This window comes from Lysinibacillus sp. HST-98 (genome assembly GCF_016757845.1).
Lineage (GTDB): Bacteria > Bacillota > Bacilli > Bacillales_A > Planococcaceae > Lysinibacillus > Lysinibacillus capsici.
The window spans coordinates 57672-173014 of the sequence record NZ_JAENHX010000006.1 but is presented as its reverse complement, the minus strand read 5'-3'; the positions used below and the strand labels follow the sequence as shown (position 1 = coordinate 173014).

The following is a 115343-nucleotide window of genomic DNA, read 5'->3' as shown; positions in this document are numbered from 1 at the left end:
AAGGGATTATAATAATTGTAAATAAATTACTTTCTAAACTAGGAGGTTGTTATGGGGAAAATTTATGTCATTAGACATTGTCTAGCACAAGGGCAATCACTAGATGCACCCTTAACACAGAAGGGAATAGAGCAAGCAGATAGTTTAGCTGAGTTTTTCAAAGATCTAAAAATTGATCGAATTGTATCTAGCCCTTTCTTACGAGCAATCCAATCCATTGAACCATTAAGTAGTAGAAAAAGTATGACGATTGAAATGGATGAACGTCTTTCGGAGCGCCTTTTAAGTACTGGAGATTTTCCAGATTGGTACGAAAAATTACAGGCGACATTTGTTGATATGGATTTAAAATATGATGGTGGAGAATCCAGTAATGAAGCGATGCATCGAATTGTAGACCTTGTAAAAGATGCATTTGAACAGGATGTTGATCATACATTAATCGTAAGTCATGGCAATATCATCTCTTTACTACTGAAGTATTATGATAAGGATGTTGATTTTCACTGTTGGAAAAATTTAAGCAACCCAGATGTTTTTCTACTAAGCCCTAAGCATAATGAAGTAATGATAGAGCGAATATGGGGTGCACAGTATAGTGAAGGCTAATATTAATTGGTATGGTAGGAATTGTTTCTTGCCATACCTTTTATAGTGAAGGAGAGTAAGATGGAGACGATATTAAAGGAAATTTTAAAATGGGTTAAACAAGCTGATAAAAAAATCATAATCGGCATTTCTGGTCATGGAGCTGCTGGAAAAACGACATTTACCAAAAAACTTATACATGCTTTACATCAAGATCAAGTGAATTATTTGAATACTGATCCGTATATTGTGAATTCGGATATTCGCAAGCAAACAATACTTGATTATACATATCAAAATGAGCATCATCGTTTTAAAATGACGGCTTGTCATCCCGCAGCTCATCATCTGCCATCATTGGAGCGAGATGTTCAGATGATAAGAGCAGGACTCGATTTAATGACAATCGATACACATTATATGAAAAGTACATTAATTTCTTCGAAAAAACAGATCACGATAGTAGAAGGAATGTGTGTAGCATTTATAGATCCGGAGTTACTGGATTTAAAGATTTATTTTTATACGGATGGGGATACAGAGCTTAAGAGAAGATCAGATCGTGATGTGCTTGAAAGAGGGACAGATATAAATTATTTAAAACAATCACATGATGAGCGACGTATTCAATATGAATTATTTATGCATCCACATTGCCAACATTTTGATATGGTTATTAAAACTCAGGATGATGAAATCCTTATTGAAAAAAATACACTTGTAATTAAATGAGGGCCTTCTGCACTTTGACTAGCGGAAGGCTCTAACTTTAGTATTGAAATTTTACACGAACAGAAGCATCAATAGCAATTTGTCCCTGTTCTATAGGCGTGATTCCCGAGGATACAGCCATAGAGCGATAAAGGATAGGTGTGTTAGCCTGCTCTTCCACAATCTCTACAGGGAGTGGCTGCAAAGGCAGGTGCATAGTTTCTGCTATTGTTTTCGCCTTCAATTGAGCATTCTGTAGCGCTAAACTTAATGCTTGCTGATAGTAAGCATCGGTATGGGCTATTTTGAACTGAATATTGGTTATTCGATTTGCCCCATTTTCTACAGCCGTATCAATGATTAAGCCCAAATCATTGGTATCTGAAACGTTGACGGAAATGGCATTGACTACTTCATAGCCATTAAAAGTTTGTTTGCCATCTTCGAAATTATATAGTGGTGTGATTGTATAACTAGCAGTTTGAATTTGTTCTCTTGGAATACCAAGTGCGATAAGTGATTGCATAACCTCATTCATGATTGCCGCATTTTCCTGTTGAGAACCTTGTACATGGTTGCCCTGTGTTTGGACTTCAATTTGTAATTGTACAGAGTTAGGTGTAGCCATTACCTGTCCATAGCCGATTACAATCATAGTACGTGATGGATGATGTGTTTGTTGATTGACCTGTGCATAGTACATCTAATACCACCTTTCATAGGTTATATAATCATGCTATGCAAAAATATTTATGATTTATTTATTCTTTTTAAAAATTTGTCATGTAGCTTTGTGAATAGAAGTAAAGCTAAAATAGCTCCCAGCAAGGCTAAAAACATGTCCCATTGTGCATCCCATTTATCTCCCTGCATGCCTAAAAAATCCTTTGCTCCTTTACTTCCCTTCGAGATTCTTGTACTTAACCATTCAATGATTTCATAAAAAGCAGCAATTGCGAGCAGAATACTGATCGTAATACCTGTAAGCCAAGCTCCTTTTGCAAGTGGTGTTTTCCTGATTAGTATTTCCCTTATTACGATGGCTAATAAACCTTTTAAAAAATGGCCAAAGCGATCATAGTTATTACGTTGTAAATGAAATTCATCTTTTACCCAATTAAAAAGAGGGACTTCCGAATAGGTATAATGCCCCCCTATAAATGTCAGTATCGACAAGAGAGCGATAATAAAATAAGAAAATGTGGTGAAGCGGAATTTACGATAAATGCAAATAACGACTATTATTGCCACAATTCCCGGACTAACTTCAGCTAGCCAATCTAAATAGGAGGAAGGCTTTATAAAAGACCAGATGAAAACAATTAAAACAATAATAAGTAAGGTGACGTGTATTTTAACATGTTGCTTACTATTCATATTAACAACTCCCTTTGTCCCACAGTATGGGAAATAGGGAAATTGCTTATTCCAATTTGTAGCAAACAAAAAAGAAAAGCGTCTAGTTGACGCTTTTTTTAGCCAATTAGATCATTTTTAAAAGTGCCTCTACACCAGTCATTCCTTCTGTAATACCAAGCTGTTCTGCTTCATATGTTACAGATTCTAATGGAGCTGTTAATAGCTCGTCAATTGTTTTCACGCCTACTGCACGACCAGCAATAATTTTTCGATCAACTAAGCGACTATTTAATAGGCCGACATCTAAAGCACCACACATAATGTAGCCTGTATCATTAGAAATAGTTAGTAATGTTGTTTTAGGTAATTGAACAACTACTGCAGTGAAGAAATGCCCTTTAATCATAATAGGTTCAATTGTCACCATTGAAATCACTCCTTTTCTCTATATACATATGGTGAAGGCTAGCAAGGTGTTCGACATTTTCATGAAAAAAAACTAAATATGTTGCTAGATGTATAAGGATGAAAGGAATTAGGGGGGAAGCATCGGAGGTACTTTATAACAAAAAGGAATCTACTCAAATGAATAGATTCCTTTTATCCTTTATTATCTTGTATAAGAAAGCAAAGCAGTTTCTTTAAATTTATGTAATGCATTTGTTGCCTCACGTTTAGAACTATACTCAAACATGCGATAAGTGTTTTCTTCAAATACTGTAATAATCCACATATATGTCATCCCCTTTATTGTGTTGCATAACATTTAAGTATTTATAATAACTGTTATATATCAGATTTAATTTCATTTTACATCAATAAATAAAAAAATAAAGTACGATTCAAAGATTTTCACATATTGTTCAAAATTATAAAGAACGTTTAAAATTTTTTTGAAATAATTAAAAGGAGAAAACAGACAATCCTTCACAAGTATATTTCCGGGTAATTCGTAAATAGTAAGTTGACGGAGTTCTGTGATTTCGGACTTGGGAGGTGATGCTATGACACGTAATTACGTATTCATTTTTATGGTTTTCTTTTTAATCATCTCGGGATTTTTAGTGCAGGAAGGCTACGCAGATAGAGGTCGTCCTTATTATGAGGAGACAGGTGAAGTTGTTTGGGATATCAAAACAGAGGATAAAATTGTTGCACTCACCTTTGATGATGGTCCACATCCTAAATACACAGCTGCTGTGCTAGATTTATTAGCAAAATATGATGCAAAAGCCACCTTTTTTATTATTGGAAAAAATGCAGAAAAATATCCAGAGCTTGTTTTACGTTCTTATACAGAAGGCCATGAATTAGCAAATCATACGTATACACATCCATTTAAAGTTTCCATCAAAAAATTGCAAGAGGAGCTTCAAAAGACAAATGACACGATTTATAGTATTACTGGTTTTTCCCCAGTTTTATTCCGTCCCGTTGGTGGAAATTACACGGATGCTATGATTAATGCTGCTGTTAAGGACGGCTATAAGGTAGTAATGTGGTCCTGGCATCAGGATACGCAAGATTGGAAAGAGCCTGGTGTAAGGAAAATTGTGCAAAAGGTAATGAAGGGAACAAGGCCTGGAGATGTTATTTTATTTCATGATGGTGGCGGGAACCGTACACAAACAATTCAAGCACTAGAAGAAATACTACCTGCATTAAAAAAGCAAGGCTACACATTTGTTACAATATCCGAGCTGATTGAAAGCAAACAGCAACAAGAGCAAGTTCAATAATGAAAAATGAGCCATCTCAACAATGTTTGAAATGGCTTCTTTTTCACTTAAATAAAAGGTTTGAATTAGAAGAAAATAATTGGAGCTAGCGCAATACCTAAAATTGTTCCTAGAGCAATTCCATAGCCAAAACCTTCTCCTCCATACCCTCCAAATCCCCAAAACCCTAAACCATAACCACTATATCTTCTATCAGGTAGAATCCATACCTGTCTTCTATCTACCCTTGTGATTTCTCCAACATGTACTTTACCAGATGAATCCGAGATTCGAACACGTTTACCATGATATTTACAGCAAAGACTATAAGCATCAGCTGGATTCACACATATTCCTCCTTTCAATGTCATTACAAGCTAATATATGCGATTTGATGCATTTATCACTAGCCGATTGTCTATTCAAGACATATGCTGTGAAGAGGTGATAATATGGCCGTTGTGTCAACGGATAAGTGGTTAAATGAATTTGTAAGTGCAAGAAAATCAACTAGAAGGGATGAGCGAACAAGCTTACAATGCTCGATTCTTTGCGATCGATTAGTCAAACTATTTCGAGATGGGCTTCCAGAAGAAATTCACTATACATTACAGCAACAGGGTCTATTTTTACCTCATGAGGAAGTCGATGTTGAAAAATTAAAGAGGCAAGAAGTATGGGCCAGTGTACAGCAGGAGTTTCTATACTTACAGAGGAAATGGAATGGCCCATCAATACCAATTTATATTTTCCCAATTACTCAGCAGCAAACGATAACCAATAAAAATGGTGTAGCTTATCCTCATTCGCTTTTTTTATTTGTGGGTGATTTAGAAAAGCAGGAGCTTCAAGCATTATTTGCTCATGAATATAACCATGTTTGTCGTTTACACATATTAAAAAAAACTTTAGATGATATGACTTTATTGGATTCTCTCATTTTAGAAGGCTTAGCAGAAGATGCGGTGAAAGATTTATATGGGGAAAGGTGGATTGCTCCTTGGTTACAATCCTACTCAGATAAAGAACTTTTAGCTTTATGGGAGCATCATTTTTTACCGAATTTACAACTCCAAGGAATCGAACAACATCATCCATTTCTATACGGGGGGCCCCTCCCACCTTGGATAGGCTACTGTATAGGCTACAAAATTGTGCAGTCTTATAAAATGAACCATTCATGTCAACATCCCTTGTTCATTTCAAGCCAAGATTTACTTGCTGGTTCGAATTTTCCGCTACAATAGAGAAAAGGAGTGATTGTTGTGTCCAATGAATTAAAAAATATATTATTACCAATTGTAGACTCAGCAACAAGGGTGCTCATTGTTGGATCCATGCCAGGAAAACAATCGTTAGAGAAACAGCAGTACTATGGCAATCCACGCAATCACTTTTGGCCTATTATGGGTGAGTTATTAGAGATAGCGATTCCAGATAATTATACAGAGAGAATAGCCTTATTAAAAAACAATGCAATCGGTCTTTGGGACACGATTGCAACTTGTGAACGCGAAGGAAGTTTAGATGCAGCGATACGCAATGAAAAGCCCAATGATTTTCAAACCCTTTTTGAACAATACCCTAATATCCAATTAGTGCTTTTTAATGGAGCGAAAGCATTTGAGGTTTTTAAAAAGCATATTGGCTTAGAGCTTCTAGATGGACGAGACTATAAAAAAATGCCATCAACAAGTCCAATACCAGGGAAAAATATTAAAACGTTCACTGAAAAGCTAGAGGACTGGCGGATTATCCAAACCTATTTAGCCTAATCATCAGGGCGAGATTAACGTGATGAAGTAGCTACTTTAGGGTGAATAGTTTTCCTTGTGCTTTTAAACCATTGATAAAAGAGAATATACACAAGCAGGATTTCAATAGCATCTCCACCGTAGTACATGATCTTAGCACCTAGTTCTGCCTCAGTCGATGGTACATGATGAGGCGGATTTGCAAAAATAAATTTTGCCAATATGGCATGAGCAGCCAATGCTACTACTAATGTAAGGGATCGAAAAATATAAGAGTATGAATGTGGAGTAGGATCAATATAAATAAAGGCAATGGTAAACAAATAACCCGCTAGAAAAATATGGAGATGAATGAATACATACAGTAGTATATGTTCATGCATCAAATTGAAAAGTGAGGTTGTATAGAGTACCCATAGACCTCCTATATTTAGAATAGATGCAATAATTGGATGACGAATAAAACAAACATACGGTTTTTTTAATATCTGAGAAAGTGTACGTGCGTTGTTCACTGGTAAGGTTCTTAACAACAGAGTCATGGGTGCTGCTAATGCCATAAGTAATGGTGCAAGCATGCCAAGCAATAAATGTCCTATCATATGTGCGTCAAAATGAATGTGACTAAGAGCAGCCAATGGGCCAATTAATGTAATAAGAGCACAGACATTTCCAATAATCCAACTGATAGTACGGAAATGAGGCCATTGTTTTTTATGTTGATTCGAAATAATAACAGCGAGGATATAGCCTATAAGAACTAGAACAAATGGCAAGGCGAGTAGAAGCTGAACCATAATAGGAAAGTTTTGAGCATGAATTTCGTGAGAATGCAAGATGCGCCACCTATCGTCCTTTTTGATTTGTTTGGAGCAGTAAGACAATACCGATAATTATTAATAGTGACGCCAGTATGTTCCAAACGATATCATAGGGTAGTATCTCAACATTGTAACGAATTTGGTGAAGTTTCATGAATTTATGTTGTATAATTCCATCGTAAAGCTGAAATGAGCCTGCTCCAAGAAAAATACCGCCTAGCCATCTTTTTAGCCAAAACCCATGTTTTCTATGTAGGTCAGCCAATAAAAAAGCAGATCCAATCGTAGCAAAAAAGCTGAATGCATGAAATAAACCATCTGAAACTAGTCCAATAGCTGCTGTAGACTTATCATAGAAATGATGCCAGTGTAATAATTGGTGAAAAATCACCTCATCTATAAATGCCACCACCCCAAGCCCAAATAAAATCCCAGTCCACATGTTACGCTGCTTATATTGAAAGCGATTTTCATGCTTATGTTTTTGTTCTTCATACATATTGGTCATATCCAATTCTATCACCTCAAGCTGATTTTCTTTTAGTCTACCCCTGAGATGAGCTCTTAAACAAATATCCCTCAAAACAGTCGTTTGTCAGAGGGAAGTAAGGATGATTGCCAGCTATTATAGTAAGAGCCAGCAGGACTGTAAAAGAATTTGAAGTGATGCTTCTCAGCTAAAGCACGGCTTTTTGCTGCTTCTTCAAATCCAATTGTCATCACTTGTGTACCAAATTTATTGCGTATGTGGACAAGCTGTTGCATCATATCGAGTGACCATTCATCTTTTCCTACCACAGGATATGAAAAATCCTCCCACATAATAAAGTCAACATATGGCGCTGTATAATCAGCAAGTGTTTGAAATCCCCAATTTTGAGCAACAGATAAATCGGGATAACGTTTTTTAATTTGTTGGATAAAAGATAACATGGCTTCATTTTGCCACTTTTGTTCATCTTCAGGTAAATAGGAATTGATATTACCAACCGTATCTAAAAACACACCGTCTAAACCTTTCTGAACAATTTGCTGCTCTATTTCTGCTAGCAAAATGTCTTGATAGTGCGTAGAAGTCAAATCCATTAAAAAAGAATCCCATTTGGCAAAATACATTCTTTCACCCTGTTTGTCTCGATAAAAATCTTCTTCCTTCAATTGTTGATAGAGTGCTGTGTTCCATTTGTCTGCTTCCATCACATTAATATAGCCGTACACTAAAGTACCGCTTTTTTGAGCATTGACGATATACTTTTGCTGCATTTCAAGAGGTTCTACAATCACTAAATCTAACTTCGTCATGCGCTTGCCAATGGCATCGTTGCCTTTATCTAAGTAGTATGTGTAATCTTTCACATCAGCAAGCTTTGCTTGGATACTTGTGGAAGAAGAGTCTGAATTTTTAGCAAGCAGCATCCACATACTACCTGCGATAAGCAGGGCTAATAAGAGGATCAATAATTTTTTCATAAGTACTCCTTTTGGAGCGATTTTCCTTCCATTATACAATAATAGGAATTGGGTTACCTTAGGTAAATGGGCAATGGCTCATCGGTGAATCGCCCTTTTACATATATTGAATAATGTAAAAGGAGGGTTTGTGTGTATAATAATCCATTTAGAGAAGATCATTTTAGAAGACCTGGTGGTTGGGGAGGTTATAATGATTTTGAAACAACGTCATTTGGGCCAACTCATTTCGGCCCCCCTCCCGCAGGACAAATGCCCATGAGCACACCACCAGGTTTTTCACCACCAATTCCTGCTTGGCGAGAAGGTTCTAGTGGTATACGCTCCTGTTTATTTAGAAATACGTATATTTGGATGAATAGTGGTAGAAGTTTTTGGTTTTTCCCAACAGCTGTAGGAAGGGAAATCATTGCTGGCTTTAGATGGAGTCGAAGATATGGCTGGTATTTCCGTACCATTTCTAGAAACCAAATTCGTTCCTATGAATGTTTTAGATAGACTTAGCTCAAGGTATGGAGTTTTATTTTAAAAAAAAATGATGTTACAATGACGATAATGATGAATGAAGGGAAGATGGGTGGCTAATGAATAACTAATCTTAATTTTTGTATAGGAAATTTTATATTTCACGAACAACAAAAATAGGATTAGTCTGCCCATTTTTCATAATAATTGCTTTATATTCGCAAACCACTGCCGATATTTAGCTACTCCAAAGCTTGTTTTCACAATAATTTTGGAGCTTATTTGTGTATGATATTGTAGCGACTAATCCTTCCAAATGAATTGGAGGGATTTTTTTGTCCCTCCAACTGGAGAGGATGGATAGTATGAAGGAACTTTTAAAATTACAGGATGTACGTTATGAAATAAAGGATATGTTGTTATTTGAGCATGTGACAGGCACAGTAAAACAAGGCGAAGTCATCGGTATTATAGGGAGGAATGGTGCTGGGAAATCGACATTATTACAATTGATTCAAGGTACATTATCACCATCTATGGGAGTAATTCAGGGAACACAGACTTTAAAAATTACATTTGTTGAACAGGAGCTAGCACATTTTGACAAACTAGAAGTATCCGCAAGAGAAGCTGATCTGCTGGCTAAGTGGCAGGTACCTAATGTGTCATTTGCAGCGTTAAGTGGGGGTGAAAAGCTGAAAATGCGTCTTGCAGAAGGTTTTTCCCAGAATGCTCAAATTTTATTACTTGATGAACCAACGAATCATTTAGATGAACGAAGTACCTCATTCCTCATCAGACAAGTACAAAACTATAAGGGGACAATCATCGTGGTATCACATGATCGCTATTTTTTAGATAAGGTTGCCACAAAAATCTGGTCTATTGAGGAAAAAAGCCTGATTGAACATGATGGCAATTATACAAGCTACATGGCTGATAGGGAACACCGACGATTAACACAACAACGTGCCTACGAGAAACAGCAAAAAAACATTGAACGAATTGAGGCTCAAATGTCGGAACTGACGTCTTGGTCACAAAAGGGCCACGCTCAGTCAACAAAACTGGAAGGTTTTAAGGAGTACCATCGTGTGAAAGCAAAGCGCTTAGATTCGCAGGTGAAATCTAAGAAAAAGCGATTAGAAGCTGAACTTGCAAAGACAAGAGTGGAAGCAGTGGAGCCAGAAGCAGAGATTCGTTTTTCTTTAGGCACGAATCAACGAGTTGGCAAGCGCTTACTGGAAATCAAGCATTTATCTTTAAAATTTGGTGAACGCATATTATTTAACGATGTGAATATTACGGCTCAATTTGGAGATAAGATAGCTATTACAGGAAAGAATGGAAGTGGGAAAACAAGCTTTTTAAAAGTACTTTTAGGCAAGCTAGAAGCTGAGGGTGAAGTATGGGTATCACCAGCTGCAAACATTGGTTATCTGACACAGGAAGTATTTGATTTACCACTTGATCAGACACCAGAGCAATATTTTTATCAAGAGACATTTGAAGAGCGTGCTAAAGTGCGCAACTTGATGAAGAATTTAGGGTTTACACTGACACATTGGACATCTCCCATAGGCAAAATGAGTATGGGAGAACGCGTAAAGTGTAAGCTGATGGCTTATATTTTAGAGGATAAAAATGTTCTTATTTTAGATGAGCCGACAAATCATCTTGATCTACCTTCTCGTGAGCAGTTAGAGCATACTCTTACCCAATATAATGGGACATTGCTTGTCGTTTCACATGATCGATACTTTCTAGAAAAAGTCACGAACAGTGTTTGGGAGCTTCACGGTCAGCACATCAAGAAAAAGTGGACAGAAGTCACACCGAATAAAGTGGATGATACAGCGGCTCTCCGTTTAAAGCTTGAAACGGAAAGGCAAGAGATTTTAGGTAAACTGAGCTTTCTAACAGTAAAAGATAAGGACTACGTAATGCTTGACCAGAAGTTTAATGAGCTGACGAAGCGCATCAATGAACTTCGATAGCTGAAGCGTTTAAGTTAACCTTTTCCAGGGGAAAATATGGAGAGAAGGCATTTCTTAAAGGGGGGTTAACATGATGAAAAAGGTAGTATTTCTCTTTTTATTGTTAAGCATTTGTAGCTTAAGTGCTTGTGCTGAACGAAATAAGAATGAACAAGAACATGAGATTGAAACAAGTACATCTGTAGCACAGCAGTCAAATAATGATCAAGTTGATACGGTTCAAGCAACTGAAGCTCTTCAACAAATAAAGGAGCAGATACATTTCAATGTTCCAATAAAAATGCCAACAACGTTGCCAATTGCAGAGGGTGCATTTTTATCAGCTACAGCAAGGACACAGGGCGACCAGGTTGAAGTTATTTTTTATGAGAGCAAAGAGAATATGCCAATTAATGATATTCGATTAAAGAAATCAGCGACTGTTATTGGAAGATTGCTGGTCAAGAAATATAAAAGTGTGGAAGGTGCAAGCACACAGATAGCATTTGATAATTTCAATCAAAATGGCGGGCAAGAGGTTGATCTTGGTTACAATATAAAAGGTTATCAAGATGCAGGTGCTGGTTCATTATGGACTGGTTGGAATGAAGGGCGATGGGCAATTGCCACTCATACACGAACTGATAATCCTGATGCAGGTGTCAAACTTGCTAAGCAGGCAGTAGCGTATTTAGAAAACCACATGCTACCTATTCCAAGGCAATATGGCATGGCTCAGTTAGATGTCTATCATTCAGGTAATTTAATTGTGTGGCAGGATGAAAAGCTTGTTTACACACTCGATTCAATCAAAGACCCTTTAAAAGCACTAGCAATTGCTACAGCTTTTTATCAATAATAGAAATCCTAGAGTAATGATGCTCTAGGATTTTTTGTATTATTTTACTTTATACTATTCAGCATTTTTTGGTATTCGCTGAATCTTTGCTGCCATTCATCCATTGGGAAATAGTGGTGTTCAACGCCATTTAGTAGATCTGTTAACATATCAAGACAAATATGCCATCCCGCTAAATCCTTCGGTGTATGCTCTGACAGATTTTGAAGTGTCTCCACTAATACCAATAAAGAACCCTTTTCAGTAGAAAATAATTCAAATCTCACCGTATCTGTTCCCCAACCAAATCCTAATACTTCTTTCTCAACATAATCTGTGATGGTTATTTCCTCAAAATTACCTGTTCCATCATTCATATTAAAATGTATTTTTCCGTTCTTACGTAGCTCAATGATTTCTAAATTACTCATCCATTTTTGTAGGTTTTCATTGTTAGTCATAGCTGCCCAAACGGCATCTATTGAATATAGTAATGGTCGTTTGAATGTAGCAATATGGTAATTTGATTGTTTTTCAATAGTAGCTAGCACAGACATCCTCCTAATGATAAATTGCTTGAAAAAGTCTAGTGATGCCTAGTTCAATTTCATGCTTTTGTAAATGACCATAGCCAATAATCAATCTGTTATTATATTTTCCCTTTTTAATTGTATGATCCTCTACGGGGTAAACCTTTACACCAAATTGCTCTATTTTCACTAATAAGTTTTGTGTAAAATCAATCTTCTCAAATTCTGCAACTAAGTGCATACCTGTAGAATAGCCAAATATTTTTATGTTATGTGAAAAAGTGGATTGTAAACATTGAATCAGAAAATCACGTTGGCTTTTATAGAACTTCTTCATTTTTGTAATATGTCTTTCCATATAGCCCTCCTCTATAAAGCGAGAAAGGATAAGCTGGTCTAAGGAAGGTGTATGTAAGTCCGTAAACCATTTTATTTGGCGGCATTTTTCAGTAAGCTGTGTTGGTAGGATAATGTATCCTATTCTTAATGCGGGAGAGAGAATTTTACTAAAAGAACCGATGTAGAGAACAAGCTCTGGGTCTAGGCCCTGTAAAGAGCTAACAGGTGGCCCTTCGTAGCGAAACTCACTATCATAATCATCTTCTATTAAAAAGCAATGATTCTTTCTAGCATACTCAATTAATTGAATTCTACGCTGAATAGGTAAGGTACTTCCTAAAGGAAATTGATGAGAGGGAGTTAGAAAGACAAGTTTAGGATCTATATTATCTGGTAATAGGCTTGTTTTCATCCCGAATTCATCTACTGGTATCGGATAAATGGTAGCACCAGAAGCTTTAAAGATAGTTTGAATATCATTCGTTATAGGATCTTCCATAATAGCAATATCATTAGGTGACAGCAATAATCTTGAAACAAGCATCATTGCCTGTGTCGCACCAGATGTAATAATAATTTGCTCTGGATGACATTCAACGCCCCTTGTCCTTAATAAGTAGTGGGCAAGAGTATGCCTTAATTCTATGCGTCCCTCTGGAACCCCATATCCCAATATGGAGGATTCACTATCGTGCCAAAGTTGATGACTTATCTTCGCCCAAGTTTTACGAGGAAACAAGTCGAGTGCTGGAATACCCGAGCGTAAGTTTATAACATCTTTCCCTACTATTGAATCTCCTGCTTTATTTGTAATAAAAGGTTTGGCCTGTTGTGGTAGCAACGCCCCTTCTGCAACAAATGTACCAGCTCCTCTTCGTGCAATTAAAAATCCTTCGGCTAGTAACTGATCATAAGCTTCTAATATGACATTTCTTGATACTTTTAATTCTACTGAAAGCTCTCGTGTGGATACTAATTTTTCTCCTGCCTGAAGGTGTCCACTTAAAATTTTTTCCCGTATTTGCTGATAGATTTGACGATTTAAAGGAATATCTAATGCTCGATCAATAGGTATCCATAACATTTTACATACCTCCGATTTGAAAGTGGTACCTTTAAAATCACTTTAAAGTGGTTCTACAGTTACCAATTTTATCATGATAAAGTACTTACCAATACCGAAGAGGGGGAATAAATATGAAGAAAACAGAAGAACTAGTGATTCAAGCCTTAAAAGCCGCGGCACGAGACGAGCGCTTGAAATATGCGGTGCAACAATCGACAGAGCTCTACCCATTATTATGGAAAGCAGCAAAAAGGTATGTAACAGGGGAAAAGAGAGAGGATGCCATCACTGCTGCACGTAATTATCTTAATGACAATTATAATATCTCCATTGAATATATTGGCGAAAATACGACCAATTTAAGGGATTGTCAAAGAGCAAAGGATGAGCTTTTACAAGTAATTGAGGACATGGGGATTTTATCTTTGAAGCAAACAGTATCTTTCGATTTATCTCATATAGGTCTTTCTATTAATGCTGAGATTGCTTATAAGCACCTTGAAGAGCTTACACAAAAAGCTCAACAGTATGGAATAACTTTGATGATAAGTATGGAAGAATCCTCAAAGACTAGTGATATTATTACTCTTTACAAAAAAATAGCAACAGATTTTACAAATATCGGAATTACATTACAAGTTCATCTTTATCGTACAAAGGTAGATTTACAAGAACTTATGCAATATCCAGGAAAAATAAGACTTGTTAAAGGGGCTTTTCAAGAGCCTATCGATATAGCCATGATCAGATCAGAAGAACTGAATAAGCGTTATCTTGAGTATGTTGATCAGTTAGTAAATGCGAATCATCCGTTATCAATTGCTACACATGATGAAATGCTTATTCAAGAGCTAGAGCGACGTCAATATCTTGATAACTCAAATGTTGAAGTTGAGATGCTTTATGGTGTACGTCCTACATTACTCAATGAATTAAGACGGAAAGATTATCGTTGTAGAGTATATTTAACGTATGGAAATGAGTGGTACTTATATCTTTGCCACCGAATTGCTGAACACCCTGAAAACCTATATTTAGCAGTAACCGATATTATTAATGAATCCATTGAACGCGTAGTATAGAAGAATGAATAGATGGATCTGGAGTAGCGGGAAAGTTATTGTGGCAATGAGTATCGTTGGTAGTTCAGTTGTTGCGGGCAAGTTGGTTGTTCAAAGCTTTCCAATTTTCTTAGCGAATGAACTAAGATTTCTTGTGGCTGCAATTATTTTAATTCCTTTGTGGATAAAGATAGAGGGATTTTCAACATTAAACAGAAAAGAGTTAGTAGCGGTTTTTTTACAAGCATTATTAGGAGTGTTTTTATTTAATATATTAATGCTCCATGGTCTTTCAAAAACGACTGCTATGGAAGCTGGTATTATTACTGGTACTCTGCCAGTCTGCACTGCAATCCTATCCTATTTTATTTTGAAGGAGAAATTAACGAGGAATATGGGTATTAGCATACTTCTTGCCGTAGTGGGAGCTATCTTTATGAACATTGCTAACTATTCTGCTACTAACCATTATTCAACTTCATTATTAGGAAATCTATTCATTTTAGGGGCAGTATTTTGCGAATCTTTATTTATCATCATAGGTAAGTTAATTTCTTATCGTATGAGTGCTCTTACAGTCTCAACTATGGTTAGCTTATTTGGCGTCATATTATTTTTCCCATTGGCTGTAGCTGAAAGCAGATATTTTGAATTTGAAGAAATTTCAGCTGCAGAGTGGGGATTAGTATTGTATTTCGGCATTGTTGTAACCGTCATAGCGTTTCTTTTGATGCAACAGGGTCTTGCAGTAATTTCAGCATCTTGGGCAGGTGTACTTACTAGCTTATTGCCAATTAGTAGTATGATTTTATCTTCTATTCTATTGGATGAAAAGATAACTATTCTTCAGGTCGGTGGTTTTTTCTTAATTATAGCTGCCATCTATTTACTGTCAAAGCAGAAAGAGATAAGGAACTAGTGATTTATAAGAAGTTAATTATAGGATAATATTGTTAAAAAGGAGGGGTGAAGATGACACATCAACAAGCATTGGAACAATATATCCAAGCAACAAATACCCATGATTTTCATCAAGTAAAGGCTATTTTGCATCCACAAGCAATTTATTGGTTCTCTGATAAAACTTGCACAACAGCAGAGGAGATTGAGGCTTATTTCAAGCATGCATGGAATGTCATTAAAGAAGAGGTTTATTCAGCTACTGATGTAAAATGGTTAACCGTTGATGAAAAGACGGCTACCTGTCTCTATACATATCACTATGAAGGCTATCATAACGAAAAGTTTGTATCAGGTAGCGGTAGAGCGACTAATATTTTTACATTAGTTAACGATCAATGGAAGATAATTCATGAGCATTTGAGTAGTGGTCATTAAATTATTTTCAATGTAACTTGAACAAGCAACAATATAATAATCACTGTTAGTAGTGTTTTGGCTATTTTTAATGGAATGTAGGGGAGCACTAGGAGACCTAATTGGGAGCCTATAATGGAGCCTAGTGCCATAGCAATTGCATAGTGCCATTGAATAAAGCCAGTGTGATAAAAAACAATAAATGCACCTGTACAGCTCCCGAAGAGGAGTACTCGAGTGAGCTGTACAGCCTTTATGTAAGTATGATGAGTACGTAGATAGTGTAAGATGCTAAATGTCGAAGAGCCAGGGCCGAAACCACCATCATACATGGCGATGAAAAATGGTTGCCAAAAATGAGGTGCTTGATGTTCTAGCGAATCGGGAACTTCCGTCCACGCTTTATTTTTCAAAGTTATGACTAAAGCCAAAAGGAGTAGTACACAGGCCATATAGTTCATAGTTTGCTCAGACAGCGAAACAGCTAAAAGTGAGCCACAAATCCCCCCAACAATAGCAAGAGCTATATATTTAATGATAGATGTGAGATGTAGCTCCTTCTGATAGAGTAGATAAAAAATACTGGATAAAGACGAAATGCCTGTCGAAAATTTGTTTGTGGCAATACTTGTTTGAATCGGGATACCGACAAGCATCATGGCAGGAAGTGTAATGAGTCCACCACCACCCGCAATTGTACCGATAAAAGCAGCTACCATTCCGATACATACGAGTGTTAAAGAAATGTTTGCATAGAAAAGTCCAATTAAGCTAAGTAGTACAAATAACAACTGCAGGATCATTTTATTCATAAGCTTCTCCCTTTCTTTTATTAGCTTTAGGGTAAATGGTGTTGATATATAAATCTAATATATAATTTTTGGTGATTTATAAATTTAATTTATATTAATGGGGGCTGGCTGAATGAGATTGCTTCAAACGGAGGAAGAGTTGAAGAGCTTAAATAGCATCTGATGACTGGATGATGAGCATTTTATCCACAGTAGAAACTTTGCAATTACCGGATTGGTGGGTATGCGCAGGAATTATTCGCACAAAGTTATGGGATTTCCTTCACGATAAGGAGGAAAGAACACCAATTGCTGATATTGATGTGATATATTTTGATAAAGAAAATTTAGCAGAAGCAGTAGAGAAGCAGTATGAGCAAGAACTGAGAAAGGTATCTCCAAACGAGCCTTGGTCCGTGAAAAATCAAGCACGGATGCATCTGCTAAATGGTAGTAATCCGTATAAATCGGCTATTGATGGCATTTCTCATTTTTCTGAAATACCAACAGCGATCGGTGTAAAGTTATCAGATGGGATACTAGAAATTACAGCACCCTATGGTATTCATCTTTTAGGAGCAGGCATTGTTGAGCCAACACCGTTTTACCTAGAAAATAAGGGTGCCTATGCGATTTATCGGCAAAGAATTCAGCAAAAACAATGGCATTTGAGTTGGTCAGAATTGAAAATTCATCTTCAATAAAAAAGAAAGAGGGGGACCAATTGCAACAAGATAAAACCTATGTCATTAAACACTATAAAAAATCTTTAGATTGGATAGATAATTTGCGAGGGTTATCTGAGGCACAATGGCGTATGCCTATTGAACCTGGGAAATGGTCGGTTGCAGAGGTAATTGGGCATCTTCCTCCATGGGACAAGTTTGTGCTAAATCACCGAATCCCTTTTCTGTTTACAGATGAGCGTCTGCCGAAAGGACCAGATGTAGCACATTTGAATACGATGGCAGCTAAGAAAAGCCGTGAACAAACAATGGAGGAAACATTGAATGATTTTATTTCCACAAGGCGTCAATTATTGCAGGAAATTCAGCAATGGACAGACGAGCAATGGCAACAATCATTTAAAATTGGACAGTCAGAAATGACTATAATCGACTATTTTGTAGGATTAATCAATCATGATTTACATCATTTTCCACAGATTCAGAATGTTATACATGTATAGGAGTTAGCATATGGATATCAAATATTTAATTGATTACTTTGCACATGCTTCTGTAAAATTTACAGATGTTTTTACTAAAAAAATGGACCCAGGTGAAGTAGATGCTGGTAGAACAACAGCTCCTGAAAAGTGTGGTTTAGTAGTACCACTTGCAGGGAGTGCGATCTTTAGCTTTAATGGAACCCCCTATACGATGGAGCCAGGAATGATTGTCCATGCAGGCCCCCAGATGCCGTTAGAAGTGAGAGCGACTGGTCATAAAGGTTGGGAGTATGCAGTTGTTCATTATCGCCTACCAACAGAAGAAATAAATCTATATCCACTAGCCAAGAAACATTTTCTAATCAATACAGGTTTTAACACACAAATTATTAGCCATGTTAAGCAATTAGTGGAGAGCTATTCCTTTCCTGGCAATATGGCTGTATTCAAGTCTAAGACATTATTTATGAATTTGTTGGAAGATATCCTTGTGGCGGCAAAAATGCAGGTTTTAGATAGTGCCAGCGAATTAATGGAGCAGGCATTACAGTATATACATGAAAATTATGCAGAGCAAATCTCAGTATCAAATATCTCGATGGAATTGGGCATTGAGCGTCGTCGCTTTGCTTATTTATTTGAGCAGCATACAGGTATGAATCCAAGTACATATATAACAGAATACCGTATACGACGTGCGAAAGACTTACTAGAATATGGTGGAATACCTGTAGCTGAAATTGCGGAATGTGTTGGATATGTAGATTGCTTTTATTTTAGCAGAGTATTTAAAAAGTGTACGGGTTTATCTCCCTCAGCCTATCGCAAGTTAAAAATAGAGGAAGCCAGATATGTATAATTGACTGTTTCTTATAAAAAAGAAGCAGTTTTTTTATTGCTTAAATCGGCAAAAATCCATGTCATTCTCGAAATCGTCCATTCACAATCTATTTTCACTTTGTTAGGATAGTATCCGTAAATGATAATGAGTATCAATTATGTATTGACTTATATATGGAAATGATTATTATTATCAATATGAGCTCGTTAGGGGAGAATATCTATGAATAAATATTTTAAAATGTGTGCACCTGCACTATTAGCATTATCACTGGCCGCATGTGGAACAGATAAAGCAGAGGAATCAACATCAACAGCTAATACAGCAGAGACAAGTGCAACAGCATCACAGACAGAGCAAGCTAAATCAACACAGACCATCACGTACTTAGGTGAGCCATATGAGCTACCAGCCGAAGTAAAGAACATTGTCGCTGCCAGTCTTGAATCAATGGAAGATGCGGCCATGCTTGGTATTAAGCCAGTAGGTGTCCTAGAAGTAGGTGGAAAAGTTCCTGCCTATCTAGCAACAGATTTTGAAGGAGCTACACTTGTAGGAAATAAAATGGAGCCAAATGCAGAAGCCATTCTTAATCTGGATCCTGATGTAATTGTGGGTACTTCGAAATTCCCTGAAGAAACGGCTGAAAAGCTCAACAAAATTCAAACAATGATTCCATATTCACATATTTCAACAAATTGGAAAGAAAATTTAACATTGCTTGCACAATTAGCTGGGAAGGAAGAGGATGCAAAGAACATCATCTCTGACTATGAAGCAAAAGTTGCTGATGCTCAAGTAAAATCCAAGGAGCAATTAGCAGATAAGCAAGTATTAATCATCCGTGTTCGTGGTGGAGTGATGTACATCTATCCAGCAGGTGTTTATTTAAACCCTGTTCTATATGAAGATTTAGGAGCACCTGTTCCAGAAGTTGTCACAACAGCTAAGGCGCAAGCTGAACTATCACTTGAAACATTAGCACAAGTAAATCCAGATGTGATTTTCCTACAATTCGAGGATTCAGAGAATAAGGATGCGCCAAAAGCTTTAGAGGAGCTACAAAAGAATCCAATTTTCACTAGCTTAAAGGCAGCACAAAATAATCAAGTTTTCGTCAACACAATTGAGCCATTAGCACAAGGTGGTACTGCTTGGTCTAAGGTGAAATTCTTAGATGCTGCAGCTGAAAAATTATTTAAATAGTATAAACAGGCTGGTAGTAGATTTGGTGATATCACCGGGCTATTACCGGCCTTTTGTAAGATGTGGCATTTTTCATTGCAGGCAGTTGTTAAGGGTATACACTTAAGTGATCGATATTGTGTACCACAAAATGGATAAAGAAAAAGGTGTGAAAGTTGAAAAAAACAAACATAGTGTCGTTTTCAATATTAGCGATATCTCCTTTCCTTATTGCCCTTGTGGCACTTAGTTCTGTTATGTATGGGACAAAAGATATTAGTGCCATTACAGTATGGCAGTCGATGACAGCATTTGATCCATCGGATGTCGATCATCAAATTATAAGAACAGGCCGTATTCCAAGAGTTGTCGCGGTATTACTAGTTGGAGCATTTTTAGCAGTTGCCGGTGCAGTCATGCAGGGGATTACACGAAACTATTTAGCCTCGCCTTCATTAATGGGAGTCAATGATGGCTCTGCATTTGTCATTACATTAGCCATTGTTTTTTTTCCAGGGCTACCAAACTATCAAATGATTTTATTATCGATGCTTGGTTCTGCATTGGGAGCTGGTATTGTCTTTGGTTTTGGCTCGTTAATCCGCAATGGCTTATCTCCAGTAAGGCTAGCCATAATTGGAACGGTCATTGGCACATTTTTAAGTAGTATTGCTACTGCTATTGCGATGTATTTCCAAGTATCACAAACAGTAAGTACTTGGTATAACACAAAGGTACATATGGTAAATATGGATATGCTGATCCTTTCTATTCCATTTGGTTTAACTGGGTTGATCTTGGCTTTATTATCGGCAAAAGCGATTACCATTACTTCATTAGGTGAAGATATTGCCATGGGGCTAGGACAGAAAACAAAAGCAGTACGTATTATTAGCATGCTAGCTGTCGTATGTTTGACAGGGACAGCGGTTGCACTTGTAGGGAAAATCGCCTTTGTAGGGTTAGTCATACCACATATTACTCGCTTCTTTGTTGGTGTTGATTATCGCTATATTATTCCTTGTGCAGCCGTCATTGGAGCCTTTTTCTTAGCGCTTTGTGATGTCCTGAGCCGCGTTGTCAATTATCCATTTGAAACGCCAATTGGTGTCTTAACCGCATTGGTCGGTGTACCATTCTTCTTATATTTAGTTCGTAAGCACGGAGGTGAAAAATGTGCGTAAAAAAACCTCAAGTGTATTCTTTTTAACCATACTGATGCTTGTTTTAATGATTTTAGTTGCGAGCTATTTACATATTACAAATGGTGTTTTTGATATGTCTGTAATGGATGTCATCAAAACATTGCTGCGGATCGAGTCAAATTCAAAGTTTGATCTTGTTATATTTGAATTCCGTTTACCTCGGATTGTCATTGCTGGACTTGTCGGTATTGGCTTAGGTATGGCGGGAGTTGTATTACAGGGGATTACACGTAATGGACTAGCAGATCCAGGAATATTAGGGATTAATGCTGGAGCTGGTGCAGCCGTCGTTCTATTCATGTACTTCTTTCAAGTAAAGCTAGTGAGTGCAGATATGAACAGCTGGATGTCCATTTTAATGATGCCACTATTCGGTTTTATCGGTGGAACAATTGCAGCTATCCTGATTTTTTCATTTGCTTTAAAAAATGGTCATCTGGATATGCAGCGATTAATCTTAACTGGTATAGCTATCAATAGTGGATTTGGAGCTTTGTCCTTGTTCCTATCCTTAAAAATGAGTGCACAAGATTTTGAATCAGCAGCTATTTGGATGGCAGGTTCTATTTATAATGCGAATTGGATCTTTGCGCTTACGATGCTACCTTGGCTTTTGATTTTAGGAATATATGTGCATAGAAAATCTTATTTACTCGATTATTTTCAGCTTGAAGAGGATAGCATCACAAGTTTAGGAATAGCTGTTGAAAAGGAGAAAATGAAGCTGTTACTAGCCAGTGTAGGTCTTGTCAGTGCTTGTGTGTCTGTATCAGGGAGTATTGGATTCATAGGTTTAATGGCCCCACACATTGCCAAGCAGCTTGTTGGTATTCAGCACCGTTATGTTATGCCAGTGAGTGCTTTAATTGGTGCAGGTCTGTTAATCCTCGCTGATTTTATTGGTAAAACCGTTTTTGCACCATCGGAACTGGCTGTAGGTCTTGTCGTTTCAATTATTGGGATTCCATATTTCTTGTATTTACTGGTGAAATCTAAGGCATAGGAGGAAATAGCGTGCAAACTGCATTTAGAATGGAAAACCTGGCCTCTGGTTATGAGCAGGTACGTGTCTTTGAAGGGTTAAATTTGACGATAGAAGAGGGCAAAGTGACTACAATCATCGGTCCAAATGGTTGTGGTAAATCTACACTCCTTAAAACGATAGGACGTATTTTAAAAAAACAACAAGGTACGGTATTTTTGCAGGAGCAAAATATGCAAAATTTATCGACCAAAGATATTGCCAAGAAACTAGCAATATTATCTCAAACACCGATAGCTCCTGGTCAATTGAAAGTGGAGGAGTTAATTGCGTATGGTCGCTATCCACATCGCAACAATGTCAATCGTTTAACGAATAAGGATGAGGAAATGATTGAATGGGCTTTAACGGTTACTAATACGATGGAATATCGAAATAGGGAGCTTGCCCAGCTTTCAGGAGGTCAGCGTCAGCGTGTTTGGTTAGCTATGGCCTTAGCACAAGAAACAAATATCTTGCTATTGGATGAACCTACTACTTATTTAGATATGGCGCATCAGCTAGAGGTATTGGACATTGTTAAAGGTTTAAATGAGCACCACAGCTGTACAGTAGTGATGGTTCTACATGATATTAACCATGCGGCCAGATACTCAGATCATCTTATTGCAATGCGTAAGGGTATTATTATGCAAACTGGCACGCCACAGGAAATTTTAAGTGCTGAGGTAATGCGTAAAGTATTTAATATTGATGCACGCATTATGGAAGATCCTGTAACCAATACACCTGTATGTTATGGCTATGAAATTTTGAAGGAGGATATCTAATGAATACAACTAAAGTAGACTACGTTACACAACAAATGACTTCAAAATTGACAAATTATTCGTACACGATTAACATCTATGTGCCTGAGGAGGAAGCACCACAAGATGGCTTCCCAGTTTTGTATGTACTCGATGGCTCATCCTATTTTAACCTTGTAAAGGAAGCGGTGCGTCTACAAAGTCGTAATGCACCAAAAACAGGTATCCTTCCGGCTATTGTTATTGGAATTGGTCATGGCGACGATATGCGTGAAAGAAGATTTTATGATTTTACAGCACCTGCGGAGTCGTATATTTATCCAGCAAGATTTAAAGGAAAAGGTCATGAAAAGCTTGGAGGAGCAGTGGATTTTAGTCGCTTTATAGAAGAAGAGTTGAAGCCAACGATTGAGGCACAGTATCCAGTAAATCAAGCACAGCAAGCTTTATTTGGTCATTCCCTAGGAGGTTACTTTACACTGTGGCAATTATTTCACCACCAATCAAGCTTCCAGCGCTATCTAGCTATTAGCCCATCCATTTGGTGGAATGAGCATGAATTAGTGCACTGTGCTTCAGTATTTCTGAACGAACATCAAGATATGAACGAAACTTTGTTTTTGAGCGCAGGTGAACTTGAAACCTTTATGGTGGATGATGCGCGCCAAATGGCGACCGTATTAGAAAAAATAATGAATGTTGAATTTTATGAGGCTTTAAACGAAAATCATGCTTCGATCGTACCTACTGTTATGAGTAGAGCCATACGTTTTATGCATAAATCACATTAATGATAGACCGCATTGTCTTTTGATAATGCGGTTTCTTTTTTATTTATTAATAAAATTACCGAATGGTACGCATAATAAAGGAAATTTGGTCATCTGCCTGGGATAAATGGAGGCGCTGTATGCAAAATAAAATTTTAAAAAACCCAGTATTTCTTATTTCTAGTGGAGTAATTTTTCTTTTAGTCATTATTGGAGCAACGATACCAGAAAAATTTAAGAACGTAGCAAACAGCGTATTTCATATGACTACGGATTATTTCGGCTGGTTTTATTTATTGACAGTCTTTATTATCGTTATTTTTTTATTCGGCTTGGCAATTAGTAAATATGGCACCATTCGCTTAGGGACAGAAGATAGTCGACCTGAATTTAGCTTTCTAACATGGATTTCCATGCTTTTTTCCGCAGGACTTGGCGTAGGCTTGGTCTTTTGGGGAGTAGCTGAGCCAATGAGTCATTACTTTTCACCACCTTTTAGCTCTACGGAACCTTTAACAACAGATGCTGCAAGACTTGCCATGGGCTATTCATTCTTTCATTGGGGTATAAGCCAATGGTCAGTGTATACTATTATGGGACTGGTCATGGCCTATGTACAATTTAATAAAAAACGAAATTTATTAATCTCTACAGCTTTAGAGCCAGTCACTGGTTCTAATCGTATAGTCAAAAATACGATTGATATTCTGGCAGTTATTGCTACAGTTATGGGTGTAGCCACGTCTATTGGCCTCGGAGTTCTACAAACAAATGGGGGATTGAAATTTGTCTTTGGCTTGCCAAATACATTTTTTATACAAATATCTATTATTGCCATTATGTTTGTAGGCTATATGTTTTCTTCTACGACAGGTCTTCAAAAAGGGATTCGTATTTTAAGTAATGTTAATATGGGCCTTGCGATTGTTCTGTTGCTTTTTGTATTTATAACAGGCCCTACAGTTTTCATTCTAGAAACTTTTACATTAGCAATAGGGGATTATATTTCAAATTTTATTCAGTATAGCCTTCGCATGCAGCCATATGTGGGGGGAACTTGGGTAAAAGATTGGACTATTTTTTATTGGGCTTGGGCTATTGCTTGGTCTCCGTTTGTGGGATCATTTATAGCTCGTGTATCTAAAGGTAGAACGATTCGAGAATTTATTATAGGGGTTTTAATTATCCCACCCCTTATTGCCTGTTTTTGGATTGCAGTCTTTGGTGGTACTGCCATGTGGTTTGATTTACATGAAAATGCACATATAGCTGAAGCGGTTAGTAATGATGTTACAATGGCACTTTTTCAAATGCTTGAACATTTGCCATTATCACTGTTAGCCCCAGTTATAGGCATAATGTTAATTTTTACTTTCTTAATCACTTCTGCTGATTCAGCTACATTTATTATGGCTAGTATGACGTCCAGAGGTTCTTTAAATCCCACAATTTTATCAAAGTTAGTATGGGGTGTTTTAATGGCAGCTATTTCAGGCGTTTTATTGTATACAGGGGGTCTTGAAGCATTACAAACGGCCTCGTTAATCGCTGCATTACCTTTTACAGTAGTTTTACTTTTATTAATGATTTCGTATATTAAGATGATGAAGGAAGAGATTATTCCTCTTAAGAAAAAGGATATCCAACGTTTGAAAATAGCGAGAAAGCATATTGAAAAGGAAGCAAAAATAAAAGACAAACATACTAAGTAGTAGGCCGTATTAGAAATAATACGGTTTCTTTTTGTTTTAATATACATTATTATGAATAAAAAAACGATTAGGGGTGCTTTATGATGGAAATTGTGTTAGCAGAGTGCAAGGATGCCCCAGTAATACATCAGTTGATGCTACAGGCGTTTCAAGAATATGAAAAAGCTATTCCACCATCCAGTGCACTGAGTGAAACGGTGTATTCTATTGAGCAGGCAATGGAGCAAAGTGAACAAGCGTTTATAGGCTATATCAATAAACAGCCAGTTGCCATGGTAAGGTTTAAACTCAGTACAACGGGGATTTATTTTTTTAGACTTTCAGTTATCCCAGAAAGACAAGGACAAGGTTTAGCTAAGGCACTAATTTCTTGGCTTGAACAAAATGCACTATCGAAGGGGATAACAATTAGTCAGTGCAAAGTACGTATGAGTGTTCCGCGTAATATTGAGTTATATCGTTCATTAGGTTATGTTGTAACGAAAGAGGAAATGGTGAAGAATTGTAATGGTAACTCTCTAGTAATAGCAACAATGGAAAAGAAACTTTCCAATTAGGAGGAATTTAATTGAGAAAAAAGCTTGGCTGCTTGCATGCTCATTATTCCAATATAGAATACATAGAGCAGGCTTTTCAAAGCGCTGAAGACATAGAGATACTCCATTTTGTAGACCCTGGCTTTATACAGCACGTCTCTAAAGGTAGTGATGGTTTAGCACGTAAAGTTAAGGAGCAAATTGAATGGATAATTAGCTGTGATGTGGATGCCATTTTAATAACGTGTACAAATTACATTGCCTTATTAGAGGGAGAAACTTTTTCTAATCCCCTGATCCCTATTACAAAGATTGATGAGCCCTATTTTGAAAGTATATGTAGTAAGCAACAGCCTCAAATAATTCTTTTCTCAAATCCAGCGACTGTTGAAGGAACGATGGCAAGACTTCACCAATATGCTAAACAACGAGGAATATCAGTAGATGTAGAGGCAAAAATTATTGACCATACATTTGAGCTTATTATGCAGGGGAAAAAGGAAGCCTATGATGAGGCTATTTTAAGAACTTTACATACTTTATCAGCTGAGCAAAAATTTCTATCTGTAGCCCAGCTATCGATGGTGGATGCAGCACAACGATTTGAAGATCACACGGTGATTACAATTCTACATCCATTAAAGTCATTAGTTGATATTGTAAAGAGTACGATAAAATGATAGTTTCATAATTTACAGAATTATCTGTAACAATCTGGTTAAAACAAACGTTTCATAAGAAAGGGGGATGTTATGAAACGAGTTGTATTTTTATGTATATTGCTATTATTTTTAGTAGGTTGTACAGATAAAGCAAATGTTACAATGCCAGAGGATCTACCTGATTTTGTACAAGAAAGTGATTTTGCATTAGTTGATTGGAAGCATAAGGCAAAGGAATTTGGTGAAAGAGGCATTATTGGTAATGCTGATAAATCGGGTGTCATTGGCGCAGATATGCCAAGTTTAAGCATACAAAAATGGATGTGGCATCTATGGGGAATAGATGAAGTACGAGATACAGAATTAACGGTTATTGGATACCATAGAGAATCTAAAGTCATACAACCGATTTTAGTGGATGGTTGGAGCATAGGACTCGGCGGACCTGTTAATGGAGCAGATGCACATACACCTTCTCATGTGAAAATTCCTCAGTCTGGTGAATGGGCTATCCTACTGTATACAAATGAAAAATACTTTGATACGTTGATATACGATATCCAGGAATAATAGTAAACCCTTATGTTGTAAGTATATAAACTTATAAAATAAGGGTTTTTGATTGTTTGAATATGTATTGGGAAAGGAGGTGTATGTTGTGCATTTGTAAGCTTACATTGTGTATTGCTTTCATATTTCTGAAATGCACAAGATGCTGAAGACGCCATTCAGAAAGTATATGTAAATACGAAAAGCTATTGAACATAGATAATTACAGTGCATGGTTGTAGCAAGAAAAATATTAAATTGGTAATATAAAAAGTAAAATGGAGGTCAGCAATATGAGAGATTTACGTTATCCTATTGGACAATTCCAATTTCCCAAAGAAATGAATTCACAACAGGTACTAGAGTGGATTAATGAAATCCGTTTGTTACCAAAACAACTTGCAGAGGCATTAAGTGGTGCAAGCGAGCAAGACTTAGCAAAATCTTACCGTGAAAATGGCTGGACCGTGACACAGCTAGTCCATCATATTGCTGATAGTCATATGAATAGCTATATCCGTTTTAAGCTAGCGTTAACAGAGGATGTACCAACCATTAAGCCATACAATGAGGCAGAATGGGCACAGCTACCAGATTCTGAAATGCCAGTAGCAATTTCATTTAATTTGATTGAAAGCTTACATGAACGTTGGGTTTATTTACTGTCAAGTTTATCGGATGAACAATTACAAAGAGCCTTTAATCATCCTGATTCAGGCCTGACGACTCTTGAGCATGCAATTGGCCTTTATGCATGGCATGGCAAGCATCATTTGGCACACATTCAGAATGCTTTGGTTAAATAAATATGGATGTTTTATGAAAAAACAAGTGATTTCTGCTAATAAGGAAATCACTTGTTTTCATTTTTTATTTAAGTTTATTTTATACGATAGTAATACCAGCACTTGCGTTACCAGCAAGTGTAGCAGCTACTCCTGTAGTAGTCATAGAGAATACCATTAGTAAACGATCACCGGTACTTACAGGTACTGAAACGTTTGCACTACCACTTGCAATCGTACCTACAGCTAATGCTAATAATGGTAAAGCTGGTGCTAAATCAACAAATGCTCCAGTTGGGCTGAAAACGTTGCTTCCTGAAACTGCACGGTAAATTTGTGCTCTGACAGTCGCTGTTCCAGTTAGAGTTAAAGCAGCAGTTGCTGAGATTGTAGCAGAAATAGATGTAATTGTACCTGGACGTGGAACAGTAAATGCTTCTGTAGCAAGACTAGATGTTAAATCGATATTAACGCCAGCAAGAGCAACCCCTGGAACAGATGTACCAAATCCAACAAGACTTACAGTACCAACTAAACCAGTAGCAAGAGACACTAAAGCAACAGGAGTTATTCCTGATGAGAATGGGATAATAGAACCAGTAGCTACTGGTGGAGTAATACATGCAGCGTCAATTGCAACAAAAGGTCCCAGTGCAGTACACTCCCCGTTACCATGACCGTTACCTGAACAGCCACACATTGAGTTATTCAAACACATTTTTACACCCCCTTTCTTCATTATTCTATTCATTTCAGATTAGGGGTTAAGGGCAATTATCTATTTCACCTATAAATTCAATAATTTCTTTAAGACTTCTTTTATTTAACACATAAAGACATCCACTATGTATGTTTTGACATAGTGGATGTTTAAGATAATGTTAACTCCATCTTTTAAAGAAATCGAAAAATGAGTTTTTTCCCTTTTTATGTTCTTCCTCAATCGGCTTGTTTACAGATTCAAGTTGCATGATCTCTTCTTCAAAGGACGGATGAACCTCATAGGTTGCATCAGCATGATACACTTCAACATATTCTTCTGTTTCCAATGAAGGAGAGTGATCTATAGCTGCAGGTTCTGCTACTGTTTCTGCAATGATTTGTTTGAGAGGCTCACTAGCTATTGCTTCAATGTCTTGACTAACAGGGTCGCTAAGTTGCTCCAAGATAACTTGTTCTATCGATTCATTCGTTACAATGGGATTCTCAAGATTGTTATGTTCATTCTCAATTTTCACAGCCTCCATAGGATTATTTAATGTTTCAGTTTTAGTGCTATCTGATTCATTAACTATAGAAGATTGTAAAGTATCATTCTCGATGTTTTCTTCTCTTGAAGCAGGCTGTACGACAGATGGATCATATACACTTACTGGAACTTCCTTTGCATCCATGGCATTTTTAAAATGGAAGGTGGATTCAACTGTCGTGTTTCTGTATAAACCATTGTATATTTGGCTAGGGTGCGTATTGATCGATTGGAAATATTGCTGATTAAAATGCCGTTCTTCAGGTTTAGTTTCCGGTAGACCATTCTGAGGAGAGGGACCTCCGATATTTACATTTGGTTGGTGGTTTTTGGCTTTACCTGCCACACTTTGTAGTAGTCTATAAGAAGGTTGTGTTGATGTAATTGTAGTTTGATCTGCTGTCTGTGTCATTCTAGGTTGTCTAGGTAAAAGATTAGAATAAGCTTGAGCAGGCATGTCAATGGAGGGAGGTACGGTTTTTGTATCATTTCCTTTAACTGGCAATAATCTATTTAAAATTGATAAAATCTCTTGGTTCATTCCTTCAATGGTTTGATTCAAAGACTTAAGCTGTGTTGAAAGAACCCTAATTTGATCGTCGTATCCTTTTATATATGAATTTTGTTTAGTATCCAATGTCTCTGTAATCCCTTCTAAATGGGCCATCTGTGTTTTTAGTCCATCAAACTCCTGCTTCATATAAAGGAAATCTTCAATTGACTTCCCCATTTTTAACGAGGTTAACGATTCTCTATAAGATTCAATTTTTTCCTTTAAATTTTCAATTTCTTGAGTGGTATACAATTTTGACTCTTCCATTGTAGTTCACCCCTTTCAGTCCATTATTAGTTTATTAAAAATATTGACTTTCTGTTACAAATATAACGGTTCTTTCAACATTTTGATTCGTATCGTTAATGAGGGAAGTGTATGAAAACAAATCTTGATTGATTTTAATAAATATCCAATGTAACTATTTGTTAGCCCATGCACTTATAGCTGAAAAACATATGCTACAAACGAAAGATAAAAATTTTATGGAGGTGTCAAAAGGATGCAAGAGCATATGCCATCCCAGGCGCAGGAACTAATCTGTATAAATGTTGATAAGGTATACGACTGGATTGTAAAAGAAATGTCGTTTGATATTTCACCTACTGGACCAATTACATTCCCAGGTGTTACAGCAACTACTGACTTAACAGGTGCTATTGTTACTTGTCGAGTAATTCCAGCAACTACAAATCCAATTGTGATTCTGAACCGTGAGAATCGCCAATTCTCTATTGATGGATCAACTGTTTGTCTGCAACATCTAAATGTTCAAAAGAACTTCATTCTAACAATTGTCGTTACTTTACCTAATGGTACTGTTTTCACAAGCAATAATATTCCAGTTTCTCGCTGTGAGCAAGTGACATTATGTGCACCTAAGGGAACAGACGTTGAAATTTTATACACAGATTTAGATTGCTTCGTTTGTACAACTGGAACACTTAGTGTTGGAACAGGTGCTGCAGCAGGTACAATCACGTTCTCTGCGTTGACAATTACTGTTGCTGTTTGTCAAAGTATTCAATCTACATTCCCAGTTACTGTGGAATTTTTAGCAACTTTCTGCGAACCAAGAGCAGACTTACCATTCTCATGTCCAACTGCGGTTCGTCCACAACAATGCCCAGTTATTTTCCCAACTGTTGGTTAATTGTGATAACAAAAAGAAGAAAGTCATACTATGAAGAGAGGGTAATCCTCTCTTTTTTTAATGGAAATAACAAGGAGGTTTAAAGTGGCAGATCGTATTGAAGACAAGATACAGGCACTAAAAGAACAAACAAATGCCTATGTTCATGATATTAAAAGGTTGGTTGAGGAATTAGAAATTCCGAATAGGATTAACCTCATTAGTTATTTTACAACTGCACTTAATATTTCTTATGATCCTGAGCAAGAGAGTTTATGTTTAGGCTCCTATCATATTCGTAATATTGGTAGTGCAGCCGTCACGAACCCATCTTTGTGTATAACAATACCCAAGGAGTCACCGTTTTACTTTTCAGGGAGATATGTTCATGAAAATTTCACTCCGAATTTTAAAACACAGGGGCAGAGTCAGTGGGAGCGTTTTAATGACAAATCAAGCAAAGAGGAGTATTGGCTGAGACCAGTTGGTAAATCAACAATCGAACCGAATGAAACCATTTCATTTACCAATTTTCAAATAAAATGGTCCCATAATTTATCATATTCAGGCACGATTATGGGTTTTACATATTGCGATCAGCTCACAGAAGGTGTTGTTGTTTTAAATCCAATTAATCTAAATGGAATGTGCCAAACACAGGAGGAAGACAATGGGTGACAACGAAAAACAAGAGTTTGGTAGTGTAATTCAACAATTAGTAAAGGAACAGCTAAGTCGTCGTAATGAACAAGATAATAGCTTTGCCTTTCTTGAAAAAAGTACATTACAGCTATTAATTGCCTATCTTGTTTCAGGCGAAAATAGTCATGTTGATCAATTAGAGAATTCAAAGTCAGAAGAAAAATGGATGAAGCAGCTGGATGATTTACTAGAGGAAAGTAGAGAGCAGCTTGAAGAGGTGGTCAATTTACTAAAAAGATATTCAGGCTAGGGGGTGTGATGATGGACAATGATATTGTGAAAAACAATGATCCAATACAGCTCCAACAAATGATTATTTTTTTAAGGGCCGAGTTAGCCAAGTACAAAAATGAAGTAAAAAGACTTAGAGATAGTGATTATTATGCTTTGGTTCTTCGACTTGAAAGAGAAAATGTTCAATTAACAAGGCATAAAAAAGATCTTTCGATGGAGCTCCTAAAGTTGAAAAGAGACTTTGATAAAGAATTGCAAGCTTACGATGAAGAAATTCAGAAGAGAGAAGCACAAAGAAAAAAGCAAATTGTATCCATTGAGGCATTATTAAAGGAATTGGCAGAATTGCGGGTTGAAAATAAGTCATTGATGGACAAAATTCAAGCATCAAAGGAGGCTTCGATCGATCCAAATGAAAGGTCTATTGTGGAAGGCATAGATAAAAAGTTAAGTGACTATACAACCATGGCAAGTAAACAAATGGAGAATATTATAGAGACACTAGAAAAATACCATAGAGAGAAAGTAGAATCGGACAGCCTTCATCGACATTTACTAAGTGAGTTAGAGACGAAAAATCTAGATATTGAGAGATTATCCAATGAAATAGTTACATTAAAAAAACAATCTAAGGATAGTAGCACATCAATGAAACAAGGAGTTAATATTGATGAACAAATAGATTTTAGATTACGCATGCTCGATGAATTAGATGAGAAATTGAATGAACTAGCGTTAGAAATCAATAGTGAGCAGCTTTAGCTATAAAATTTCATTATGACTGTTTCAAAAGTATGCCTTTGAAACAGTCATTTTTTTGATTTGCATAAAAAGCTTTTAAGAAGGTTCAACCGCTCACAATGAAGAGGAAGGCGCTCCAAAGCAGGTGAGACTAGCTCCAGAGGTCCCTTTTTGACCCTCATTCCAATATTACTTTGTTTCTCTATGCAGGGTTACACGTTTCAGGCGAGGGGAGTACTTTTTAAGCTCCAATCTTTCGGGGTTATTGCGTTTATTTTTAGTAGTAATATAGTTTTTATCACCTGTTTCAGTACAGGCTAGTGTTACTTGTACACGCATTGAAGGACCTCCTTTTAAATAGTAATAATTACGATTTAAACAATATATTTCTCACAGGATATTGTCAAGTTTAATTTCACTAGTAATAAAAAGTTTTGCATTATCTCAAATAATATGATTTAATTACAAATTGTAAATAGTAATGATTACGATTTAAGGAGTTGTAAGAATGACAAAGAAAATTCCTGTTACAGTATTGAGTGGATATTTAGGTTCTGGTAAGACAACAATGATGAATCATGTATTGCAAAACGAAAAGGATTTACGTGTCGCTGTTATTGTGAATGATATGAGTGAAATTAATATTGATGCGGAGCTTATCGCAAATGGTAGTGGTATATCACGTACAGAGGAAAAATTTGTAGAGCTATCGAATGGTTGTATTTGCTGTACATTACGAGAGGATTTATTGCAGGAGGTGGAACGTCTTTCAAAGCTAGGCAATATTGATTACATTTTGATTGAATCGACAGGGATTAGTGAGCCGATTCCCGTTGCACAAACGTTTAGTTATTTAGACGAGGAGCTTGGAATTGATTTAACGAAGTTTTGTCAATTAGATACAATGGTTACAGTCGTAGATGCCCATCGTTTTTGGCATGATTTTCAGTCTGGGGAAAGCTTATTGGAGCGGAAGGAAGCTGTTGGTGAATTAGATGAGCGTGATGTTGCAGACCTTCTCATTGATCAAATTGAATTTTGTGATGTCCTTATCTTAAATAAGTGCGATTTAGTATCCGCAGAGGAGCTTGAGCGGTTGGAACGTATTTTACGTGCATTACAGCCTGAGGCAAAACTTATACGTACAACAAATGGTGTTATCGATCCAGTTGAAATTTTAAATACGGGGCGCTTTGACTTTGAACGTGTCTCTGAATCGGCTGGTTGGTTAAAGGAGTTGGAGCTTGGTCATGAAAACCATACACCAGAGACTGAGGAGTACGGGATCTCTTCCTTTACCTATAAACGCAAAAGACCGTTTCATCCGATGCGCTTTGTTGAGTGGTGTGATCACATGCCAGATTCAATAGTACGAGCGAAGGGTATTATTTGGAGTGCAAGACATCAGGAAGTTGCACTATTATTATCACAAGCGGGGTCATCTGCAAAAATTGAACCAGTCTCTTATTGGGTAGCAGCTCTTTCTCAAGCCCAGCAGCAGGATGTATTCCAGCAAAGCCCTGAAGTATTGGAAGACTGGGATGAAGAGTTCGGAGATCGAATGACACAACTTGTTATTATTGGCATTGATCTAGACCGAGAAGACATCACTAAACAGTTGGACAACTGTTTGTTAACAAATGAAGAGTTTCAGAACCCTTGGGAGTGTCTGCAAGATCCATTTAACTGGGAATGGCAATAAAGAAGAAAAGAAGATTTCGGTTAAGACTCCGAAATCTTCTTTTGAAATACACGATTATAATTAGTAGCATCTCGTAATGCTTTTTCTTCTATAGGTATTCGGACAGAAAGCATTGTAATATTGAGTAATGTAAAACAAAATGCTGTAAAGTAAGCCTGAAACATGAGTGGTAGCAAAAGGATTTCTAAACAAACGACCGCATAATTGGGGTGGCGCATATATTCATATGGCCCTTTACGAACAACTTGTGCGTCAGGTAAAATGAGGATTTTTGTATTCCAAAAAGTGCCTAAAGAGCGAATACACCAGATCCGTAAAGCCTGCACTGCTAAAAATATTATAAAAAATAACGGAAATAAGGGCGAGATACCATTGTTGTTTGTGACGATTTCCACTATTAAAAACAGAAAAAAGCTAATATGCATGGCTACCATATAGGGGTAGTGTGAAGCACCTACTTCATAGGCTCCTTGTGAAAGCATCCATTTTTCATTGCGCCTAGCAATGACAACCTCTGTCAATCTTTGTAGAACGACAAGGGTAAAAATAAAATAGAAGATCATGTTACTCCCTCCAGTTTAATAATACAGCTTCTGCACAAAAACCAGGGCCAAGAGCTACGAGCAAGCCTGTATCCTCCACTAGTCCTTCATGTAACATAAATTGCTCTAATACGTATAACACTGTTGGTGATGACATATTGCCATGTTGCCGCAATATTTCCCGAGAAATGTCGGTTTTTTGGGGAGATAAATAAAGTGTATCTTCATAAGCCTTTAATACCTTTTTTCCTCCAGGATGCGCAATGAAATGAGTCAATTGTTCGCTATACAGTTCTTGATCCATTAAAAATTGCTCGATGAAAGGTCCGAGCCAATTGGTAATAATAGAAGGAATGCTTTTTTGGAAAATGACATGAAGCCCGTTGTTTTTCACATCCCAACCCATTACATTTTCCGAATCTGGCATCCATTTAGAACCTGTAGCTAGAATATTAGGGGTTGGCCTTTTTGTTGAGATAGCTACTTCATCCCCACAAACAAGTATACATGCTGCACCATCGGCAAAAAGGGAAGCACCAATTAAATTACTTTTAGAAAAATCATTTGGCTGAAAAGTGAGGCTACATAACTCGACACAAACGACAAGCACCTTTGCATGTGGATGGGCTTTACAAAAATCATAGGCTCTGCTTACACCAGCGGCTCCTCCTGCACAACCAAGACCCCATAGAGGAATGCGCTTAAGTCGATCTGAAAAGGGAAGCTTGTTCATAACACGTGCGTCAATGCTAGGTGTTGAAATTCCTGTACTGCTAACAAAAATGATGGCATCGATGTCCTCAGTTGGAATAGATGAGGATAAAAAAGCTGTATTAGCTAAACATGCTTGAATGACACTTACACTGTATTGTGTAGCTAACTCGATATATAAATTATTACGTTCTTCAAAGGAGTGATTCGTACGATGCCATTCAGCTGGCACACAAAAATGGCGTGTGTCGATGCCACCATTTTCAAAAACCTTTAAGTAGCGCTCTAGTTTTGGAATTTTTGCATAAAAGAGCTCTTTCGTTAGTTCCTCTGCGTTATCTTGCTGTAATGTGTAAGGTGGTTGATATGTGCTAATTGAAATAATTCTAGGCAATCCAACATCTCCTCGCATTTAATGGTTTTGTTCATTGTATGCGTGGATGATTGGAATAAATGCTTATAATATTGTAATTGACAATTTCTGAAAATTTAGCTATATTGATAACAACTAAACGGAAAGTAGGTGATGTGACATGATGAATAGATCTGTAATTAACGAACTGCAATTCGGTTTGTTCAATTTCACACGCCTAAAATATACAAAGTGACGCCGTGCCATAACTCGGGGTATTTGTGTATCTTTTAAACGTGCCTGTGAAACCTTGTAACTGCCGAATTGCAGCTACAAGGTTTTTTTATCGTAGTTCCAAAAGGTGAAATTGCGATAGGGCCTCTTGCGGATGACAACTATTTCCGCTGAGGCATCATACGTTTAGGAGGAAAATAAATTGAATTTAACAACATTAGGTTTTACAACATATTTTGAAGAGCAAATGATAGAAATGAAAAAACAGGCTAAATTAAAAAATTGTGTGCCTGCAAGGGTTACTTTAGAGCATAAGCATTCTTATCGGGTGTTAGCTGAAGAGGGAGAATGGCTTGCGACAATTGCTGGTCATTATGCGTATACGTCTTTAGCGAGGGAGGACTATCCAGCAGTTGGTGATTGGGTGCTAGTGGAGAAAATGCCCGGTGAGGAACGAGCAATTATTCATCAGCTATTCCAACGAAAATCTGTATTTTCACGTAAAGTTGCAGGAACGGAAATTCAAGAACAGATTGTCGCATCAAATGTCGATATTGTGTTACTTGTTATGAGCTTGAACGCAGATTTTAATATTCGACGTTTGGAGAGATATTTAGTGGCTGCTTGGGATTCAGGTGCAAAGCCCATTATTGTCCTGACAAAAGCTGATTTATGCGAGGATGTTTCGAGCTTAGTACAAGAAGTGGAGTCTGTAGCCTTTGGTGTGGATATCTTTGTAACGAGTGCTCTATCAGGGGAAGGTCTAAAGGAAATTCAGACGCTATTCACAGAGGGGGTGACGGGGGCATTATTGGGGTCTTCTGGAGCAGGGAAATCCACATTAACAAATGCTTTATGTGGTGAGATACTGATGAAAGTAGCGGGTATACGTGAGGATGATGCCAAGGGACGACATACAACAACCCATCGAGAGCTAGTAGTATTGCCTGCTGGCGGCTGTCTAATTGATACGCCAGGGATGCGTGAGCTTCAATTGTGGGATCAAGGGGATAGTTTAGCTTCTAGCTTTCAAGATATTGAGGAACTAGCAACGGCTTGTCGTTATCGTGATTGTACACATCAAAAAGAGCCTTATTGTGCTGTCCAGCAAGCTATAGTAGATGGGGACTTGGACCAATATCGTCTACAAAGCTATTTTAAACTGCAAAGAGAATTGGCTTATATGGAGCGCAAAACAAATACGCAAGCAAAACTTGAGGAGCAGCGCAAGTGGAAGCAAATAGCCAAGGGAATGAAAAAGGGGAAGAAATAATCAATAGGAGCACAACCATGACAATTCAAAACATCAATCATTTATTGTTTTCAGTTTCTAATTTAGAGGAATCCATCACTTTTTATGAAAGAGTATTTGATGCCAAGTTGTTAGTAAAGGGGAACAGCACAGCCTATTTTGATGTAAATGGGCTGTGGCTAGCTCTTAATGTAGAAAAGGATATACCACGTAATGACACCCATCATTCCTATACACACATTGCCTTCACAATCACTGAGGATGACTTTGATAAGATGTATGACAGATTGGTGCAGCTAAAGGTCAATATTTTAGCGGGTCGGCAAAGAGATGAAAAGGATAAAAAATCGATTTACTTTACAGATCCTGATGGTCATAAATTTGAATTTCATACAGGAACTTTGCAGGATCGTTTGGATTATTATAAGCAAGAAAAGCAGCATATGGCGTTTTTTGATAACTAATTAAGGAGAGATTTTATGAATAAAGCGTTTATTTTTGATATGGACGGAACATTATTTCAAACCAATCTTATTTTAGAGCCTGCGCTCGATGCAACATTTGATGTGCTGCGGACAAACGGCTTGTGGCAGGGAGAAACACCTATAGAAAAATATAGAGAAATAATGGGGGTTCCTTTACCTGTTGTGTGGGAAACATTATGTCCTATGCATGCGGTAGAGATACGAGAAGAGAGCAATGTATTATTCCATGTAAAGCTGATTGAGCAAATACGTGGACATAAAGGTGCTTTGTATCCAAACGCTGAACAAACCCTTGCAACATTGTCAGAGAATTATCCGTTATACATAGCGAGTAATGGACAGGTTGACTATTTACAAGCAATCGTCGAAACCTATCAGTTGGAGCGTTTTATAAAGGGAATCTATAGCATTCAAGCCATTGCAAGTGGGCATAAATCGGACCTGGTCAAAAGAGTTGTAGATGAAAATAAAATTGATTACGGGGCAGTGGTAGGAGATCGGTCTTCGGATATCCAAGCTGCACAGGACAATCAATTACTATCAATAGGTGTACGCTTTGACTTTGCACAAGACAAGGAGTTAGAAAAAGCAGATATAGTAATTGATGATTTAACTGAGTTGCTAAAGGTTACATTCGATTAACTCAAGAAAGTGAATCAAAAAAGGACGCTTTTACAACAATCATTGCATTTCTTCACAAGAAGGCGTAAAATAATGCCAAATCCTATAGAAAAAGCATTGAGAAGGAAAAGTAAATTGGATTAGCATTTTGTAGAGAGCCTCTGTTGGTGGAAATGAGGTAAATGACCCCTTTTGAAAATGACCTTTGAGCTTCGTACCGAAAGCTTTTTAGCCAGTAGATTACGACGAGATGGGCACTCGTTACAACAGCAGCAGTATCTCTTTTTTGAGTGAAGACGTACTGAGAGAGGCAAATGGTGTGAGCTATTTGTAAATATAGGTGGTAACACGGGTATACTCGTCCTAATCAGATTTGATTAGGGCGATTTTTTTTTTTACTATTTTTTCTGTGAGGGGAGCAATTTAGAATGACGATTGTTATTGGAGGCGCTTGGCCGTATGCAAATGGCTCTTTGCATTTAGGGCATGTTGCCGCATTATTACCAGGTGATATTTTGGCTAGATATTACCGACAAAAAGGCGAGCAGGTTTTATATGTATCAGGCAGTGATTGTAATGGTACACCCATTTCTATACGTGCCGCACAAGAGAATACAACGACAGAGGCTATAGCTAATCACTATCATGATGAGTTTACTAGATGCTTTCATGATTTAGGATTTACCTATGATTTGTACACAAGAACGGATGCGGAGCACCACCATGAATCCGTTAAGGCCCTTTTCTTACAGCTACTGGCCAACAATTTTTTATACAAAAAGAAAATTGAACAGGCTTACTGTGAGACGGATAAACAATTCCTACCAGATCGATTTGTCGAGGGACTTTGTCCAAATTGTGGAGCGAAAGCAAGGGGAGATCAATGTGATAACTGCTCAGAAATTTTAGACCCACTGGATTTAATTGATAAGCGCTGCAAAATTTGTGGGAACGAACCTGTTATTCGGGAAACTGAGCACTTTTATTTTACCTTTAGTCAATTTCAAGGAAGGTTGGAGTCTTATTTAGCACAAGCGAAAGTCGAGAAACGTTGGCGTGACAATGCTTTAGGGTTAACGGAGCGATACTTGGCAGAGGGAGTTCCCGACCGAGCAGTAACAAGAGATTTACCAAATGGCATAGATGTCCCAGTGCCAGGTTTTGAAGGGAAAAAAATATATGTATGGATAGAAGCTGTAGCAGGGTACTTAACAGCAAGCTTGAAATGGGCAAAAGAGCATCAAATAGCCATTGAAGATTTATGGAATGAAGAGACCATTTCATACTATGTACATGGGAAGGATAATATTCCATTCCATACAGTTATATGGCCAGCCATTTTAATGGGAATTGGATCTAAGGCATTACCTACCCATATCGTATCCAATGAGTATTTAACATTAGAAAAGCGCAAATTATCTACTAGTCAGAATTGGGCTGTATGGGTTCCTTATATTTTAAGTCGATATGATGCGGACTCTATTCGTTACTTCTTAACGATTAATGCGCCAGAAAATCGTGATACTGATTTTTCATGGCGGGAATTTATTTACAGCCATAATGGTGAATTACTCGGAGCCTATGGTAATTTTGTAAACCGTACTTTGAAGTTTATTGAGAAATCATTTGCTTGTCAGGTGCCACAAGCGGAGGTGGACAGCGACATTCGAAAACAAACTGTACAATTGTTTAATGAAGCGGGCGTTCTTATTGAAGGTGGTCATTTCAAACAGGCATTAGAGTCCATTTTTGAGTATATTCGCAGAGCTAATCGTTATTTTGATGAACAACAGCCATGGCTACAGGTAAAAGAAAACGTAGAGGCAGGTAATCGTACATTAGCAACTTGCGTCTATATCATTGCGAATTTAGGACAACTGCTGCATCCTTTCTTACCGTTTTCAGCAAAGAAAGTAAGAAATATGTTAGGTATAAATGAAATGATGTGGCATGAGCAAGTAGATCTGCCTAAAGTCATTCAAGAGGTGACACCATTATTTGAACGTCTGGATATCGAACGAATCGATGAGGAATATCAAAAACTAGTTAGGGATAGTCACTAGGATTGAAAAAGCAGTATGGCGCAAGAGCCATACTGCTTTGCTAGTTTCATTTAATTCATAACAGGTGTTAATTTTGTCACTACAATGCTATTGATCGCATTAATATAGGCTAATGCACTTGCCTTAAGAATATCTGTATCTGCTGCTTTTGCAATATACTTTTCGCCTTCATGCTCAATCGTAATTTTTACTTTACCTAAAGCCTCTTTGCCTCGTGAAACACTATTGATATTATATTCCACTAGTTTTACATCCATATTTGTAATTTCTGCAATGGCTGAATAGAGGGCATCAATTGGGCCAGAGCCTACTGCACTAGCTTTAAATACTTCACCGCCTTTACGAACCTTAACACTTGCAGAAGGGAAGCTTGTATTGCTGACGACTTGTAGATCATCAAAATCAAAGAATTGCTCACTATAATGTGTAGCATTTTTATTATTGGCATCATGTTTTTCATAATAGCTTTCAACAATAACATACAAGTCGTGATCATATACTTCTTTCTTTGCATCGGCTAGCTTTAAGAATCCTTCAAAAATGCCCTCAAACTCCTCTGTGGAAAGATTAGTAAACCCTAATTTTTCAAGAGCATTTTTCACTGCATGGCGACCAGAGCGAGCTGTTAGTACTAGCTCCATATCATCAAGACCTACATCCTCAGGATGGACGATTTCATAAGCATCACGCGATTTTAACAAACCATCTTGGTGAATACCAGAAGAATGGGCAAATGCATTATCTCCTGTAATGGCTTTATTAACCTGTACATCTAAGCCCATAAAGCTAGAAACAAGACGTGAAGTATTCATAATTTCTTTTGTATTAATACGTGTTTCGGCATTGTAGACGGAGCCACGAGTTTTAAGTGCCATGACAACTTCTTCTAATGCAGCATTACCTGCACGTTCACCGATACCATTGATTGTACATTCTACCTTATCTGCACCATTTTTAATTGCAGCTAGCGTATTAGCCGTTGCCATTCCAAGATCGTTATGACAATGAACACTTAAAAGAACGCTATCATCTAAGTTTTTCATACGGTCGTTTAACTTAAAAATCATTTCGCCAAATTCCTCTGGCTCTGCAAAGCCTACCGTATCAGGAACGTTAATCATCGTTGCGCCAGCTCTCATAACAGCTTCAATTGTTTTCCAAAGATATTCAAAGTCTGAACGAGAGGCATCCTCTGTGGAATACTGAACTTGTGGCAATAATGTTTTAGCGTATTTCACAGCATCCACGCCAATTTGTAAAATTTGATCTTTTGACTTGCTGAATTTTTTCTCTACATGAATATCAGATGTGCCAAGTACCATGTGAATCATCGGGTTTTGAGCATATTTCACAGCGTTATAGACAGCATCAATGTCAGCCTTTACAGCACGTGCTAATGCTGTAATCATAATGTCGTTTGTATTGCCAACCTTTTCAGCTACAGCTTTGACGGCATCAAAATCACCTTGAGAGGAAGCGGGGAATCCAGCCTCTATAATATCGACACCCAATTTTTTCAGCTGCTGTGCGATCTCTACTTTTTCGTAAAGATTTAGCTTTGCTCCAGGCACCTGTTCGCCATCACGTAAAGTTGTATCAAACACCCAAATTTTTCTTCCCATTTTCAAACACTCCTTTTTAGTGATTAGTATCTAAAATCTACACTTAGGCCAATAAGTCATTAAAAAATAAAAAAACCCGTCTCTATGTAAAAAATAGAGACGAGTTTATGCTCGCGGTACCACTCTAATTGACCTTCCCTATATAGAAAAAGTCCCCTTATCGACAGCTATCACTGTCTATCCTGTTAACGGGGGAAACCGACATCCCTTACTGAAAAGTTCAGGGAGTAGCTCATGGACGAGTTCAAAATGTGTGCCTACCGATTTACACCAACCATCGGCTCTCTACAAGTACACAACCACTTTTACTATTTCCAATCTTGGCCTGCAATGTGTTGTTGAAAGCAATATTACTTGGATATTAACTTCCTGTCAATAATATTCTAAAAATTTATTTAATTCTGTCTTAAGTATTAACAACCTTATTAAATATTTGATATTTAGTGAAATGTTGATGGAGGCACTAAAAAATATATATTTCCCGTGAGTAAATGGTTAGGGGAGTTAACATATGATATGTTGGAAAATCATGATATTTTTTGTATGAAGAAACTGCTCGTTTTCTATAAACCTAAAGAAAACGAGCAGTCTTTTATTCTAGCTTAAAACGAGAGACTTGCGTATGAAGTTCTTCTGCCATATTTGAAAGTGTTGCTGCTGAAGCTGCTACTTCTTCGATAGTAGCTAATTGTTCCTCGGAAGCAGATGCAACATTTTGTAAATTAGATGAGGACATTTGGGCAATAGTTGCAATTTCATCAAAGGAAGCATAAATTTGCTCTGCACTAGAGGACATCTCCTCTGAAACAGTCGTTGCTTCTTGGATTTGCATGGATACTTGCTCAATCAGCTCAACAATCTTAGAGAAACCTTCTTCTGCTACCTTTACTACTTGGATACCAATTTGAACCTCTTGAGTTCCAGTATCCATCACCGTTACAGCACGGTTTGTATCCTGCTGTATTTCAGAAATCAAGGTAGCGATTTGCTCAGCGGATTTTTTTGATTGCTCTGCTAACTTTTTCACTTCATCTGCAACGACTGCAAAGCCGCGTCCATGATCGCCTGCACGGGCTGCTTCAATTGCAGCATTAAGTGCTAATAAATTTGTTTGTTCTGCAATATCAGTAATAATACCAATGATATTGCCAATTTCAATGGAATGCCCGTCTAGGTTTTTAACAACACTTGCTGACTCTAAAACAGCCGTGTTGATTGTTGTCATCTGAGAGATAACACGATGTAAAGAATCATTTCCTTTCTTAGCCTCTGAATTTGTCTCGATTGCCAGTTCAGAAACAGCAGCAGTAGTAGAAGCTAATTGTTGTATACCCTTTGTCATGTTTTTCATTGCTTCTGAGCTTTCAGTTGCGTTTTTCCCTTGAGCCTCTGAGCCACTAGCAACCTCTTGAATAGAAGAAGTGATTTGTTCTGTAGCCTGTATAGTTTGCTCTGCACTAGCTGTTAACTCAGCAGCAGAGCCACTTACTTGTACAGTATTTTGGCGTACATTTGTAATTAAATCCTTTAAATTTGTAGCCATTTGATTAAACGCAAGCGCTAAATCACCCACTTCATCACGATTTTTTATACGAATTTGTTCAGCTGTTAAGTCACCCTCAGCTATTTTTTTCGCAGCCTTAGCCATACCGTTAATTGGACGAGACATTAGACTACCAACCACCATAGCAATTATCAGACTTATGACAACAGCAAAGACTCCAAGAAGCATCATTTGGAGCTTGATGTCTTGAATTTGATTGGATGTAGCAGCCATTTTACCTTCTACATATTCATTTTGATAATTAGAAAGGTTTTCAACACGTTCATCGAATTGTTTAATAATTAAGCGTCCTTGAGTACTATCCAATTTTTCGTACTTCTCTGTTTCTCCAGCAGCTTTTAACTCAAACATACGATCTGCAAATTGTTGAACATTTTGCTCACTTTTATTAATAGCTTCAAGCATCTTAATTGATTTCTCTGAATCTAAAGTAGCCATTAATTCTTCTGATTTTTGTTTGAATTCCTCGCGTGAGGCTTGATTACTTTGAAAGTTTTGTTTGTCTCCAAGTAGTAAGTAGCCTCGCATGCTGACAATTTCCTGTTTTGCAATCACCCGTAATTCCTGAATACTTATAGATTTAGTAGTTTGTTCCTCCAGTAATGTATGATAGGTCTTATTTACAGAATCAAGCTGTTTTATATTTAAGCCGATTGTTGTAACGAGTACCAAAATAACTATAAAAAAACCGAGTAATAATTTCTTGTAGATAGTAAATCGCATAGTTGAAATATCCTTTCTCAGTAATTAGTAGAAATGTTACAAAATAATGAAATATGTATATATATCATTTATATCAGATTATATGAATTTTACAAAGTATTATGAGTATTTCTACAGTAATTAGTAGTTTGAAAATGGGTATTAATTATATATGAAGTAATAAAAAAAGTAGATTTTATCGCTATTATGTTACTAATAATAGGGATAATTAATGGTGCATGTTGAATATTAAGTCAATTTTCATAAATTTTGAAACTTTAATAGTAGTCATAACGTAGAAGTAGTAAAGGAAAAAAACAGGGGTGGAGAAAATGTATAGGCCAATTTTAAAGTTACCTAAAACAAGATCAGAAAAGATATGGGACTATATTGGTGGTAGTATATTTATTTTATCCATCTTTTATATTATATTGGCATGGGGTAAGTTGCCTGATGAAATACCTGGTCATTTTAATGGATTAGGTGAGGTGGATCGTTGGGGCGCAAAAATAGAATTATTCATTCTTCCGTTCATCGGTTTATTTTTATGGATTGTTATGGGGCTGCTAGAAAAAGCACCTCATATGCATAATTATCCGTCACGTTTGGATGAAAGTAATGTAGAATCATTTTATTTGAATAGCAGAAAAATACTAAATCAAGTAAAAAATATCTGTCTCATCTTATTTGCCTTTATATCGATTCAGATGGTTCGTATTGGTCTTGGTGAGGTAAATTCATTAGGCTGGTGGTTCCTGCCCATTATATTGACAGGAGTATTTATCCCGATTATTAAAGGATTTATAACAAGCTACAAAATAAAATAGTGAGACTCAAACGCTTAGGATACCCTTAAGCGTTTTATTTTTGTGAAAAAATTTTTATAGTGTGTCACAAATGGCTGTTGATTTCAGTTATATAGTCGAGGAAGGGAAGATTTAAAAGATTTCTCCAAGTAACTCGGTGACATTCAATAATTTTTTAAGATTTTTTATCTAGTGTCACAAACTTCTATTAATGTCAGTTATATAGATTGGAAAGGGGGGACAACATTGACTACACGAGATCCATCAAAAGAGCGATCTGATATAGATATTCAATCCATTGTGGAGCAAGTTCAATCAGGTGACACGCATGCCTATGCAGAAATCATTCGTTGTTTTCAAAAGCAAATTTATATTTATTGTTACTATATGCTAGGAACCAAAGAGGAGGCGGAGGATGCTTCACAAGATATTTTTATTAAAGGATTAGAGAATATTCATAAATTTTCCTATACAGTTTCCTTATCGGCGTGGCTTTTTAAAATCGCTCACCACCATTGTATCGATGTCATAAAAGCAAAAAATAGGGGCTATAAGTTTTGGCTAAATGTGAAGCAAGAACAGGTGAAGCAGACGCAAGCACAGATACCTGAATATGATGAAATGGTGCATAGGCTACTGGAAAACTTACATGTAGATGAAAAAAGGATTTTATTACTTCGTTCTATTGAAGAGTATAGCTTTGATGAAATTGCTGTCATTATGGATATGAAAGCAGCTACAGTAAGAAAAAAGTATGAACGATTACGCAAAAAATTGATGAAGGAAAATATGTTAGGAGGGGATATTTATGGACACTCGTTCAAAATTGGAGGATAAGGAGTTAGCTCAGATAGAAAGGTTTATTCGGGAAACACCTGTGGAAGTGGATTTGGTAAGTCGGACAATGGACAAATATGAAAGCAGCCGTGATACAAAGCCGTCTGAAAAATTTATAACTCGTAAGAACTTACGTCAAAGAGTCATGATGATTACCGTCTCCGCAGTAATGATTTTTAGTCTGATTATTGTTACAGGTTTAATTTCACCAACGATGGCTGCTACGATGAAAGAAGTGCCTTTATTATCATCTGTTTTTAAATTTACAAGGGATCTTGGTCTACAGGCCGCAGATGAAAAGGGACTCTCAACAAAATTGAATATAAGCGTTACGCATGAAGGCTTTACATTAAATGTAACAGAAGTAGTGTATGACGGTACACGTGTTGCAATTGGAATTGAACGCCGTCATAAAGAAGGTGAAAATTCAAAAGAAAGTTTATCAGAGGAAATTAGTAATATTGAATTTTTACTAAATGGTGAACCACTGAATAATTTTAGTGGTGTTTTTGGACAACTAAGTAAGGATAATAATTCCGCAATATTTGAATTTGCAGATTTGAAAAATCAAGGTGGAAGCCCTTTCCCAAAGCAATTTAATTTGACATTATCTGCTACAATAACTGGGATTTCTGAACCTTTTAAAATGGATATTCCAGTGAGTGATATTGGTAACAATGTAAACCTACAACCTAATATAAGTAGAAAATATAAAAATAATCACTTTACTATTGAACAAATTATGCTAACTCCTATTACAACTAGTATTACGACAAGAATAGCCTTGCTTGATAAATCAACTTCTGTAGATTTTCGGGAAGGAATAAGTATCGAAGTTTATGATGAACAAGGGCATGAACTAAAACTAATTAATGGCAATGGTAGACGTGAGACAAATAAAGGAAATAGCGATATCATAATGGATTTACGGTTACATCCATTTGAAACCTTACCAAAAGCAATTACAATCAAACCGTATATTCATCTTTATGACGATGAGGGATCATACCAACTGGATGAAAACGGAGACCCGAAGATTCAATACATTCCAGAGCTAGAAATAACAATACCAATTAACTCAAAAGAATAAAAAAGTAAAGAAAGTGAGGCAAAGCTCACTTTCTTTACTTTTTAGTACTTCAAACTATCCTCTTATATAAAAATAATAAGTACCAAGTAGTGCTTGTACTACAGCGTTCCCTACATTGACAACTCTCTCCTTTCGAAATTGACCAATGATGACCATTCAATGCGATTCTAGAGCCAAAATATGTGTTAACGTGCCGTTCTCGAGTGTTGTTATATTCATAAGCAGGCACAAAAGTAACAGTAACTTTAAATTCATCTGTTGAGTTAATTGATTCTTCTTAAGCTGATGCGGGAATCACGTATGTAATTGCATTTGTTTCTAATTCAGAAGCACTAGCATTGATACTGAATCCATCACCGACAATAGTTGTAACTAAGGCTACAGAAGCTAACTTACCAAAATACTTCTTTAGTTTTCTTCTTAATTTTGAATTAAATTCCAATAAATAATAACGTTACAAAAATACCGTGTTGTGAATTTAATGGTAAATATTATATATTTTACAATAAGTGTTTTATAATGAAATGTTGCAAAGTGACTAATGCATAAAATACAGTTGATCTTTTATAGAAAGAAATAATGAAAGCATTAATAAAGTAAACTTTTTTGTAACTCGTTTTGTTGTAGTTTTTGTTGCCTTTATTTAAAGTAGTTTGTAAGGCTACAAAGATTATTACGTCTTATGGGTATTCCAATCGATGAAAAAGTTTTTCGTTAGCTTTACAATAAAGAAAATGTATTGTTAACAGAAATAAAGGAGAATAGAAGATGACGGTAACTTTAGTGAGACACGATATCAAATATGCTGAGGCTATGCATGCGTTGTCTTCTATGCCACAGGTTCGAGACGCCCTTGGTTTACCTGCTGGCAAGGTAGAAGACACGATTCATTTTATTAAGCGAGAACGTATAGATGAAGAAGAAGGTAAGACCGTCCCTCGTGTGATTTTAGATGAGGAGGGGCAAGTCATTGGTGTTACATCTCTGATGTTTATAGATCATCATAAAAAGAGCTGTCATATCGGCTCTTGGCTTGGCTATCAATTTTGGGGGAAGGGCTATAATCTTGAAGCAAAAACGGCTATTTTAGATATTGCGTTTTTTGAGTTGGGATTATCACGTGTTTTTGCAGGAGCCCGAAAGGTTAATATCCGTTCACAAAAAGCACAAGAAAAGCTACCTTTTGTTCGATTAGGGGTGGAAAAAGATTATCCTGAGGAGCATTCATGGTTAGAAGTGAAGGAAAAGCAACCATGTGTGTTAAATGTTTTTGAACGAGAAGATTATGTCCGTTATCGAACATCCCTAGAAAAGGTAGAAGGAAACCGAGAAGCCTTTTTACCTCAGCTTTTATTAGCTGATGAGAGTGAAGTGGCAGTTCGGAAATATTTAGATAAGGGTACATTATATAAAATTAATTGTGGAGAACTGCTAGTGGGAGTGGCATTAGTCATTCCTCAATCTGACACTACAATTGAATTGAAGAATATTGCTATTGAAACCAAGTATCAAGGGAAGGGAATAGGCAAAGAGATATTACGACAACTTATTGAAAAATGCCGTAATGAAGGCTATCAGGTAGTGTTAGTTGGAACGGCGAACTCAAGTATTGATAATATCGCTTTTTATCAAAAAGCAGGCTTTCGCATGGAGGCTATTGAAAAGGATTTCTTCAGTCATTACCCAGAACCAATTTATGAAAATGGTATTCGTGCATTGGATATGATTTTCTTTACAAAACAATTATAAGCAACTTTATAAAAAAATACCCGTTCAACAAATGTTGAGCGGGTATTTTTATTTACCGAGCAGTAGCGCCATTAATTTTTCCTTAGAATGAAGGAAATCGTCCAAGGTGTATTGATCTAACACGTTCAAATAGGCTTGCAAAGCTTCATACAGTACACCCTTTAGTTGACATTCTGGAGCTATTTTACATAGGTTATTCTCTTTATCGAAACATTCTACAAGATGAAAATCCTCTTCTGTATGACGAACAATTTCACCGATGGTAATGGTTTTTGGATCGATAGCAAGGCGAATACCACCGCCGCGTCCACGAATTGTTTCAATGTAACCTAATAAACCAAGCTGGTGTGTCACCTTCATTAAATGGTTTTTCGATATATTATAAGCATCTGAGATCTCTTGAATAGTCGATAATTGACCATCTTCCTTTGCGCCTAAATAAATAAGCGTGCGCAGAGAGTAGTCCGTGTATAAAGTTAAGCGCATCCGAACACCCTACTTTCTATAATTCATAATAATTATAGCATTTTTACATTGAAGTATAATATCTTCAACCTATTTTTAAAGATGTATTTAGAATACATCAAATATGTCTATTTTGTTAAAGATGTATTTTATATATTGCTTTAAGAGAATGAAAGCGTTATATTGTAATCACGAAAGGATGGTAAGCGATATGTTAAAACAAGAAACAATTCAAATTATTAAAGCGACAGTACCTGTATTAGAAGTTCATGGTGTTGAAATCACAAAGACGTTTTACAAAAATATGTTTCAAGCTCATCCAGAATTACTAAATATTTTTAATCACACGAACCAAGAACAAGGCCGTCAGCAAACAGCATTAGCAAATACTGTTTACGCTGCAGCAGTTCATATTGAAAACTTAGAAGCAATTTTACCAGCCGTAATGCTTATTGCACATAAACACCGTAGTTTAGGAATTTTACCTGAACATTACCCAATTGTGGGTGAAAACTTATTAAAAGCGATTAAAGAAGTACTTGGTGATGCAGCAACTGATGACATTATTGGTGCATGGGCCGAGGCTTATGGCGTTATCGCAGATATTTTCATTCAAGTAGAAGAAGAGTTATACCAAAAAACTGAGAACAATGGTGGATGGCGTCTATTTAAACCTTTAAAAGTGGCAAAAAAAGTTGTAGAAAGTGACTTAGTAACTTCTATTTATTTTGTAAATGAAGATGGATCACCACTACCAACTTATGAACCAGGTCAATACATCTCTATTCGAGTAAAAGTGCCAGGAGAAGAGTATTTAATGAACCGTCAATATACACTATCACAAGCGAGTGCAGAAGATGGCTATCGTATTTCGGTGAAACGTGAAAGTGACCATACGCCAAATGGTAAAGTATCAAATTATATTCATGATCACTTACAAGTTGGTGATTTAGTAGATGTAAGTGCTCCAGCTGGATTATTTGTATTAGAAGAAACGGCTACACCAATTACATTTGTAAGTGGCGGTATTGGTGTAACACCTTTAAACAGTATGCTGCAATCTTTAAATGATAATGCAGAGAATGAAGTGAACTTTATCCAATGTGCTCGTAATGAGAAGGTTGTAGCGTTCAGCGATGATATTCAAGGAAAAGTAAACGTATTACCGAATGCATCCTATACAGCTTTATATTCTGATGAAGACAAGCTTATTACCAAAGAATTGCTGGCTGAAAAAGTAACTGATAATGCAGATGTATATGTATGTGGCCCTGTAGGTTTTATGGAAGCGGTTATTAAAAATTTACATGAAATTGGCGTGAAAGATGAAAAAATTCACTATGAATTCTTTGGACCAGCCATGCAATTAGCTAAATAAAAAATAAACTCCCTGCTATGAGTAATAACTCGTAGCAGGGTTTTTTTGTAGGAAGCAGATAGATGAGTTTTAAGCAATATAGACAATATAGAGAACATTGTGCCTTGCAATTGCAGCATTTTAAAAAAGATTGAAGCTTTATATTGACAATATACCTATAGGGGTATAATATAAATCTCGTAAGGAATTTCAATCTATCGTTTGAAAGGGGGCATAACAGAATGGCGTATGGCTCAAACACGGCAAATCGTGTGAAACGTATGGAAGGTCAAATGCGCGGTATTTTACGCATGATGGAAGAAGGTCAAAGTTGTAAAGATGTGATTACACAGCTATCTGCCGTGCGTTCTGCTGTTGACCGGACGATCGGTGTCATTGTAAGTGAAAATTTATTAGATTGTGTATCGACTGCTGAAGGCAATGCTGAAAAAATGAATGCTGCTATCCAAGAGGCGATGGATTTGGTCGTGAAAAGTCGATAACTTAATATACCCATAATTGTATAAAAAAGGAGGACTGATCATATGGAAATATGGATTATTATTGTGCTTGTGGCAGCCTTTTTCGTTTGGAGAATGAAGCCTGCGAAGGGCGTTCAATCAATTTCTACAGCCCAATTAAAAGATATGCTGAATGATAAGGATAAGATATTTATCGATGTACGCACGCCTGCTGAGTATAAAGGTCGGCATATCTCGCAATTTAAAAATGTTCCGCTTGGATCGAACTTTGAAAACCTACCGAAGGATAAAGAGATCGTAGTTATATGTCAGAGTGGCATGCGAAGTAGTCAGGCTTGTAAGCAACTGAAAAAGCAAGGCTTTGATCGTGTTTCTAATGTTCGTGGTGGAATGAGTGCATACTAGGAGGAGAAAAAAGTGAAAGAAATTACAGCCAAAGAAGTTCAGCAAATTATGGAGCAAGGTGGGAAGCTGAATCTTATTGATGTGCGAGAGGTAGATGAAGTAGAGGCTGGTCGCATTCCAGGTGTTATTCATATCCCGCTAGGTTTATTAGAGTTTCGACTACCTGAATTAAATAAGGGAGAGTCGTATATTATGGTTTGTCGATCAGGTGGACGTAGTGCTCGGGCTACTCAAATATTAGAAAGTAATGGCTTTAATGTAACTAACATGATTGGTGGTATGTTAGCTTGGGAGGGGAAAGTACAGTTATAGATTAAATCTATATTTTTTTTGAATAAAAAAATACCCTTATAGGTATATGGAGGTTATGGAAAGTATGAAGTCGGATTTTCAGCTAGATGCCAAGGGCCTTTCTTGCCCGATGCCGATTGTGAAAACAAAAAAAGCAATGGCTGATTTAGTAGATGGTCAAGTTTTAGAAGTAGCTGCGACAGATAAAGGGTCAAAAGCTGATATTGCGGCATGGGCTGAAACTGTAGGTCATCAGTATATTGGTACTATAGAAGATGATGGTGTACTGAAACATTATATTCGTAAATGTACAAACGACCAAATAGAAGAAATGACGTTTGATCAAACAATTGATTTAGAACAAATCACAAGTCGTAAAGGATTAATTCTAGATGTACGTGAGGAAGCGGAATTCGCTTTTGGGCATATTACGGGAGCAAAATCGATACCAATGGGCGAACTGGAGACGCGACTTTCTGAGCTTGATAAAGAGCAGGAGATATATGTTATTTGTCGTACTGGAAAACGCAGTGACATGGCTGCGCAAAAGCTGGCTTCACGTGGTTTTACGAAAGTATTTAACGTCTTACCAGGAATGACATCGTGGTCAGGCGATTTAACAAAAAATATTTAAATTGGAGGAATTTTATTATGTCGAACAAAGTAGCAATCATTGCAAGTAACGGTGGTTTATTTGATGCGTATAAGGTATTTAATATCGCAACAGCTGCGGCAGCTTCTGAGAAAGAGGTAGCTATCTTCTTTACATTTGAAGGTTTGAATCTAATTCATAAGCAAGGTATGCATGTATTACCAATGCCTGCTGGAGCAGAACACTATGCTGAAGGGTTTACAAAAGCAAATGTGCCAGCTATTCCTCAACTAGTGGAAATGGCACAAGAATTAGGTGTGAAATTTATTGCTTGCCAGATGACGATGGATGTTATGGGTTTAACTACTGAAGATTTCATCGAGGGTATCGAAGTGGGAGGAGCCGTAACGTTCCTAGAATTCGCGAAAGACGCAGCACCGTCACTTACATTCTAGTGACCTACCTATAAAAGCGGAGAGGGTACCCCTCTCCGCTATAAAAAACGTGAAAATAATACCAATGGGGGTAATGGAGATGTCAATTCAAAAATGGAGCGCGTCACAAGTAGCTAAAAAGGTTATTGACAATGAAGAGTTGTTTATTTTAGATGTTCGTAATGCGGATGCATTCGAAGATTGGAAAATTGATGGCCATCGTTTTGAGTACTTAAATATACCGTATTTTGAACTGTTAGATGGTATTGATAATATTTTACCGAATATCCCAACTGATAAAGAAGTTTTAGTCGTTTGTGCAAAAGAAGGGTCGTCTTTAATGGTCGCTGAAATGTTAGCTGAGGCAGGTATTGAGGTTGCCTATTTAGCAGGAGGTATGAAATCCTGGAGCGAATATTTAGAGCCGATTAAAGTAGGCGATTTAACAGGTGGTGGTGAGCTTTATCAGTTTGTTCGCTTAGGAAAGGGGTGTCTGTCTTATATGGTCCTTTCTGAAGGTGAAGCAGCTATTATTGATGCTGTACGTTTTACAGATGTGTTTATAAACTTTGCAGAACATAAAAATGTTCAAATTAAACATGTTTTTGATACGCACTTACATGCTGATCACATTTCAGGTGGGCGCCATATCGCAGAGATGACAGGTGCAACCTATTATTTGCCACCTAAGGACGCTGAGGAAGTTGTCTTCCGCTATACACCATTAGTTGATGGAACGACTGTTCAAATCGGTGCATCAAAAATAGATGTAGGAGCTATTTATTCTCCTGGTCATACAATAGGTTCTACTTCATTTGTTGTTGACAGCAAATATTTATTAACAGGAGATATTTTATTTATCGACTCAATCGGACGTCCTGATTTAGCTGGCCTTGCTGATGACTGGGTTGGAGATTTACGAGACACGCTTTACAAGCGTTATCGAGAATTGTCTGATGAACTTATTGTCTTACCAGCACATTTTATGATTATTGATGAGCTGAATGAAGATGGAACGGTTGCAAGACGACTAGGGGATTTATTTGTACAAAACCATGGATTAAATATTCAAGATGAAGCAGAATTTAGACGTGTGGTAACAGATGAATTACCTCCACAACCCAATGCTTATCAGGAAATTCGTCAGGTGAATATGGGGAAAATAACACCTGAGTTAGATGAGCAAACAGAAATGGAAATTGGACCAAATCGCTGTGCAGTACGGTAAAACATGCTAAAGTGCAATGAGTATGCATGTATGCTTATTATATGTAAAGTTCGTGAATTGAAGGCGCTCATCCTTCATGAAGATATAAAACAAGAAGAACCGGCAAAATCGCTTACAACCTTTGCCGAGTCGAAGGAGAATATGATGAAATCAAGTTTAAAACTAGATGCAAAAGGCCTTTCTTGTCCAATGCCTATTGTGAAGACAAAAAAAGCAATAGATACCCTAAAGTCTGGGGAAGTTTTAGAAGTTCAGGTGACAGATAAAGGAGCTTTAGCGGATATTCCTGCTTGGGCAAAAGCTGGAGGTCATATCATTTTAGATCAAGCTGAAGAGGCTGGCATCATTACATTTTTCATTCAGAAAGCATAGGGCTGATTGAGGGTTGTCTATTACAGTAGAACAACCCTCCTTTCACTTTGTTGAATACAGCCAGAAAGAAGGAAAAATAAATGGATATTGCATGGATCTTAACCATTTTACTTATTGGTTTTCTCGGTTCATTTGTATCAGGGATGTTAGGTATTGGCGGTGCCATCATTAATTTCCCAATGCTATTATATATACCGCCATTACTAGGATTTGCGGCCTTTTCAGCACATGAGGTGTCAGGGATTAGTGCGATTCAGGTACTTTTTGCTGCTCTTTCTGGTGTTTGGGTCTATCGCAAAGGTGGGTATTTAAATAAATCACTCATTATCTATATGGGGAGCGCCATATTAATGGGAAGCTTTGTAGGTAGCTTCGGTTCGAAATTTTTATCAGAGTCAGGTATTAACATTGTCTATGGAATTCTTGCATTAATTGCTGCTGTGATGATGTTCATACCGAAAAAGCAAATTGATGATAAACCAATGCAGGCTGTTACATTTAATAAACCATTGGCGGTCCTATTAGCTTTCGTTGTTGGTATAGGTTCCGGGATTGTGGGGGCAGCTGGTGGATTTTTACTAGTACCTATCATGCTTGTGGTCTTAGGAATTCCTACTCGTATGACTATTGCGTCAAGCCTTGCTATTACGTTTATCTCCTCAATAGGAGGTACCATTGGTAAATTAATGACTGGACAAGTGGAATATTACCCGGCGCTCATCTTGATTGTATCAAGTCTAATAACTGCTCCTCTAGGTGCGAGAATAGGGGGCAAGTTAAATACAAAATTCCTACAAATTATTTTAGCGATTCTTATATTAGCAACAGCTATTAAAATTTGGGTGGATATATTATAAAGGGGGTATGGTAATGAAAATAGAAGTCTTCTCTGATTTTACATGTCCATTTTGTTATATTGGCAAGCGAGAACTTGAACGGGCAATTGACATTGCAGGCTATACAGGACGAGTAGAAATAGAATATAAAGCATTTCAAATAGGCCCAGACAATCCGAAAGTGAATGCACCATCTTTTTATGAGGCGCTGGCTAAAAAATATGATGTCACGCTAGAAGAAGTGAAAGATATGGTTGAAGGTATAGCTTTGAGAGCAACGGAAGTTGGTTTGCATTATGATTTTGCTAAGATGAAAACAGCGCATACAGAAAAGGCTCATCGTTTAGCGAAATGGACGCAGCAATTTGGCAAAGCGACAGCTTATACGGAAGCACTAATGGCTGGTTATTTTAAAGATGGTGAAGATTTAAATAAAGATGAATTTTTATTAAAAGTTATTGCGCAATTAGGTTTGGATAGAGCAGTAGCGGAGAGAATATTAGCTTCAACTGATTTTAGTGAAGAGTTAGACAAGGATCGCTATGAAGCACAGCAACTTGGCGTGCAAAGTGTACCGTTCTTTGTATTTGAAAACCGTTATGGTATTAAAGGGGCTGAGCCAAATGAAGTGTTTGTGCGGACTTTGCATCAAGCTGCGGAAATAGCTGGTATTCAGCCAGCAGTAACGATAAATGGTAATGGAGAATCAGCATGTGCTGATGGGCAGTGTAAACTATAAGACTAAAAGGTGTCGAGTGCGAATTTGTACTCGATGCTTTTTTGTTTCGAAGTATATGGATACTGCAAGAGGTATTAAGTCTTGTTTTCTGTGTTATAGTACAAAATTAAATGTATAAATTATCCATTTTTATCATCTTAATGGTTCTATTTTGTGGTAGTGTGAGAAAAATCACATCCAATAAATTGTTATGTTGCTAAAATATAAGTGAGAATACAAAGGGGGGTATTATTGATGAAACCTATAGTAGCAGGAGTAGCAGGAACAGTACTGTTAGCAGGCACCATTTTTGTTGGGACGTTTGTCAGTGACAAAATTACAGTTGATTCGAATGTAAGTGAGAAAGAAGCGACAGTGCAAACACAATTACCAACAACAGCAGCTGCTCAGTCAGTGGTCTATGCTCCGCCAAGTATTGAAGAAGTACCAGATGGTCCAATGAAAGAAGCAATATTAAATGGCTATGAACTTGTTAATAACACGCATGTTGCGGCAGATGAATATGTGGGCAACCAATTATCTTGCACAAGCTGTCATGCTGGTGCAGGCTATGACGAGCAAGCCTCATCATTAGTAGGTGTAATGGCAAATTATCCCCAGTATATTGGACGCTCAGGTGGTGTGGTTACAATAGAAGAGCGCATTAATGGCTGTATGGTTCGTAGTATGAATGGTAAAAAATTCGAAATGAATAGTGATGAACTAGAGGCTATGGTGGCGTATTTCGCTTATATTTCTGAAGGTGTTCCGATTGGCGCAAAACGTGAATGGGCGGGCACAAGTGATATGAAGAATGTGCCGATTCCAAATGTTGCAGATGGTGAGGAGCTTTATGCACAGTCCTGTATAGCCTGTCATGCAGCTGATGGCGCAGGAACTGGTGCTAATACTGGCCCAGCTTTATGGGGAGATAATTCATTTAATGATGGCGCAGGTATGGCACGTATGTCAAAAATGGCTGGCTATATTCAAAATAATATGCCGATAGGTGCAGCGGGAACATTAACAGATCAAGAAGCTGCAGATTTAGCTGCCTTTATTTTATCGCAAGATCGTCCAGAGTGGGCAAACCATGAAAAAGATTGGCCAAAAGGCGGGCGTCCAAATGACATTATGAATAAGGAAAAACGTGAACAAGTTAAAAATGGTACGATTGACTGGGAAAAAGTTTTGTCTACAAATTAACGAAGGAAAGGGATGCTGATAATTGGCATCCCTTTAACTTATTTAAAATTATAAGCAGTTACTATTTTATCTCTGTTCGTTGTGATATCTGTAAAATATTCGTATAAGCAAATCCCTAGGAATGACCCACTTACATTAAAGACGTTAGAAAAACCGCTATTTTGAAGGGCCATAACAGCATTATAGCTACGTTGACCAGATCGGCAATGCACATACACTGCTTGATCCTTCGGAATTTCATCCATTCTTTCCCGAAGTTCACTTAGAGGAATATTGTGTGCATTAATAAGATGACCACATTCAAATTCGTTTTTTTCACGAACGTCTAAGAAAAAGGCTTGATTTTCAATGAGTTCCCTCACTTCATCAACTTTTACCTGCTTAAAGTGTCCGTGTAATAGATTTTGAGCCACAAGGGCTGCCAAATTAACAATATCACGGGCAGTGCTAAACATTGGAGAATAGGATAGCTCCAGCTCTTTTAAATCTTCTAAAGTACCGCCCATTGTGATGAGGGTAGCTATTACATCAATTCGTTTATCTGCATTGCCTTTACCTATAGCTTGGGCTCCAAGGATTTTACCCGTTGGTGTTTCATAAACGAGCTTAAAGTGAAGCGGATTACTATTTGGCATTAAGCCCACTTTATCAGGAGCTATCAGATAAACACTTTTCGCCTGAAAGCCATTTGCTAGAGCTGTTTTTTCGTTCAACCCCGTTGAAGCACATGCGAGGTCAAAAATTTGTACACTTGAAGATCCAATAACCCCTTTATTGTGATGAGGGATGTTATACATATGATTAGCTGCAGCACGAGCTTGTCGCTGAGCGGGGCCGGCTAAAGCAAGTCGTGTCTTTTTATGGGTAAGTTGATGGAATACTTCAATCGCATCTCCCACAGCGTATATAGAAGGATCGGATGTCACGTAATTAGCATCAACTTGAATGCCTCCGAGTTCACCGATAGTTAGCCCGGCTTCTTTGGCTAAGTGGATTTCAGGACGAACGCCAATCGCTAATACGACTGCTTGTGCATTCAATTGTTTGCCAGAATTTAATATCACATAACTTGGAGAAACCTTTGCAAGACCGTCATTGACAATGACTTGAACTCCCTTATCGACCATTTCCTTGTGCAATATTTGTGCCATATTATAATCAAAAGGGGCCATAATTTGTTGGCCGAATTCAACTAAAGAGACATTATAGCCTGCTAGCTTCAAATTTTCTGCTACCTCTACACCAATGAAGCCCCCACCAATCACAGCAATATCCTGTACATGATCCGTTTGTAGGTATTGATTTAAACGGTTAATATCAACCACGTTTCTAATGGTAAAGACGTGCTTAGAATGGATGCCCTCTAAGTCAGGGACGATAGGACTTGCTCCTGGTGACAGAACTAACGTATCGTAACTTTCCTCATAATTTCTATTCGTTTTTAAATCCTTAATGGTGATGGTTTTTTGCTCTCTGTTAATACTTACAACTTCTTGCTGAACACGAGCCTCTATATTGTATTTTGTTTGAAAGCCTTGAGGCGTCATTAAAATTAATTTGTTGCTATCTTCAACAACCCCGCTTAAATGGAAAGGTAGAGAACAATTAGAGAATGAAACATTTGGCCCCTTTTCAAATATAATAATTTCTGCCTTTTCATCGAGACGACGAATACGTGCCGCTGTGGATGCACCACCTGCAACGCCACCTACTACTAAAATTTTTTTTCTCAATTGATAAACACTCCTTTTCTTAGTAAATACTTATTAGGGTATTTGAAAGCTTTTAAATGAAGGTTTTGTTTCTAAAAATAGGTGAATTATATATTTTAAATACTACAAATAAATAATATACCCTTATAGGTATTTTATCAAGGTAGAGAACTAATATATTTTTTGTGGTGTTCCTCGTTCAAGAAAGTTGATGCACAAATTTGCTATACTAACGGTAGTAGGAAATGGAAATGCTCAGGGGGTGACACTGTTGATCTTTTTGAAATTTTTAACTCAAATCCTCATAGTATCGGGTTTGATTTATATTGTGAGTGGACGATTAATTGGCTCGAATATTAATTTTGTGCGAAGAGTGCTGTCAGTCGTTATTAGTGTGACATTAACCTCTTTTGTTTACTGGTATTCTTATCTGCGCCATACAGATTTTTTATCCGAAACGATGATGCAAACAGTAACTGAGGTAAGCACACTGATTTGGATCGGTAGTATGCTACTCATTTCGATGTTGCTTTATTTGGTATTTGAGCTTTTTGACCCTAGTGGCATTACCAATGGAGATCGCCGTCACGGCCAAAAATCTTTACTATTGCGATTGCGTAGCTATTGGCGACAGCAGAAACGCCTCCGTCAGGTATTAAAAATTGCTGTTACAAATGGTGTCGTACAGACGATTAAATATGCGAGGCAACGAGAAAATGAAAAAGAGCTTGCAATTGCTTTGCGTGCAACGTTAGAACAATGTGGTGGGATTTTCATCAAATTTGGCCAGGTGCTTTCCACACGAAAAGAGCTTTTTTCACCTATTTTTATTGATGAATTAGAAAGGCTTCAACACCGAGTAAGGCCTTTATCAGAGGAGCAGGTGAAACAAATTTTAGAGAGGTCTCTTCCGCAATCAATGGACGAAATATTTAGCCAATTTCAAATGGAGCCCATTGCAGCAGCCTCTATTGGCCAGGTGCATAAAGCAAGGCTTAAAAATTATGAAGAGGTGGTAGTCAAGCTATTGCGTCCAGAAGTAAAAGGAATTATGCGTGATGACCTTGAAATTTTAGAGGAATTTGCTAATTGGCTATCCACAAAATCAACCTGGGCAGAATCATTGGGCTTTAGAGAGTTGGCTGGGGGATTTGCAGATGGACTACGTGAGGAGATTCATTTAGATATTGAAGTACGTAATACGCTACAGGTGAAGAATGCACTGGCGAAAAGCGATTACAAGGTTCGAATTCCTAAAATATTTACGCCTTACAGTAATGAAAATGTTATTGTGATGGAGTATATTCGTGGACAAAGTGTGGCAGATGGGACATCTGAATTTAATCGTTTGTCTATTGATCGTAGGCAGTTTGCAAGAACCGTCCTCTATTCATTTTTTGAGCAGATGCTATTCTCTGGTATTTTTCATGCAGACCCACATCCAGGAAATATCCATATAGATGAATCAGATGGCACACCAGTCTTGCTTGACTTTGGCGCAGTAGGACGTCTAGGTGCAACACAGCAAGAAGGCTTAAAGTTATTTTTGATGGGCATTCAACTAAATGATTCAAGCGTTTTATATGATGGCTTAACATTATTAGTGGAAAATGCTGATCATGCAGAACGTGCGAGAATGGAACAGGCAATCGACCAAATATTACTGAAAATCTCCTATGTTGACCGTATACCTACTGAAGAATTAATTCACGCGCTATTTACAGTGGTAAGAGATTTTGGACTTGCATTTTATCCAGCGGTGGGATTGGCTCTCCGTTCCTTAGTAACGTTAGATGGCACATTACGGGTAATAGATCCACGTTTTGATATCTTTACAGAGGCAAAGGATTTTTCTGCTACATATATGCGTGCCTCTTTCCTTAAGCCTTTTAAAGAACCGATGGCAACTAAGGAGCGGCTGCAAGAAGAATTATCTATGCTTATACCGACTTTGCGTAAAATGCCTAGAAGAGTCGATCAGCTCATTCAGCGGGTTGAAAGCGGAAAAATCATTTTACATCATGATGTCTTTTCGGATGAGCATAATGCACGTTTTATTACACATTTGTTTTCTCAATTTGTTTTGCTGCTGGTGGGTATAACTTTTGGTATTATATCTGTCGCTCTTTTAGCAATATCACAATTTATCCATGATTCTTATGCGGTCTATTTGAACACAGCGGCATATTTAGGTCTATTTTTATGTGCCATTTTGTTAGTGAGATTATCTATACAAGCATTAAGGTCGATGAAGCAGTAGGTAGGGGATTTTTTCCCTACCTTTTTTCTTTGATACCCTCAAATATTACAAAAACATTACAAAAGATCTACTGGGTCTAATGTCGAATTAGCTAATAGTTTCCCTGTGTAGAAGAAAAATGTGTTTTGTAGAATAATGTAGTTTATAGGCGAATGTTACAGAAATATTTCGAGTTTTACTAATGTATTAAATAGACATGAAATAGTATAAAAGTTATGTAGAAAATGCTAAACTTTAAAAGGCTAAAATAAATATAAGAACATTTAATTAAAATAGAAATCGTTCAAGTGATTACATAGAATATCGAGAGCGAAATTGATAGATGAAGGGAAATGAAGGTAACGTGGCTAAACGTAACAAATGGCGTAAGTCGATGGTGCTAGCATTAGCACTAGCTGGCGGCTTATTATTTAATACAATTCAACCAACAGAAGTACATGCCGAAGAAACATCTCAACAAATGATTGAGAAAAAGGCAGAAATAGATGCACAAATTAAAAAATTACAAGAAGAATTAACGAAACTACAACAAGAGATCGACGCAAAAGTAAAGATATTTAAACAAGTACAAGCTGATATTAAAGAAGTGGATGCTAGTATTGTTGAAACACAAAAACGCATCGAGCAACGTTCAAAAATTTTAAGTGAACGTATGGCTGCATATCAAGCGCAAGACAACACTGTAGGTGTTTATTTAAACGTAGTGCTTGAGGCAAAAAGCTTTGCAGATTTAATGGATCGTGTCGTAGCGGTAAAAACATTAATGGATGCTGACCAAGAATTAGTGGATCAACAGGAAGCAGATAAAGCAAGCTTAGAGCAACAAAAAGCTACATTAGATGAAAAACAAAAGGAACTTCAAAAACAATTCCAAGAGCTTCAGCAAAAAGAAAGCGAAATGGAAGTGAAGAAAGCTGAGAACGAAGCGAAATCACTTGCATTAAAAGCTGAAATTGCAACGAAACAAGAAGAAGAACGTTTAGAAGCAGAGCGTAAAGCAGCTGAAGAAGAGGCAGCTCGTTTACGTGCACTTCAAGCAGCTACACCAGTTATACAAGCAACTCAAAATAATGGTGGAGGCGAACCACAAAAGATTATTGTTGGGTCAGGAGCTGGCACTGTTTCTTCAGGAGATGCCATTTCAACAGCTAAACAATTCCTAGGACGTCCTTATGTTTGGGGTGGTAGCAACCCATCAACAGGTTTTGACTGTTCAGGTCTTGTACAATGGTCATATAAGCAAGCGGGTGTTTCTTTACCTCGTACAGCATCACAACAGTATTTAGCAACACAACGCATTTCAGCAGGTGAAGCACGCATTGGGGACTTAGTGTTCTTCAGCTATGGTTCAGGGGTAGCACACGTAGGTATTTATTTAGGTAATAACACAATGATCGATGCTCAAAACAATGGTGTCGTAATTGAGTCACTTGATTGGTGGAATCAATACTTAGTAGGCTTTGGACGTATTCAATAGGCTTCACTATTATATAGACGGTTGATATAAGAAAAAGGTCATCTTTGTAGAGAAAAATATACAAAGATTGACCTTTTTATTTTGCATTTCTTTCAAAAGAAACCAGACGACTACTTCTATTCTTGAAAAGAGATTTCCCTGCATACTAGATTGATATTAAATTTTAAAATTTACTTTGATGACACCTGTCTCTTTCAACGCAATAAAGAAAATAATTACGAATGGACCAACAAGTAAACCGATAATACCAAATAACTGTAGACCTATGAACATGGAAATTAATGTTGGTAAAGTGGACAAACCGATATGGTCTCCCATTAACTTAGGCTCGACTACTCGACGAATAATAAGTAAAATAGCAGCTAAGATGAATAATTTTACAGCTATAGAGGTGTTTCCCATCAATAGGTGGTAAAGCCCCCATGGCGCTAGAATAATGATAGAGCCTAGGAATGGTACAATATCTATTAACCAGATAATAATCGTCATTGTTACTGCGTATTTCGGTTGGATTAATAGCAGTCCAATGAGTGTGACGCCTCCAATAATAAAGCTTACAAATAAGTGAGCCTTCATATAGCCAAATGTAGCATCTTTTAAGCGATTTAAAATAATTTTTATCTTCTTTGCTGTATTGGGCTTTAAATATTTATAAGTGATTTGCTTTAACTTAGGCAAATCAAGCATAAATAGGAATAGCGCAATCATATAAACGAGAAGACTGATAAATAGGCTGGGTATCTCTGAAAAGAAGGCAGAAACTTTGCTATAATTAAAGAAGCTTAAAAAGGATTCTTCAACTTTCTTTATGAAATCCATTGTGGTTTTTTGAAGCGAAGCACTTACTTCAGGTGGAAAGTCTTCTGTGTATTTAGAAATATTTTCTTGCATATGAAGCCACATATCTGATAGCTTGGAAATATAATAGGGAGCTTGCTTAGATAGTAAAATTATTTGTGTCATTATTTGTGTAATGGATAGATAACAAATAATAGATATAACAATAACACTCACTATGTAAATAAAAGCAACTGCTATTTTCCGTGACATTTTCCATTTCCGTTTAAAGAACATGACAATTGGTTCTAAGAAAAATGCACTAATCCCAGCAAGTATTAAAGGCATGGACACTGGGATAATAAAATAGGCAGCTAGAAGTAGGGATATTATCACAATCAACCGAAAAATCAATTTCCTAGCATTAAATTTATTCATAAACTCACCTTCTTTGCGAAAAAAATTAAGTTAAGTGTACCATAAATCAAATTTTATTACGTTCTGAAACAATAAAGGTAGGGATGAATTATGGAAAAAGAGATTTTGCAACTTTTTAGTAATCTAACAGAGCATGATCGCGATATTCAATATGAATCTTACGAGGAATTAATGAAAATTATGCAGGAACCCGTAGATTGGACATATGCAGTTTGGGAACAGCTAATAAAAGCACTTACATACAATAATGGTTATTCTCGTGCACGTGCTGCACAAATTTTATGCGCTTTAGCTGCAAAAAGTGATCCAGAAGAAAGGGTCTTGGAGGATTTTTTAAAGATTTGGGCTGTGACTTACGATGAACAATCTGCTACAGCAAGGCATGCATTACAAGCAATTTGGAAAATTGGACAGGCGGGTCAAGTACAAAGAGATTTGGTTGTATCGTATCTAGCTAAAAGATTTCAAACATGTATAGATGAAAAACAGCCATCTCTTATTCGTCAGGATATTATTATGTCATTTAAAAAGCTATATGATCAAACAAATGACTCGAAATTATTAGATATTGCCCATCGTTTAATTAATGAAGAACAAGATGCTAAATATAAAAAGAAGTATAAGTCAGCCATCCGTTCAAAGTAGCGAGGTGGTGTTTTTTGTGCAAATTCTTTGATGAACGGTAGAATAGTCAACTATAATGAATGAAAAAAGGGGATTATAGCATGAGCATTTATAATTATCTTGTTCGGAAGCCTAATGGCGAAATTTTATCAATGGAAACATATCGTGGTAAAACAATGTTAATTGTTAACACGGCAAACCAATGCCGATTTACATATCAATTTGAAGACTTACAGAAAATGTATGATAAATATGGAAAAGAGAATTTTGTAGTTCTTGGCTTCCCTTGTGATCAATTTGGCCATCAAAATCCTGAGGATGGAGAGGAAACTAAGCATCTATGCAAGGTAAACTATGGGGTCACATTCCCGATTTTTGAGCTTGTACAGGTAAATGGAGAGGCTACACATCCACTCTTTAATTATTTAAAGCATGAAGTGAATTACCGAGAGTTTGGGAAGGCAAGTATGCAGGAGAAAATGTTGGCAGAAGCAATTGTTCAACTTGCCCCAAGCTTTTTAGATGGTCGTAACATTCGCTGGAACTTTACAAAATTTCTAGTAGATGCTAATGGTAAGACCGTCGCACGCTTTGAACCAACAGATTCACAGCTCGATATTGAACAAGCAATTGAAACACTACTATAGTAAATTTCTTAATAATGTAAAAATTTGTTGGAATTTTCTCTTCAAGTAGAAGTGTTGCTATATTTTAAAATTGAGTACAGCTATTTTTTCTGAATCATATATGATAAACTGCATTACAAATGAAATATTCTTGCAGGATAAAGGTGCTAGTAAGCATAATCGGGAATCCGGTGAAAAACCGGAGCTGTTTCCGCAACTGTAAGTACAGCCATTATAAAGATTTACCACTGTCTCAAAGAAGATGGGAAGGTCCTTTATAACACATTCGTTTTATGTGACGAACTGTACAAGCCAGGAGACCGACCTTTATTTGAACGTATAAAAACTTCTCGGAAGCTAGGAGGATATACGGCAAATACATAGGCTTTGTCTAGTTTGATGGCTCAATATTGTATTTTTGTCGTTCCTTTGCAAAAGGAGCGACTTTTTTTATGCCTTTCAAGTAAGAATTTTTCATTATAGAAAATAGGGGGGGAACCAGTGAAAAAAGATGCCCGTTATTCTTGTTATCCATTTATGCGTGAGAAAGCTTCAACGGTCGATTTTGAAATTCGAACAGATAGCCTGACAACACATCTAGGAGTTGCATTAGCTGCGGTAAAAAAAGAGGATGTTCAAGTTGTTGCTGGGGATTTATTGTGTATGTTACCTATGGCTTATCATGTGAATGGCTCAGTTCGTGGGAAATTAGCAGTAACTGAAGAGGATTTATCTTGGTTAAGTGAGCGTTATGATTTTTACGTTCGCCATGTGAAGGAAGAGATTCAAAGTTTTGTTTTACCTCAAGGAACAGAAGCCGCTGCAGCCTTACATCTTTGTCGCAGTGAAGCAAAAAAATCATATCGTACTTTATACAAAGTATCAGAAGAACGAGAGGTTCCTGCTATTCTTTTCGATTACCTTGGTTTATTAGCTAATGTCTGTTTTGTCATGGCTGTTTTTATGAATCAGCAAGCTGGAATAGCGGAAATACCGTTTATTAGTAAATCCTACCCAATGAAAAAGAAAAAGGAGAATAACAATGAAGAAAGTATTTAATTTCCAATGGCTATCAGTGCTCTTACTTGCACTGGTATTAGCAGGCTGTAGCACTGCTGAAGAGACAAAAAATAAAGAAGCCTCGCAGGATACACAACACGTTGAGAAAACAAGCTATAAAGTGACAGATGACCGTGGAGTGGAAATAGCGTTTAATGAAGTACCAAAAACAGTTGTATCTTTACAACCAAGTAATACTGAGATTTTGTTTGCTTTAGGTGTGGGCGATAAAATTGTAGGAGCAACTGAGTACGATACTTACCCAGAGGAAGCACAAAAAATTGAACGTGTCTCTGATACTACGAATTTTAACAGTGAAAGAATTATAGCGTTAAAGCCAGATGTTGTCATTGCTTATACAATCGGTGATAAGGATGCACTAAAGCCGCTTGAGAACGCAGGAATTAAAGTATTTGTTATTCAATCTGCGACTACTTTTGATGATGTTTATGGAGATATCGAACAAATTGCTGCTGTGATGGGTGTTGCTGATAAAGGAAATAAATTAAATGAAGAGATTAAAGCGAAAATTGCTGAAGTACAAATGAAGGTGAAGGACGTAAAAACGCCGAAAAATGTTTATTTAGAGGTTAGCCCTAAGCCAGACATATATACAGCAGGCTCTAGCACTTTCCAGCAAGAAATATTAGATGCAGCTAATGTTAATAATGTTTTTTCTGACTTGAATAGCTGGGCAAAAGTGAGTGAGGAAGATGTTATTGCGAAAAATCCAGATGTTATTTTAACAACAGTAAACTATACAGAAGATCCAATAGGAGAAATTCTGGGAAGAGATGGTTGGAATACTGTGACAGCTATTCAAAACAAAGCGGTATTGTCCATTGATACAGATATCTCAAATCGACCTGGTCCGCGTATTGGTGAGGCTGTAGAATTAGTAGCGAAGGCTGTGTACCCAGAGTTATTTAAATAAGAAATGTTTTCATGCTAGCTGCGAGCCATTCAGCTAGCATTTTTTATGTGGTTTAAATTACTACCTAGCGTGAAAATTGGAATTAATGTAGTTTGTTCTTTAAAATAAAAGTAAGTATGCTTAATAATCTTAGGAGGTGTAGTGATTGGAGCAATTAGAGACAAAGGTAATTCCATTTGAAGCAGTCTATAATTTCCGAGACATGGGTGGATATAAAACAAAAGATGGGCGTAGGGTAAAGAATGGTTTATTTTACCGCTCAGCTGCTCTTGGAAAAATGACACTGGCAGATAAAGAGCTATTTGAAACGTTAGGGATTAAAACCATTTTTGATTATCGCGATAACAATGAGGCGTATCATAATCCTAATCCAGTGTTCACGTATGCTCAATATATACAAATCCCAGCGAAGGGTAATCATGCTTTTGAAATGCCTACCAATGCTGGTGGTAGAGATTTCTATAAAGTGGTAAGCCCTGAGATGTTTCGAGATTTTTATGCACAAATGCCTTTTAACAATCTTTCATTTAAAGAGTTAATGCAAACGATTCAAAACCCTGATAATCTAGGTCTTGTACATCATTGCGCAGTTGGTAAGGACCGAACGGGTATTGGAGGAGCACTTATTTTACTAGCTTTAGATGTACCTGAGGAGACCATCATGGAGGACTATTTAGATACTAATATACATTTACGTCCAATGGTAGAAAGACTGGCTCAGGCTATTCAGCATCAGTATAATGAGCAAGAACTACAGCAATTTTATGCATTAATGTCCGCCCGTGAAGACTATTTACAAGCAGCATTGGATGAGATGGATCGTCGCTATGGTTCTAAGACTGGGTTTTTAGAGCAGGAATTTGGCCTAACATTTGAAAAACGAGAGCAATTACAATCCTATTGCTTAATTTAAAAAAGGGCCCTTTCACACGATGTGAGAGGGATTTTTTATGTGGAAGCGCTGTCTTCCTATAAATCTCTTTACAGTCTGAATATTTGTGATAAGATACAATAGATTTTTAAGAAAATATAGGAGAAGTGAAAGTATTGGCAGACACAATTAAAGAGACAAATAAGTTAAGTCTATTCCATTTAACATGGCCGATCTTCTTAGAAGTTTTTCTATTTATGTTGATGGGACTAGCCGATACTTTTATGCTCAGTGCTTTATCAGATAATGCTGTATCAGGAGTAGGTGCAGCCAATCAATATATCCATATTGCCATCTTGATTCTGGAAGTAGTGGGCAATGGTGCATCTATTGTTGTTTCCCAATATTTAGGCTCCAGACGCTTTTTTGAAGCGGCCAAGATCTCGGCGTTAGCGGTCACGATGAATTTGGTCGTTGGGCTTTTAATGAGTATTTTATTTTTCTTCTTTGCGAGACATTTAATGACAATGATGAACTTGCAGGGAGAAGTCCTTCACTATGCACAAAGTTACTTAGCCATCATCGGGAGTTTTATTTTCCTACAGGCTATTATTAATGCACTAGCTGCAATTATTCGTGTACATGGTTGGACAAAACAAACTATGTACGTTTCACTTGGCATGAACATCTTACATGTTGTGCTAAATTACGGTCTTATTTTTGGGAATTTAGGTTTACCAGAGCTTGGTGTGAAAGGAGCGGCTATTTCCTCTGTCATTAGTCGCGGATTAGCCGTTCTAGTATTTTTCTGGTTGCTGTATCAGGTAATGGAAGTGCGCGTAAAGTTACAATATTATTTTGAGTATTCAAAGGAATATGTGAGGAAAATATTAAACATTGGTTTACCATCTGCGTTTGAACAGGTGCTTTATCAATTTTGCCAAATCATCTTTTTATATTATGCGACTTACTTAGGAGCAGAAACACTAGCAGCACGACAATATGCTATGAATATTTCGATGTTTACGTATTTATTTGCGATTGCCATTGGTACAGGAACAGCCATTATTATTGGTCGTCATGTAGGTGCAGGAGAAAAAGATGAGGCGTATCATCAGCTATGGAAAAGTGTCCGTGCAGCATTTGTTTTTACGATTATTATGGTTGCAGTCGTTACGCTATTCCGTAAGCCCCTTATGCAGGTTTTTACTGATAATCCAGAAGTCATTAAGATTGGGGCATCCGTGTTAGCATTAAGTATTTTGCTAGAGACTGGTCGCACGATGAATATCGTTGTCATTAACTCTTTACGCGCTTCTGGGGATGCTAGATTCCCAGTGAAAATTGGTTTTCTATCAATGGTTTGCATGAGCCTGCCGCTTGGCTATTTATTTGTCTTTGTATTGGATTGGGGCTTGGTCGGAATTTGGCTAGCCATTTCAGCAGATGAATGGGTGCGGGCAATTATCGTATACTTTAGATGGAAAAGTCGTAAATGGGAGCGTTATGCTCTTGTATCACCGAACGACAAGAAGGAGGCATAGAAATGGGCACATTATCGAAACGTACGATCGGGGCGGCATTAATGGATCAATATATCACCCTTTTTGCTTGTCCAATCTGTCAGCAATCCATGCATGTCTATGAGCAGGGGAGATTGGTTTGTGCTTCTAACCATTCCTTTGATATTGCGAAACAAGGCTATGTCAATATGCTGACACATAGCGCCGCTTCTAAATATAGTAAGAGCCTTTTTGAATCCCGTAAGGCTGTTATTGATAGTGGGATTTATGATGCTGTGGAAGCCCGAATCGGTGAGCTTATAAGCTCTGCAAAAACGGTGCTTGATACTGGTTGTGGAGAGGGCTCACATTTAGCTCGCATTATGAATGATAGGGATCATGGTATTGGCATTGGAATTGACATAGCGAAGGAGGGCATTTTGGCTGCAGCACGTCATTATCCTCAACAAATTTGGTGTGTAGGGGATTTAGCTAAAAGTCCATTTGCTCAAGTGAGTTTCGATGCCATTTTAAATATATTATCGCCGGCAAATTATGAGGAGTTTAAACGACTTCTTACACCGAATGGCTGTCTTGTGAAGGTTGTACCGCAAAGTGGTTATTTGCGGGAACTGCGTGCTCAATTATATGCAGATTCAAACAAGGAAACTTACTCTAATGAACAAATTGTAGCTCGTTTTCAAGATAGTTTTCGTGAGGTAAACGTAGAACGCGTAACGTATACTTTACCGCTTTCAGAAGGGCTAGTACCCGCGCTATTAGAGATGACACCAATGGGGTGGCATAAAGCAGAACAAACAGCCGTTGAACTAAATCAAATCACGATTGATGTGGATCTATTAGTAGGGAAGGTTTAAGTTGGTCACCTGCAATTGCAGTATACTGGTCTTTTCGATTACAATGGGAATAACTATTGAATAAGGTAGGAATGTAACAGTGTATAAACTAGCAGCAAATGTTGTCAAAGTAATATTAAAATTAATGGGTTCAAAGGCTCGTGTATACGGAGAAGAAAACTTGCCGAAAGAGGGTGGGTTTATTATAGCTTGTACACATACCGGCTATGTTGATATTTTAAACCTTGGTGTAGCCATGTACCCTCGTGAAATTCACTTTATGGCGAAGAAGCAATTATTTGAAATGAAAGGGCTTGGCTGGCTTGTTAAGCATTTAAATGCTTTTCCAGTAGACCGTGATAATCCTGGACCAAGCGTGATTAAAATTCCTTCGCAGTTATTGAAGGAAGGTAAAATTGTAGGGATTTTCCCCTCCGGGACACGTAGTGCAGAAGGAACAGATTTAAAACAAGGGGCTATTACCATCGCACAGTTGGCAAAGGCGCAAATTGTTCCAGCTGCTTATGTTGGTGCACGTAATGTGGGTGATGTAATGAAGCGAGGTAAGGGCTATTTAATTTATGGTAAGCCATTTTATGTAACAGGCAAGGGTAAAGAAGGCCGTGAGCAGTTTACTCAACACCTTGAGCATGAATTAGTTGCTTTAACAGAAGAACTACAAAAACGTATTCCCGTAAAATAAAAGCAAATGGCACTCAGAATCAAATTGATTTTGAGTGCTTTGTTGTAGGAGGAGAATAAAATGATTCGAGTACTTTTCGTATGTTTAGGTAATATCTGTCGCTCACCTATGGCTGAGGCGGTCATGCGAGACTTGGTGAAGAAAGAGCATTTAGAAGATAAAATTGAAGTGGATTCCGCTGCTATTAGCTCATGGCATATTGGTGAACCTCCACATAGAGGAACACAGGATAAGCTTAGTGAATATGGTATTTCTACAATAGATATGCAAGGTCGACAATTACAAAAGTCAGATTTTGAAAAGTTTGCTTATATTATTGGAATGGATGAAAGCAATATTCGTAATACCCGTACAATACTAGGTCAACCAAACTCGCCAAAGATTTTTCGTTTTTTAGATTTAACAGCACATCGCAAGGATGTCCCGGATCCTTATTATACAGGTGATTTTCAGGAAACCTATGAATTGGTGCAAGAAGGTTGTCAGGCATTACTAGCAAAAATTAAACAAGAGCTGTTGTAAGATGGCGCTAAAATCGTAAATTTTAACAGCCATTTTTTTAGAAAAATGCTACCTTAAACATTGGTATATCTAGCTTTGTAAGCATCATTGTGTTATTATTTGCAGAGTAAAGATACGATAAGTATTTAATTACCATTTACAGATATGCAACTGCGTATCTATTATTTTTATAAATTTATCTTTTGAAAGAGAGTGGAAACAATGGGTCGTAAGTGGAACAATATTAAAGAAAAGAAAGCGTCTAAAGATCAAAGCACAAGCCGTATTAATGCAAAATTTGGGCGAGAAATTTATGTGGCAGCTAAATCAGGCGAACCAGATCCAGAGTCAAACCGTGCACTTAAAGTAGTGCTTGAACGCGCAAAAACATACAGTGTTCCAAAACATATTATAGAAAAAGCCATCGATAAAGCAAAAGGTGGCGGTGATGAAAGCTTTGATGAATTACGTTATGAAGGCTTTGGACCAGCCGGCACAATGATTATCGTGGATGCTTTAACAAACAATGTAAATCGTACAGCCTCTGATGTACGTGCAGCATTTGGTAAAAATAACGGCAATATGGGTGTCAGTGGATCTGTAGCTTATATGTTCGATTCAACAGCAGTTATTGGCTTAGAGGGTAAAACGGCTGATGAAGTACTAGAGATTTTAATGGAAGCTGATATTGATGCTCGCGATATTCTAGAAGAGGAAGAAGCGGTAATTATTTATGCAGAGCCAGACCAATTCTTTGCGACACAAGAAGCATTAAAGGCTGCAGGCGTAGAAGAATTTACAGTAGCAGAGCTTTCTATGTTGCCTCAAACAGAAGTGACTTTAACTGGCGACGATGTAGCGAAGTTTGAAAAACTAATTGATGCATTAGAAGATTTAGAAGATGTACAAAATGTTTTCCACAATGCAGATTTAGGCGAATAAACCATTAACAAAATGAGTAAACCAGTAGCATTTAAGCTACTGGTTTTTAATTAGGGAGGAAAAGATGCAGACTGCTTTAGCCATTATTTTATTTTTAGTCACATTATTTTTTGTCATAGTACAACCACGAAAACTATCAATTGGCTGGTCTGCCTGTATAGGAGCAGCTATTGCATTATTAATAGGTGTAGTAACCTGGCATGATGTGTTAGAGGTAACGGGGATTGTTTGGAATGCAACGCTATCATTTATTGGTATTATTTTAATTTCACTCATCTTAGATGAAATTGGCTTTTTCGAATGGGCGGCTCTACATATGGCACGTCTTGCAAATGGAAATGGAATTCGCTTATTTATTTATATTAGTTGTCTTGGAGCTGTTGTATCGGCTTTGTTTGCGAATGATGGGGGTGCCTTAATACTAACGCCGATCGTTTTAGCGATGGTGAGAAAACTGAACTTGAGTGAAAAAATGATCTTTCCCTTTATTATTGCAAGTGGGTTTATAGCAGATACAACCTCCTTACCTTTCGTTATTAGCAATTTAACGAATATCGTATCAGCTGACTTTTTCGATATAGGCTTTATTGATTATGCAGTTCATATGTTTGTACCAAATTTCTTTTCTTTAGTGGCAAGTATAGTAGTACTTTACATTGTTTTTCGTCGTTCCATTCCACAACATTATTCTCTTGAGGCAGTTGAGCAACCAAGTCAGGCAATACGAGATCCCAAATTATTTTCGATCGCTTGGTATGTAATTGGGATTCTATTAGTGGGCTTCGTAGCTGGTGAGATTTTACACATCCCTGTATCTTTTATTTTATGTGGGGTCGCTGCAATATTCTTATGGCTAGCACAGCGTAGCTCTGTGGTAGATACAAAAAGAGTTGTAAAAGGAGCGCCATGGAATATTGTGTTCTTCTCAATTGGCATGTATGTGGTTGTATATGGGTTAAAAAATGTAGGGATGACAGGAATATTAGCAAATTTATTAGAACTAGCTATACAGCAGGGCTTCGTAGTAGCAACGATGACGATGGGATTTGTTGCTGCCATTTTGTCTGCTGTCATGAACAATTTACCTACTGTTATGATAGATGCTTTGGCAATTTCAGAAACAAGTGCATCCGGCATGATGAAAGAGGGGCTGATTTATGCAAATATAATTGGTACGAATTTAGGTCCAAAAATGACTCCGATTGGCTCACTGGCTACATTGCTATGGCTTCATATATTAGCCCAGAAAGGCATTAAAATTAGCTGGGGACAATATTTTAAAATCGGTGTTATTCTTACCATCCCGACACTGTTCGCCACTTTAATTGCATTAATTATTTGGATATGCTTAATATCATAGATTTATTGTTGAAATAGTTAAAAAAATAGTACAATAGGAACTACTAAGATATTAGTATATTAAAGGAGGAAAGTATGCGAGCGTCAGGCAAATTAAGTAATAAAATAGTGTTAATGTCATTGGTAATGTTAGTGGCTTTGTTATCTTTTTTCGTTATAACAACAATCTACACAGCAAAATCATCTGTTAATAAAACCATGGGAACACAGGCAGTTGCACTTGCTGAGAATATTGCAAAACATCTAAATGCTGCTGAATATGAGCAACTCTCAAAGGAACCAAAAGAATCTGAGTTATATTGGCGACTTCGAGAAGAACTAAACGAATTACGTGAAGTAAATGGTGTTCTCTATGCCTATACTTTCGCAGTACCACAGGAAGATAAAAAGGTACGTTTTTTAGTGGACGGTATGCCAGTAGATGATCAAGAAAATGCTGGAGCTATAGGAGATGAATCCTCCACCACATACTACAAGGATATTGAAAAGGTAAAGAATACTGGAAGTTATTATTCCGCTATTTTACATAGTGATTTTGGAGATTATTTATCTGGTACTGTTCCATTAAAGGGTGAGGCAGGGAATATTGTTGCCTTTGTTGGGGTCGATATAGAAGCAACAGAGGTAAGCAATGTTGCGAATGCCGTATTAACGGCTATTTTACCTACATTAATTATTGTCATATTAGCTTTAACTGGTATTGTTATGTTCATCTTATATCGTTATATTAATGGAGCATTAAAACCCCTTGCACATTTAGGTGTTGCAGCACAAAGTTTTGCTCAAGGAGATATTGCTAAGGCAACGATAGAAGTGGAGAAAATTCAGTTAAAAGGAGCAAATGAAATTACAATATTTGCACAATCCTTCAGAGAATCACTACAAAAATTAAAAGAAACTTTCCATACGATTCAACAACGCACATTTGCTTTACAAAATGTTGTTCAAAAAATTGATGAGACTTCTCAACATGTGGAAGAATCAAACGCTCAAATTGCAGATCGAATTATCGAAATTGCTGCTGGTAGTGAGCAACAGCAGCAAAATAATCAAGAGGTTGTATTAACGATGAATGAGATGTCAATTGGTATTCAACGACTGGCTGATACAACTTCAGAAATTGCAGAGTCATCATCAGCAATGACGGGACTTGTGGAAACAAGTGTTAGTCATTCTCAAAAAGTTGTTTCTCAAATTCAAAACGTAGAATCTTCTGTTTTACGTACGGCTAATCATGTCGAGGAAATGGGTGATAAGTTCCGATCAATTGAAGAGATGGTGACCATCATTACGAGTATTGCAGATCAAACCAACCTACTGGCTTTAAACGCTGCAATCGAAGCAGCAAGAGCAGGAGAAGCTGGTAAAGGATTTGCGGTCGTGGCAGATGAAGTTCGTAAACTTGCAGAGATGTCTAAAGCATCTGCTGACAAAATACACATGCATTTAGAAAGCTTTAAGAAAATTACCGATCGAGCGTTACAAGAGATGGCTAGTAGTACCCTAGATGTACAGGCAGGCAATAAAGCAGTGCAACACATAGGTGAAAGTCTAGAGAAAATATTGCAATCTGTTCTTGAGGTGAATAATAAAATTCAAGATGACTCTGCTGTAATTGAAGAAATGTCAGCAGGCTCTGAGGAAGTATTAGCTACTACCGAACAGATGAATGCTATTGCAAAGCAGAGTGTCATAGGAACAAAGGAAGTAGCAACTGCCTCAGATTTACAAGTAACCATGGTTTCTGAATTAAATGAAGTTGTAACAATATTAGATCAAACATCGAAAGAGGTTATAGAAACGATTAATACATTTAAATTATGATTAGTTTAGAACTATTTCTCTATAAGCTTACGTCTTATGGAGAAATAGTTCTTTTGATTTTTGGCATTTAAAATTTAACTAGAGGTTAGCATAAAGGCATGAAAACAAACCATATTCAGGGAAATTAGAAAATAATTTGTGCTTTACCCATTGTGAAAACTTTCAAACCATAACATAATATAAAGTAATATATTGTTGAACGAAGAAAATAGGGGGCTAAAGTATGAAGTTTTTACGTTCAATACAGGGGAAATTGATTATTATTTCATTGGCACTACTAATTATTCCAAGTTTAATAATTGGTATAGTTAGTTATGGTAAGGCTAAGAATGGGATGGAGGATATAGGAGAGCAGGTACTTTACAATAGTGTTGAATCTGCATTGCAATTAATCGAGCTCGCAAACGAGCGTGTTGAAAAGGGTGAAATTCCCTTGGAGGTTGCACAGGAGCGAGTACGAGAAGCATTTCTTGGTCCGAAAGATAGCGAAGGAAAACGGCCTATTAATTATCCTGGTGATTTAGGGGAATATGGTTATATCTATGTGTTGGATGATAAGGGAACATTAACAACACATCCAACACGAGAAGGAGATAATCTTTGGAATGACCAAGATAGCAGTGGCAATTACTTTATTCGAGAAGTAACTGAAAAGGCACTTGATGGTGGTGGCTTTACACAATATGAATTTGAACTACCAGGTCAGGATGTCTTAGCCGATAAAATTATTTATTCTGAGAAAGATCCACATTGGGGATGGATTATTGCATCAGGTACATATATGCAGGATTTTAATGCAGAGGCGAATTCTTTATTGATAGTAATTGGTTTGACATTAGTAGGTGCTATCATTATTGGGACAATCGTTGTCATTCTTGTATCAAGACATCTGGCATTACCAGTTCAAAAATTATCTAAACGTGTACGTGAAGTAGCAAAAGGGAATTTAACGGTTGAAATTGAGCATTTACAGCGCTCCGATGAAATAGGACAGTTAAATGATGGCTTTAATGAAATGGTACATCAACTTAAAACACTTATTTCAGATGTGGAGGAAGCGATTGTAGAAATACAATCAACATCAGCCAACTTAACCGCAGTAGCTGAAGAAACAAATGCCTATGGGGATGAAATCGTCAAAGCAATCAATGAAGTATCCAAAGGTGCAGTCAAGCAAGCATCTGATGCAGAGGATACAAACCGAACGGCTATCGAATTTGCACAGCAAATTGAAGGATTGCATGATAAAAATGAATTAATGTTAGATGCCTCACAGCATATGAAAAAATCAAATGAAGAAGGCCTAGTTAATCTAGAAAGCTTAAAGGATAAGTCGAGGGAGTCTTCAAATCTCGTTCAGAATATTCAGTCTGTATTTGGTAGCTTAATTGTCAAGGTACGTGAAATTGAAGGCATCGTGGGGACGATTACGGAGATTTCAGATCAAACGAATTTACTTGCACTTAACGCCTCTATTGAAGCAGCAAGAGCGGGTGAACATGGTAAAGGATTCGCAGTTGTCGCAGAAGAGGTACGTAAACTTGCTGATCAAACCTCTGTAGCGACTGAGCTAGTACGCACAACGCTAAAAGGCATTGAAAGTGAAACAAACTTAGTCAATGGTGAAATGCAGAAAACCCATATCATTGTAAGTCAACAAAATGATTCTGTCATGGTAACAGAATCATCCTTTAAAGAAATTAAATTAGCTGTTGAAAAAATTATAGCCATTATAGGCGATACGACAGATAGTGTAGAATATTTAAATAGCTCTAAGAATACGATTATGCAATCGATTGAAAGCATTGCGATGATTAGTGAAAAGAATGCTGCTGCATCTGAAGAGGTAACAGCATCCGTAGATGAGCAACAACGCGCAATACAACTCGTTAGCGAATCTTCCAATGATTTAACCGATGAAATATCTGCCTTACAGGAGTCTATTAAACGATTTATATTGAGATAATATCTTTCAGGGTGCTTGGTTAACAAGCATCCTTTTCTTTTTATCATCGTTAATAAAAGGTAAAGGAGGAATGATATGTGAGAAGGTGGTTGATGACAGTTGGTGTTATTTTAATCGGTAGTGGAATCGTTCTTTATACTTGGCTGGGAAAAGAAATTGATCAGGGTATGGAACCGAAGGCCGATGGTTCAGCTGATTATATGATTATATTGGGAGCAAAAGTAAGGCCAGGTGGTGTACCATCGCTTTCATTAAAAAGTAGATTAGAGGTGGCTGTTCCATACTTAACAAAATACCCACATGTTAAGGTCATTGTGTCCGGTGGACAAGGACCTGATGAAGATCGTACAGAGGCATCTGTAATGCAAGACTATTTGGAACAGTATGGCATCGATGCCACGAGAATTATCATAGAAGATCAATCTACATCTACTTATGAAAATTTAGTATTCTCTAAAGATTTATTACCAAAAGAGACAAAGAAAATTACCATCGTTTCAAATGACTTTCATTTGAAACGTGCAAAATATCTTGCTGAATCGTTAGATTTTGAAGTAGATGTTCTATCAGCAAGAACACCAAAATCAGTAGAAGCAAAATTAAGAATAAGAGAAAGAGCGGCGTTATTAAAAACATATATTGTGGGCTATTAAAACAACAACGCTATTATATTTAGGAACTGCTTCTTTCTCAAAAAATCATGGAACAGAAAAGAGATAATTGTTTCTTAATAGATTCTATTTGGCATATAATAGAAATATTACGGGGTATAGGACAGAAAGAGGGGACTTTAATGACAACGTTTAAAGAATATCAATACAGCCGTCCAAATGTGGCATCAATGAAAGAGCAGCAGTTAGCACTCATTGAGCAATTTAAACAAGCACAATCGATGGACGAGCAAAGTAATATCATTGAAAAGCACAATGCAATTAGTAATGACTTTGCGACAATGGCTAATTTAGTATATATTCGTGCTTCAATCGATACGAACGATGAATTTTATCAAGCAGAACGTGATTATTTCGATGAAGTAGGTCCTGAGTTAGAAGAAGTAACGACGGAATACTATAAAGCTTTAATTGATTCACCATTTCGTGAGCAATTAGAAGAAAAATGGGGTCAGCAATTATTTGATCTAGCAACTTATCAAATTAAAGGCTTCTCACCAGAAGTTATTGATTTGATGCAAAAAGAAAACAGACTTGTTTCTGAGTACAATAAGCTTGTTGCATCTGCACAAATTGACTTTAATGGGGAAACATTAACACTCGCTCAGCTTGGTCCGTTTGCAGAGTCAACGGATCGAGAAACACGTAAGGCAGCAACGGATGCTCGCTTTGGCTTCTTTGCACAGCATGAAGATGAATTCGATCGTTTATATGATGAACTTGTCAAGGTACGCCATGAAATTGCGATTAAACTTGGCTATAACAACTATGTTGAACTAGGCTATATTCGTATGAATCGGATTGATTACAATGCTGATATGGTTAAAAAATTCCGTGATCAGGTACGTGATTTAATTGTGCCTGTTGCAACGAAGCTTTATGAGCGTCAGGCAAAGCGAATTGGCATTGAAGATTTCAAATTTTATGATGAAGCACTTAACTTCTTATCAGGTAATGCTACACCAAAAGGAAATCCTGAGTGGATTGTAGCAAACGGTAAAAAAATGTATGAGGAGCTTTCACCTGAGACAGGAGAATTCTTTAATTTCATGATTGACCATGACTTAATGGATCTTGTAGCGAAGAAAGGGAAAGAAAGTGGCGGTTATTGTACGTTTATTGAAAACTATCATTCCCCATTCATTTTCTCAAATTTTAATGGTACTTCAGGTGACATCGATGTATTAACACATGAAGCTGGACATGCTTTCCAAGTTTATTCAAGCCGTAATATTGGCATTCCTGAGTATTTATGGCCTACCTACGAGTCTTGTGAAATTCACTCGATGAGTATGGAATTCTTCACATGGCCTTGGATGGAGCTGTTCTTTGAAGGTGATACAGAGAAATATAAATTCACACATTTAAGTAGCGGTCTTTTATTCTTACCATATGGTGTGGCAGTAGATGAGTTCCAGCATGTTATTTATGAAAATCCAACAATGACTCCTGCTGAACGTAAAGCTGCATGGAAAAAAATTGAGGAAACGTATTTACCACACCGTGACTATGATCATAACAGTTACCTAGAGGCTGGGGGCATTTGGCAACGTCAGGCTCACATCTATGCCAGTCCGTTCTACTACATTGATTACACGTTAGCACAAATTTGTGCCTTCCAATTCTGGAAACGTTCACGTGAAGAATTTGAAGCGGCTTGGAAAGACTATATTCATCTTTGTGGTTTAGGTGGCTCTATGTCCTTTACAAAGCTTGTAAAAGAGGCAGGTTTAATCTCACCATTTGAGGATGGCTGTGTTGAATCAGTTATTGGAGAAATTGAGACATTCTTAAATTCCATAGATGATTCTACTCTATAATGGATGACTTAAATTCGTTTCACTTCCACGATAACTATTATTGTGGAAGTGAGCGAATTTTTTAGTTTGTCAGAAGAGTTCTGTAAAAAAATACTAGGATACTTGCGAAATGGTTAATATATCAGTAGTATTTTCAGTAACTGCTATTAAAGGAAGTGAAAGAAAGTGACAAGGAAAGTTTGGTTTCAAGTAGGAGTAGGGATACTACTTACACTATTAATCATTAAATATTTTATAGAAATTCATTGGATTTTTTCACCGCTTGTCATCATATTAAAAGCCATTTTTGTGCCTTTACTACTTGGTGGTGTTCTCTATTATGTGACGGAACCAATTCAGAGATTTTTAGAAAAACGTAGATTTCCTCGATGGGGAAGTATATTGACGATCGTGTTCGGACTAATAGCAATGATAGGTATTTTTGGGTGGATTATTGGTAACCCGATTGCCGAGCAGGTCAATAAATTAGTGAAGAATGCCCCTATGATTAGTACGAGTATTAGTACGAGCATCCAGCAACTAACAGAATATGTAACGCAAAATAAGGATAACTTCCCACAGGAATTAAATGATGTTATTAAAAAAATGGCGAATTCCGTACAGGATATCGCAGTAGTAACGAGTAAGGGATTTGTGTCCTTTTTACAATCGATTGTTTCTGTGTCGTTACTAGCTATTTTAATTCCATTCTTCTTTATTTTTATGCTGAAGGATCATGAGAAGTTTGCTCCATCCATCTATAAATATTTCAGTGGTGAACGTCAGCAATGGGTAAAGAAAACATTAAGTGAGATTGACGATGTATTACGTACCTATATTCAGGGCCAACTGCAAATTAGTTTTTTATTAGCACTAATAATGTATGTAGGCTATTTAATTATCGGATTAGACTATTCGTTATTACTAGTGATTTTTGCATTCTTTATGAATATGATTCCATTTATCGGGCCTTGGATTGCCTTTGCGCCAGCCCTGATAGTGGCAGTTATTCAAGATCCAATTTTAGTGGTGTGGGTTTCGGTTGTGACGCTGGTTGCTCAGCAAATAGACAGCAACTTTATTACACCTAATGTCATGGGGAAATCACTTGATATCCATCCCCTTACCGTTATTACAATTATTTTAGCGGCAGGTAATATAGCAGGTTTTATTGGTATTATTATCGCTGTACCATTTTATGCAGTCTTAAAGGTTATCGTATCCAATATTTATGATCAACGTAATGCAATTAAGAAAAAAGCGACGAAGTCAGTATAGGAGTCGAAACAATGGAACAAGAAATTGTAAAGGTATTTAATGAACAGCATGAGCAAATTGGGACAGCTACGAGAGCGGAAGTGCATGAAAAGGGGCTTTGGCATGAGACTTTTCATTGCTGGCTTGTAAATGAAGACTATATTTATTTTCAAGTACGTAGTTCACAGAAAAAGGATTATCCAGGGTTACTCGATATTACAGCAGCAGGGCATCTTTTAGCGATTGAGACGGTAGAGTCAGGCATTCGAGAAGTAAAAGAAGAATTAGGACTCAACATTGATGTCCATGAAGTTGTGAAAATGGGCATGACATCTTGTAGTATCGTTTCTGAAAATATGATCGACAATGAATTTTGCCATGTCTACATATATCCTTTCAAGCATGATTGGGATTCCTTTGCTTTGCAGTATGAAGAAGTATCGGGTGTAGTTAGAGCGAGGCTAAATGAGGCGGAGGCTTTCTTCTTGGGAGAAACGACGACACTTAATATTGAAGGGTATGAATATTTCCCTGATGGTCAACGTGTGAGAATTGTCAGACCAGTAGGTACTGCACAATTTGTTCCTTATCGGGAATTGTATGTTGCACAGGTGATAAAATTCACACGTGAAAAAATAGTTAATCAAACCTCATAAGTTTAAATAGGATAAGCTATAATATTAGCTTGTCCTATTTTCTTGCGCAAAAATGATTTAGAAACGACACGATATAATAGGAAAAAATGAGTTATACTGTTAGATAGATTGTAAAGAAAAGGAGCATTTTTTATATGCTAACATTTGAACAAAAACAAGCGATTATTGAATCGTTTTCTGAGTTAACAAAAAAGGAAATTTCTTTAAAGCGCCTAAATTATCATTATATGGACAGTCTTTACGAAAAAACGATTGTAGTTGAGAAGTTACATCCAAACGGCAATGGCTTTGTCTTTGTGGGAGATTTATTACGCTATGAGAATGAGGCTAATGATAAAGGATTAGTAAATATCCGTGACTACGATGAACAACAACTTCGTGAAATTATTGAAGACGCAATCCAATATTTATCTGAAGAAGTAGAAGAGCAGGAACCAATTGTGGAGATTTGGCATAGTCGCGAGGGTAGTCAGTTACAGCTAGCTTTTGAGCAACGTTCGTGGAACGTGTATCATGGAGACAATCTGGAAGAGGCATTTGGTACGTATGAGGCAGCAAAGGAATATTTACTAGAAGAAGGCTTTCGTACAAAGAAATAAGAAATACGGGGGATCATGATAGATGAACGGAAAAAAATTAGTGGGAATTGTTATTGTTGTTGTGATAGCGGCATGTTTATTTTCAGTTTATACCATTACTAATTTTTATAAAAATCACGAAGAACAGCCAAATCGTGAAAATCGTGAAATTAATAAGTCGAAGAGCTTGAATTTAATTTTGCCACAGGCTACAATTATCTCGAATTCAAGATAATTGAGAGGTGACTGTCAGTGCAACATATTTATTATAAAGGTACAGACGAAACAAAGCCGACATTATTATTACTACATGGTACAGGTGGTAATGAGGAAAGTCTTATTGGTCTGGCAAAAGAAATAGATGAAACAGCCAATATTTTAAGTGTTCGCGGAAATGTACTTGAGCATGGAATGCCACGATTTTTCCGCCGATTAGCCGAAGGTGTCTTTGATATTGAGGATTTAATCTTTCGTACAAAGGAGCTTCATGAATTTTTACAGACGTCAGCACAGCAATATGGCTTTGATCGCCAACGAATTGTAGCAATAGGGTATTCGAATGGTGCTAATATTGCAGCAAGCTTATTATTCCACTACGATGATGCGTTAGCGGGAGCTATTTTGCATCACCCAATGGTACCAAGACGTGGTATTGAATTACCGCAACTTTCTCCAACACCTGTGTTTATCGGTGCGGGTACGAATGATCCAATGTGTACAGCACAGGAATCTGAGGATTTAGAAAACCTTTTAAGAGCTGCAGGTGCAACGGTAACGACGAAATGGTTTAATTTTGGTCATCAACTAACAATGCCTGAAGTACAAGCAGCAAAAGAATGGTATAAAAGCATTTACGCTTAATTGAAAAAATCCACCTCCTTTTATAAGGGAGGTGGATTTTCTTTATGTTATTTACTTTTCTTTGAGAAAGGAAGCCACCAGTTCCAATCACCAAACAGCTTCATAAGACTAGGTACAAGCATAAGACGAATAATCGTTGCATCAATGGCAACAGCAATAGCGATACCCACACCAATTTGCTTCACAGGCATGACATCTGTGAAGGCAAAAGCACCTGTAATAACAATCATGATAAGCGCTGCCGATGTAATTATTCGGCTAGTGGATGTTAAGCCATCAATTGTTGCCCGCGTATTATCAGAGCCCTTTAAATATTCCTCTTGGATACGAGAAATTAAAAAGACTTCGTAGTCCATACTTAAGCCAAATACAAGACAAAAAACAATAACTGGAATGATTAGTACAATGGAGCTTGCTTCAATACCAAAATGACCATATTGGAAAATATAAACGAGTATACCGAATGCAGATGAAAGTCCAATAATGTTCATGATTATTGCCTTTAACGGAATTAAGATAGAACGGAATGCCAACATTAAAATAAAGAATGTGGAAACGATAATAATCGCTATAGCTAAAACAATTTTATTAGCAATTTCATCAAAAATTTCTTGGTTGAATTTAGCTGGTCCACCAAGTGCAAAATCCACGCCCAGGTCTTTGTCCATCCATGTTCGGGCAAATTTTTGAGCTGTAGAGGAAGAACCTGCTGCATCAATTGTAATGGGGACAAATAGCTGTGTATCCTTCGAGAATGAATTAATAACAGGTTTTAATTGTTCTGCAACCTGTGGAATAGCTAAAGAAGCAGAAAGCTCCTCTGGTGTTTGAATGTTAGCAGCTGTATAAATAGTTGAAACATTAGTCACTAACGGGTCCTTTAATAGCTTTTCTTGAATAGTATAAATTAACTCTCTACCCTCAGTATCCTCCCAGCCACCTTTTCGTTCAGCTAACAAATATAATGTAGAGGATTCACCTAGTCCAAACGTTTCATCTAATTTATCGTATGCTGCACGAGCATCATATTTCGTAGGTAAGGAGTCCACCTGTGGAATGGTTAATTGGATATCCTTTAAAGGGATCATGCCGATGCCTAGTAATAATAATGCTGAAATCACTATAGCTACTGGATGTTTCATGACAAAACCTGCAAAGCCACGCCAACGATTTGCCCCATCTGGTTTAACGCGTATTAAGCGCCATTTATTAAGTCTATCTCCTAATAGCATCATAGTGGCAGGAAGTAATGTTAAGCCAGAAAGAACGGCTAACAGGACGACTATAGTGCCTCCTAGGGCGATATTATGAAAAATTTCTACATCAATGACAATCATCGCACCTAAGCCAATCATGACACAGACTGCAGAGAAAATGATAGAACGACCTGCTGTCTGAATAGCAGTTTGAATGGCTTGAGCAATAGAAGTATGTGTGCGTTCTTCTCGGTAACGATTAATAAACAGCAACGCAAAATCAATACTTAAAGCCAGCCCAAGCATTGGTACAATATTTAAGACGAAAATAGATAGATTGACATTAGCACTGAGCAACGTCATCATACCAAAGGCGGTAACCACTGTTACAACACCAATGATGATTGGCAAAATAGAAGCAACAACTGTACCAAATGCTAATAAGAGAACCACGATGGCAATTGGCAATCCAATGGCCTCAGCTGATGCCAAATCCTTTTGACTAGCAGTATTTATGTCGGCAGAAATAACAGGCCCTCCAGTGACACTAATACCGTCTTTTTCAATCAATGAACGGAATTCCTCAACAATGTCAGGAAGGTTTTCTACATCGTTCTTTATGTGAACCATAGCATAGGCAATACCATCTTTCCGTAAAGAGGAGTCTTCTAAAGGTGATTGAATAGAATGAATCTCTTTTATGTTATCTAATTTTTTTAAAGTGTCTTTAATTTTCTGATCATCAGCTGGATCAAAGACAACTAAAATCGTATTAGATGGTAAATCAAATTTTTCTGCTAGCTCGTTGGTAACATAGTTATGATCTGCTTCGACAAAGAAACCATCACCTTGAAGTTTGCCTGGAAGCTGTAAAGCAAAGTACGCCATTGCTAGAAAAATAATAAGCCATATGACTACGATTGCTTTCGCATGTGCTGTAATAAAAGCTGAAAAAGTTTTCATAGTTGTTTATACATCCCCCTTTTCAATTAGTGTAAAGGATGTGTCACATTTTGTCGTGTGACAAAGTAAAGACTCCCATCCACTTTTTGGACAGGAGTCTTACTATTAAAAGAATAATGATAATATGAAATAAATAACAGATGCCATAACGGCTGAAATTGGCATTGTAATCACCCACGTAGTAACAATCTTTCGAGCCATCCCCCAGTTTACACCACGCACACGCTGTGCTGAACCGACACCCATAATGGATGAAGAAATGACATGTGTTGTTGATACAGGTAAGTGGATTAGCGTAGCGCCAAAAATAACAGTAGCCGATGCTAAATCTGCCGCAACACCATTAACAGGGCGGATTTTCATAATCTTACCGCCAACCGTTTTAATGATTTTATAACCACCAATTGAGGTACCTAGCCCCATTGCTGTAGCTGCAGCAGCACGCACCCAGAAAGGTATTTCATCTCCAGTGTGCAAGCCACCAGCGATTAACGCCATCGTCATAATCCCCATCGCTTTTTGTGCATCATTTGTACCATGGGTGAATGATTGGATGGCAGCAGTAAAAATTTGCATTGTACGGAAACCTTTATTCGTCCGATATAAATTTAAATTTTTAAACCAGAGTTTAAAAAGAGTCATCATAATAAAGCCTGCACATATAGCAAGTAAAGGTGAAAACACTAAAGCCATGATGATTTTAGTAAAGCCGCCATAGTTTAACACATTAAAACCAGCGGATGCGATTGCAGCACCAGCAATAGACCCAATCAATGTATGTGAAGAACTTGACGGAATACCGAAATACCATGTCAATAAATTCCAAATTATAGCTGAAATTAATGCAGCTAAAATAACGACTGAGCCAGTTGTGTCTCCTTCAAAAGCATTTAATGCAAAAGGATCTACAATATCTTTTGTTAGAGCTTTTGCGACCCCTACAAAGGTGATAGCACCAATAAAGTTCATAGTTGCCGCCATGATGATTGCCGTGCGAGGTGGCAATGCTCTAGTAGAAACCGAAGTTGCAATAGCATTTGCTGTATCATGGAAGCCATTGATAAAGTCAAATGTTAGGGCAAAGATGACGACCAGTACGGTTAATATAATGATTGTGTTCATTGTAAAGTGCCCATCTCCTAATTATGCGTTACGCATGATAATTGTTTCCATAGTATTTGCTACGTTTTGACAATGATCAGCGATATCTTCAAGTTGTTCATAAATATCCTTAAATTTAATGAGGCGGATTGGATCCTTTTCATTTAAAAATAACTTCTTAATAGAAGTACGTTGTACCTCATCACATTCACGTTCATAGTCTTTAATAAGAATTGCGTGTGGACGCATGCCAATTAGATTCTTTTTCTTTAACTCTTCTGTCGCTTTGACTATTTCATCAGCACTTTTTGAAATAAACCCTAAGAAAATGCGCATAGATTCATCAATCTCAGTGAGCGAAAACATTTCAAAATGTGCAATACAGTGTTCTGTTCCATCTAAAACATCATCCATACGAATGGCGAGCTCTAAAATATCCTCACGTTCAATAGGTGTCATAAATGATTTGTTTAACATGACAATCAGTTCATGAATAAGCTTATCACCAGCAGTTTCATAATTTTTCATTGTAATGCTAATCTCTTTTAGGTCAGCTACACTGTTAATACGAAAATCATTTGCGTAATGTACAGCCTCTCTCATATTTTCAGCAATTTTATGCAATGCAATAAAGAAAGGGTCTTGTTTTTTTGAGTTAAGCATGTGAATCGAATCCTCCTGGATATAAATAAATTAATCGACCTCTAAACTTTACTATCATAACAAAATCTTTAATTTATCTACATAAAAATTTACTATTCGACATAAAAATTTACATTGCTGTAATATATAATTCGTTCACAAAATGTGAGGTAATCCAGCTGTATTTATTTTTATGAGTACAGAAAAACCCTGTTATAAATGGCTATTTTTCTATAATGGTGAATTATTAGTACAGATTAAAACGCGAAAGAGGATAGAAGATAATAAAAATAACGCATTGGAATTGTAAAGGTATTGTAAATTCGTTTGATAACCAGAAGAGTACCTTCTTATTCTTAAGAATATCTTCATTTTTATCCTCCCTCTTTATTAAGAATTGTTTTTTACAATGGAAAATGAATAGGAAAGGAGCGTTTATTAACTAATGATTCAGGTTGAAAACTTACAACATACATTTTTAATTGGAAAACGAGGGAAGGAAAAACAAGTACCAGTATTGAAAGGTGTGAACTTCGAGGTCAATAAAGGAGAAATTGTTGCTATTGTAGGTAAAAGTGGCTCAGGAAAATCTACCTTATTACAAGTTCTAGCTGGTTTTATGAAAGCTGAACAGGGCTCTATTAAAGTAAATGGAAAGGAAACAGCCCATCTAACTGAAACAGAAAGTGCTGCCTTCCGTTTACGTCAATTCGGTTTTATTTTTCAAAACTTCCAATTGATGCCTGGTTTAACTGCTTTTGAAAATATCGAATTACCTTTAAAGCTACAGGGTTTGCGTAAGGCTATGCGCAAAGAAAAAGTGAAGAAATTAATGGACAAGGTTGGTTTGACAGAAGTAGCAGACCATTATCCCAATGAATTGTCAGGTGGACAGCAACAGCGTGTCAGCATTGCACGAGCACTTATTACGAATCCTCCTATATTACTTGCTGATGAGCCAACAGGGAGTCTCGATTCAGAAACCGAGCAGGATATCTTATTGCTTATTCAAAGTTTAAATCGTGAATTAGGGCTAACTTTTGTCATTATCACGCACGATGAAGAAGTAGCTACTATCGCACATAGACGCTTCCGCATGTACGATGGAGAACTTGTAAAGGAGGAAGCTTAACATGTTATTTAAGGATCAATTAGATTTTGTAACACAGCATATCAAGAAAAATAAGCTGCGTGTGTTTATGACGATACTAGCTGCAACGATGGGCTGTGCCTTTTTAATCGTGCTAGCATCTGTTGGTTTTGGTTTACAGGAATCTTTACGCAATGAAATTCTTTCAAACGAAACAGTTACAAAAATTCAAGTATATGGTGATAAGCAATTAACTGAAGACCAAGTACAAGAAATTAAAAAAATGGAACATGTAGAAACAGTGCTTGAAACAATTAGTGTCAATGCTACCGCGCAATCATTTTTTGAAGATCGTGATACAACTTCTAATTTAATATTGTCAGATATGCAGGACTTTGAACAGGTAAATGGAAAGCTTGCAAAAGGGCGTTACCCAACGAAATCTAATGAAATTGTTGTAGGCTATCATTTTGCTCAAACATTATTGAATGAAAGAGAACGTGATGTCATTGCGGAAAAAAGTAAAAAGGCTGAAGCAGAGGGTACGTATTATGATGGTAGTGAAGAGGGCTATAAAGAATCATTGATTGGAAAGAACATAGACCTGTCCTTAGTTCCTCACACGGGTACAAATGAAGAAACGCAAAAAATGAGCTATACAATTGTTGGTGTAATGGAGAAACCTTCTTATGATTGGATGGTTGATAACGCTATTCATATGGATAAAGAGCAAAAGGCAGTATGGGTTAAAAATTTATCAACAGATAGTAATATGGCAGAGGATGAGCTGTTTTACTCTGAATTTAATATTTATGCGGATACATTAGAAAACGTAAAGCCGATTTTAGAGAAGTTAAAAGATAAGGGCTATAGCGTATATTCAGTAACAGAGCAGCTAGATCAAATGAATGTATTTTTCCTTGTATTAAAAATTGGCTTAATCTTTGTTGGTACAATTGCTGTGTTGATTGCTTCTATTGGTATTTTTAATACAATGACAATGGCTGTCACAGAGCGAACACGTGAAATTGGTGTATTAAAGGCAATTGGGGCAAGTCCGAAGCTTATACAACGGTTATTTTTAATGGAAAGCACATTTATCGGTATTTTTGGTACGCTAATTGCGGTTGTCATCTCGTATGCTATTAGCTTTGCGGCTAATGCAGCATTACCATTAATTCTTAAGGCGGCAACAGGGGAGGAAGCTTTTGCAACAAATGATATAACATTTTCTCTTATTCCATGGCAACTAGTCATTATTGCAGCAGCCATTAGTGTTGGTGTAGCGATGATTTCAGGTTATCGCCCAGCACGTAAAGCAACAAAAATCGACGTTATTCAAGCTTTACGACAAGAGTTATAATAAAAAAGGCGGTCCAATCAACATTGGATCGCCTTTTATTTGGATTGAAGTACATCTGTATGTTATAAATACTCTTTTAACTCATTCGCTAAAAATGGTGTTGCATTCAATAATTTTAAGAAGGCATCATAGCTGGCACGTTGCTCTTCATTTGGTTTTTTACCTGTTTGATAGGCTCGAATTAATATGTTTTTAGGTGTATTCTCCATATCGATAAACTCTAAAAGCTGTGCCTCATAGCCAACAAGCGATAAAATTTCAGCTCGAATAGCATCTGTAGCAAGTGCCGCAAATCGCTCTCGAACAAGTCCATGTTGCAACATAATATCGAGAGCAGGTGTATTTAGTTGACGATTTAACTCATGCTGACAGCAAGGCACACTTAGAATGACACTTGCTCCCCATTTTACAGCACGAGCCAAGGCCATATCTGTCGCTACATCACATGCATGGAGTGTTACCACCATATCCACAGCACTTTCATCATTATAATCATTGATATCTCCTACAAGAAATTCTAGCTGATCATAGCCTAGATCTTGTGCTATTCTTGAGCACTCTTCAATAACCTCTTTTTTTAAATCTAAACCAGTAACACGAATGTCTAAGCCTTTTTCAATTTTTAAATAATGATACAAAGCAAAGGTTAAGTAGGATTTTCCTGAACCAAAATCTAAAATCCTCACCTGTCGATTCTGAGGTAAATAGGTTAAGGCATCATCTATAAATTCAATGAAGCGGTTAATCTGTTTAAATTTATCATACTTTTGTTTCTTAACCTTTCCTTCTTCTGTTTGTACCCCCAGTCGAATTAAAAATGGATAGGGTTGATCATCAGATAGTAAATAATTTTTTTTACGATTATGGGTTAGATGGACTTGTTTAGGTGAAGCTGTTTTATCTGATTTCCAAAGGACTTTGTTCTTTTTTGATAATTGTACTTGTACTGTTTCATCTACGAAATCAATATGAGCTTGACGATACTCCTCAAAAAACGCATCAAGCTTGGAAGGAAAATGAGCCAATAGAATATTTTCATGTTTTAAAATCCGTTCATATTGGTATTCAATTTGTATATGGTACTGATTTTTTAACATTAATGGTTTTAATTTTATACGTTTTATTTCATTTGATTTCATACGTGGTTGACTGATTGTAGCTGTAACAAGCTTTTGTTGCAAAATTTGCTCAGTGAGCAGAGCTTTCATTTCTTCAAAGGTCATACATTTTCGCCTACTTTATTGTGTAATAGATGGCACTAGTTTAACACATTTTATAATAGACAATGGCATCTTTGGTATTCGGAATTAATTTAATAAAAATTCCGAGTATTTATAGGTAGGATTGTATATTCGTGGTATCTTAAATATAGTAATTCTTTTTGAATTGGTGATACTAGTGAATATAAAGGAGGAGAAATTATGTCAGATAACATGTATCAATTATTAGCGATAGTTATTTATATGATCGCTATGCTAGGCATTGGCTGGTATGCGTTTGCTAAAACATCAAATTTAACAGACTACATGCTTGGCGGCCGTTCATTAGGTCCCGCGGTAACTGCGTTAAGTGCAGGTGCTGCAGATATGTCTGGCTGGCTCCTAATGGGCTTACCTGGAGCTATTTTTTTATCAGGTCTTGTAGAGGCCTGGATTGCTATTGGATTAACAGTGGGGGCTTATTTAAACTGGTTGTTTGTTGCTCCACGATTGCGAGTTTATACACAGGTTACCAATGATTCCATCACCATCCCAAGTTATTTAGATAACCGATTACGAGATCACACTAAGCTTATAAGAATTGCCTCAGGTGTCATTATTCTAATATTTTTCACATTTTATGTTTCCTCAGGTATGGTAGCTGGTGGTAAGTTTTTCGATAGTTCATTTGGTTATGAATACCATACGGGCTTATTAATTGTGTCGGCTGTAGTTGTAGCATACACTCTTTTTGGCGGATTTTTAGCGGTAAGTTATACAGACTTCTTACAAGGTCTTATTATGTTTTTAGCACTTATTATGGTACCAATATTTGGCTTGTTTGTAACAGGTGGCATAGGGGAAACTATTTCGTCTATAAAATCTGTTGATCCAGATCTTCTAAATTTATTACCAGCCACTGCGACAGCAGCAGGGATCATTTCTTCAGTTGCTTGGGGACTAGGCTATTTTGGACAGCCTCATATTATCGTTCGCTTTATGGCGATTAGTTCCGTTAAAGAAACGAAGCAAGCACGACGCATTGGTATTGGCTGGATGATGTTAAGTTTATTTGGAGCTATTGGAACTGCCTTGGTGGGTGTAGCTTATTATCAGCAAAATGCGGGTGAGCTAAAAGACGCTGAAACTGTCTTTATTGTACTTGGACAGATTTTATTCCATCCATTTATAGCGGGTATTATGCTGGCGGCAATTTTAGCAGCTGTTATGAGTACAATTTCTTCTCAATTAATTGTAACTTCTTCGGCGCTTGTAGAGGATATTTATAAAGCATTATTTAATAAAACAGCAGACGATAAGCATTACGTTTTTGTTGGGCGTATGGCTGTATTAGTTGTTGCAATTATTGCAGCAATCCTAGCGTGGAATCCAGATAGTTCTATCTTAAGCTTAGTTGGCTTTGCTTGGGCAGGATTTGGTGCAGCCTTCGGACCTGTTATTTTACTTTCTTTATATTGGAGAAAGCTAACGAACTACGGAGCACTTAGCGGAATGGTAACAGGGGCTGCAACTGCATTTATTTGGGGTAAAGTAGATGCTTTATCAAGTGCGTTGTACGAAATTGTTCCTGGCTTCATTGTTTGTTTAATTGTTGCGGTTGTTGTCAGTATGCTGACATATAAACCAAATAAAGAAATTGAAGAAGAGTTCACACGCTCAGAAGCCCTACTAAAAGAAGAAAGAAAATAGTTGTGATGCGCCTCTCCATGAGGCGCATTTTTAAAAAAGTTAACGATGATCTTCAAATACGAAAAAGGGTCTTTTATGGTAAGATGAAGAAAATTTGTCGTAGCGACACCAAGCTTTGGTGGGAGGTTTCTAATGGATAGAATGAAGGAAGTTGATGTATTAATTGAAAAGGCCATACTAGTTGGCGTAAATTTACGAAATGATGAGCACTTTGACTATTCTATGGAAGAGTTAAAAAATTTAGCTGAGGCCTTGCATGTAGAAGTAGTTGGGACTGTCACGCAAAATTTGGAACGTGTGACACCTTCCCATTATGTGGGTACAGGTAAAATAGAAGAAATCAAAAATTTTTATGACGAAGCACAAGCAAACCTCGTTATTTTTAATGATGAACTGTCTCCTTCGCAAATCCGTAATTTAGAACGTGATTTAGCAACGAAGGTCATTGATCGAACAATGCTTATTTTAGATATTTTTGGAAGGCGCGCAAAAACACGTGAAGCCCAAATGCAGGTGGAATTAGCACAGCTTCAATATATGCTACCTCGCTTAGTGGGTTTACATGCCTCTTTAAGCCGTCAGGGTGGTGGTACTGGAGGAGGCTTTAAAAACCGTGGTGCTGGTGAGACAAAGCTGGAATTGGATCGACGAAAAATTGAAGATCAAATTGCTAAAATTAAAAAGGATCTAGAGCACGTTAAGGAACAGAGAGAAACGCAGCGTAAACAGCGTCGTAAAAATGCTCTTCCGGTTGTATCGATTGTTGGTTATACAAATGCTGGGAAATCAACGATTATGAATCAACTGCTTACGCAAATAGGACAAGAAGAGCATAAGCAAGTCTTTGAGAAGGATATGCTTTTTGCTACCCTTGAAACTTCTATTCGTCAGATTGAACTACCTGATAGGAAGACATTTTTACTGACAGACACTGTAGGCTTTGTTAGTAAATTACCTCACCATTTAGTGAAGGCATTTCGCTCCACTTTGGAAGAGGCCCGAGATGCGGATCTTTTACTCCATGTGGTAGATGTTTCTAATACTGAGCACGGATTTATGATGGATGTGACAAATGAAACACTAAAAGCAGTTGGTGTTGAGGACATTCCGACAATCTATGTATACAATAAAGCAGATATAGTAGATGTTCCATATCCTGTGGTAAGTGGAGATAATATTTGGATTTCAGCGAAGCAGGGGGTTGGATTAGAAGAATTAGTACAGCTAATTCGTCAACACATCTTCTCGCACTATGTAACGTGTGACATGTTAATACCTTATGATCATGGGAACGTTGTTTCTTATTTAAATGAAAATGCCTCTGTTTTTAATACAGCCTATGAAGAGAATGGGACATTATTGTCTCTTGAAGTAAAAGCAGCAGATTACGCAAAGTTTCAGCACTATGTGATTAATTAAAAAATGTACTACCCAAAGCATGCCAAAAGATTTTTGGCATGCTTTTTGTGATTAGAGGGAATAGTAAAATCTAGAACAAGAGTAAAAGGTGTACTCGGGAAATTGTATTAATTTTCAAGTAAAGTAAGGAATCTGAATTTTAGATATTTTAGAATAATTCTTTGTAGGTGTAAAAATCTTTTAGGGATAAAGTGTGAGAAAACTTAGATATATCAAAGGATTTAATAATTTATCTAATAATCAATCAGAATTTATAGAAAAATGACAAATTTTCAACATTTTTTAAAACTCTTGCTAAAGTTTTTAAAACGCTTTAGTATGATGAAATAAAGTTTTTTTATCCTTATATTAGGGTAGTTGTGTTTTTGTAGAATAATTTTTTATTGGGAGAGGGTATTGTATGTCTAGTAAAGATGAAGTTGTAAAATCTGTCCCTCAAAATGGCTTTGTTGGACACCCTAAAGGGCTCTTTACTTTGTTTTTCACAGAATTTTGGGAACGTTTCTCGTACTATGGTATGCGAGCAATTCTCATCTTCTTTATGTATTACGAATTACATGACGGTGGCTTAGGTCTAGACCGCGGAACAGCGAACTCTATTATGGCCATCTACGGCTCACTTGTTTATATGTCTGGTATTATAGGTGGCTGGATTGCCGACCGAGTTTTAGGAACACGAAAAACCATTTTTTATGGTGGCGTGTTAATAATGATTGGTCACTTACTGCTAGCATTGCCTGGTGGTGTAAGCATGTTATTTGCTTCCATGGCATTTATCGTTATGGGTACTGGTTTATTAAAACCAAACGTTTCAAGTATTGTTGGGGACATTTATGCTGAAACAGATAGCCGCCGTGATGCAGGGTTTTCTATTTTCTATATGGGTATTAATATGGGAGCATTTATTGCACCTTTTATTGTCGGAACAATTGGACAAAAATATAGCTTCCACCTTGGCTTTGGTTTAGCGGGTCTAGGTATGTTTATTGGTTTAATTGTTTATAAATTAACAGAGAAAAAATATTTAGGCTTAGCGGGCTTACAAGTAAACAACCCATTAAAGCCTGAAGAACGTAAAAAAGTCTTTACACAATTCGGAGTTGCAGCTTTACTTATTATCATCTTGGGTGCTATCGGTATTAAAACTGGTACTTTAACCATGAATGTATTTAGTTTAATCATCACAGCTCTAGGTGTATTAATTCCAACTGCATTCTTTATTTATATGTATCGCAGTAAAAAAACAACGAAGGATGAAAAGTCTCGTCTACTTGCTTATATTCCTTTATTTTTATCAGCTGTAATGTTCTGGGCTATTCAAGAACAAGGAGCAACCATTTTAGCGACTTATGCAGATGAGCGTACACAGCTAAGTTTTGGCGGTATTCAGCTTCAATCTTCTTGGTTCCAGTCATTGAACCCATTATTTGTTATTACGATGGCACCATTATTTGCGATGCTATGGCTTAAATGGGGAGACAAGCAGCCGACAACACCACGTAAGTTCTCCTATGCATTGTTCTTTGCGGGTCTGTCATTCTTAGTGATGATGGTTCCAGCACATCTGTCTGGTGGAGATACATTAGTGAGTCCTTTATGGTTAGTATTGTCATTCTTCTTAGTGGTTGTTGGTGAGTTATTATTATCACCAGTTGGTCTATCAGCCACAACGAAATTGGCACCACAGGCATTCGCAGCGCAAACGATGTCTTTATGGTTTTTAACAAGTGCAGCAGCACAAGCAATTAATGCGCAATTAGTTAAGGTCTATGAAGTTGTAAGCGAATTCACATACTTTGGTTTCTTAGGTACCTTATCTATTGTAGTCGGTATTATTATATTGGTGCTTTCTCCAATTATTTCCAAAGCGATGAAGGGTATTAATTAAATGAAAGATGCAAGTACAGTTATTAAAAAACTGTACTTGCATCTTTTTTTGCTATCTAAATAAAAGTCTATCTATGAAGCTGAGAGTGAAATATATTATCGTAAGTAGTTATTTTGTTGAATGTGGGTATAAGTTTCTATGTAGAAAATTATCATTTTCGTTATAATAATTTTAATAATAAGAAAATTTAAGGGGTTGGAATCTATGAAGGAAGAGTTAGATTATTTGAGGCCAAGATTAATGGAGATTTTTACGTATTTACATGCAAATCCAGAAATCAGCTGGCATGAAGTAGAAACCACCAATTATATCGTGGAGCTATTAAAGCAGGAAGGCTTTTCCCCTATACGATTTAAAAATTCGACAGGATTATATGTTGATGTAGGCACCGGTAACCCCAAAGTAGGACTAAGAACAGATATAGATGCCTTATGGCAAGAAGTAGATGGTCATTTCCGAGCGAATCATTCATGTGGACATGACGGTCATATGACGATGGCCATTGGTACACTATTACTTTTAAAAGAACTACAGCAATCTATTAATGGTACAATCCGCGTTATTTTCCAACCTGCTGAAGAAAAAGGAACTGGAGCGTTATCTGTATTAGAAGAAGGTGTTATTGATGACTTAGATTATTTATTTGGTGTCCATGTAAGACCTGTTCATGAGCTAGAGGACGGCACTTATTGTGCAGCCTTATATCATGGTGCCTCTCGTTTACTTGAAGGCGAAATTATCGGAGAGGATGCTCATGCTGCAAGGCCGCACCTTGGTATTAATGCCATTGAAGTAGGTGCAACAATCATCGAAGATTTGAGAACCATTCATACAGATCCTATGGTTCCTGTATCTGTAAAGATGACGAAATTCCATGCTGGGGGAGATTCGGGCAATATTATCCCAGGTAATGCCTCATTTACGATTGATATTCGTGCACAGCAAAACAAGGTGATGGACGATTTAGCACAAGGTGTAAAGCGTGTGATCGATTCCTCTAAATTGTTGCATAAAGTACAAATTGAATTACGTACGGTGGCCAATATCGTAGCTGCTGAAGTTGATACAAGTGCTCAATATTTAATGGAGCAGGCAATTATACAGGCCGCTGGATTATCAAATTTAAGAAAGCCTGTTCATACACCTGGAGGAGAGGATTTTCACCATTATGCTGTACAACGGCCGCATTTAAAAACGACCATGCTGGGCTTGGGTTGTGGATTAACACCAGGATTGCATCATCCGAAAATGAAATTTAAACAAGCAAGACTTGTCACGGGAGTGGAGATACTTACAAGAGCAGTTTTATTAGCTTTGGAATCAGGGCATAAAAAGGAGGCGTCAGCGTAATGTTAGAGCAAGTGCGAATTCACAAAGTAACAACACCGAAAGAAATTGCAGAGATCCAAAAATTAAACGCTGAAATATGGGGCAGTCAAGCAATCCCCTCTCATCAATTGCTAGCTGCTGTACAAAATGGGGGAATCGTATTAGGAGCGTATTTAGCTGAAAAGCTAATTGGCTTTAACTATTGCTTCGTTGGCTATCGGAATAGAGAAATGTACTTACATTCGCACATGATTGGTGTAGAAAAAGCATATCGTGAACAAGGTGTGGGTGAATTATTGAAGCATGCCCAACAAGAATATGCAAAAGAGCATGGTTTTCAACTTGTCCGCTGGTTAATTGACCCATTAGAGGCGCGTTTAGCGAATCTAGCATTTCTAAAATTAAACGCCACTAGTTATCAATATGAAAATGATTATTATGGTCCGCTTCGAGATGACTTTAATGAAGGACTACCTTCAGATAGATTGGTCGTTGAATGGTGGATCGAGCGTGATCCAATGGCAGATAGCCTTGATGAATTAGAAGAAGTAGCACAGGAAATTGTACCTTGGACATTAACAGTTGACGGATTACCTGTTCTAGATGTAGAAAATACATTTCAGTTAAAACAATGCTTTTATAAAGATGCCTATCTTTTACCGATCCCTCAATCTCTACAGAAAATGAAAGTGGAAAGTCCAAAACTTGCAGAGGACTGGCGTTATAAAATTCGCACTATCTTAACAACATTATTTAACCAAGATTATGCCATCGTACGCATGAAGAAACATCCAGTGTATGTTCATAGCTATCTGTTAGTCAGACGCTCCTTATTAGCTTTATAATAATGATAGGGAGTGAACAATGTGAGATTAGAAAAGATTACATTAAGGCATTTAAAAATGCCTATGAAAGCACCATTTACTACGAGTTTTGGCACAGTTGATGAAAAGGAAATGTTACTAATAGAAGCAAAAGATGAATCAGGGGCCACGGGATGGGGAGAAACTGTTGCTTTTGTAGCACCATGGTATACAGAAGAAACATTAAAGACAACATGGCATATGCTACAAGATTTTTTGATACCCATCTTGTTACATAAAGAGATTGGGCATCCAGATGAGGTAACCTCATTATTTGCACCTATTCGGCGAAACTGCATGGCGAAAGCTTCAATTGAGGGTGCAGTATGGGATATCTATGCTCAGCAAACAAAGCAATCACTTGCACAGGCGTTAGGTGGTCAAAAACAACGTATTGAAGTAGGAGTCAGTGTGGGTATTCAACCCTCTGTCGCTCAGTTAATAGCATTAATAAAAGGTCATATTGAAAAAGGCTACAAAAGGGTGAAGATTAAGATAAAGCCTGGAGAGGATGTAGAGGTAGTACAGGCAATTCGTGCGGAACTGCCAAATTTACCCTTGATGGTAGATGCAAACTCTGCTTATACATTAGAGGATATAGGAATACTACAGCAGCTTGATGACTTTAATTTATTAATGATTGAACAACCATTAGCTACTGATGATATTGTCGATCATGCAGCATTACAGAAAAAGTTAAAAACGCCTATTTGCTTAGATGAAAGCATCACATCATATGAGGATGCCAGACGAGCAATTGAACTTGGAAGCTGTGGTGTCATCAACATCAAGATTGGACGAGTAGGTGGTTTAACGGAAGCGAAACGAATCCATGACTTATGTAAAGCAAACCATATTCCAGTTTGGTGTGGTGGTATGTTAGAGGCAGGGATTGGACGAGCACATAATGTTGCCTTAACATCTCTTAGTCAATTTATTTTACCTGGCGATACAGCCGGTTCTAGTCATTATTGGTACGAGGATATCATTGATCCTGAAGTAAAAGTCAAAGATGGCTATATTGAGGTACCCCAGTCGGTAGGTATTGGTTTTAAGCCTAATATGGCTGTGATTAATAAATTAACAATTAGCAAAGAAATCTATCAATAACGCAGTACTTAGTCGATCATTTAGTATACGGAAAACGAGGAGAGAACTGATTGAAAAAAAGCTTGCAAATCGGTGGTGCCTATGTGGGGATTATCGTTGGAGCAGGATTTGCATCAGGGCAGGAAATTGTCCTTTATTTTACAAGCTATGGCTTTAAAGGAATATATGGAGCATTGTTAGCTATGGTTGGTTTCTCAATTGTTGGAATGTGTGTTGCTCAAGTGAGCTCTAGGCTTCGCACATCGTCCCATAAGGATTTGATTTATCAAATTTCAGGGAATACTATGGGCTTTGTCTTGGATTTAGTTCTATCACTCTTTTTATTTGGTGTAGCTGTCATCATGTTTGCTGGGGCTGGTGCAACATTTCAACAAATGTTTGGACTGCCTATTTGGCTAGGGAGTATTTGTATGATCTTACTTACAGTAGCCACAGTCATGATGGATGTGAAGAGTATCATCAATATCATAGCACTTGCCACACCGTATCTACTAACAGTTGTGTCCATCATCGCTATCTATGCTATTGCCACGATGGATTTTACCTTTGCAGAGCAAGCAGTTATTGCTCAACGTGCTCAAATAAGTGAGAAAAGTTGGTGGGTAACGGCTTTATTGTACATGTCGTTCAATGTAGGGGTTAGCTTCTCTTTATTGACTGTTATGTGTGGATCCATACGCAATCATAAGGTAGCTGGAATGGGTGGTATAATTGGTGGGATTTTGTTAGGTGCTTTAATCCTGCTTGTAAATTTCTCCCTTTTAGCAAAGATGAATATCATTGTTGGACTAGACATTCCGATGCTAGCGTTAGCGAATGAAATTCATCCGATTGTTGGAGTATTAATGACTATTTCTCTTTTGGGAATGATTTATAATACGGCAGTAGGGATGCTATATTCCTTTATGGTAAGGTTTTTCAAGCCAAGCAGAGCAAGCTTTAGGGTTGCAGTCATATTTATAGGTGGTCTCGGTTTTCTAGCAAGCCTTGTAGGATTCACAACGCTAGTAGCTAAATTATACGCTGTTATGGGCTATGTAGGGTTAGTATTAATCATATTCATTATTTCTGCATGGTTAAGAGGCACAAAAAATATTATCTAATATAAAAATGGTAATTGAGGAATAGATTTTATTCTCAATTACCTTTTTATTTGGATAAAAATATTGTAGAAATAGTGAATTATTTCTGTTGATAGATTTATGGTAATGCTGATATTTCGTTAATTTGGCATATTTTTTCGTTAATCATTAATAAAACGAGAATAATTCTCATTTACTTGTTGACTGAGAATAAAATCATGCTTATAATGGAAATCGTGAGTAATGATAATCATTTTCACTAATAAGTGAGTTACACACAAAAATGAAATCTACCGGGGATTACTATGAAAATAAGATATCTTTTAACAGCAACTGTTGTGCTGTCTATTGTGTCGCTCTTTATCGGAGTAGTAGATATTAAGCCTAGCGACCTATTAGACTTCCAATCAGAAGAAGCTAGACTATTTTTAATTAGTCGTGTACCTAGACTTGTTGCAATCTTGCTGGCAGGTGCAGGTATGAGTATTGCTGGTTTAATTATGCAAAGCTTAAGTAGGAATAAATTCGTTTCACCCACAACAGCTGGTACATTAGATGCCACACGGTTAGGTGTATTGATTTCCATGATGTTCTTTACGAACGTTACGTATTTCCAAAAAATTTCCTTCGCTTTCATATTTGCTCTAGCCGGCACATTACTATTTATGCAAATATTAAACCGAATTAAGTTTAAAGATGCGATTTTTATACCGCTTATTGGCTTAATGTTTGGGAATATTTTGTCCTCTGTTACAACATTCTTTGCCTATAAGGCGAATATTATCCAAAACATTTCTGCATGGTTACAAGGAGATTTCTCATTAATCATGAAAGGCCGTTACGAACTGTTATACGTTAGTGTACCAATACTCATTTTAGCTTACATTTACGCAAATCGTTTTACAGTAGCCGGGATGGGAGAGGATTTTGCAAAAAATCTTGGTCTATCGTATAAATTTGTAGTCAATTTAGGCTTGGTGTTGGTAGCTCTTATCTCCACGACAGTGGTGTTAACAGTCGGTATCATTCCATTCCTTGGTTTGATTATTCCGAACATTATTTCCCTGTTTAAAGGTGATAATTTGGCAAAAACCTTGCCGCACACAGCATTACTTGGTATGTCATTCTTATTATTCTGTGATATTTTAGGACGAGTACTGATTTTCCCTTATGAAATACCAATAAGTATGACTGTTGGTGTAATTGGAAGTGCCATCTTCCTATTCATGTTGTTTAGGGGGAGAGCATATGCGTAATCGTACAAAAATGTTCATTTTACTAGGTCTCGCTGTTATAGCAGTTGTCCTATATTTATTTTGGGAACTCAATGGTAATTATCACTATGCTTTTCCACGCCGTGTCATAAAGGTTGTGGCAATGGCATTAACGGGTATAGCAATTGCCTATTCAACAGTAGTTTTCCAAACAATTACACATAATCGTATTTTAACACCAAGTGTCATGGGTTTAGATGCTTTGTATATGTTAATTCAAACATGCATCTACTTCTTCTTTGGCTCTACATCCATATTAGTTATTAATATCTACTATAATTTTACGCTTGCAATTGGGGCGATGATTTTATTCGCTTTAATTTTCTACCGAGTATTGTTTAAAGAAGGAAAGCGACCGATTTATTTTTTACTGCTTGTTGGAATGATTGTTGGTACGTTTTTAGGAAGTATCACTACGTTCTTCCAAGTATTAATAGATCCGAATGAATTTTTAGGCTTACAAAGTAAAATGTTTGCAAGTTTCAATAATGTTAATTCAGATTTAGTTTGGCTAGCAGGCGTTATCATTTTAATAACGTTTATCTACGGTGCTCGTCATATGAATCAATTAGACGTCATGTCTCTAGGACGAGACACAGCTATAAATTTAGGTGTACCTTACGATAAGCTTGTACAACGTATGTTAATTTTAGCTTCAATTTTGATTGCTGTTTCGACAGCGCTTGTTGGTCCGATCACGTTCTTTGGCTTAATCGTTGCAAATTTATCATATCAGTATTTTAGAACATACAAGCATTCCATCTTAATTACTGGCTCATGTGTAATGAGTGTTGTAGCTTTAGTCGGTGGACAGTGGATGGTTGAACGTTTATTTAGTTTCACTACTACACTTAGTGTCATTATTAACTTTGTGGGTGGGGTATACTTCATCTACTTATTATTAAGAGAAAGTAGGTCAGCAGGATGATACAAGTCAAAGAAATTACAAAGTTTTTTGGTAAAAAACCTGTCGTTCAAGATGTAAGTGTTGATATTGTTTCAGGAAAAATCACATCGTTTATTGGACCGAATGGTGCAGGGAAGTCCACGCTACTTTCTATGGTGAGTCGTTTACTGAATGCAGATACTGGCGAAGTACTACTCGATAAGGCAGATGTACGTAGCTGGAAATCGGATGATTTCGCTAAACGTGTATCGATTTTAAAGCAATCAAACTTTATGAATGTTCGTCTTACGATTCGCGAGCTTGTATCTTTTGGCCGTTTCCCTTACTCCAAAGGACACTTAAAACCTGATGACGAAGAAAAAGTGGACGAAGCTATTCGTTATATGAATTTAGAAGATATGCAACATAATTATTTAGATGAGCTTTCAGGTGGTCAGCGTCAGCGAGCATTTATCGCAATGGTTATTGCCCAAGATACTGAATATATCTTACTGGACGAACCGTTAAATAATTTAGATATGAAGCATTCTGTTCAGATTATGAAGATTTTACGTAAGTTGGTTGATGAGTTAGGCAAGACAGTGATTATCGTTTTACACGATATTAATTTCGCTTCTGTATACTCCGACCATATTGTTGCATTAAAAGATGGCCGTGTTGTTAAAAATGGTCCTACAAATGACATTATTAACTCACATGCATTGAAGGAAATTTATGATATGGATATTCCTGTTCAAGAGCAGGATGGCTGTAGAATTTGTGTTTATTTTAATTCGTAAAAATAGTTCCAGATGATGAACATCTAACTATCAAATCATTTAATTAAGGAGAAATTTCACAATGAAAAAATGGAAATTACTTACAGTATTAATGGCAATGATGCTATTAGTATTAGCTGCTTGCGGTTCGAAAGATGAAGCAAAAGAAGATGATAAAGGTACTTCAACTGACAAACCAGCTGAGGAACAAAATGAAGGATCATCAGTATATCCACTAACAATTCCAGGTAGTACAGTTGAAGGTCGTGACGGTAGTACAACATTTGAAGAAGTAACACTAGATAAAATGCCAGAAAAAGTTGTCGTTTTTGATAATGGTTTCTTAGATACATTAGATGCTTTAGGCGTTAATCCTACAGCAGTGGTACAAGACTCATTACCTGCATATTTAAGCAAGTTTAAAGATAGCACTTATGTAAACGCTGGTACATTATTCGAGCCTGATTATGAAAAATTATCTGAAATTAACCCAGATATTATTTTCATCTCTGGTCGTGCTTCAGCAGCTTATGCTGAATTATCTAAAATTGCTCCTACAGTATACATTGGTGTAGATAATACTAACTTCTTAGAGTCATTCAAAGCTAATACAGAGTTAGCTGGTAAAATCTTTGGTAAAGAAAAAGAAGCAGCAGATGCAATTGCTGCATATGAAGCAAAAGTAGAAGAAGTAAAAGCTAAAGCTACTGCAACAGAAGAAAAAGCGTTAATCGTTTTAGGTAGTGAAGGTTCATTATCAGTATTCGGTCCTGGTTCACGTTTCGGTGTAATTCATGATGTATATGGTGTAAAAGCTGTAGCTGAAGCTAGTGGTTTCAAAATCGAATCACATGGTGATAATGCAAGCTTTGAATTCGTACGTGAGAAAAACCCAGATATCTTATTCGTCATTGACCGTGACGCTGTTGTAAATGAAAACGGTGAATCAGGTACAAAAGCTGCAATTGAAAACGAAATCGTAAGTGCAACAAACGCTGTGAAAAACGGTAAAGTATTCTACCTAGATCCAGAAATTTGGTACCTTTCAGGTGGCGGTTTACAGTCAGAAACACAAAAAGCTGAAGATGTATTAAAGGCGTTTAACTAATATGTTTGTACAAATTAAACGTATCGTTGTGACGGAAGGTAATTCGGATAAAGTGGTGGAACGTTTTGGTGCTAATCCAAACGGACCATCATTACTTGAACAACAACCTGGTTTCATTGATAAACAGGTACTTGTTAAGAAAGTTCGACGTGGTGATGAGGAAGTGCTAGTGATGGTTCGTTGGGAATCAGAAGAAGCATGGAAGAATTGGGAGAAGAGCCCTGAGCATATTGCTGGTCATAAGGCAAGCGTAGGTAAACCAAAGCCTGATCATATCATTGAAAGCGGTCAAGAAGTTTATTATGTAAAAGGTTAATCATCTAAAGGTGTCTCAAGGGATTGAGACACCTTTTTATTACACAAAAAGCAGGTCACAATCATTGTGACCTGCTTAGCTGATAGATGAGTTAATGTTTAATAGTTGGTTTTCGCCATTTACTAAATGTCGAATCCATATTAAAGGATATGGTGTTCTCATTAATGGATAAGCCTGAGATACTTGTATTACAAATTTCATCCAAACTATCTGAATGATTGTTATTATTAGATGCATTGGCCGCCATTGCTAGCCCTCTTGCATTAATAATTGTGTCATGTGGCGTTACATATACTATAGGGGAATCTATATTTAAACCAAAAGTGAAAGGATTGACTAATGACATAGTAGAAATACTTTCGTTTGATATTCTAATAATGCCATATTGCTCAATATAATAATCTCGTTTTTGTTGAAATGTATCCTCAAATCCAGGAATATCACTAATATATTTTGAATAGGTTGAAATATTTTTATACGCAGCCAGTGTATCTTGATAGGCTTTTACTTCAGATTGAATTATGATTTGTTCAATTCGTCGTTGATCATTACTAGGCTGTTTAATTGTAATTTCTTCAGCTGAGACAGAGATATTACATGAAAAAGTAGCCGTAAGTATGAAAACAGTTTCATTCATTTTAAGTCACTCCCAGTACAAAAAGATTTCATGTTCATCAATCTATCCTGACTTTATAAATATATTTTATTGCTAATCTAAGCGTAACATCTGTTAGAGCGCCATTTCAATGGTAAGTTTACGCCACTTTAATGGCGGTACTTGGTTCTCTACCGCCATTTTTTTAGTAATAATTAGCAAAAATCTGGCGTGGTATGCATGAATAACGCCATTTTTTGGCGGTCTTTCTCTTTATAAAGGAATTAATGGTATTTAATGTATTATATAATTGTGTGACTAGTATTAATTCCCACTAATCTATATAATATCTATTAATACACTAGATAGGAGAGAGGACTATTGAAGGATTTAGATGTACTCATCTATGAATCATTAGACATCCTTATAGAAAATGAGCTATTACTTGGACCTGAGCTGAAATTAATGCTAAAAAGCTTTAAAGAAGAAAAAACAACAGTAGGTTTTTCCTTTGGTAAAATGTGTTTTTGGCATTATGAAGCATTTTCAAGTAGTATCAATCAAGATATCTACAAGGTAGCTGCTGCAATTGAACTTCTAATATTGTCTTTTGATATTATTGATGATCTGCAGGATAAAGATTCAGACTATAGTTGGAACAAAACACCTGAATTATCATTAAACGTTGCATTAGCTATGCTGATCATGGCGTCTAAAACAATAGATGAAACCTCTTTTGAACATAAAAGAGCAGCTATAAAGCTAGTTAATGAATACGCATTAAAAAGTATAAATGGACAGCAATTAGACTTACTAAATAGTTGTCGCGATGAAGAATCCTATGTAAAAATGATTACCTTGAAATCCGGATCATTAACAGCAATGGGTTGCTTGGTTGGCGAAGTACTTGCAAAAGGAGTAATATCTCAAGAAGTAGAGGAATATGGGAAATACATAGGGATCATCCAACAAATTAAGAATGATATTCAAAGCTTAAAGGTGTGGGGGCCAAAAAATGATCTACTAAATAAAAGGTACTCTCTGCCTATTATTTATCTTTTATCACAGAAAAATGATGTTTCAAAATCTGTTTCTAGCTATTATAATGATGATATAGTTACAGATTTGGATAATAATGCAACAGAAGACGCGTTGACAAATGGTGGGGCGATACGTTATGCCATTACTATAAAAAACGTCTATAAATTTAAAGCATTGAATTACCTTGAAAATGTAGCTATAAATCAAGTAGGTAGAGAATACCTACAAAAACTATTGAAATGAGGAGAGATAAGAATGATTAATGTAATCCAATATTTAGAGCAAAATCCAAGCCTAGTTGCACTATTAAAAGAACAAAAAGCCTCATTAGTTGGAGTTTCATCTGTAGAGCAAACAGCAATTTTAGAAGCGTTTAGCGGTGAAATGAATACAGAAAGTGATATTTGGAACTAAGAAAGTTGCGAAGTAAGTTGTTTTGGCCCGCTATAATTCTCTATTTAATTATTGGTTTTTATTTAAATTATGTGAATTATAGCGAGCCTTATATTCAGATTGGGGTAGAAGAGGAGAATGACAAATGGGTCATTTCTCAACTTTATTATAAAGACTGGGCAGAGGGTCAAAATATTTCTGTTGGTGATGCAATTTTAACTGTAGATCATGAACCCATCAATGAATTAAATCAACTGAGATATAAATCTAAAATTTTATCTGCTAATGAATTAACAATACTGAAGCCCGATGGAGATCTAATCAATATACATATTAAGCATTTGGATATCCCTCAACAATTCATTTATGTATTAATCATTCCAGCTTGTTATTATTTATTAACATTATTTGTTGCATTTTATTTACATTTCAAACAACGGAATACAAAATTAGCAGACTTACTAATTCTGTTTATGTTAACGGTTTCTTTGGCTTATGTAAGTAGTGGTGTCTCTGGTAGGATGGATACGATTGGCATTATCGTAAATCGAAGTAGTATGCTGTTATGTTTAGTTATACTATTACATTTTTTGAGAAATTATTATTCATTTGTGAAGACAAATTGGGTGTTTACAAATAATATCAAGCTCTTTTATATACTTCCTTTCATAGCTTTTGTCTTAGGATGTATGGGTACTATTTATCCTGCTTCAAATGATATTCTTTCCAATGTTATATTGGCTATTTTCTTTATTCTCCTAGTGATCATCCTTAGTATTTTATTAATAAGCTATTTTAAGTACAGCTCACCTCAGTTGAAAATTTTATTAAATAGTATATTAATACCGTTTCTACCATTTCTTTTTTTATATGCACTCCCTAAAATTTTTTTTCATACGTATATACTTTCATCTGAGATAAGCTCCTTATTTTTATTGCTTATACCCTTTAGCTTTATTTTTACGCAATTAGCAGAGAGATTATTTGATATTGAGTACCATATTACAAGACTACGTTATTATGTTATATTCTCTTTAATCTTTACTGTATGGTTTACAGTGGGGCTATATTTTATTGCCGGGCGTTATTTAACCATGACCGTTGTGTCAGGGGTATCTTTCTTTACATTTTCTTCATTAGTCATACTTTTCTACGTAAAGGAGAAGGTCGATTATCGCAAGCGGAAAATATTATTTTCCACAAAGGGTGACTATATTCATCAGCTATATACAGCCGTAGATAAAATTGGGAAAACAATTAAAATTGACGAACTTTTAGAAAAGTTTGCTTATGAGGTTTCCATGCATCTGGAGTTAGAGGATGTTTTTGTCTTAACATATAACTATGACAAAAATGAATATATACCAATAGCTGGTGAAAGTATTACGATAGATCCTGACATAATGGAAGAAATCCGATTAGGTGAAATACGCAAAATTGATAAAGTTTATATAGCATTCCTCCACCAGGATGCACATTTTAAAAGAGCGTTAGTGCTAGGGCATAATAATACGATTCATTTAAAAGATGAGGAGCTTTTATGGCTTGAACTGCTCTTATTATATGTAAACAATTTTATTGAGAATACCAAGATGGTGGAAGAGCTACTAGAGGAACTGAAGCATATGAAGCAAGCTGATGATGGTCAGTTACCGTGGCTGAATAAACTATTATGGCTAAGATTTGAAGAAGAAAAATACCAGTTAGCTCAAGAGTTACATGACACTAATTTACAGGAGCAACTTCATATAGCCCGCGAGGTGGATGTCCTAGTAAATGCAAAAAATACAACGGATATTCAAGATAAGCTTGCAAAAATTCATAAACAAATGGTTGCATCCTTACATGAATTACGTACTTATTGTGAAAACCTGAAACCGCCGTTACTAGATACATTAGGTTTAAATGCTGCATTAGAAAAATTGATTCGAAAAGTTCAAGAAAGAGCTAACTTCGTGCTTATTTACACCATTGATCGTCTTTATTTAGAGGATGAGCGTATGAATTTAATGATTTATCGTTTATTCCAAGAGCTACTTAATAATGCGTTAAAGCATTCCTATGCAGCATCAGTTGAAATTCATTTAAAAGAAATGAACGATGGTTTCGAAATCATTTATAAAGATGATGGTGTAGGCTGTAATGTAGAGGACATTATAGTAGCAGAATCTATGGGCATTCAAGGCATGCAGGAGCGCGTAAAAGCGTTTAACGGACAATTTACTATTGACTCGAATATCAATGAAGGGATGTTTATTAGAATCATGGTGAAAGAAGGGAGTGAAACACTTGATTACGATGCTCATAGTGGATGATCACCCTATAGTGTTAGAGGGAACTAAAAATTTATTTCAAGAGAATGAAGATATTATCATCGATACAGAAAGTGATGCAACTTGTGTTATTCAAAGGATAAAGAATAAACCGTACGATATCTATCTAATAGATATCAATATGCCATTAGAAAATGGAATTAACCTAGCCCGTAATATCAAGGTTATTCAGTCAAATGCTTCAGTTATTCTTTACACAGGTGATGATATTACGGATTATTATCCACTCATTTTAGAAAGAAAAATAGAAGGCATTTTAGCTAAAACAGCTTCGAAAGAGCAAATATTAAGAACAGTAAGGGCAATTGCAAACGGTGAAATTGTTTTACCTAAAAATTTCTTAGATTTTCTGGATGATAAATTTAAACTGCAAGGTGCTAAAGATATTCACTTAAATGAAAAGGAAAAGAAAATTTTAAGACTTATTGCAGAGGGGCACACAAATAAAGCTATCGCTATTGAATTAAATATTCCTCAACGTACAACGGAGAGATATTTAACTCAACTCTTTTCTTTGTTAAATGTAGATTCACGAACAGAAGCTGTAAATCTTGCTGAGAGAATGAATTTACTCTAAACTACTTCTATGTTATACTGTTGGTATATTTTTCAATTAATAGGGGGCATTATGGGAATTAAATATCCTATATATTTCCTTAGTAAAATAAAACCATATCCCTATACTAAAATGCCTATAAAATATGATAGACACCGCCAAAAAAGTGGCGGTGTTTTTTTATAACCGCCAAATCACGCCAAAAATTTGTCTGAATCACGCCAGAAAATTGGCGTAAACCCGAAGTTGAAATAACGGTATAACTACTGGTACGCTTAAATTAACAGTGGTTAAGTAGATTTGCTTTAGTGAGTAATATATAAATCATTTTATTAAATAAGCAGGCTGACTATCTATGAATAAAGTAGCGTTAGTAGATTGTAGAATGTTACTAGCTAGTCAATATACTTCACCATAAAACTTTATAAAGGTAGGCGTGTATTGTGAAAGTAGAACTTGAAAATTTGTTTTCCATAGATGAAACTAGTCAAGATCAAGTTATTAACGTTTATAATCGTCATGGTATTGCTATTGGTGCGCCTGAAGTGAGAAAAAGAAACTTAAAAACAAAATTTAATCCTATTTTTACATTAAATGAAGATGTAACATACGAGCAGGTAACAGCTTTATATGAGTCCTTAGAGCGTGAATTTGGAATCGTTTCAATCGGAGAACGATTTTATTTTGAATTTTCAGATATAGAGTATGAAAGAGCACCATTATTTACTTTAAATTCAACTGGTAATTCACCAGAAATGTTCTTAGAAGATAAAGGGACACTGTTTTCTTTGAGTACACATTGTAAGTGCTGTGGGCTCATGGATAAAGAACAGCTATCACCAATCGTCATCGATACTACGCAGATGAAAGATCGTCATTTAGTGCATGTAAATGGTTATTGGGTAGCTTCTGAGGAACTAGTATCATTAATGAAAAGAGAAAAACTAGAAGGCTATGAGCTTTTAGAGGTGATCCATCAAGGCCCTGAAGAAGGCAAACAGCCAGCTTATCAAATTATTCCTATACAAATGCTCCCTGAGTGTAGTAAGGACAGAGTTAAATTATACTTTGCAACTGAGCAACCTCCGTGCAGTTGTGGTTTAAATGGTGTCATTAATGGTCCTGATATTTATCATCATGAAGATTTGGAAAACTTAAAAGGTGATGTTTTCTACTCAGCGGAGTGTAGTCATGACGGAAGATATCTATATAGAAAGACATTGTTTAGTAAAAGATTTAGAGAAACTATTATAAAATATGGTATTTCACGTGAGGTTAGAGGAGAAAAGGATGCAAACTTTGGTCCAAAAGATTGGCTTTTTGATCCAGTGCTAATTAAGTAGACAAATTTGGACTAATAAAAGAATAAGGGAGTGTTTAGGATGTTTAGAAGAATACTACCTATAGTAGCCATTTTATTCATTGTTGCATTGGCTGTTTCCAATTACTTTAACAAACCAGATGAAGAATCTATCACTATTTATCAAGAGGTCAATGATGTAAACCTTTCTTAAAATGTAGGCCTATATTTCATTCAGAAAAGATCTATTTGTGTTATGATGTGAAGAACATAGCATGAATGTTTTTTGAGGTGAAAAAATGAAAAAATGGGCATATCCATTAGCAGTTATAACGTTATTTGTTTTCATAGTATTAAGGGCCACTTATCAAAGTCAACTGATGAATACATTTGATGCAAAGATGGCAGAACTTTTTTTTGGTAATCGTTTTATTGAGATCTTTCATTATATAGGTGAGCCCAAATTTGTTGTTGCTGTTGCAGTAGTTTTAATGGTGTATTTAGCTTGGAAGGTAAAAAATTATCGAGGTATGCTATTTGTTGTCCTAACTTTTGCAGCAGGCAATGTTCTGAACCAATTACTGAAAAAATGGGAGCAGCGTCCACGACCTGAAATTGAGGATCAACTGACATCCTTTAGTTTTCCATCTGGACATTCGATGACAGGTATACTTTATTTATTTACACTTGCTTATATTTTAGCGGAGAATAGTAGTAAAGGACGTAAAATCCTTCTGTGGCTTGGGGCAACAATTTTAATGGTGCTTATTGGTTTATCACGTATTGCAGGAGCTCGACATTTTGCTACAGATGTACTTGCTGGTTGGAGCATCGGCTATACTTGGTTTATCATCTGTGTCATTTGGTACGAACGGCGTAAACGTTTATTTCAATCTAATCATAAATAAAAAGACAGGCAGTATCTATTTCACATGATAGATACTGCTTTTTACATTTTACCGAGACAGTGTAAAGAATGATATTTGCCTTATAAAAAAGAATTGCGTATAGGAAACTTCTACGTTAAGATGAGTACAATAAGAAAAAGAGCAAAGGAAGAAGGGCATGGACGGAAATGTTTTACTGGCATTAGGATTAACCCTGTTTGCTGGACTTGCAACAGGTGTAGGTAGTTTAATAGCATTTTTTACTTCAAGAACAAATACAAAATTTTTATCATTAGCATTGGGGTTTTCAGCAGGGGTAATGATTTATGTATCCCTTGTAGAAATATTTGTGAAAGCTAAAGATGCTTTAACCAATGCATTAGGTACAACCAATGGCTATTGGATGACAATCCTTGGATTTTTCGGTGGGATGTTGTTTATTGCCTTAATTGATAAATTCATTCCGAAGGCAACTAATCCTCATGAAGTAAAGCTGGTAGAGGATGTTAATGCCATCAAACCACAGGTTAATGAAGAACATTTGATGAAGATGGGCGTTTTTACAGCTCTGGCGATTGGCATTCATAATTTTCCTGAGGGGATCGCTACATTTATGTCAGCTATTAATGATCCGAATGTAGGGATTGCTATTGCCATTGCAGTTGCTATTCATAATATTCCAGAAGGTATTGCTGTATCTGTTCCAATTTTCTTTGCAACAGGTAATCGAAGGAAAGCCTTTAAATTATCCTTTTTATCAGGATTGGCAGAGCCTGTAGGTGCATTAGTAGCTTTTTTTCTCCTTATGCCCTTTTTAACAGATGTCATGTTTGGAATCGTTTTCGCTGGGGTCGCAGGGATAATGGTCTTTATTTCACTAGATGAATTGCTACCGGCTGCACAAAGATATGATGAAACACATTTGTCGATGTATGGTCTAGTAGGGGGGATGGCGGTCATGGCCATTAGCTTAGTATTATTAGCATAAATAAGTAGGAAAAGGGAGACATCTTTGTAAAAGTGGCTCCTTTTTCTTTTTTCTATTAGCGTGTAACAACAGCTTTTTTTGACTCTATTAGCTCTTGTACTATTTTTAGACAATCATGAAATGTGGTAAAAGGTCTATATGAAACATGAAGCTCTTCACAGCGTTGGATAAGATGATCTCTAGCTAAAACAATATCTGCTAGTTTAGCTGCCTCAAAATCTGATAGAGAATCACCAATTACAATTTTATAATGATCCTCCTTAGCAACCTTCCGCATCACGCTTGGTTTACAGCAACCGCATCCTTGTGTGCTGTATTTAGCGCACTCCTCATCGCAGCTATTTGGGTAGATCAATGCTATTTGTTTACCAGAGAAATCTGCTCTATTACAGTAAATGCCTGAAAAGGGACCAAATTTTTCAACTAAAGGCTCGATGAAAAAATCAACTCCGCCACTTACAATATAAAATGGAATATCGTTGTTTTGAGCATAGCGGACAAAATCACCAAATCCCTCACGTATGACTGCCGACTCCATTAGATATTGAATGACTTCACCTTTTTGATGAGTAGAAAGTAGATGAAACATTGCTGATAGCCCATCTTTAAATGAAATGGTTTGTTCCATCATCGCTTGAGCGATTTTCTCAGATTCTTCTGGTACAAATTCAGTCATAAGTGAAAAGATGTTATCTGTTTCTGTTATCGTGCCATCGAAATCACAAAATATAATGGGTTTCAAGATAATTCCTCCTTAGAAAAGCGCGTATAAAAGTCTAATTCTATACTTCTATAATATTAGTTTTATCCAAACTTGCTTTCAAGAAAAAACGTCTACTATTAAAGTAGACGTTTCACACATTCATTGACTTGTACACCATGTTCATCAGCATTTGTTAAAATAATTTGATGCTCTGGGAATTGCTTTTTCATTAATTCAACGAAGTCAGAGGCAATAGCAGAAGGAATAATAGAAATCATTGTTGGCCCAGCACCACTTAGAGCAGTACCATATGCACCGTTCGATTTTGCAGCCATACGAATTTCATCATAACCAGGAATTAGCTTTGCACGAAACGGTTCATGGAATAAATCTGCCTCCATATAACGTCCAGCACGTTCAAAATCTCGTACCATTAAAGAAGCGGCTAACATATTCGCATTTGCTGAGGCATGAACAGCATAGGAACGGTTAAATTGCTCTGGTAAAACAGAACGGGATTCGCTCGTTTTTAATTCAACATCTGGTACATATACCACAAAGGAGGCATCGATATCATTGATGTGGAATGTATCGACTACGCCATTGTCATCCATCGAAGAAATCGTTAATCCTCCTAAAACTGAAGCAGTTGCGTTATCTGGATGTCCTTCAATTTGTGAAGAGAGATTGAGTTTATCTTGAATTGTTAATTCCAGCTCGCAGACTTGGTTAGCAAGCTCAATACCTGCAACAATAACTGCTGCACTGCTACCAAGTCCACGTGCTAACGGAAGTTCACTAGCCATCTCCACACGACAGGCAGGTAGCTGTTGACCATATAGATCTGCAGTTTTTTTAGCAATGACGTATAGTAAGTGTTCTTCAAGCTCAAACTCTTTAGGACCATTATCATCAAGATGAATAATTTCCCATTGTTCTTGCAAGGTAACAGAAAGCTGTAAGTAAAGAGACAAGCCAAGTCCTATTGAATCAAAGCCTGGACCTAAGTTGGCTGTGCTTCCAGGAACTGAGATTTGCCACATTTTACTCATAGTACACCCTCAATATATGCACGAATTTCTTCTTCATCGTTTTTAAGGGATACGACCTCTACAGTGGATACATTCATGGCTGTATCAGGATCTTTTAGGCCATTCCCTGTAAAGATTGTTACAACTTTGGCGCCTTGAGGGATTTTTCCATTTGCAACAGATTTCATAACACCTGCTAAAGAAGCTGCAGAGCCAGGCTCAACAAAAATGCCTTCTGTACTTGCGATTAATTTGTAGGCTGCTACAATTTCTTCATCTGTAACAGAATCAATGATACCGCCAGATTCATCTCGAGCAGCTTCTGCCAATGTCCAGCTCGCAGGATTGCCAATACGAATGGCAGTTGCCACTGTCTCAGGATTAGCAATTGGCTCACCTTTAACGATTGCTGCAGCACCTTCAGCTTCAAAGCCATACATTTTTGGTAGACCACAATTTTTTGCGGCGTGATATTCTTTAAACCCTTTCCAATATGCAGTAATATTACCTGCGTTCCCAACTGGAATACACAAATAATCAGGGGCTGAACCTAAGGCATCTACGATTTCAAACGAAGCCGTTTTTTGACCTTCGATACGGTATG

Annotated in this window: 121 protein-coding genes, 1 riboswitch and 2 other annotated features (1 of these 124 only partly in view); of the genes, 92 read left to right on the top strand and 29 right to left on the bottom strand. The window is 36.8% G+C overall.

The window, feature by feature from the left end; translation table 11 throughout:
* Positions 1 to 51: 51 nt before the first annotated feature.
* Together JIN86_RS15125 and JIN86_RS15120 are read left to right on the top strand one after the other, a co-directional pair.
* A complete protein-coding gene (locus JIN86_RS15125) occupies positions 52 to 609 on the top strand; it encodes a histidine phosphatase family protein (RefSeq protein WP_202342303.1) in 558 nt (185 codons plus the stop codon).
* A gap of 60 nt (positions 610 to 669) precedes the next feature.
* Positions 670 to 1320: a uridine kinase family protein gene (locus tag JIN86_RS15120; RefSeq protein WP_202342302.1), complete on the top strand. Its 651-nt coding sequence runs from the start codon at positions 670 to 672 to the stop codon at positions 1318 to 1320.
* Positions 1321 to 1357: 37 nt separating this feature from the next.
* Here JIN86_RS15120 and JIN86_RS15115 read toward each other — a convergent pair whose 3' ends face one another.
* From JIN86_RS15115 to JIN86_RS23810, 4 genes are all read right to left on the bottom strand, one after another.
* Positions 1358 to 2002, bottom strand: a complete 645-nt coding sequence (locus JIN86_RS15115; RefSeq protein ID WP_202342301.1) for an SIMPL domain-containing protein — start codon at positions 2000 to 2002, stop codon at positions 1358 to 1360.
* A gap of 47 nt (positions 2003 to 2049) precedes the next feature.
* Entirely contained in the window at positions 2050 to 2676 is a 627-nt protein-coding gene (locus JIN86_RS15110; protein WP_202342300.1) for a DUF2238 domain-containing protein, read from the bottom strand.
* A gap of 106 nt (positions 2677 to 2782) precedes the next feature.
* On the bottom strand, positions 2783 to 3085 hold the full coding sequence (locus JIN86_RS15105; protein ID WP_004231716.1) for a YunC family protein: 303 nt from the start codon (positions 3083 to 3085) through the stop codon (positions 2783 to 2785).
* A gap of 183 nt (positions 3086 to 3268) precedes the next feature.
* Positions 3269 to 3391: a hypothetical protein gene (locus tag JIN86_RS23810; protein WP_004231718.1), complete on the bottom strand. Its 123-nt coding sequence runs from the start codon at positions 3389 to 3391 to the stop codon at positions 3269 to 3271.
* A 271-nt stretch (positions 3392 to 3662) separates the two neighbouring features.
* On the opposite strand from JIN86_RS23810, the gene JIN86_RS15100 reads away from it, so the two are divergent.
* The gene (locus JIN86_RS15100) at positions 3663 to 4397 is read left to right on the top strand and encodes a polysaccharide deacetylase family protein (RefSeq protein ID WP_053075725.1); all 735 of its coding nucleotides are present in this window, start codon (positions 3663 to 3665) and stop codon (positions 4395 to 4397) included.
* A gap of 65 nt (positions 4398 to 4462) precedes the next feature.
* Here the strand turns inward: JIN86_RS15100 and JIN86_RS15095 are convergent, their stop codons facing one another.
* Positions 4463 to 4723: a hypothetical protein gene (locus tag JIN86_RS15095; RefSeq protein WP_004231722.1), complete on the bottom strand. Its 261-nt coding sequence runs from the start codon at positions 4721 to 4723 to the stop codon at positions 4463 to 4465.
* 105 nt (positions 4724 to 4828) lie between these two features.
* On the opposite strand from JIN86_RS15095, the gene JIN86_RS15090 reads away from it, so the two are divergent.
* On the top strand, positions 4829 to 5623 hold the full coding sequence (locus JIN86_RS15090) for a DUF2268 domain-containing putative Zn-dependent protease (RefSeq protein ID WP_004231725.1): 795 nt from the start codon (positions 4829 to 4831) through the stop codon (positions 5621 to 5623).
* A gap of 18 nt (positions 5624 to 5641) precedes the next feature.
* Positions 5642 to 6151: a DNA-deoxyinosine glycosylase gene (locus JIN86_RS15085; protein WP_202342299.1), complete on the top strand. Its 510-nt coding sequence runs from the start codon at positions 5642 to 5644 to the stop codon at positions 6149 to 6151.
* A 14-nt stretch (positions 6152 to 6165) separates the two neighbouring features.
* On the opposite strand, the gene JIN86_RS15080 is transcribed toward JIN86_RS15085, so the two are convergent.
* The 3 genes from JIN86_RS15080 to JIN86_RS15070 form a co-directional block, all read right to left on the bottom strand.
* Positions 6166 to 6966 (bottom strand): cytochrome c oxidase assembly protein, encoded by an 801-nt coding sequence (locus JIN86_RS15080; RefSeq protein ID WP_004231729.1) that lies wholly within the window; start codon positions 6964 to 6966, stop codon positions 6166 to 6168.
* A gap of 10 nt (positions 6967 to 6976) precedes the next feature.
* Positions 6977 to 7459 (bottom strand): DUF2243 domain-containing protein, encoded by a 483-nt coding sequence (locus JIN86_RS15075; RefSeq protein ID WP_202342298.1) that lies wholly within the window; start codon positions 7457 to 7459, stop codon positions 6977 to 6979.
* Between the two features lie 71 nt (positions 7460 to 7530).
* Complete coding sequence (locus tag JIN86_RS15070; protein WP_004231732.1) at positions 7531 to 8421, bottom strand: endo alpha-1,4 polygalactosaminidase; 891 nt, start codon at positions 8419 to 8421, stop codon at positions 7531 to 7533.
* 132 nt (positions 8422 to 8553) lie between these two features.
* On the opposite strand from JIN86_RS15070, the gene JIN86_RS15065 reads away from it, so the two are divergent.
* The 3 genes from JIN86_RS15065 (at position 8554) to JIN86_RS15055 (ending at position 11721) form a co-directional block, all read left to right on the top strand.
* On the top strand, positions 8554 to 8919 hold the full coding sequence (locus JIN86_RS15065) for a hypothetical protein (protein WP_004231734.1): 366 nt from the start codon (positions 8554 to 8556) through the stop codon (positions 8917 to 8919).
* A gap of 332 nt (positions 8920 to 9251) precedes the next feature.
* Positions 9252 to 10883 carry a ribosomal protection-like ABC-F family protein gene (gene abc-f / locus JIN86_RS15060; RefSeq protein ID WP_202342297.1) on the top strand — a complete coding sequence of 544 codons (1632 nt, stop codon included), beginning with the start codon at positions 9252 to 9254 and terminating at the stop codon, positions 10881 to 10883.
* 70 nt (positions 10884 to 10953) lie between these two features.
* On the top strand, positions 10954 to 11721 hold the full coding sequence (locus tag JIN86_RS15055; protein ID WP_237497300.1) for a hypothetical protein: 768 nt from the start codon (positions 10954 to 10956) through the stop codon (positions 11719 to 11721).
* 44 nt (positions 11722 to 11765) lie between these two features.
* On the opposite strand, the gene JIN86_RS15050 is transcribed toward JIN86_RS15055, so the two are convergent.
* Both JIN86_RS15050 and pdxR read right to left on the bottom strand, forming a co-directional pair.
* Positions 11766 to 12257: an SRPBCC family protein gene (locus tag JIN86_RS15050; RefSeq protein ID WP_237497299.1), complete on the bottom strand. Its 492-nt coding sequence runs from the start codon at positions 12255 to 12257 to the stop codon at positions 11766 to 11768.
* 4 nt (positions 12258 to 12261) lie between these two features.
* Complete coding sequence (gene pdxR, locus JIN86_RS15045) at positions 12262 to 13653, bottom strand: MocR-like pyridoxine biosynthesis transcription factor PdxR (RefSeq protein ID WP_202342295.1); 1392 nt, start codon at positions 13651 to 13653, stop codon at positions 12262 to 12264.
* A 113-nt stretch (positions 13654 to 13766) separates the two neighbouring features.
* Between pdxR and JIN86_RS15040 the strand changes: the two genes are divergently transcribed.
* The 3 genes from JIN86_RS15040 to JIN86_RS15030 are packed head-to-tail and all read left to right on the top strand — an operon-like array spanning position 13767 to position 16034.
* Positions 13767 to 14717 (top strand): proline dehydrogenase family protein, encoded by a 951-nt coding sequence (locus JIN86_RS15040; RefSeq protein WP_202342294.1) that lies wholly within the window; start codon positions 13767 to 13769, stop codon positions 14715 to 14717.
* A 46-nt stretch (positions 14718 to 14763) separates the two neighbouring features.
* Positions 14764 to 15615 carry a DMT family transporter gene (locus JIN86_RS15035; protein WP_237497316.1) on the top strand — a complete coding sequence of 284 codons (852 nt, stop codon included), beginning with the start codon at positions 14764 to 14766 and terminating at the stop codon, positions 15613 to 15615.
* Between the two features lie 53 nt (positions 15616 to 15668).
* Positions 15669 to 16034, top strand: a complete 366-nt coding sequence (locus JIN86_RS15030; RefSeq protein WP_202342292.1) for a nuclear transport factor 2 family protein — start codon at positions 15669 to 15671, stop codon at positions 16032 to 16034.
* On the opposite strand, the gene JIN86_RS15025 is transcribed toward JIN86_RS15030, so the two are convergent.
* Complete coding sequence (locus JIN86_RS15025) at positions 16031 to 16825, bottom strand: sulfite exporter TauE/SafE family protein (RefSeq protein WP_202342291.1); 795 nt, start codon at positions 16823 to 16825, stop codon at positions 16031 to 16033. The two genes, JIN86_RS15030 and JIN86_RS15025, sit on opposite strands and share 4 nt — an antisense overlap.
* A gap of 173 nt (positions 16826 to 16998) precedes the next feature.
* On the opposite strand from JIN86_RS15025, the gene JIN86_RS15020 reads away from it, so the two are divergent.
* The 13 genes from JIN86_RS15020 to JIN86_RS14960 all read left to right on the top strand — a co-directional run bounded on the left by JIN86_RS15020 (position 16999) and on the right by JIN86_RS14960 (position 28032).
* On the top strand, positions 16999 to 17508 hold the full coding sequence (locus JIN86_RS15020) for a nucleotidyltransferase family protein (protein WP_237497298.1): 510 nt from the start codon (positions 16999 to 17001) through the stop codon (positions 17506 to 17508).
* Between the two features lie 20 nt (positions 17509 to 17528).
* The gene (locus tag JIN86_RS15015; protein ID WP_202342289.1) at positions 17529 to 17993 is read left to right on the top strand and encodes a DinB family protein; all 465 of its coding nucleotides are present in this window, start codon (positions 17529 to 17531) and stop codon (positions 17991 to 17993) included.
* A 10-nt stretch (positions 17994 to 18003) separates the two neighbouring features.
* Complete coding sequence (locus tag JIN86_RS15010; RefSeq protein WP_202342288.1) at positions 18004 to 18834, top strand: helix-turn-helix domain-containing protein; 831 nt, start codon at positions 18004 to 18006, stop codon at positions 18832 to 18834.
* Between the two features lie 204 nt (positions 18835 to 19038).
* Positions 19039 to 20022, top strand: coding sequence for an ABC transporter substrate-binding protein (locus JIN86_RS15005; protein ID WP_202342287.1), 984 nt, complete (start codon positions 19039 to 19041; stop codon positions 20020 to 20022).
* Between the two features lie 155 nt (positions 20023 to 20177).
* Positions 20178 to 21185, top strand: a complete 1008-nt coding sequence (locus tag JIN86_RS15000) for a FecCD family ABC transporter permease (RefSeq protein ID WP_202342286.1) — start codon at positions 20178 to 20180, stop codon at positions 21183 to 21185.
* Positions 21186 to 21219: 34 nt separating this feature from the next.
* On the top strand, positions 21220 to 22209 hold the full coding sequence (locus tag JIN86_RS14995) for a FecCD family ABC transporter permease (RefSeq protein WP_050779477.1): 990 nt from the start codon (positions 21220 to 21222) through the stop codon (positions 22207 to 22209).
* Between the two features lie 29 nt (positions 22210 to 22238).
* Entirely contained in the window at positions 22239 to 23018 is a 780-nt protein-coding gene (locus JIN86_RS14990; RefSeq protein ID WP_036218856.1) for an ABC transporter ATP-binding protein, read from the top strand.
* Positions 23018 to 23788 (top strand): alpha/beta hydrolase, encoded by a 771-nt coding sequence (locus JIN86_RS14985; protein ID WP_202342285.1) that lies wholly within the window; start codon positions 23018 to 23020, stop codon positions 23786 to 23788. The genes JIN86_RS14990 and JIN86_RS14985 overlap by 1 nt, the downstream gene beginning before the upstream one ends.
* A 119-nt stretch (positions 23789 to 23907) precedes the next feature.
* Complete coding sequence (locus JIN86_RS14980; protein WP_004231763.1) at positions 23908 to 25479, top strand: BCCT family transporter; 1572 nt, start codon at positions 23908 to 23910, stop codon at positions 25477 to 25479.
* Positions 25480 to 25562: 83 nt separating this feature from the next.
* Positions 25563 to 26036, top strand: coding sequence for a GNAT family N-acetyltransferase (locus JIN86_RS14975; RefSeq protein ID WP_004231765.1), 474 nt, complete (start codon positions 25563 to 25565; stop codon positions 26034 to 26036).
* An 11-nt stretch (positions 26037 to 26047) separates the two neighbouring features.
* Positions 26048 to 26695 carry a hypothetical protein gene (locus JIN86_RS14970; RefSeq protein WP_202342284.1) on the top strand — a complete coding sequence of 216 codons (648 nt, stop codon included), beginning with the start codon at positions 26048 to 26050 and terminating at the stop codon, positions 26693 to 26695.
* Between the two features lie 72 nt (positions 26696 to 26767).
* Positions 26768 to 27247, top strand: coding sequence for a hypothetical protein (locus JIN86_RS14965; RefSeq protein ID WP_004231768.1), 480 nt, complete (start codon positions 26768 to 26770; stop codon positions 27245 to 27247).
* 272 nt (positions 27248 to 27519) lie between these two features.
* Positions 27520 to 28032, top strand: coding sequence for a YfiT family bacillithiol transferase (locus tag JIN86_RS14960; protein ID WP_004231770.1), 513 nt, complete (start codon positions 27520 to 27522; stop codon positions 28030 to 28032).
* 79 nt (positions 28033 to 28111) lie between these two features.
* Here the strand turns inward: JIN86_RS14960 and JIN86_RS14955 are convergent, their stop codons facing one another.
* Together JIN86_RS14955 and JIN86_RS14950 are read right to left on the bottom strand one after the other, a co-directional pair.
* A complete protein-coding gene (locus tag JIN86_RS14955; RefSeq protein WP_004231772.1) occupies positions 28112 to 28729 on the bottom strand; it encodes an exosporium glycoprotein BclB-related protein in 618 nt (205 codons plus the stop codon).
* Positions 28730 to 28892: 163 nt separating this feature from the next.
* Positions 28893 to 30080, bottom strand: coding sequence for a hypothetical protein (locus JIN86_RS14950; protein WP_202342283.1), 1188 nt, complete (start codon positions 30078 to 30080; stop codon positions 28893 to 28895).
* A gap of 235 nt (positions 30081 to 30315) precedes the next feature.
* Between JIN86_RS14950 and JIN86_RS14945 the strand changes: the two genes are divergently transcribed.
* From JIN86_RS14945 to JIN86_RS14930, 4 genes are all read left to right on the top strand, one after another.
* Positions 30316 to 30966, top strand: coding sequence for a BMQ_0737 family morphogenetic spore coat protein (locus JIN86_RS14945; protein WP_004231775.1), 651 nt, complete (start codon positions 30316 to 30318; stop codon positions 30964 to 30966).
* Between the two features lie 84 nt (positions 30967 to 31050).
* Positions 31051 to 31623: a hypothetical protein gene (locus JIN86_RS14940; protein WP_202342282.1), complete on the top strand. Its 573-nt coding sequence runs from the start codon at positions 31051 to 31053 to the stop codon at positions 31621 to 31623.
* On the top strand, positions 31616 to 31897 hold the full coding sequence (locus JIN86_RS14935; RefSeq protein WP_004231777.1) for a hypothetical protein: 282 nt from the start codon (positions 31616 to 31618) through the stop codon (positions 31895 to 31897). Before JIN86_RS14940 ends, JIN86_RS14935 begins: the two co-directional genes overlap by 8 nt.
* Positions 31898 to 31908: 11 nt before the next feature.
* Positions 31909 to 32643, top strand: a complete 735-nt coding sequence (locus JIN86_RS14930; protein ID WP_202342281.1) for a hypothetical protein — start codon at positions 31909 to 31911, stop codon at positions 32641 to 32643.
* A 168-nt stretch (positions 32644 to 32811) separates the two neighbouring features.
* Here the strand turns inward: JIN86_RS14930 and rpmG are convergent, their stop codons facing one another.
* Positions 32812 to 32961: a 50S ribosomal protein L33 gene (rpmG, locus tag JIN86_RS14925; protein WP_004231780.1), complete on the bottom strand. Its 150-nt coding sequence runs from the start codon at positions 32959 to 32961 to the stop codon at positions 32812 to 32814.
* Between the two features lie 169 nt (positions 32962 to 33130).
* Here rpmG and JIN86_RS14920 point away from each other — a divergent pair, with 169 nt between their 5' ends.
* Positions 33131 to 34324 carry a GTP-binding protein gene (locus JIN86_RS14920; RefSeq protein ID WP_004231781.1) on the top strand — a complete coding sequence of 398 codons (1194 nt, stop codon included), beginning with the start codon at positions 33131 to 33133 and terminating at the stop codon, positions 34322 to 34324.
* A gap of 20 nt (positions 34325 to 34344) precedes the next feature.
* Here JIN86_RS14920 and JIN86_RS14915 read toward each other — a convergent pair whose 3' ends face one another.
* Both JIN86_RS14915 and JIN86_RS14910 read right to left on the bottom strand, forming a co-directional pair.
* Positions 34345 to 34887, bottom strand: coding sequence for an isoprenylcysteine carboxyl methyltransferase family protein (locus JIN86_RS14915; protein WP_202342280.1), 543 nt, complete (start codon positions 34885 to 34887; stop codon positions 34345 to 34347).
* 1 nt (position 34888) lies between these two features.
* Positions 34889 to 35971: a type III polyketide synthase gene (locus JIN86_RS14910; RefSeq protein WP_202342279.1), complete on the bottom strand. Its 1083-nt coding sequence runs from the start codon at positions 35969 to 35971 to the stop codon at positions 34889 to 34891.
* Between the two features lie 394 nt (positions 35972 to 36365).
* Here JIN86_RS14910 and rsgA point away from each other — a divergent pair, with 394 nt between their 5' ends.
* The 4 genes from rsgA (at position 36366) to metG (ending at position 40584) form a co-directional block, all read left to right on the top strand.
* Entirely contained in the window at positions 36366 to 37436 is a 1071-nt protein-coding gene (gene rsgA, locus JIN86_RS14905) for a ribosome small subunit-dependent GTPase A (RefSeq protein ID WP_004231826.1), read from the top strand.
* Positions 37437 to 37453: 17 nt separating this feature from the next.
* Complete coding sequence (gene fosM, locus JIN86_RS14900) at positions 37454 to 37879, top strand: FosM family fosfomycin resistance protein (protein WP_004231828.1); 426 nt, start codon at positions 37454 to 37456, stop codon at positions 37877 to 37879.
* A 15-nt stretch (positions 37880 to 37894) separates the two neighbouring features.
* Positions 37895 to 38542: an HAD hydrolase-like protein gene (locus JIN86_RS14895; RefSeq protein WP_004231831.1), complete on the top strand. Its 648-nt coding sequence runs from the start codon at positions 37895 to 37897 to the stop codon at positions 38540 to 38542.
* Between the two features lie 87 nt (positions 38543 to 38629).
* Positions 38630 to 38890, top strand: a binding site (T-box leader).
* A gap of 59 nt (positions 38891 to 38949) precedes the next feature.
* On the top strand, positions 38950 to 40584 hold the full coding sequence (metG, locus tag JIN86_RS14890) for a methionine--tRNA ligase (RefSeq protein WP_202342278.1): 1635 nt from the start codon (positions 38950 to 38952) through the stop codon (positions 40582 to 40584).
* Between the two features lie 50 nt (positions 40585 to 40634).
* On the opposite strand, the gene JIN86_RS14885 is transcribed toward metG, so the two are convergent.
* Complete coding sequence (locus JIN86_RS14885) at positions 40635 to 42206, bottom strand: 2-isopropylmalate synthase (RefSeq protein WP_004231834.1); 1572 nt, start codon at positions 42204 to 42206, stop codon at positions 40635 to 40637.
* 92 nt (positions 42207 to 42298) lie between these two features.
* Positions 42299 to 42537 (bottom strand) — a binding site (T-box leader).
* Between the two features lie 261 nt (positions 42538 to 42798).
* Positions 42799 to 44493, bottom strand: a complete 1695-nt coding sequence (locus JIN86_RS14880; RefSeq protein ID WP_202342277.1) for a methyl-accepting chemotaxis protein — start codon at positions 44491 to 44493, stop codon at positions 42799 to 42801.
* A gap of 311 nt (positions 44494 to 44804) precedes the next feature.
* On the opposite strand from JIN86_RS14880, the gene JIN86_RS14875 reads away from it, so the two are divergent.
* From JIN86_RS14875 to JIN86_RS14860, 4 genes are all read left to right on the top strand, one after another.
* The gene (locus JIN86_RS14875) at positions 44805 to 45299 is read left to right on the top strand and encodes a DUF1648 domain-containing protein (RefSeq protein WP_202342276.1); all 495 of its coding nucleotides are present in this window, start codon (positions 44805 to 44807) and stop codon (positions 45297 to 45299) included.
* A 225-nt stretch (positions 45300 to 45524) separates the two neighbouring features.
* Entirely contained in the window at positions 45525 to 46115 is a 591-nt protein-coding gene (locus tag JIN86_RS14870) for an RNA polymerase sigma factor (RefSeq protein WP_009370628.1), read from the top strand.
* Positions 46087 to 47205, top strand: a complete 1119-nt coding sequence (locus JIN86_RS14865) for a DUF4179 domain-containing protein (RefSeq protein WP_004231843.1) — start codon at positions 46087 to 46089, stop codon at positions 47203 to 47205. The genes JIN86_RS14870 and JIN86_RS14865 overlap by 29 nt, the downstream gene beginning before the upstream one ends.
* Positions 47206 to 47973: 768 nt before the next feature.
* On the top strand, positions 47974 to 48954 hold the full coding sequence (locus tag JIN86_RS14860) for a GNAT family N-acetyltransferase (RefSeq protein ID WP_004231844.1): 981 nt from the start codon (positions 47974 to 47976) through the stop codon (positions 48952 to 48954).
* A gap of 48 nt (positions 48955 to 49002) precedes the next feature.
* Here JIN86_RS14860 and JIN86_RS14855 read toward each other — a convergent pair whose 3' ends face one another.
* A complete protein-coding gene (locus tag JIN86_RS14855; protein WP_004231845.1) occupies positions 49003 to 49440 on the bottom strand; it encodes an Rrf2 family transcriptional regulator in 438 nt (145 codons plus the stop codon).
* A gap of 190 nt (positions 49441 to 49630) precedes the next feature.
* On the opposite strand from JIN86_RS14855, the gene hmpA reads away from it, so the two are divergent.
* From hmpA to JIN86_RS14800, 11 genes are all read left to right on the top strand, one after another.
* Entirely contained in the window at positions 49631 to 50797 is a 1167-nt protein-coding gene (hmpA, locus tag JIN86_RS14850) for an NO-inducible flavohemoprotein (protein WP_004231846.1), read from the top strand.
* A 221-nt stretch (positions 50798 to 51018) separates the two neighbouring features.
* Positions 51019 to 51279, top strand: coding sequence for a metal-sensitive transcriptional regulator (locus tag JIN86_RS14845; protein WP_048394130.1), 261 nt, complete (start codon positions 51019 to 51021; stop codon positions 51277 to 51279).
* Between the two features lie 42 nt (positions 51280 to 51321).
* Positions 51322 to 51663 carry a rhodanese-like domain-containing protein gene (locus JIN86_RS14840; protein WP_004231851.1) on the top strand — a complete coding sequence of 114 codons (342 nt, stop codon included), beginning with the start codon at positions 51322 to 51324 and terminating at the stop codon, positions 51661 to 51663.
* 12 nt (positions 51664 to 51675) lie between these two features.
* Positions 51676 to 51975: a rhodanese-like domain-containing protein gene (locus tag JIN86_RS14835; RefSeq protein ID WP_004231854.1), complete on the top strand. Its 300-nt coding sequence runs from the start codon at positions 51676 to 51678 to the stop codon at positions 51973 to 51975.
* Positions 51976 to 52039: 64 nt separating this feature from the next.
* Positions 52040 to 52588 (top strand): sulfurtransferase TusA family protein, encoded by a 549-nt coding sequence (locus JIN86_RS14830; protein ID WP_004231855.1) that lies wholly within the window; start codon positions 52040 to 52042, stop codon positions 52586 to 52588.
* Positions 52589 to 52605: 17 nt separating this feature from the next.
* A complete protein-coding gene (locus JIN86_RS14825) occupies positions 52606 to 53001 on the top strand; it encodes a DsrE/DsrF/DrsH-like family protein (RefSeq protein ID WP_004231858.1) in 396 nt (131 codons plus the stop codon).
* 79 nt (positions 53002 to 53080) lie between these two features.
* A complete protein-coding gene (locus tag JIN86_RS14820) occupies positions 53081 to 54208 on the top strand; it encodes an MBL fold metallo-hydrolase (protein WP_009370630.1) in 1128 nt (375 codons plus the stop codon).
* 144 nt (positions 54209 to 54352) lie between these two features.
* Positions 54353 to 54580 (top strand): sulfurtransferase TusA family protein, encoded by a 228-nt coding sequence (locus tag JIN86_RS14815; protein ID WP_370568703.1) that lies wholly within the window; start codon positions 54353 to 54355, stop codon positions 54578 to 54580.
* Positions 54581 to 54660: 80 nt separating this feature from the next.
* Positions 54661 to 55437 carry a sulfite exporter TauE/SafE family protein gene (locus JIN86_RS14810; protein ID WP_202342275.1) on the top strand — a complete coding sequence of 259 codons (777 nt, stop codon included), beginning with the start codon at positions 54661 to 54663 and terminating at the stop codon, positions 55435 to 55437.
* 13 nt (positions 55438 to 55450) lie between these two features.
* The gene (locus JIN86_RS14805; RefSeq protein ID WP_202342274.1) at positions 55451 to 56155 is read left to right on the top strand and encodes a DsbA family oxidoreductase; all 705 of its coding nucleotides are present in this window, start codon (positions 55451 to 55453) and stop codon (positions 56153 to 56155) included.
* Between the two features lie 234 nt (positions 56156 to 56389).
* Complete coding sequence (locus JIN86_RS14800; protein ID WP_202342273.1) at positions 56390 to 57340, top strand: c-type cytochrome; 951 nt, start codon at positions 56390 to 56392, stop codon at positions 57338 to 57340.
* Positions 57341 to 57378: 38 nt separating this feature from the next.
* Here JIN86_RS14800 and JIN86_RS14795 read toward each other — a convergent pair whose 3' ends face one another.
* Positions 57379 to 59073 carry an FAD-dependent oxidoreductase gene (locus tag JIN86_RS14795; RefSeq protein ID WP_202342272.1) on the bottom strand — a complete coding sequence of 565 codons (1695 nt, stop codon included), beginning with the start codon at positions 59071 to 59073 and terminating at the stop codon, positions 57379 to 57381.
* A gap of 250 nt (positions 59074 to 59323) precedes the next feature.
* Here JIN86_RS14795 and JIN86_RS14790 point away from each other — a divergent pair, with 250 nt between their 5' ends.
* Both JIN86_RS14790 and JIN86_RS14785 read left to right on the top strand, forming a co-directional pair.
* The gene (locus JIN86_RS14790) at positions 59324 to 61312 is read left to right on the top strand and encodes an ABC1 kinase family protein (RefSeq protein WP_009370636.1); all 1989 of its coding nucleotides are present in this window, start codon (positions 59324 to 59326) and stop codon (positions 61310 to 61312) included.
* Positions 61313 to 61634: 322 nt separating this feature from the next.
* The gene (locus tag JIN86_RS14785) at positions 61635 to 62789 is read left to right on the top strand and encodes a C40 family peptidase (protein WP_202342271.1); all 1155 of its coding nucleotides are present in this window, start codon (positions 61635 to 61637) and stop codon (positions 62787 to 62789) included.
* A 156-nt stretch (positions 62790 to 62945) separates the two neighbouring features.
* Here JIN86_RS14785 and ytvI read toward each other — a convergent pair whose 3' ends face one another.
* On the bottom strand, positions 62946 to 64004 hold the full coding sequence (gene ytvI, locus JIN86_RS14780; RefSeq protein WP_004231879.1) for a sporulation integral membrane protein YtvI: 1059 nt from the start codon (positions 64002 to 64004) through the stop codon (positions 62946 to 62948).
* Between the two features lie 90 nt (positions 64005 to 64094).
* On the opposite strand from ytvI, the gene JIN86_RS14775 reads away from it, so the two are divergent.
* The 20 genes from JIN86_RS14775 to JIN86_RS14680 all read left to right on the top strand — a co-directional run bounded on the left by JIN86_RS14775 (position 64095) and on the right by JIN86_RS14680 (position 83594).
* Complete coding sequence (locus tag JIN86_RS14775; protein WP_202342270.1) at positions 64095 to 64649, top strand: hypothetical protein; 555 nt, start codon at positions 64095 to 64097, stop codon at positions 64647 to 64649.
* Between the two features lie 80 nt (positions 64650 to 64729).
* Positions 64730 to 65275, top strand: coding sequence for a glutathione peroxidase (locus tag JIN86_RS14770; RefSeq protein WP_009370639.1), 546 nt, complete (start codon positions 64730 to 64732; stop codon positions 65273 to 65275).
* Between the two features lie 124 nt (positions 65276 to 65399).
* Positions 65400 to 65597: riboswitch (cobalamin riboswitch) on the top strand.
* A gap of 158 nt (positions 65598 to 65755) precedes the next feature.
* The gene (locus JIN86_RS14765; protein ID WP_202342269.1) at positions 65756 to 66313 is read left to right on the top strand and encodes a hypothetical protein; all 558 of its coding nucleotides are present in this window, start codon (positions 65756 to 65758) and stop codon (positions 66311 to 66313) included.
* Positions 66297 to 67247 (top strand): ABC transporter substrate-binding protein, encoded by a 951-nt coding sequence (locus JIN86_RS14760; protein WP_202342268.1) that lies wholly within the window; start codon positions 66297 to 66299, stop codon positions 67245 to 67247. The genes JIN86_RS14765 and JIN86_RS14760 overlap by 17 nt, the downstream gene beginning before the upstream one ends.
* Before the next feature lie 145 nt (positions 67248 to 67392).
* Entirely contained in the window at positions 67393 to 68160 is a 768-nt protein-coding gene (locus JIN86_RS14755) for a tyrosine-protein phosphatase (protein ID WP_004231891.1), read from the top strand.
* A gap of 134 nt (positions 68161 to 68294) precedes the next feature.
* Positions 68295 to 69662: an MATE family efflux transporter gene (locus tag JIN86_RS14750; protein WP_004231893.1), complete on the top strand. Its 1368-nt coding sequence runs from the start codon at positions 68295 to 68297 to the stop codon at positions 69660 to 69662.
* 2 nt (positions 69663 to 69664) lie between these two features.
* On the top strand, positions 69665 to 70498 hold the full coding sequence (locus JIN86_RS14745; protein ID WP_202342267.1) for a putative RNA methyltransferase: 834 nt from the start codon (positions 69665 to 69667) through the stop codon (positions 70496 to 70498).
* A 79-nt stretch (positions 70499 to 70577) separates the two neighbouring features.
* Positions 70578 to 71180, top strand: coding sequence for a lysophospholipid acyltransferase family protein (locus tag JIN86_RS14740; RefSeq protein ID WP_004231896.1), 603 nt, complete (start codon positions 70578 to 70580; stop codon positions 71178 to 71180).
* Between the two features lie 60 nt (positions 71181 to 71240).
* Complete coding sequence (locus tag JIN86_RS14735; RefSeq protein WP_202342266.1) at positions 71241 to 71702, top strand: low molecular weight protein-tyrosine-phosphatase; 462 nt, start codon at positions 71241 to 71243, stop codon at positions 71700 to 71702.
* A gap of 201 nt (positions 71703 to 71903) precedes the next feature.
* Positions 71904 to 72623: a YebC/PmpR family DNA-binding transcriptional regulator gene (locus tag JIN86_RS14730; protein WP_004231899.1), complete on the top strand. Its 720-nt coding sequence runs from the start codon at positions 71904 to 71906 to the stop codon at positions 72621 to 72623.
* Between the two features lie 64 nt (positions 72624 to 72687).
* Positions 72688 to 73983 carry an arsenic transporter gene (locus tag JIN86_RS14725; protein WP_202342265.1) on the top strand — a complete coding sequence of 432 codons (1296 nt, stop codon included), beginning with the start codon at positions 72688 to 72690 and terminating at the stop codon, positions 73981 to 73983.
* Between the two features lie 74 nt (positions 73984 to 74057).
* Positions 74058 to 75806 carry a methyl-accepting chemotaxis protein gene (locus JIN86_RS14720; RefSeq protein WP_202342264.1) on the top strand — a complete coding sequence of 583 codons (1749 nt, stop codon included), beginning with the start codon at positions 74058 to 74060 and terminating at the stop codon, positions 75804 to 75806.
* Positions 75807 to 76029: 223 nt separating this feature from the next.
* Complete coding sequence (locus JIN86_RS14715; RefSeq protein WP_202342263.1) at positions 76030 to 77772, top strand: methyl-accepting chemotaxis protein; 1743 nt, start codon at positions 76030 to 76032, stop codon at positions 77770 to 77772.
* 77 nt (positions 77773 to 77849) lie between these two features.
* The gene (locus tag JIN86_RS14710) at positions 77850 to 78425 is read left to right on the top strand and encodes a YdcF family protein (protein ID WP_225340503.1); all 576 of its coding nucleotides are present in this window, start codon (positions 77850 to 77852) and stop codon (positions 78423 to 78425) included.
* Between the two features lie 140 nt (positions 78426 to 78565).
* A complete protein-coding gene (locus JIN86_RS14705; protein ID WP_004231910.1) occupies positions 78566 to 80263 on the top strand; it encodes a M3 family oligoendopeptidase in 1698 nt (565 codons plus the stop codon).
* A 165-nt stretch (positions 80264 to 80428) separates the two neighbouring features.
* Complete coding sequence (locus JIN86_RS14700) at positions 80429 to 81520, top strand: AI-2E family transporter (protein WP_004231912.1); 1092 nt, start codon at positions 80429 to 80431, stop codon at positions 81518 to 81520.
* Positions 81521 to 81531: 11 nt separating this feature from the next.
* A complete protein-coding gene (locus tag JIN86_RS14695; protein ID WP_202342262.1) occupies positions 81532 to 82155 on the top strand; it encodes an NUDIX hydrolase in 624 nt (207 codons plus the stop codon).
* A 134-nt stretch (positions 82156 to 82289) separates the two neighbouring features.
* Complete coding sequence (locus JIN86_RS14690; protein WP_202342261.1) at positions 82290 to 82754, top strand: hypothetical protein; 465 nt, start codon at positions 82290 to 82292, stop codon at positions 82752 to 82754.
* Positions 82755 to 82776: 22 nt separating this feature from the next.
* On the top strand, positions 82777 to 82968 hold the full coding sequence (locus JIN86_RS14685; protein ID WP_004231917.1) for a hypothetical protein: 192 nt from the start codon (positions 82777 to 82779) through the stop codon (positions 82966 to 82968).
* Positions 82969 to 82985: 17 nt separating this feature from the next.
* The gene (locus tag JIN86_RS14680) at positions 82986 to 83594 is read left to right on the top strand and encodes an alpha/beta hydrolase (protein ID WP_004231919.1); all 609 of its coding nucleotides are present in this window, start codon (positions 82986 to 82988) and stop codon (positions 83592 to 83594) included.
* A gap of 47 nt (positions 83595 to 83641) precedes the next feature.
* On the opposite strand, the gene JIN86_RS14675 is transcribed toward JIN86_RS14680, so the two are convergent.
* The 3 genes from JIN86_RS14675 to JIN86_RS14665 form a co-directional block, all read right to left on the bottom strand.
* Positions 83642 to 85753 (bottom strand): MMPL family transporter, encoded by a 2112-nt coding sequence (locus JIN86_RS14675; protein ID WP_004231922.1) that lies wholly within the window; start codon positions 85751 to 85753, stop codon positions 83642 to 83644.
* Positions 85754 to 85858: 105 nt separating this feature from the next.
* Positions 85859 to 86875 (bottom strand): inorganic phosphate transporter, encoded by a 1017-nt coding sequence (locus JIN86_RS14670; RefSeq protein ID WP_004231925.1) that lies wholly within the window; start codon positions 86873 to 86875, stop codon positions 85859 to 85861.
* 21 nt (positions 86876 to 86896) lie between these two features.
* Positions 86897 to 87517, bottom strand: coding sequence for a DUF47 domain-containing protein (locus JIN86_RS14665; RefSeq protein WP_004231927.1), 621 nt, complete (start codon positions 87515 to 87517; stop codon positions 86897 to 86899).
* Between the two features lie 424 nt (positions 87518 to 87941).
* Between JIN86_RS14665 and JIN86_RS14660 the strand changes: the two genes are divergently transcribed.
* A complete protein-coding gene (locus JIN86_RS14660; RefSeq protein WP_004231931.1) occupies positions 87942 to 88628 on the top strand; it encodes an ABC transporter ATP-binding protein in 687 nt (228 codons plus the stop codon).
* 1 nt (position 88629) lies between these two features.
* Complete coding sequence (locus JIN86_RS14655) at positions 88630 to 89949, top strand: ABC transporter permease (protein WP_004231933.1); 1320 nt, start codon at positions 88630 to 88632, stop codon at positions 89947 to 89949.
* A gap of 62 nt (positions 89950 to 90011) precedes the next feature.
* Here the strand turns inward: JIN86_RS14655 and JIN86_RS14650 are convergent, their stop codons facing one another.
* The gene (locus JIN86_RS14650; protein WP_004231934.1) at positions 90012 to 91172 is read right to left on the bottom strand and encodes a class I SAM-dependent methyltransferase; all 1161 of its coding nucleotides are present in this window, start codon (positions 91170 to 91172) and stop codon (positions 90012 to 90014) included.
* A 198-nt stretch (positions 91173 to 91370) separates the two neighbouring features.
* Between JIN86_RS14650 and putP the strand changes: the two genes are divergently transcribed.
* From putP to JIN86_RS14590, 12 genes are all read left to right on the top strand, one after another.
* Positions 91371 to 92858, top strand: coding sequence for a sodium/proline symporter PutP (putP, locus tag JIN86_RS14645; protein ID WP_004231936.1), 1488 nt, complete (start codon positions 91371 to 91373; stop codon positions 92856 to 92858).
* A gap of 132 nt (positions 92859 to 92990) precedes the next feature.
* Positions 92991 to 94277, top strand: coding sequence for a GTPase HflX (hflX, locus tag JIN86_RS14640; RefSeq protein WP_202342260.1), 1287 nt, complete (start codon positions 92991 to 92993; stop codon positions 94275 to 94277).
* Positions 94278 to 94677: 400 nt separating this feature from the next.
* Positions 94678 to 96165 (top strand): peptide MFS transporter, encoded by a 1488-nt coding sequence (locus tag JIN86_RS14635; RefSeq protein WP_004231940.1) that lies wholly within the window; start codon positions 94678 to 94680, stop codon positions 96163 to 96165.
* Between the two features lie 204 nt (positions 96166 to 96369).
* Complete coding sequence (locus tag JIN86_RS14630; protein WP_004231941.1) at positions 96370 to 97515, top strand: M20 peptidase aminoacylase family protein; 1146 nt, start codon at positions 96370 to 96372, stop codon at positions 97513 to 97515.
* On the top strand, positions 97515 to 98339 hold the full coding sequence (locus tag JIN86_RS14625) for a GNAT family N-acetyltransferase (RefSeq protein WP_004231943.1): 825 nt from the start codon (positions 97515 to 97517) through the stop codon (positions 98337 to 98339). The genes JIN86_RS14630 and JIN86_RS14625 overlap by 1 nt, the downstream gene beginning before the upstream one ends.
* Before the next feature lie 21 nt (positions 98340 to 98360).
* Positions 98361 to 99467 (top strand): o-succinylbenzoate synthase, encoded by a 1107-nt coding sequence (gene menC / locus JIN86_RS14620; RefSeq protein ID WP_004231944.1) that lies wholly within the window; start codon positions 98361 to 98363, stop codon positions 99465 to 99467.
* 50 nt (positions 99468 to 99517) lie between these two features.
* Complete coding sequence (locus JIN86_RS14615) at positions 99518 to 100570, top strand: YkvI family membrane protein (RefSeq protein WP_004231946.1); 1053 nt, start codon at positions 99518 to 99520, stop codon at positions 100568 to 100570.
* A gap of 284 nt (positions 100571 to 100854) precedes the next feature.
* Positions 100855 to 101805: an ABC transporter permease gene (locus tag JIN86_RS14610; protein WP_004231947.1), complete on the top strand. Its 951-nt coding sequence runs from the start codon at positions 100855 to 100857 to the stop codon at positions 101803 to 101805.
* Entirely contained in the window at positions 101798 to 102751 is a 954-nt protein-coding gene (locus JIN86_RS14605; protein ID WP_004231949.1) for an iron chelate uptake ABC transporter family permease subunit, read from the top strand. The genes JIN86_RS14610 and JIN86_RS14605 overlap by 8 nt, the downstream gene beginning before the upstream one ends.
* Positions 102748 to 103509, top strand: a complete 762-nt coding sequence (locus JIN86_RS14600) for an iron ABC transporter ATP-binding protein (RefSeq protein ID WP_004231950.1) — start codon at positions 102748 to 102750, stop codon at positions 103507 to 103509. Before JIN86_RS14605 ends, JIN86_RS14600 begins: the two co-directional genes overlap by 4 nt.
* 61 nt (positions 103510 to 103570) lie before the next feature.
* The gene (locus JIN86_RS14595; RefSeq protein WP_004231952.1) at positions 103571 to 104596 is read left to right on the top strand and encodes a siderophore ABC transporter substrate-binding protein; all 1026 of its coding nucleotides are present in this window, start codon (positions 103571 to 103573) and stop codon (positions 104594 to 104596) included.
* A gap of 1 nt (position 104597) precedes the next feature.
* A complete protein-coding gene (locus JIN86_RS14590; RefSeq protein ID WP_004231954.1) occupies positions 104598 to 104912 on the top strand; it encodes an antibiotic biosynthesis monooxygenase family protein in 315 nt (104 codons plus the stop codon).
* Between the two features lie 91 nt (positions 104913 to 105003).
* Here JIN86_RS14590 and JIN86_RS14585 read toward each other — a convergent pair whose 3' ends face one another.
* Positions 105004 to 105549: a hypothetical protein gene (locus JIN86_RS14585; RefSeq protein WP_004231955.1), complete on the bottom strand. Its 546-nt coding sequence runs from the start codon at positions 105547 to 105549 to the stop codon at positions 105004 to 105006.
* Positions 105550 to 105888: 339 nt separating this feature from the next.
* Here JIN86_RS14585 and JIN86_RS14580 point away from each other — a divergent pair, with 339 nt between their 5' ends.
* From JIN86_RS14580 to zupT, 8 genes are all read left to right on the top strand, one after another.
* A complete protein-coding gene (locus JIN86_RS14580) occupies positions 105889 to 106791 on the top strand; it encodes a polyprenyl synthetase family protein (RefSeq protein ID WP_202342259.1) in 903 nt (300 codons plus the stop codon).
* Positions 106792 to 106803: 12 nt separating this feature from the next.
* On the top strand, positions 106804 to 106962 hold the full coding sequence (gene comX, locus JIN86_RS14575) for a competence pheromone ComX (RefSeq protein WP_004231957.1): 159 nt from the start codon (positions 106804 to 106806) through the stop codon (positions 106960 to 106962).
* A gap of 5 nt (positions 106963 to 106967) precedes the next feature.
* Positions 106968 to 109256, top strand: coding sequence for a sensor histidine kinase (locus tag JIN86_RS14570; protein WP_225340499.1), 2289 nt, complete (start codon positions 106968 to 106970; stop codon positions 109254 to 109256).
* Entirely contained in the window at positions 109240 to 109851 is a 612-nt protein-coding gene (locus JIN86_RS14565) for a response regulator transcription factor (RefSeq protein ID WP_237497311.1), read from the top strand. Before JIN86_RS14570 ends, JIN86_RS14565 begins: the two co-directional genes overlap by 17 nt.
* 422 nt (positions 109852 to 110273) lie before the next feature.
* The gene (locus JIN86_RS14560) at positions 110274 to 111173 is read left to right on the top strand and encodes a hypothetical protein (protein WP_004231960.1); all 900 of its coding nucleotides are present in this window, start codon (positions 110274 to 110276) and stop codon (positions 111171 to 111173) included.
* A gap of 39 nt (positions 111174 to 111212) precedes the next feature.
* Entirely contained in the window at positions 111213 to 111344 is a 132-nt protein-coding gene (locus JIN86_RS23805; protein ID WP_004231961.1) for a hypothetical protein, read from the top strand.
* An 85-nt stretch (positions 111345 to 111429) separates the two neighbouring features.
* Entirely contained in the window at positions 111430 to 112038 is a 609-nt protein-coding gene (locus JIN86_RS14555) for a phosphatase PAP2 family protein (RefSeq protein ID WP_004231963.1), read from the top strand.
* 157 nt (positions 112039 to 112195) lie between these two features.
* Complete coding sequence (gene zupT / locus JIN86_RS14550; RefSeq protein WP_004231965.1) at positions 112196 to 113005, top strand: zinc transporter ZupT; 810 nt, start codon at positions 112196 to 112198, stop codon at positions 113003 to 113005.
* Between the two features lie 55 nt (positions 113006 to 113060).
* Here zupT and JIN86_RS14545 read toward each other — a convergent pair whose 3' ends face one another.
* The 3 genes from JIN86_RS14545 to thrC all read right to left on the bottom strand — a co-directional run.
* Positions 113061 to 113747: an MtnX-like HAD-IB family phosphatase gene (locus tag JIN86_RS14545; protein ID WP_202342257.1), complete on the bottom strand. Its 687-nt coding sequence runs from the start codon at positions 113745 to 113747 to the stop codon at positions 113061 to 113063.
* Between the two features lie 98 nt (positions 113748 to 113845).
* On the bottom strand, positions 113846 to 114760 hold the full coding sequence (thrB, locus tag JIN86_RS14540; protein ID WP_202342256.1) for a homoserine kinase: 915 nt from the start codon (positions 114758 to 114760) through the stop codon (positions 113846 to 113848).
* Positions 114757 to 115343 carry the 3' portion of a threonine synthase gene (thrC, locus tag JIN86_RS14535; protein WP_004231969.1) on the bottom strand. 466 nt of this gene lie beyond the right edge of the window, so only the last 587 of its 1053 coding nucleotides appear in the window; the start codon falls outside the window, past its right edge — the gene reads right to left on this strand; the stop codon is at positions 114757 to 114759. The genes thrB and thrC overlap by 4 nt, the downstream gene beginning before the upstream one ends.

Coding starts and splice junctions, on each gene's coding strand:
- JIN86_RS15125 (WP_202342303.1), top strand. CDS start 52: ATGGGGAAAATTTATGTCATTAGACATTGTCTAGCACAAGGGCAATCA.
- JIN86_RS15120 (WP_202342302.1), top strand. CDS start 670: ATGGAGACGATATTAAAGGAAATTTTAAAATGGGTTAAACAAGCTGAT.
- JIN86_RS15115 (WP_202342301.1), bottom strand. CDS start 2,002: ATGTACTATGCACAGGTCAATCAACAAACACATCATCCATCACGTACT.
- JIN86_RS15110 (WP_202342300.1), bottom strand. CDS start 2,676: ATGAATAGTAAGCAACATGTTAAAATACACGTCACCTTACTTATTATT.
- JIN86_RS15105 (WP_004231716.1), bottom strand. CDS start 3,085: ATGGTGACAATTGAACCTATTATGATTAAAGGGCATTTCTTCACTGCA.
- JIN86_RS23810 (WP_004231718.1), bottom strand. CDS start 3,391: ATGTGGATTATTACAGTATTTGAAGAAAACACTTATCGCATGTTTGAG.
- JIN86_RS15100 (WP_053075725.1), top strand. CDS start 3,663: ATGACACGTAATTACGTATTCATTTTTATGGTTTTCTTTTTAATCATC.
- JIN86_RS15090 (WP_004231725.1), top strand. CDS start 4,829: ATGGCCGTTGTGTCAACGGATAAGTGGTTAAATGAATTTGTAAGTGCA.
- JIN86_RS15075 (WP_202342298.1), bottom strand. CDS start 7,459: ATGACCAATATGTATGAAGAACAAAAACATAAGCATGAAAATCGCTTT.
- JIN86_RS15070 (WP_004231732.1), bottom strand. CDS start 8,421: ATGAAAAAATTATTGATCCTCTTATTAGCCCTGCTTATCGCAGGTAGT.
- abc-f (WP_202342297.1), top strand. CDS start 9,252: ATGAAGGAACTTTTAAAATTACAGGATGTACGTTATGAAATAAAGGAT.
- JIN86_RS15055 (WP_237497300.1), top strand. CDS start 10,954: ATGATGAAAAAGGTAGTATTTCTCTTTTTATTGTTAAGCATTTGTAGC.
- JIN86_RS15050 (WP_237497299.1), bottom strand. CDS start 12,257: ATGTCTGTGCTAGCTACTATTGAAAAACAATCAAATTACCATATTGCT.
- pdxR (WP_202342295.1), bottom strand. CDS start 13,653: ATGTTATGGATACCTATTGATCGAGCATTAGATATTCCTTTAAATCGT.
- JIN86_RS15040 (WP_202342294.1), top strand. CDS start 13,767: ATGAAGAAAACAGAAGAACTAGTGATTCAAGCCTTAAAAGCCGCGGCA.
- JIN86_RS15035 (WP_237497316.1), top strand. CDS start 14,764: ATGAGTATCGTTGGTAGTTCAGTTGTTGCGGGCAAGTTGGTTGTTCAA.
- JIN86_RS15030 (WP_202342292.1), top strand. CDS start 15,669: ATGACACATCAACAAGCATTGGAACAATATATCCAAGCAACAAATACC.
- JIN86_RS15025 (WP_202342291.1), bottom strand. CDS start 16,825: ATGAATAAAATGATCCTGCAGTTGTTATTTGTACTACTTAGCTTAATT.
- JIN86_RS15020 (WP_237497298.1), top strand. CDS start 16,999: ATGAGCATTTTATCCACAGTAGAAACTTTGCAATTACCGGATTGGTGG.
- JIN86_RS15010 (WP_202342288.1), top strand. CDS start 18,004: ATGGATATCAAATATTTAATTGATTACTTTGCACATGCTTCTGTAAAA.
- JIN86_RS15005 (WP_202342287.1), top strand. CDS start 19,039: ATGAATAAATATTTTAAAATGTGTGCACCTGCACTATTAGCATTATCA.
- JIN86_RS14995 (WP_050779477.1), top strand. CDS start 21,220: ATGCTTGTTTTAATGATTTTAGTTGCGAGCTATTTACATATTACAAAT.
- JIN86_RS14990 (WP_036218856.1), top strand. CDS start 22,239: ATGGAAAACCTGGCCTCTGGTTATGAGCAGGTACGTGTCTTTGAAGGG.
- JIN86_RS14985 (WP_202342285.1), top strand. CDS start 23,018: ATGAATACAACTAAAGTAGACTACGTTACACAACAAATGACTTCAAAA.
- JIN86_RS14980 (WP_004231763.1), top strand. CDS start 23,908: ATGCAAAATAAAATTTTAAAAAACCCAGTATTTCTTATTTCTAGTGGA.
- JIN86_RS14975 (WP_004231765.1), top strand. CDS start 25,563: ATGGAAATTGTGTTAGCAGAGTGCAAGGATGCCCCAGTAATACATCAG.
- JIN86_RS14965 (WP_004231768.1), top strand. CDS start 26,768: ATGAAACGAGTTGTATTTTTATGTATATTGCTATTATTTTTAGTAGGT.
- JIN86_RS14960 (WP_004231770.1), top strand. CDS start 27,520: ATGAGAGATTTACGTTATCCTATTGGACAATTCCAATTTCCCAAAGAA.
- JIN86_RS14955 (WP_004231772.1), bottom strand. CDS start 28,729: ATGTGTTTGAATAACTCAATGTGTGGCTGTTCAGGTAACGGTCATGGT.
- JIN86_RS14950 (WP_202342283.1), bottom strand. CDS start 30,080: ATGGAAGAGTCAAAATTGTATACCACTCAAGAAATTGAAAATTTAAAG.
- JIN86_RS14945 (WP_004231775.1), top strand. CDS start 30,316: ATGCAAGAGCATATGCCATCCCAGGCGCAGGAACTAATCTGTATAAAT.
- JIN86_RS14935 (WP_004231777.1), top strand. CDS start 31,616: ATGGGTGACAACGAAAAACAAGAGTTTGGTAGTGTAATTCAACAATTA.
- JIN86_RS14930 (WP_202342281.1), top strand. CDS start 31,909: ATGGACAATGATATTGTGAAAAACAATGATCCAATACAGCTCCAACAA.
- rpmG (WP_004231780.1), bottom strand. CDS start 32,961: ATGCGTGTACAAGTAACACTAGCCTGTACTGAAACAGGTGATAAAAAC.
- JIN86_RS14920 (WP_004231781.1), top strand. CDS start 33,131: ATGACAAAGAAAATTCCTGTTACAGTATTGAGTGGATATTTAGGTTCT.
- JIN86_RS14915 (WP_202342280.1), bottom strand. CDS start 34,887: ATGATCTTCTATTTTATTTTTACCCTTGTCGTTCTACAAAGATTGACA.
- fosM (WP_004231828.1), top strand. CDS start 37,454: ATGACAATTCAAAACATCAATCATTTATTGTTTTCAGTTTCTAATTTA.
- JIN86_RS14895 (WP_004231831.1), top strand. CDS start 37,895: ATGAATAAAGCGTTTATTTTTGATATGGACGGAACATTATTTCAAACC.
- metG (WP_202342278.1), top strand. CDS start 38,950: ATGACGATTGTTATTGGAGGCGCTTGGCCGTATGCAAATGGCTCTTTG.
- JIN86_RS14885 (WP_004231834.1), bottom strand. CDS start 42,206: ATGGGAAGAAAAATTTGGGTGTTTGATACAACTTTACGTGATGGCGAA.
- JIN86_RS14880 (WP_202342277.1), bottom strand. CDS start 44,493: ATGCGATTTACTATCTACAAGAAATTATTACTCGGTTTTTTTATAGTT.
- JIN86_RS14875 (WP_202342276.1), top strand. CDS start 44,805: ATGTATAGGCCAATTTTAAAGTTACCTAAAACAAGATCAGAAAAGATA.
- JIN86_RS14865 (WP_004231843.1), top strand. CDS start 46,087: ATGGACACTCGTTCAAAATTGGAGGATAAGGAGTTAGCTCAGATAGAA.
- JIN86_RS14860 (WP_004231844.1), top strand. CDS start 47,974: ATGACGGTAACTTTAGTGAGACACGATATCAAATATGCTGAGGCTATG.
- JIN86_RS14855 (WP_004231845.1), bottom strand. CDS start 49,440: ATGCGCTTAACTTTATACACGGACTACTCTCTGCGCACGCTTATTTAT.
- hmpA (WP_004231846.1), top strand. CDS start 49,631: ATGTTAAAACAAGAAACAATTCAAATTATTAAAGCGACAGTACCTGTA.
- JIN86_RS14845 (WP_048394130.1), top strand. CDS start 51,019: ATGGCGTATGGCTCAAACACGGCAAATCGTGTGAAACGTATGGAAGGT.
- JIN86_RS14840 (WP_004231851.1), top strand. CDS start 51,322: ATGGAAATATGGATTATTATTGTGCTTGTGGCAGCCTTTTTCGTTTGG.
- JIN86_RS14830 (WP_004231855.1), top strand. CDS start 52,040: ATGAAGTCGGATTTTCAGCTAGATGCCAAGGGCCTTTCTTGCCCGATG.
- JIN86_RS14825 (WP_004231858.1), top strand. CDS start 52,606: ATGTCGAACAAAGTAGCAATCATTGCAAGTAACGGTGGTTTATTTGAT.
- JIN86_RS14820 (WP_009370630.1), top strand. CDS start 53,081: ATGTCAATTCAAAAATGGAGCGCGTCACAAGTAGCTAAAAAGGTTATT.
- JIN86_RS14815 (WP_370568703.1), top strand. CDS start 54,353: ATGAAATCAAGTTTAAAACTAGATGCAAAAGGCCTTTCTTGTCCAATG.
- JIN86_RS14810 (WP_202342275.1), top strand. CDS start 54,661: ATGGATATTGCATGGATCTTAACCATTTTACTTATTGGTTTTCTCGGT.
- JIN86_RS14805 (WP_202342274.1), top strand. CDS start 55,451: ATGAAAATAGAAGTCTTCTCTGATTTTACATGTCCATTTTGTTATATT.
- JIN86_RS14800 (WP_202342273.1), top strand. CDS start 56,390: ATGAAACCTATAGTAGCAGGAGTAGCAGGAACAGTACTGTTAGCAGGC.
- JIN86_RS14785 (WP_202342271.1), top strand. CDS start 61,635: ATGAAGGGAAATGAAGGTAACGTGGCTAAACGTAACAAATGGCGTAAG.
- ytvI (WP_004231879.1), bottom strand. CDS start 64,004: ATGAATAAATTTAATGCTAGGAAATTGATTTTTCGGTTGATTGTGATA.
- JIN86_RS14775 (WP_202342270.1), top strand. CDS start 64,095: ATGGAAAAAGAGATTTTGCAACTTTTTAGTAATCTAACAGAGCATGAT.
- JIN86_RS14770 (WP_009370639.1), top strand. CDS start 64,730: ATGAGCATTTATAATTATCTTGTTCGGAAGCCTAATGGCGAAATTTTA.
- JIN86_RS14760 (WP_202342268.1), top strand. CDS start 66,297: ATGAAGAAAGTATTTAATTTCCAATGGCTATCAGTGCTCTTACTTGCA.
- JIN86_RS14745 (WP_202342267.1), top strand. CDS start 69,665: ATGGGCACATTATCGAAACGTACGATCGGGGCGGCATTAATGGATCAA.
- JIN86_RS14735 (WP_202342266.1), top strand. CDS start 71,241: ATGATTCGAGTACTTTTCGTATGTTTAGGTAATATCTGTCGCTCACCT.
- JIN86_RS14730 (WP_004231899.1), top strand. CDS start 71,904: ATGGGTCGTAAGTGGAACAATATTAAAGAAAAGAAAGCGTCTAAAGAT.
- JIN86_RS14725 (WP_202342265.1), top strand. CDS start 72,688: ATGCAGACTGCTTTAGCCATTATTTTATTTTTAGTCACATTATTTTTT.
- JIN86_RS14720 (WP_202342264.1), top strand. CDS start 74,058: ATGCGAGCGTCAGGCAAATTAAGTAATAAAATAGTGTTAATGTCATTG.
- JIN86_RS14715 (WP_202342263.1), top strand. CDS start 76,030: ATGAAGTTTTTACGTTCAATACAGGGGAAATTGATTATTATTTCATTG.
- JIN86_RS14705 (WP_004231910.1), top strand. CDS start 78,566: ATGACAACGTTTAAAGAATATCAATACAGCCGTCCAAATGTGGCATCA.
- JIN86_RS14695 (WP_202342262.1), top strand. CDS start 81,532: ATGGAACAAGAAATTGTAAAGGTATTTAATGAACAGCATGAGCAAATT.
- JIN86_RS14690 (WP_202342261.1), top strand. CDS start 82,290: ATGCTAACATTTGAACAAAAACAAGCGATTATTGAATCGTTTTCTGAG.
- JIN86_RS14685 (WP_004231917.1), top strand. CDS start 82,777: ATGAACGGAAAAAAATTAGTGGGAATTGTTATTGTTGTTGTGATAGCG.
- JIN86_RS14675 (WP_004231922.1), bottom strand. CDS start 85,753: ATGAAAACTTTTTCAGCTTTTATTACAGCACATGCGAAAGCAATCGTA.
- JIN86_RS14670 (WP_004231925.1), bottom strand. CDS start 86,875: ATGAACACAATCATTATATTAACCGTACTGGTCGTCATCTTTGCCCTA.
- JIN86_RS14665 (WP_004231927.1), bottom strand. CDS start 87,517: ATGCTTAACTCAAAAAAACAAGACCCTTTCTTTATTGCATTGCATAAA.
- JIN86_RS14660 (WP_004231931.1), top strand. CDS start 87,942: ATGATTCAGGTTGAAAACTTACAACATACATTTTTAATTGGAAAACGA.
- JIN86_RS14655 (WP_004231933.1), top strand. CDS start 88,630: ATGTTATTTAAGGATCAATTAGATTTTGTAACACAGCATATCAAGAAA.
- JIN86_RS14650 (WP_004231934.1), bottom strand. CDS start 91,172: ATGACCTTTGAAGAAATGAAAGCTCTGCTCACTGAGCAAATTTTGCAA.
- putP (WP_004231936.1), top strand. CDS start 91,371: ATGTCAGATAACATGTATCAATTATTAGCGATAGTTATTTATATGATC.
- hflX (WP_202342260.1), top strand. CDS start 92,991: ATGGATAGAATGAAGGAAGTTGATGTATTAATTGAAAAGGCCATACTA.
- JIN86_RS14635 (WP_004231940.1), top strand. CDS start 94,678: ATGTCTAGTAAAGATGAAGTTGTAAAATCTGTCCCTCAAAATGGCTTT.
- JIN86_RS14630 (WP_004231941.1), top strand. CDS start 96,370: ATGAAGGAAGAGTTAGATTATTTGAGGCCAAGATTAATGGAGATTTTT.
- JIN86_RS14625 (WP_004231943.1), top strand. CDS start 97,515: ATGTTAGAGCAAGTGCGAATTCACAAAGTAACAACACCGAAAGAAATT.
- JIN86_RS14610 (WP_004231947.1), top strand. CDS start 100,855: ATGAAAATAAGATATCTTTTAACAGCAACTGTTGTGCTGTCTATTGTG.
- JIN86_RS14605 (WP_004231949.1), top strand. CDS start 101,798: ATGCGTAATCGTACAAAAATGTTCATTTTACTAGGTCTCGCTGTTATA.
- JIN86_RS14600 (WP_004231950.1), top strand. CDS start 102,748: ATGATACAAGTCAAAGAAATTACAAAGTTTTTTGGTAAAAAACCTGTC.
- JIN86_RS14595 (WP_004231952.1), top strand. CDS start 103,571: ATGAAAAAATGGAAATTACTTACAGTATTAATGGCAATGATGCTATTA.
- JIN86_RS14590 (WP_004231954.1), top strand. CDS start 104,598: ATGTTTGTACAAATTAAACGTATCGTTGTGACGGAAGGTAATTCGGAT.
- JIN86_RS14585 (WP_004231955.1), bottom strand. CDS start 105,549: ATGAATGAAACTGTTTTCATACTTACGGCTACTTTTTCATGTAATATC.
- comX (WP_004231957.1), top strand. CDS start 106,804: ATGATTAATGTAATCCAATATTTAGAGCAAAATCCAAGCCTAGTTGCA.
- JIN86_RS14565 (WP_237497311.1), top strand. CDS start 109,240: ATGCTCATAGTGGATGATCACCCTATAGTGTTAGAGGGAACTAAAAAT.
- JIN86_RS23805 (WP_004231961.1), top strand. CDS start 111,213: ATGTTTAGAAGAATACTACCTATAGTAGCCATTTTATTCATTGTTGCA.
- JIN86_RS14555 (WP_004231963.1), top strand. CDS start 111,430: ATGAAAAAATGGGCATATCCATTAGCAGTTATAACGTTATTTGTTTTC.
- zupT (WP_004231965.1), top strand. CDS start 112,196: ATGGACGGAAATGTTTTACTGGCATTAGGATTAACCCTGTTTGCTGGA.
- thrB (WP_202342256.1), bottom strand. CDS start 114,760: ATGAGTAAAATGTGGCAAATCTCAGTTCCTGGAAGCACAGCCAACTTA.